This window comes from Mesorhizobium sp. M6A.T.Cr.TU.016.01.1.1 (assembly GCF_003952585.1).
GTDB classification, from domain to species: Bacteria; Pseudomonadota; Alphaproteobacteria; order Rhizobiales; family Rhizobiaceae; genus Mesorhizobium; species Mesorhizobium mediterraneum.
Genome location: NZ_CP034452.1, coordinates 5394858 through 5510200, shown reverse-complemented (window position 1 = coordinate 5510200; position 115343 = coordinate 5394858). Strand labels below are relative to the sequence as shown.

Annotated in this window: 108 protein-coding genes, 1 tRNA gene and 1 riboswitch (2 of these 110 cut by a window edge); of the genes, 43 read left to right on the top strand and 66 right to left on the bottom strand. The window is 61.0% G+C overall.

What is annotated here, in order from left to right; all coding sequences use genetic code 11:
* The 3 genes from EJ075_RS26635 to EJ075_RS26625 form a co-directional block, all read right to left on the bottom strand.
* Positions 1–585: the 5' portion of a methyltransferase gene (locus EJ075_RS26635; RefSeq protein WP_126106380.1), read on the bottom strand. The gene continues 426 nt to the left of window position 1, outside the view; 585 of the gene's 1011 nt are visible here — the first part of the coding sequence; it begins with the start codon at positions 583–585; the stop codon falls past the left edge of the window.
* A 147-nt stretch (positions 586–732) separates the two neighbouring features.
* Positions 733–4212, bottom strand: coding sequence for a DNA polymerase III subunit alpha (gene dnaE, locus EJ075_RS26630; protein ID WP_206437515.1), 3480 nt, complete (start codon positions 4210–4212; stop codon positions 733–735).
* A 242-nt stretch (positions 4213–4454) separates the two neighbouring features.
* Positions 4455–6467 (bottom strand): acetyl/propionyl/methylcrotonyl-CoA carboxylase subunit alpha, encoded by a 2013-nt coding sequence (locus tag EJ075_RS26625; RefSeq protein ID WP_126106378.1) that lies wholly within the window; start codon positions 6465–6467, stop codon positions 4455–4457.
* Between the two features lie 216 nt (positions 6468–6683).
* On the opposite strand from EJ075_RS26625, the gene EJ075_RS26620 reads away from it, so the two are divergent.
* From EJ075_RS26620 to EJ075_RS26590, 6 genes are all read left to right on the top strand, one after another.
* Entirely contained in the window at positions 6684–7811 is a 1128-nt protein-coding gene (locus EJ075_RS26620) for an S-(hydroxymethyl)glutathione dehydrogenase/class III alcohol dehydrogenase (protein ID WP_091597176.1), read from the top strand.
* Positions 7812–8012: 201 nt separating this feature from the next.
* Positions 8013–8792: a DUF1353 domain-containing protein gene (locus EJ075_RS26610; protein ID WP_126106377.1), complete on the top strand. Its 780-nt coding sequence runs from the start codon at positions 8013–8015 to the stop codon at positions 8790–8792.
* Between the two features lie 9 nt (positions 8793–8801).
* Positions 8802–9269 carry a YaiI/YqxD family protein gene (locus EJ075_RS26605; RefSeq protein ID WP_095485585.1) on the top strand — a complete coding sequence of 156 codons (468 nt, stop codon included), beginning with the start codon at positions 8802–8804 and terminating at the stop codon, positions 9267–9269.
* A gap of 140 nt (positions 9270–9409) precedes the next feature.
* Positions 9410–10093: a DUF1345 domain-containing protein gene (locus EJ075_RS26600; protein WP_126106376.1), complete on the top strand. Its 684-nt coding sequence runs from the start codon at positions 9410–9412 to the stop codon at positions 10091–10093.
* A 113-nt stretch (positions 10094–10206) separates the two neighbouring features.
* The gene (locus tag EJ075_RS26595) at positions 10207–11088 is read left to right on the top strand and encodes a cytochrome b/b6 domain-containing protein (protein WP_095485387.1); all 882 of its coding nucleotides are present in this window, start codon (positions 10207–10209) and stop codon (positions 11086–11088) included.
* Position 11089: 1 nt separating this feature from the next.
* Positions 11090–11878 (top strand): molybdopterin-binding protein, encoded by a 789-nt coding sequence (locus EJ075_RS26590; RefSeq protein ID WP_126106375.1) that lies wholly within the window; start codon positions 11090–11092, stop codon positions 11876–11878.
* Positions 11879–11974: 96 nt separating this feature from the next.
* Here EJ075_RS26590 and EJ075_RS33400 read toward each other — a convergent pair whose 3' ends face one another.
* The gene (locus tag EJ075_RS33400) at positions 11975–12577 is read right to left on the bottom strand and encodes a DUF3011 domain-containing protein (RefSeq protein WP_206437514.1); all 603 of its coding nucleotides are present in this window, start codon (positions 12575–12577) and stop codon (positions 11975–11977) included.
* An 84-nt stretch (positions 12578–12661) separates the two neighbouring features.
* Here EJ075_RS33400 and EJ075_RS26580 point away from each other — a divergent pair, with 84 nt between their 5' ends.
* From EJ075_RS26580 to gcvP, 4 genes are all read left to right on the top strand, one after another.
* Positions 12662–13492: a transporter substrate-binding domain-containing protein gene (locus EJ075_RS26580; RefSeq protein ID WP_164547193.1), complete on the top strand. Its 831-nt coding sequence runs from the start codon at positions 12662–12664 to the stop codon at positions 13490–13492.
* Between the two features lie 188 nt (positions 13493–13680).
* A riboswitch (glycine riboswitch) is annotated at positions 13681–13767 on the top strand.
* A 148-nt stretch (positions 13768–13915) separates the two neighbouring features.
* Positions 13916–15031 carry a glycine cleavage system aminomethyltransferase GcvT gene (gene gcvT, locus EJ075_RS26575; protein WP_126106373.1) on the top strand — a complete coding sequence of 372 codons (1116 nt, stop codon included), beginning with the start codon at positions 13916–13918 and terminating at the stop codon, positions 15029–15031.
* A gap of 8 nt (positions 15032–15039) precedes the next feature.
* Positions 15040–15408, top strand: a complete 369-nt coding sequence (gene gcvH, locus EJ075_RS26570) for a glycine cleavage system protein GcvH (RefSeq protein ID WP_095485586.1) — start codon at positions 15040–15042, stop codon at positions 15406–15408.
* Between the two features lie 16 nt (positions 15409–15424).
* Positions 15425–18235 carry an aminomethyl-transferring glycine dehydrogenase gene (gene gcvP, locus EJ075_RS26565; RefSeq protein WP_126106372.1) on the top strand — a complete coding sequence of 937 codons (2811 nt, stop codon included), beginning with the start codon at positions 15425–15427 and terminating at the stop codon, positions 18233–18235.
* Between the two features lie 91 nt (positions 18236–18326).
* Here gcvP and EJ075_RS26560 read toward each other — a convergent pair whose 3' ends face one another.
* Complete coding sequence (locus EJ075_RS26560; protein WP_126106371.1) at positions 18327–19499, bottom strand: GGDEF domain-containing protein; 1173 nt, start codon at positions 19497–19499, stop codon at positions 18327–18329.
* Positions 19500–19764: 265 nt separating this feature from the next.
* Here EJ075_RS26560 and parE point away from each other — a divergent pair, with 265 nt between their 5' ends.
* Together parE and EJ075_RS26550 are read left to right on the top strand one after the other, a co-directional pair.
* On the top strand, positions 19765–21816 hold the full coding sequence (parE, locus tag EJ075_RS26555) for a DNA topoisomerase IV subunit B (RefSeq protein WP_095485393.1): 2052 nt from the start codon (positions 19765–19767) through the stop codon (positions 21814–21816).
* A 35-nt stretch (positions 21817–21851) separates the two neighbouring features.
* Positions 21852–23918, top strand: a complete 2067-nt coding sequence (locus tag EJ075_RS26550) for an FUSC family protein (protein ID WP_126106370.1) — start codon at positions 21852–21854, stop codon at positions 23916–23918.
* Here the strand turns inward: EJ075_RS26550 and EJ075_RS26545 are convergent.
* Positions 23915–25036, bottom strand: a complete 1122-nt coding sequence (locus tag EJ075_RS26545) for a DUF2336 domain-containing protein (protein WP_095485395.1) — start codon at positions 25034–25036, stop codon at positions 23915–23917. The genes EJ075_RS26550 and EJ075_RS26545 overlap by 4 nt on opposite strands.
* A 152-nt stretch (positions 25037–25188) precedes the next feature.
* Between EJ075_RS26545 and EJ075_RS26540 the strand changes: the two genes are divergently transcribed.
* Positions 25189–25641, top strand: a complete 453-nt coding sequence (locus EJ075_RS26540) for a MaoC family dehydratase (protein WP_095485396.1) — start codon at positions 25189–25191, stop codon at positions 25639–25641.
* A gap of 3 nt (positions 25642–25644) precedes the next feature.
* On the top strand, positions 25645–26526 hold the full coding sequence (locus tag EJ075_RS26535) for a CoA ester lyase (RefSeq protein ID WP_126106369.1): 882 nt from the start codon (positions 25645–25647) through the stop codon (positions 26524–26526).
* Positions 26527–26540: 14 nt separating this feature from the next.
* Here the strand turns inward: EJ075_RS26535 and EJ075_RS26530 are convergent, their stop codons facing one another.
* Both EJ075_RS26530 and EJ075_RS26525 read right to left on the bottom strand, forming a co-directional pair.
* Positions 26541–27146, bottom strand: a complete 606-nt coding sequence (locus tag EJ075_RS26530) for a flavin reductase family protein (protein WP_126106368.1) — start codon at positions 27144–27146, stop codon at positions 26541–26543.
* Positions 27147–27731, bottom strand: a complete 585-nt coding sequence (locus tag EJ075_RS26525) for a nitroreductase (RefSeq protein ID WP_126106367.1) — start codon at positions 27729–27731, stop codon at positions 27147–27149. It abuts the gene before it with no gap.
* A 159-nt stretch (positions 27732–27890) separates the two neighbouring features.
* Here EJ075_RS26525 and EJ075_RS26520 point away from each other — a divergent pair, with 159 nt between their 5' ends.
* Positions 27891–28856, top strand: coding sequence for a hypothetical protein (locus EJ075_RS26520; RefSeq protein ID WP_126106366.1), 966 nt, complete (start codon positions 27891–27893; stop codon positions 28854–28856).
* A 51-nt stretch (positions 28857–28907) separates the two neighbouring features.
* Here EJ075_RS26520 and EJ075_RS26515 read toward each other — a convergent pair whose 3' ends face one another.
* The 6 genes from EJ075_RS26515 to yidD all read right to left on the bottom strand — a co-directional run bounded on the left by EJ075_RS26515 (position 28908) and on the right by yidD (position 34561).
* Positions 28908–29846, bottom strand: coding sequence for a GNAT family N-acetyltransferase (locus EJ075_RS26515; protein ID WP_126106365.1), 939 nt, complete (start codon positions 29844–29846; stop codon positions 28908–28910).
* Between the two features lie 88 nt (positions 29847–29934).
* On the bottom strand, positions 29935–30459 hold the full coding sequence (locus EJ075_RS26510) for an RES domain-containing protein (RefSeq protein ID WP_126106364.1): 525 nt from the start codon (positions 30457–30459) through the stop codon (positions 29935–29937).
* Positions 30456–30842, bottom strand: coding sequence for a hypothetical protein (locus tag EJ075_RS26505; protein ID WP_095485403.1), 387 nt, complete (start codon positions 30840–30842; stop codon positions 30456–30458). The genes EJ075_RS26510 and EJ075_RS26505 overlap by 4 nt, the downstream gene beginning before the upstream one ends.
* A gap of 231 nt (positions 30843–31073) precedes the next feature.
* Positions 31074–33050 carry a threonine--tRNA ligase gene (gene thrS / locus EJ075_RS26500; protein WP_126106363.1) on the bottom strand — a complete coding sequence of 659 codons (1977 nt, stop codon included), beginning with the start codon at positions 33048–33050 and terminating at the stop codon, positions 31074–31076.
* Between the two features lie 170 nt (positions 33051–33220).
* Positions 33221–34054 (bottom strand): class D beta-lactamase, encoded by an 834-nt coding sequence (gene blaOXA, locus EJ075_RS26495; RefSeq protein ID WP_126106362.1) that lies wholly within the window; start codon positions 34052–34054, stop codon positions 33221–33223.
* Between the two features lie 135 nt (positions 34055–34189).
* On the bottom strand, positions 34190–34561 hold the full coding sequence (gene yidD / locus EJ075_RS26490) for a membrane protein insertion efficiency factor YidD (protein ID WP_126106361.1): 372 nt from the start codon (positions 34559–34561) through the stop codon (positions 34190–34192).
* 342 nt (positions 34562–34903) lie between these two features.
* Between yidD and EJ075_RS26485 the strand changes: the two genes are divergently transcribed.
* Positions 34904–35818, top strand: a complete 915-nt coding sequence (locus EJ075_RS26485; RefSeq protein WP_126106360.1) for a LysR substrate-binding domain-containing protein — start codon at positions 34904–34906, stop codon at positions 35816–35818.
* Here EJ075_RS26485 and EJ075_RS26480 read toward each other — a convergent pair.
* Entirely contained in the window at positions 35815–36261 is a 447-nt protein-coding gene (locus EJ075_RS26480) for an iron-sulfur cluster assembly scaffold protein (protein WP_126106359.1), read from the bottom strand. The genes EJ075_RS26485 and EJ075_RS26480 overlap by 4 nt on opposite strands.
* Before the next feature lie 241 nt (positions 36262–36502).
* Here EJ075_RS26480 and folE point away from each other — a divergent pair, with 241 nt between their 5' ends.
* The 3 genes from folE to EJ075_RS26465 all read left to right on the top strand — a co-directional run bounded on the left by folE (position 36503) and on the right by EJ075_RS26465 (position 38798).
* Positions 36503–37138 (top strand): GTP cyclohydrolase I FolE, encoded by a 636-nt coding sequence (gene folE, locus EJ075_RS26475; protein ID WP_126041635.1) that lies wholly within the window; start codon positions 36503–36505, stop codon positions 37136–37138.
* A 136-nt stretch (positions 37139–37274) separates the two neighbouring features.
* Positions 37275–37745 (top strand): phosphoribosyl-AMP cyclohydrolase, encoded by a 471-nt coding sequence (hisI, locus tag EJ075_RS26470; protein ID WP_095485409.1) that lies wholly within the window; start codon positions 37275–37277, stop codon positions 37743–37745.
* Between the two features lie 84 nt (positions 37746–37829).
* The gene (locus tag EJ075_RS26465) at positions 37830–38798 is read left to right on the top strand and encodes a patatin family protein (RefSeq protein WP_126106358.1); all 969 of its coding nucleotides are present in this window, start codon (positions 37830–37832) and stop codon (positions 38796–38798) included.
* A 399-nt stretch (positions 38799–39197) separates the two neighbouring features.
* On the opposite strand, the gene recJ is transcribed toward EJ075_RS26465, so the two are convergent.
* The 5 genes from recJ to EJ075_RS26440 form a co-directional block, all read right to left on the bottom strand.
* On the bottom strand, positions 39198–40982 hold the full coding sequence (gene recJ / locus EJ075_RS26460; RefSeq protein ID WP_095485411.1) for a single-stranded-DNA-specific exonuclease RecJ: 1785 nt from the start codon (positions 40980–40982) through the stop codon (positions 39198–39200).
* Positions 40983–41043: 61 nt separating this feature from the next.
* On the bottom strand, positions 41044–42027 hold the full coding sequence (gene glpX, locus EJ075_RS26455) for a class II fructose-bisphosphatase (RefSeq protein ID WP_126106357.1): 984 nt from the start codon (positions 42025–42027) through the stop codon (positions 41044–41046).
* A 141-nt stretch (positions 42028–42168) separates the two neighbouring features.
* Positions 42169–43482, bottom strand: a complete 1314-nt coding sequence (locus EJ075_RS26450; protein ID WP_126106356.1) for a homoserine dehydrogenase — start codon at positions 43480–43482, stop codon at positions 42169–42171.
* A gap of 47 nt (positions 43483–43529) precedes the next feature.
* Entirely contained in the window at positions 43530–44747 is a 1218-nt protein-coding gene (locus EJ075_RS26445) for an LL-diaminopimelate aminotransferase (RefSeq protein ID WP_095485414.1), read from the bottom strand.
* 56 nt (positions 44748–44803) lie between these two features.
* Positions 44804–45196 carry a hypothetical protein gene (locus tag EJ075_RS26440; RefSeq protein ID WP_126106355.1) on the bottom strand — a complete coding sequence of 131 codons (393 nt, stop codon included), beginning with the start codon at positions 45194–45196 and terminating at the stop codon, positions 44804–44806.
* Positions 45197–45294: 98 nt separating this feature from the next.
* On the opposite strand from EJ075_RS26440, the gene phaC reads away from it, so the two are divergent.
* The 5 genes from phaC (at position 45295) to EJ075_RS33280 (ending at position 49803) form a co-directional block, all read left to right on the top strand.
* Complete coding sequence (phaC, locus tag EJ075_RS26435; RefSeq protein WP_126106354.1) at positions 45295–47130, top strand: class I poly(R)-hydroxyalkanoic acid synthase; 1836 nt, start codon at positions 45295–45297, stop codon at positions 47128–47130.
* 338 nt (positions 47131–47468) lie between these two features.
* Positions 47469–48584, top strand: coding sequence for a D-Ala-D-Ala carboxypeptidase family metallohydrolase (locus EJ075_RS26430; protein ID WP_245329872.1), 1116 nt, complete (start codon positions 47469–47471; stop codon positions 48582–48584).
* 187 nt (positions 48585–48771) lie between these two features.
* Positions 48772–48846: transfer RNA gene (locus tag EJ075_RS26425), tRNA-Glu, on the top strand.
* A gap of 182 nt (positions 48847–49028) precedes the next feature.
* Positions 49029–49433: a hypothetical protein gene (locus EJ075_RS26420; RefSeq protein WP_095485418.1), complete on the top strand. Its 405-nt coding sequence runs from the start codon at positions 49029–49031 to the stop codon at positions 49431–49433.
* A 37-nt stretch (positions 49434–49470) separates the two neighbouring features.
* Positions 49471–49803, top strand: coding sequence for a hypothetical protein (locus EJ075_RS33280; RefSeq protein ID WP_158302557.1), 333 nt, complete (start codon positions 49471–49473; stop codon positions 49801–49803).
* A gap of 481 nt (positions 49804–50284) precedes the next feature.
* Here EJ075_RS33280 and EJ075_RS26415 read toward each other — a convergent pair whose 3' ends face one another.
* On the bottom strand, positions 50285–50635 hold the full coding sequence (locus EJ075_RS26415) for a hypothetical protein (RefSeq protein WP_095485420.1): 351 nt from the start codon (positions 50633–50635) through the stop codon (positions 50285–50287).
* Between the two features lie 1267 nt (positions 50636–51902).
* Complete coding sequence (locus tag EJ075_RS26410) at positions 51903–52781, bottom strand: ATP-dependent DNA ligase (RefSeq protein ID WP_095485422.1); 879 nt, start codon at positions 52779–52781, stop codon at positions 51903–51905.
* Positions 52782–53144: 363 nt separating this feature from the next.
* On the opposite strand from EJ075_RS26410, the gene EJ075_RS26405 reads away from it, so the two are divergent.
* Positions 53145–53315 (top strand): hypothetical protein, encoded by a 171-nt coding sequence (locus EJ075_RS26405; protein ID WP_245329858.1) that lies wholly within the window; start codon positions 53145–53147, stop codon positions 53313–53315.
* Between the two features lie 165 nt (positions 53316–53480).
* Here the strand turns inward: EJ075_RS26405 and EJ075_RS26400 are convergent, their stop codons facing one another.
* Both EJ075_RS26400 and EJ075_RS26395 read right to left on the bottom strand, forming a co-directional pair.
* Positions 53481–55085 carry a calcium-binding protein gene (locus EJ075_RS26400; RefSeq protein WP_126106353.1) on the bottom strand — a complete coding sequence of 535 codons (1605 nt, stop codon included), beginning with the start codon at positions 55083–55085 and terminating at the stop codon, positions 53481–53483.
* Between the two features lie 540 nt (positions 55086–55625).
* Positions 55626–56285 carry a DUF2161 family putative PD-(D/E)XK-type phosphodiesterase gene (locus tag EJ075_RS26395; protein WP_095485424.1) on the bottom strand — a complete coding sequence of 220 codons (660 nt, stop codon included), beginning with the start codon at positions 56283–56285 and terminating at the stop codon, positions 55626–55628.
* 161 nt (positions 56286–56446) lie between these two features.
* Between EJ075_RS26395 and EJ075_RS26390 the strand changes: the two genes are divergently transcribed.
* Together EJ075_RS26390 and EJ075_RS26385 are read left to right on the top strand one after the other, a co-directional pair.
* Positions 56447–57394, top strand: a complete 948-nt coding sequence (locus EJ075_RS26390; protein ID WP_126106352.1) for a MurR/RpiR family transcriptional regulator — start codon at positions 56447–56449, stop codon at positions 57392–57394.
* A 97-nt stretch (positions 57395–57491) separates the two neighbouring features.
* Positions 57492–58808 (top strand): ArgE/DapE family deacylase, encoded by a 1317-nt coding sequence (locus EJ075_RS26385; protein ID WP_126106351.1) that lies wholly within the window; start codon positions 57492–57494, stop codon positions 58806–58808.
* Between the two features lie 146 nt (positions 58809–58954).
* Here EJ075_RS26385 and EJ075_RS26380 read toward each other — a convergent pair whose 3' ends face one another.
* Genes EJ075_RS26380 through EJ075_RS26360 form a run of 5 tightly spaced genes read right to left on the bottom strand, consistent with a single transcriptional unit; the run spans position 58955 to position 63562 of the window.
* Entirely contained in the window at positions 58955–59959 is a 1005-nt protein-coding gene (locus tag EJ075_RS26380) for a branched-chain amino acid ABC transporter permease (RefSeq protein WP_126106350.1), read from the bottom strand.
* Entirely contained in the window at positions 59956–60831 is an 876-nt protein-coding gene (locus tag EJ075_RS26375) for a branched-chain amino acid ABC transporter permease (protein WP_095485428.1), read from the bottom strand. The genes EJ075_RS26380 and EJ075_RS26375 overlap by 4 nt, the downstream gene beginning before the upstream one ends.
* Before the next feature lie 25 nt (positions 60832–60856).
* On the bottom strand, positions 60857–61576 hold the full coding sequence (locus tag EJ075_RS26370; protein WP_126106349.1) for an ABC transporter ATP-binding protein: 720 nt from the start codon (positions 61574–61576) through the stop codon (positions 60857–60859).
* Positions 61573–62310, bottom strand: a complete 738-nt coding sequence (locus EJ075_RS26365; protein WP_095485430.1) for an ATP-binding cassette domain-containing protein — start codon at positions 62308–62310, stop codon at positions 61573–61575. The genes EJ075_RS26370 and EJ075_RS26365 overlap by 4 nt, the downstream gene beginning before the upstream one ends.
* A 4-nt stretch (positions 62311–62314) precedes the next feature.
* Positions 62315–63562, bottom strand: coding sequence for an ABC transporter substrate-binding protein (locus EJ075_RS26360; protein WP_095485431.1), 1248 nt, complete (start codon positions 63560–63562; stop codon positions 62315–62317).
* Positions 63563–63729: 167 nt separating this feature from the next.
* Between EJ075_RS26360 and EJ075_RS26355 the strand changes: the two genes are divergently transcribed.
* Positions 63730–64554 carry an alpha/beta hydrolase gene (locus tag EJ075_RS26355; RefSeq protein ID WP_095485432.1) on the top strand — a complete coding sequence of 275 codons (825 nt, stop codon included), beginning with the start codon at positions 63730–63732 and terminating at the stop codon, positions 64552–64554.
* Between the two features lie 99 nt (positions 64555–64653).
* Here the strand turns inward: EJ075_RS26355 and EJ075_RS26350 are convergent, their stop codons facing one another.
* A complete protein-coding gene (locus EJ075_RS26350) occupies positions 64654–64950 on the bottom strand; it encodes a DUF982 domain-containing protein (protein WP_126106348.1) in 297 nt (98 codons plus the stop codon).
* A 281-nt stretch (positions 64951–65231) separates the two neighbouring features.
* On the opposite strand from EJ075_RS26350, the gene map reads away from it, so the two are divergent.
* The 3 genes from map to EJ075_RS26335 all read left to right on the top strand — a co-directional run bounded on the left by map (position 65232) and on the right by EJ075_RS26335 (position 68154).
* The gene (gene map / locus EJ075_RS26345; RefSeq protein ID WP_095485434.1) at positions 65232–66059 is read left to right on the top strand and encodes a type I methionyl aminopeptidase; all 828 of its coding nucleotides are present in this window, start codon (positions 65232–65234) and stop codon (positions 66057–66059) included.
* A 51-nt stretch (positions 66060–66110) separates the two neighbouring features.
* Positions 66111–66764, top strand: coding sequence for a DNA repair protein RadC (gene radC / locus EJ075_RS26340; RefSeq protein ID WP_126106347.1), 654 nt, complete (start codon positions 66111–66113; stop codon positions 66762–66764).
* Between the two features lie 148 nt (positions 66765–66912).
* Positions 66913–68154: a tyrosine-type recombinase/integrase gene (locus EJ075_RS26335; protein ID WP_126106346.1), complete on the top strand. Its 1242-nt coding sequence runs from the start codon at positions 66913–66915 to the stop codon at positions 68152–68154.
* Between the two features lie 24 nt (positions 68155–68178).
* Here EJ075_RS26335 and EJ075_RS26330 read toward each other — a convergent pair whose 3' ends face one another.
* From EJ075_RS26330 to EJ075_RS33855, 14 genes are all read right to left on the bottom strand, one after another.
* On the bottom strand, positions 68179–68853 hold the full coding sequence (locus EJ075_RS26330) for an urea carboxylase-associated family protein (protein ID WP_126106345.1): 675 nt from the start codon (positions 68851–68853) through the stop codon (positions 68179–68181).
* A gap of 370 nt (positions 68854–69223) precedes the next feature.
* Positions 69224–70489 carry a Glu/Leu/Phe/Val dehydrogenase gene (locus EJ075_RS26325; RefSeq protein WP_126106344.1) on the bottom strand — a complete coding sequence of 422 codons (1266 nt, stop codon included), beginning with the start codon at positions 70487–70489 and terminating at the stop codon, positions 69224–69226.
* A gap of 227 nt (positions 70490–70716) precedes the next feature.
* A complete protein-coding gene (locus EJ075_RS26320) occupies positions 70717–71811 on the bottom strand; it encodes an ABC transporter ATP-binding protein (RefSeq protein ID WP_164547192.1) in 1095 nt (364 codons plus the stop codon).
* A 76-nt stretch (positions 71812–71887) separates the two neighbouring features.
* Positions 71888–73030 (bottom strand): extracellular solute-binding protein, encoded by a 1143-nt coding sequence (locus tag EJ075_RS26315; RefSeq protein ID WP_126106342.1) that lies wholly within the window; start codon positions 73028–73030, stop codon positions 71888–71890.
* A gap of 15 nt (positions 73031–73045) precedes the next feature.
* Positions 73046–73870, bottom strand: a complete 825-nt coding sequence (locus EJ075_RS26310; RefSeq protein WP_126106341.1) for an ABC transporter permease — start codon at positions 73868–73870, stop codon at positions 73046–73048.
* Positions 73867–74739 (bottom strand): ABC transporter permease, encoded by an 873-nt coding sequence (locus tag EJ075_RS26305; RefSeq protein WP_126106340.1) that lies wholly within the window; start codon positions 74737–74739, stop codon positions 73867–73869. Before EJ075_RS26305 ends, EJ075_RS26310 begins: the two co-directional genes overlap by 4 nt.
* A 127-nt stretch (positions 74740–74866) precedes the next feature.
* On the bottom strand, positions 74867–76198 hold the full coding sequence (locus tag EJ075_RS26300; protein WP_126106339.1) for an AtzE family amidohydrolase: 1332 nt from the start codon (positions 76196–76198) through the stop codon (positions 74867–74869).
* A complete protein-coding gene (locus tag EJ075_RS26295; protein WP_126106338.1) occupies positions 76195–76386 on the bottom strand; it encodes a hypothetical protein in 192 nt (63 codons plus the stop codon). Before EJ075_RS26295 ends, EJ075_RS26300 begins: the two co-directional genes overlap by 4 nt.
* Before the next feature lie 9 nt (positions 76387–76395).
* Positions 76396–77454, bottom strand: a complete 1059-nt coding sequence (gene speB / locus EJ075_RS26290; protein WP_126106337.1) for an agmatinase — start codon at positions 77452–77454, stop codon at positions 76396–76398.
* Between the two features lie 19 nt (positions 77455–77473).
* Positions 77474–78223: an amino acid ABC transporter ATP-binding protein gene (locus EJ075_RS26285; protein WP_126107477.1), complete on the bottom strand. Its 750-nt coding sequence runs from the start codon at positions 78221–78223 to the stop codon at positions 77474–77476.
* A gap of 135 nt (positions 78224–78358) precedes the next feature.
* Positions 78359–79057 carry an isochorismatase family cysteine hydrolase gene (locus tag EJ075_RS26280; RefSeq protein ID WP_126106336.1) on the bottom strand — a complete coding sequence of 233 codons (699 nt, stop codon included), beginning with the start codon at positions 79055–79057 and terminating at the stop codon, positions 78359–78361.
* Positions 79058–79098: 41 nt separating this feature from the next.
* A complete protein-coding gene (locus EJ075_RS26275; protein WP_245458022.1) occupies positions 79099–79782 on the bottom strand; it encodes an amino acid ABC transporter permease in 684 nt (227 codons plus the stop codon).
* Positions 79783–79911: 129 nt separating this feature from the next.
* Positions 79912–80790 carry an ABC transporter substrate-binding protein gene (locus EJ075_RS26270; protein WP_126106335.1) on the bottom strand — a complete coding sequence of 293 codons (879 nt, stop codon included), beginning with the start codon at positions 80788–80790 and terminating at the stop codon, positions 79912–79914.
* Between the two features lie 82 nt (positions 80791–80872).
* The gene (locus EJ075_RS33855) at positions 80873–81391 is read right to left on the bottom strand and encodes a GYD domain-containing protein (protein ID WP_126106334.1); all 519 of its coding nucleotides are present in this window, start codon (positions 81389–81391) and stop codon (positions 80873–80875) included.
* A 135-nt stretch (positions 81392–81526) separates the two neighbouring features.
* Between EJ075_RS33855 and EJ075_RS26260 the strand changes: the two genes are divergently transcribed.
* A complete protein-coding gene (locus EJ075_RS26260) occupies positions 81527–82246 on the top strand; it encodes a LysR substrate-binding domain-containing protein (protein WP_245458224.1) in 720 nt (239 codons plus the stop codon).
* 179 nt (positions 82247–82425) lie between these two features.
* Here the strand turns inward: EJ075_RS26260 and EJ075_RS26255 are convergent, their stop codons facing one another.
* The 6 genes from EJ075_RS26255 to EJ075_RS26230 form a co-directional block, all read right to left on the bottom strand.
* The gene (locus EJ075_RS26255) at positions 82426–82806 is read right to left on the bottom strand and encodes a Rid family detoxifying hydrolase (RefSeq protein WP_126106332.1); all 381 of its coding nucleotides are present in this window, start codon (positions 82804–82806) and stop codon (positions 82426–82428) included.
* A 99-nt stretch (positions 82807–82905) separates the two neighbouring features.
* The gene (locus EJ075_RS26250) at positions 82906–83826 is read right to left on the bottom strand and encodes a DMT family transporter (RefSeq protein ID WP_164547189.1); all 921 of its coding nucleotides are present in this window, start codon (positions 83824–83826) and stop codon (positions 82906–82908) included.
* 96 nt (positions 83827–83922) lie between these two features.
* The gene (locus EJ075_RS26245) at positions 83923–84726 is read right to left on the bottom strand and encodes an amino acid ABC transporter ATP-binding protein (RefSeq protein ID WP_126106330.1); all 804 of its coding nucleotides are present in this window, start codon (positions 84724–84726) and stop codon (positions 83923–83925) included.
* Positions 84723–85676, bottom strand: coding sequence for an amino acid ABC transporter permease (locus tag EJ075_RS26240; protein WP_126106329.1), 954 nt, complete (start codon positions 85674–85676; stop codon positions 84723–84725). Before EJ075_RS26240 ends, EJ075_RS26245 begins: the two co-directional genes overlap by 4 nt.
* A gap of 119 nt (positions 85677–85795) precedes the next feature.
* Positions 85796–86647: an ABC transporter substrate-binding protein gene (locus EJ075_RS26235; protein ID WP_126106328.1), complete on the bottom strand. Its 852-nt coding sequence runs from the start codon at positions 86645–86647 to the stop codon at positions 85796–85798.
* A 225-nt stretch (positions 86648–86872) separates the two neighbouring features.
* A complete protein-coding gene (locus tag EJ075_RS26230; RefSeq protein WP_126106327.1) occupies positions 86873–88027 on the bottom strand; it encodes an aminotransferase class V-fold PLP-dependent enzyme in 1155 nt (384 codons plus the stop codon).
* Positions 88028–88145: 118 nt separating this feature from the next.
* Here EJ075_RS26230 and EJ075_RS26225 point away from each other — a divergent pair, with 118 nt between their 5' ends.
* On the top strand, positions 88146–89099 hold the full coding sequence (locus EJ075_RS26225) for a LysR family transcriptional regulator (RefSeq protein ID WP_164547188.1): 954 nt from the start codon (positions 88146–88148) through the stop codon (positions 89097–89099).
* 124 nt (positions 89100–89223) lie between these two features.
* On the opposite strand, the gene EJ075_RS26220 is transcribed toward EJ075_RS26225, so the two are convergent.
* Positions 89224–89685 carry a GNAT family N-acetyltransferase gene (locus tag EJ075_RS26220; protein WP_245458223.1) on the bottom strand — a complete coding sequence of 154 codons (462 nt, stop codon included), beginning with the start codon at positions 89683–89685 and terminating at the stop codon, positions 89224–89226.
* A 146-nt stretch (positions 89686–89831) separates the two neighbouring features.
* Positions 89832–90809, bottom strand: a complete 978-nt coding sequence (locus EJ075_RS26215) for an ornithine cyclodeaminase family protein (protein WP_281033437.1) — start codon at positions 90807–90809, stop codon at positions 89832–89834.
* A gap of 271 nt (positions 90810–91080) precedes the next feature.
* On the opposite strand from EJ075_RS26215, the gene EJ075_RS26210 reads away from it, so the two are divergent.
* From EJ075_RS26210 to EJ075_RS26165, 10 genes are all read left to right on the top strand, one after another.
* A complete protein-coding gene (locus tag EJ075_RS26210) occupies positions 91081–92751 on the top strand; it encodes an ABC transporter substrate-binding protein (protein ID WP_245458021.1) in 1671 nt (556 codons plus the stop codon).
* A gap of 30 nt (positions 92752–92781) precedes the next feature.
* Positions 92782–93708 (top strand): ABC transporter permease, encoded by a 927-nt coding sequence (locus tag EJ075_RS26205; RefSeq protein WP_126106324.1) that lies wholly within the window; start codon positions 92782–92784, stop codon positions 93706–93708.
* A complete protein-coding gene (locus tag EJ075_RS26200) occupies positions 93705–94556 on the top strand; it encodes an ABC transporter permease (protein WP_126106323.1) in 852 nt (283 codons plus the stop codon). The genes EJ075_RS26205 and EJ075_RS26200 overlap by 4 nt, the downstream gene beginning before the upstream one ends.
* Before the next feature lies 1 nt (position 94557).
* The gene (locus EJ075_RS26195) at positions 94558–95511 is read left to right on the top strand and encodes an ABC transporter ATP-binding protein (RefSeq protein ID WP_126106322.1); all 954 of its coding nucleotides are present in this window, start codon (positions 94558–94560) and stop codon (positions 95509–95511) included.
* Positions 95508–96566: an ABC transporter ATP-binding protein gene (locus EJ075_RS26190; protein WP_126106321.1), complete on the top strand. Its 1059-nt coding sequence runs from the start codon at positions 95508–95510 to the stop codon at positions 96564–96566. Before EJ075_RS26195 ends, EJ075_RS26190 begins: the two co-directional genes overlap by 4 nt.
* Positions 96567–96598: 32 nt before the next feature.
* Positions 96599–98089, top strand: coding sequence for a M81 family metallopeptidase (locus tag EJ075_RS26185; protein WP_126106320.1), 1491 nt, complete (start codon positions 96599–96601; stop codon positions 98087–98089).
* Positions 98090–98794: 705 nt separating this feature from the next.
* Entirely contained in the window at positions 98795–100057 is a 1263-nt protein-coding gene (locus EJ075_RS26180) for an FAD-dependent oxidoreductase (RefSeq protein WP_126106319.1), read from the top strand.
* Between the two features lie 175 nt (positions 100058–100232).
* Positions 100233–101006, top strand: coding sequence for a LuxR family transcriptional regulator (locus EJ075_RS26175; protein ID WP_126106318.1), 774 nt, complete (start codon positions 100233–100235; stop codon positions 101004–101006).
* Positions 100966–101694 (top strand): acyl-homoserine-lactone synthase, encoded by a 729-nt coding sequence (locus EJ075_RS26170; RefSeq protein ID WP_348627342.1) that lies wholly within the window; start codon positions 100966–100968, stop codon positions 101692–101694. Before EJ075_RS26175 ends, EJ075_RS26170 begins: the two co-directional genes overlap by 41 nt.
* Before the next feature lie 112 nt (positions 101695–101806).
* Positions 101807–102217 (top strand): LysR family transcriptional regulator, encoded by a 411-nt coding sequence (locus EJ075_RS26165; protein ID WP_126106317.1) that lies wholly within the window; start codon positions 101807–101809, stop codon positions 102215–102217.
* On the opposite strand, the gene EJ075_RS26160 is transcribed toward EJ075_RS26165, so the two are convergent.
* The 14 genes from EJ075_RS26160 to EJ075_RS26095 all read right to left on the bottom strand — a co-directional run.
* A complete protein-coding gene (locus EJ075_RS26160) occupies positions 102209–102436 on the bottom strand; it encodes a DUF2274 domain-containing protein (protein ID WP_126106316.1) in 228 nt (75 codons plus the stop codon). The two genes, EJ075_RS26165 and EJ075_RS26160, sit on opposite strands and share 9 nt — an antisense overlap.
* Entirely contained in the window at positions 102433–103647 is a 1215-nt protein-coding gene (locus EJ075_RS26155) for a TrbI/VirB10 family protein (protein ID WP_126106315.1), read from the bottom strand. Before EJ075_RS26155 ends, EJ075_RS26160 begins: the two co-directional genes overlap by 4 nt.
* On the bottom strand, positions 103644–104657 hold the full coding sequence (gene trbG, locus EJ075_RS26150; RefSeq protein WP_206437513.1) for a P-type conjugative transfer protein TrbG: 1014 nt from the start codon (positions 104655–104657) through the stop codon (positions 103644–103646). The genes EJ075_RS26155 and trbG overlap by 4 nt, the downstream gene beginning before the upstream one ends.
* A gap of 47 nt (positions 104658–104704) precedes the next feature.
* Positions 104705–105391, bottom strand: a complete 687-nt coding sequence (gene trbF, locus EJ075_RS26145) for a conjugal transfer protein TrbF (protein ID WP_126106314.1) — start codon at positions 105389–105391, stop codon at positions 104705–104707.
* A complete protein-coding gene (gene trbL / locus EJ075_RS26140; protein WP_126106313.1) occupies positions 105388–106758 on the bottom strand; it encodes a P-type conjugative transfer protein TrbL in 1371 nt (456 codons plus the stop codon). Before trbL ends, trbF begins: the two co-directional genes overlap by 4 nt.
* Positions 106755–107123, bottom strand: a complete 369-nt coding sequence (gene trbK-alt / locus EJ075_RS26135) for a putative entry exclusion protein TrbK-alt (RefSeq protein ID WP_126106312.1) — start codon at positions 107121–107123, stop codon at positions 106755–106757. Before trbK-alt ends, trbL begins: the two co-directional genes overlap by 4 nt.
* Positions 107124–107135: 12 nt before the next feature.
* Positions 107136–107885: a P-type conjugative transfer protein TrbJ gene (gene trbJ / locus EJ075_RS26130; protein WP_126106311.1), complete on the bottom strand. Its 750-nt coding sequence runs from the start codon at positions 107883–107885 to the stop codon at positions 107136–107138.
* A complete protein-coding gene (gene trbE / locus EJ075_RS26125; RefSeq protein WP_126106310.1) occupies positions 107885–110389 on the bottom strand; it encodes a conjugal transfer protein TrbE in 2505 nt (834 codons plus the stop codon). The genes trbJ and trbE overlap by 1 nt, the downstream gene beginning before the upstream one ends.
* A gap of 15 nt (positions 110390–110404) precedes the next feature.
* Positions 110405–110686, bottom strand: coding sequence for a VirB3 family type IV secretion system protein (locus EJ075_RS26120; protein WP_126106309.1), 282 nt, complete (start codon positions 110684–110686; stop codon positions 110405–110407).
* Positions 110686–110949 (bottom strand): TrbC/VirB2 family protein, encoded by a 264-nt coding sequence (locus tag EJ075_RS26115; RefSeq protein ID WP_245458222.1) that lies wholly within the window; start codon positions 110947–110949, stop codon positions 110686–110688. The genes EJ075_RS26120 and EJ075_RS26115 overlap by 1 nt, the downstream gene beginning before the upstream one ends.
* Before the next feature lie 83 nt (positions 110950–111032).
* On the bottom strand, positions 111033–111995 hold the full coding sequence (gene trbB / locus EJ075_RS26110) for a P-type conjugative transfer ATPase TrbB (protein WP_206437581.1): 963 nt from the start codon (positions 111993–111995) through the stop codon (positions 111033–111035).
* A gap of 213 nt (positions 111996–112208) precedes the next feature.
* Positions 112209–112610 (bottom strand): CopG family transcriptional regulator, encoded by a 402-nt coding sequence (locus tag EJ075_RS26105; protein WP_206437580.1) that lies wholly within the window; start codon positions 112608–112610, stop codon positions 112209–112211.
* Between the two features lie 47 nt (positions 112611–112657).
* Positions 112658–114649 (bottom strand): conjugal transfer protein TraG, encoded by a 1992-nt coding sequence (locus EJ075_RS26100; protein WP_126106306.1) that lies wholly within the window; start codon positions 114647–114649, stop codon positions 112658–112660.
* A 169-nt stretch (positions 114650–114818) separates the two neighbouring features.
* On the bottom strand, positions 114819–115343 hold the final stretch of the coding sequence (locus EJ075_RS26095) for a VirD2 family relaxase/mobilization nuclease (protein WP_126106305.1). Its footprint extends 1215 nt past the window's final position; 525 of the gene's 1740 nt are visible here — the last part of the coding sequence; the start codon falls outside the window, past its right edge; its stop codon occupies positions 114819–114821.

The window sequence follows — 115343 nt, the reverse complement described above, 5'->3', positions numbered from 1 at the left end:
GCGCTGGCCGGGATTGCGGCAGAGGATTTCGGCAAGCAGCGCGCCCTGCCCGCCCGCGACATCCATGACGACAGAGAACGGCCGGAAGTCATAGGCCGCGATCACCGCGGCGGCGACGCCACGCGACATGGCCGTCATCGCCCGGTCGAAGATGACGGACTCTTCCGGATGCTCCGCCCGATATTCCCAAACGCCCTTGCCATGAGCATGGCGAAAGGCGTTTTCGCCGGTGCTGACACTGTGCAGCAGATCGCTCCATGCCTGACGGAAATAGGGCCGTCCGGCCAGGATAGCCCACGGCGCGACCGAATGCTGAACATCGGATCGCAACGCGCTGCCAACCGGGGTCAGTGAGAAGAGCCGGTCTTCCGCTTCATGGAACACGCCGACCGACGCAAGGGCGCGCAACAGCCGGTAGAGCGCCTGGGGATGGGTATTGGTCAAAGCGGCAAGGTCGCCGCTGGTGCGTTTTCCGTCCTTGAGATGGTCTGCGATGCCTAGCGTGGCGGCGACGCATATCGCCTGAGATACCTGGAACCCATTCACCATCTTCTGGAGTTCGGCAGCGGCTGTCCGCTCGTCCATGACGCGCTCCCCCGGCCGCCAAAAGAGCCAGGCCGCCGAGCTCACAATACCAGCGGCGTTACCACCGGGCAATGACGGCACTGGGCGTGCCGGCGCTGACCGACGAGATACGGTCGAAATAAACGGAACCGTGCTAATCCCGTTAGGTCACACCAGTTCCACTTCCACCACGCCCGGCACCGCGCGCATCGCCGACGCGATCTGCGGCGAGACACGGTAACGGTTGGGCAGCTCGATCTCGACCTCGCCCTGCGCCTCGTCTTTGATAACGATAATGCTCACCTGACTGTCGCCGCGCTGGGTAAGCTGCGATTGAATCGCCGACGCCGGTCGGTCATTCCTGACAAAGATGCGCAAGGCCTTCTGTATGCGGCTTGCCTCGTCCTCCAGCGACTGCACGGTCTGGATGCGCAGATTGACGCCTTCGGGCCTGTCCTCGGCCGAAACGGTGATCACCACCGAACGGCCGGGCTCGAGCAGGTCTCGATACTGCGCCAGCCCTTCGGAAAACAGCACTGCTTCATACTGGCCCGACGTGTCGGAAAACTGCACGACGCCCATCTTGTTGCCGGTACGCGTCTTGCGCTCTTGTTTGGTGGTGACGGTTCCGGCAAGCCGCCCGGCGGCAGCACCGCGTTTGACGGCGGCCGAGAACTCGGCCCAGGTCTGCACCCGCATCTTCTGCAGCGCCGCCTTGTATTCATCCAGCGGATGGGCGGAGAGATAGAAGCCGACCACCTGAAATTCACGGTGCAGGCGGTCGGCGGCAAGCCATGGGTCGGTCGCCGGCAGGTTGAGCGCCTGCGACTGCGCGCCGAGCGAGGCGCCGAAAATGTCGTGCTGGCCCGACATTGCATTCTGCTGCGCCAGCGACGCCAGCCCCATCATCCGCTCGACGCCCGCCATCATCGCGGCGCGGTCGTGGCCGAAGCAGTCGAGCGCGCCAGCCATGATCAGGCTTTCGAAGACCCGCTTGCCGACGATCTTCGGATCGACCCTTTCGCAGAAATCGGCGAGGTTCTTGAACGGTTTTTCGCCGCGCATGGCGACGATATGCTCGACCGCCGCGTCGCCGACGCCCTTGAGCGCGGCCAACGAATAGAAGATCCGGTTCTCGCCGACTTCGAAGGCGCGGAAGCTCGTCATCACCGAAGGCGCCACGACATCTATGCCGAGGCGCAGCGCATCCTGGCGGAAATCGGCGAGCTTGTCGGTGTTGCCCATATCCAGCGTCATCGACGCGGCCAGGAACTCGACCGGGTAGTGCGCCTTCAGATAGGCCGTCTGGTAGGAGACGACCGCGTAGGCGGCGGCATGCGATTTGTTGAAACCGTAGTCGGCGAACTTTGCCAGCAGGTCGAAAATGAAGTCGGCTTGCGGCTTGCCGACGCCGCGCTCGACCGCGCCCGAGACGAAGCGCTCGCGCTGCTTGTCCATCTCGGCGCGGATCTTCTTGCCCATGGCGCGGCGCAGCAAATCGGCTTCGCCCAGCGAATAGCCGGAGAGCTCCTGCGCGATCTGCATAACCTGTTCCTGGTAGACGATGACGCCCTGCGTCTCCTTCACCAGGTGGTCGATCTTCGGGTGGATCGACGCCATCTCCTCCTCGCCATGCTTTCTGGCGTTGTAGGTCGGGATGTTCTCCATCGGCCCCGGCCGGTAAAGCGCGACCAGCGCGATGATGTCCTCGATACAGTCGGGCCGCATGCCGATCAGCGCCTTGCGCATGCCGGCACTTTCCACCTGGAACACGCCGACCACTTCGCCGCGCGACAGCATCGCGTAGGTGTCGGGGTCGTCGAGCGGAATGTGGGCGAGATCGATCTCGATGCCGCGGCGGCGGATCAGCTTGACCGCGGTCTCCAGCACCGTCAGCGTCTTCAGGCCGAGGAAGTCGAACTTCACCAGCCCGGCCTGCTCGACATACTTCATGTTGAACTGGGTGACCGGCATGTCGGAGCGCGGGTCGCGGTACATCGGCACCAGCTCCCACAGCGGCCGGTCGCCGATGACGATGCCGGCAGCATGCGTCGAGGCGTGGCGGTAGAGCCCTTCCAGCTTCTGCGCCATGTCGAGCAGCGTCTGCACGATCGGCTCGCGCTCTGCCTCTTCGGCAAAGCGCGGCTCGTTGGCGATGGCGTCGGCGAGCTTGACTGGATTGGCCGGGTTCGACGGCACCATCTTGGAGAGCTTGTCGACCTGGCCATAGGGCATCTGCAGCACGCGACCGACATCGCGCAGCACCGCGCGGGCCTGCAGCGTGCCGAAGGTGATGATCTGGCCGACCTGGTCGCGGCCGTATTTCTGCTGGACGTAGCGGATGACTTCCTCGCGCCGGTCCTGGCAGAAGTCGATGTCGAAGTCGGGCATCGACACGCGGTCGGGATTGAGGAAGCGCTCGAACAGCAGCGAGAAGCGCAGCGGATCGATGTCGGTGATGGTCGTCGAATACGCGACCAGCGAGCCGGCGCCCGAACCGCGGCCCGGCCCGACCGGAATGCCCTGCGCCTTCGCCCATTTGATGAAGTCGGCGACGATCAGGAAGTAGCCGGGGAACTTCATCTTCTCGATGATGCCGAGCTCGAATTCCAACCGTTCGCGATATTGTTCGACTGTGTAGCTAGGCGCCAGTCCGTGTGCGGCGATCCGCGCCTCCAGCCCTTCATGCGCCTGTCTGGCAAGCTCCTGCGCCTCCGCCTTCACCGCCGCATCGGCGTCAGCGACATCGCCGCCGGCAAAGCGCGGCAGGATCGGGTTGCGGGTCTTGGGATAATAAGAGCAGCGCAGCGCGATCTCGACGGTGTTGTCGATCGCTTCGGGCAGATCGGCGAACAGCCTCGCCATGTCAGCCTGGCTTCTCAGAAAATTGTCGGGCGACAGGCGGCGGCGATTGTCGACGGCGACGACCGAGCCTTCGGCGATGGCGATCAGCGCGTCATGCGCCTCATAGTCGTCGCGCGAGGAGAAAAACGCCTCGTTGGTGGCGACCAGCGGCAGGTCATTGATATAGGCGAGATCGACCGACGATTGCTCGATGGCCCGGTCATAGCCGGAAACCCGGTCCAGCTCGACATAGAGCCGGTCGCCGAACAACGCCTTGAGCGCCAAAAGCCGCGCCTCGGCGAGGTCGCGGCGGTCCTCCTTCAAGGCATTGCCGATCGGGCCGCGCGGCCCGCCGCTGAGACAGATCAGGCCGTCGCAATGGCCTTGCAGCATTTCGGTCGTCAGATGCACCGCCTCGCCGGGCGGCGTTTCGAGATAGACCCGGCTGACCAGCCTGACCAGATTGCTGTAGCCGGCCTCGGTCGCCGCGATCAAAACCACCGGCCGCATCTCCGGGCCTTGCCGCCTGCGGTCGCGCTGGCTGTCGCTGGCTTCGCCGGAAAAGGCGAGAGTGGTCTGGCAGCCGATGATCGGCTGGATGCCCTCCTTCACCGCTTTCTGCGCGAATTCGAGCGCTCCGAACAGATTATTGGTGTCGGTGACGGCGATCGCCGGAGCCTCATACTTGACCGCATGGCCGACAACCGTGCTGAGCTGCAAGGCGCCTTCGAGCAGCGAATAGGCCGAATGCACGCGCAGATGGATGAACGGCCGCGCCGGCACTTCCGGCCGCGACGCCTTCATAAAAGCCTCGCGCCGCAAAGGGTCGCGTGGAAGTGTCTCATTCGCCATGGTTTTTTAGCGCCGCTTGAAAGGACTCAGTCGATGAAGATGTATTGTCCGGCACCGGACGATGCGAGTCCAGCAATTGCCAAGCCTTGCAAGTTCGCGATCGTTGCTTTGTGACGGCATCTATGCTAGGAATATATGCATGGTGCTGATTTGCGCCAACGACCCCCCGCCGAGGCGGGTTTCTATTTTCAGCGTCACGCGAATTCCATAATCACCGCATCGACCGCGAGACTGTCGCCCGGCTTCGCCTTGAGTTTCGACACGGTGAGATCGCGCTCGGCACGCAGCACGTTTTCCATCTTCATCGCCTCGACCACGGCCAGCGTCTCGCCGGCCTTGACCTCCTGCCCCTCGGCAACCGCGATCGACACGACGAGGCCGGGCATCGGGCAGAGCAGCATCTTCGACGTGTCCGGCGCCACTTTTTCCGGCATCAGCCTCTCGAGCTCGGCGGTGCGCGGCAGCATGGCGCGTGCGGTGACCGACATGCCTTTCCAGGCGATGCGAAACCCGTTCAGCACCGGCCTGATCTGCGCGGCAACCCTGCTATCGCCGACCGTGCCGCGCCAGATTAGGTCGCCCGGCCGCCAGTCTGACATCACCGTCAGCGCCTTGCCGCCGTCGATCGACAGATCGAGCTTCATTGGAATGGAAATCATGCCTTCGAGTATCGAGGCCAAAAGGTAATCCTCTCCGACCTTGACCACCCAGTCGCGTTTCAGGGCACCCGAATGCGGCGCCAGCCGCCCGCCCAGTCGGTCGAGCCGGTCGCGGCGCAGCAGTTCGACCGCGGTGACAATCGACGCGAGCACGGCCTTCTCCTCGCTATCAGGCACGATCGGCGCGAACCCGTCAGGATATTCCTCTGATATGAAGGCGGTCGATATCAGCCCTTCCCGCCAGCGCGGATGCTGCATGAGTGCTGCCAGGAACGGTATGTTGTGCTCGATGCCGTCGACGACGAAGCTGTCGAGCGCTTCCGACATGGCGTCGATCGCGGCGAGCCGCGTCGGCGCCCAGGTGCACAGCTTGGCGACCATCGGGTCATAGAACATCGAGATTTCCGACCCCTCGGTGACGCCGGTATCGTTGCGGATGACGATTTCGCCGAACTGTCCCTCTTCCGGCGGCCGGTATCTCGTCAGCCGGCCGATCGACGGCAGGAAATTGCGATACGGGTCCTCGGCGTAGAGCCGGCTTTCAACCGCCCAGCCGTTCAGCTTGACGTCACTTTGCTTGATAGCGAGCTTCTCGCCGGCAGCTATGCGGATCATCTGCTCGACCAGATCGATGCCGGTGACCAGCTCGGTCACCGGGTGCTCGACCTGCAATCGCGTATTCATTTCAAGGAAATAGAAGTTTTTTTCGCTGTCGACGATGAACTCAACCGTGCCGGCGCTCTGATAGTCGACCGCCCTGGCCAGCGCCACCGACTGCTCGCCCATGGCTTTCCGTGTCTTGGGGTCGAGGAAAGCTGAAGGCGCCTCTTCGACGACCTTCTGGTTGCGGCGCTGGATCGAGCATTCGCGCTCGCCGAGATAAAGCGCGTTGCCATGCGCGTCGGCCAACACCTGGATCTCGATGTGGCGCGGATCGACCACGAACTTCTCGATGAAGACGCGGTCGTCGCCGAACGAGCTTTTGGCCTCCGAACGCGCCCGGTCGAACCCGTCGCGCACCTCGGCCTTGCTCCAAGCGATGCGCATGCCCTTGCCGCCGCCGCCGGCCGAGGCCTTGATCATCACGGGATAGCCGATCTCACCGGCTATTTTCTCGGCATGGCCGGCATTCTCGATGACGCCAAGCCAGCCGGGCACGGTCGACACGTTTGCAGCGTTGGCGAATTTCTTCGATTCGATCTTGTCGCCCATCGCCCTGATCGCTCTGGGTTTTGGGCCGATGAAGACGATGCCCTCCTTCTCCAGCGCCTCACAGAACGATGCGCGTTCGGACAGAAATCCGTAGCCGGGATGCACGGCTTCAGCACCCGTCGCCTTGCAGGCGGCGATGATCTTCTCCGGCACCAGATAGCTCTGCGAGGCCGGCGAAGGCCCGATATGCACCGCTTCGTCGGCCATCTCGACATGCACGGCGTCGCGATCGGCGTCCGAATAGACCGCCACGGTTGCGATGCCCATCTTGCGCGCCGTCTTAATGACGCGGCAGGCGATCTCGCCACGATTGGCGACCAGGATTTTTGTGAACATGCGGGTTTTGTTCCCTCGGCTGCCTTTCTTTTATGGGCTTCGCCCAGCCGGTCAAGGCCCCGGCTGATCAAGGCAAGTTGGCGCATATCCCGGGCGCAAGTCGCCTAGTGACGACCAAACCCGGCTATGAACTGTCAATTCGTCCCATAGTCCAGAACCTGCAGATACGCTAATGCTCGGCCCCGATTGCAGATTTGCCCTGAGAGGAGATTCCCGATGAAAACCCGTGCCGCTGTCGCTGTCGCCGCCGGAAAGCCGCTGGAGATCCTGGAGGTCGACCTCGACGGCCCGCGCGCGGGCGAGGTGCTGGTCGAGATCAAGGCGACCGGCATCTGCCACACCGACGAGTTCACGCTGTCGGGCGCCGATCCTGAAGGCATCTTTCCGGCGATCCTCGGCCATGAGGGTGCGGGAATCGTCGTCGATGTCGGCAAGGGCGTCACCTCGGTCAAGAAGGGTGACCACGTCATCCCGCTCTACACGCCGGAATGCCGGCAATGCCCGTCCTGCCTGTCCAGAAAGACCAATCTGTGCACCGCGATCCGCGCCACGCAAGGGCAAGGCCTGATGCCGGACGGCTCGTCGCGCTTCTCGATCGGCAAGGACAAGATCTTCCACTATATGGGCTGCTCGACCTTCTCCAATTTCACCGTGCTGCCCGAGATCGCGGTGGCCAAGGTCAATCCCGACGCGCCCTTCGACAAGATCTGCTACATCGGCTGCGGCGTCACAACCGGCATCGGCGCGGTGATCAACACGGCCAAGGTCGAGATCGGCGCCACGGCCGCCGTCTTCGGCCTCGGCGGCATCGGCCTCAATGTCATCCAGGGACTGCGCCTTGCCGGCGCCGACATGATCATCGGCGTCGACCTGAACAACGACAAGAAGGAATGGGGCGAGAAATTCGGCATGACGCATTTCGTCAATCCGAAGGAGATCGATGGCGATATCGTGCCGTATCTCGTCAACATGACCAAGCGCGGTGCCGACCAGATCGGCGGTGCCGACTATACGTTCGACTGCACGGGCAGCACCAAGGTGATGCGGCAGGCGCTTGAGGCATCGCACCGCGGCTGGGGCAAGTCGGTCGTCATTGGCGTTGCCGGCGCCGGCCAGGAGATCTCGACGCGGCCGTTCCAGCTCGTCACCGGCCGCACCTGGATGGGCACCGCCTTTGGCGGCGCGCGCGGCCGCACCGACGTGCCGAAGATCGTCGACTGGTACATGGACGGCAAGATCGAGATCGACCCGATGATCACCCACACGCTGAAGCTGGAGGACATCAACAAGGGTTTTGACCTGATGCATGAGGGCAAGAGCATCAGGAGCGTGGTAGTTTACTGACGAGAACCACAAGCCGCTGATCGACCGGTCCGCGACCTGGTTTCGAAAAGAAAGGGGCAGATAAAAACGCCGAAAAACTGCATCCGAAAGTCGACAATAGACTGCCCAAGGAAAAGACCGATTTTGCCCGCGAGACGCTGGTCTGCGCCTTCAATTAGAATATGATAAAATTTGGGTTTGATGATTTGAGGTCATGCCACCATGGTCAGAAAAGTTGTTCTCGTCGTCGGCATTTTAACTTTCATTTCTACTCTTCAAGCGCTCTCTCAATCGTTTCAGGGCTCTTTTGAATTTCGGTGGACAACAGATCCTCAAAATCAGCACCGCATTATGATGCTACTCTCAGACGCTTCTTTTACCGACAAAGCCGGAAAGATATGGAGCGTTCCCAAAGGCACAAATATTGATGGAGCATCTATTCCGGCGCCACTATGGTCATTCGCTGGCTCACCGTTTGTTGGAAACTACAGACGCGCCTCTGTTATCCACGACCGATTTTGCGACACCAAAACCGAACGCGCATCAGATGTTCACAAAATGTTTCGTGAAGCGATGGAGGCTGATGGCGTCGGGTATTTGGAGCGGCTAAGCAAATATATGGCTGTTAGCGCTTATAGCGTCGTCACCGGCGCATGCGGAAAAGAAGAAGACACGTTAAGAAAACTCTTTTCATCGAACGACTTTCAAGGGGTGCTTAAAAGTGACGAGCTTTTTAAGCAGCTTGATACTTATAAGGTAGACATGAGAAAATTGGATACCGTTGCCTCAAGAGCTGACACTATTAAATCCATTGCCAAGATTGAAAATCCACTGACATTCGCGGCGCTAACTGAGTTTCGGCGTATCCCGTCCAACCAGAACTACGCGACGCTCGAAACAGCAATTAAGGCAGAGCAACCAACGGAAGCCGAGGCCGATCAACTGGTGTTGTTGGCAAACGCCACCGTTCCAGAAGGCAGTATTTCGTTGCCGGGGCAATAGACCTTGAATTTGACGCGCCCCGCCATTTATGTCGATGCTGATGCCTGTCCGGTGAAGGCCGAGGTCGAGAAAGTCGCCGAGCGCCATGGCGTCGTCGTGACCTTCGTCTCCAATGGCGGCCTGCGCCCGTCGCGTGATCCGATGGTCCGCAACGTCGTCGTGTCCAAGGGCGCCGACGCGGCGGACGACTGGATCGTCGACAATGCCAAGCCCAACGACATCGTGGTGACATCAGACATCCCGCTTGCCGCCCGCACGGTGGCGCTCGGCGCCCATGTGCTTGGGCCGACCGGGCGCCCGTTCACGCCGGAAACGATCGGCATGGCGGTGGCGATGCGCGACCTCAAGCAGCATCTGCGCGAGACCGGCGAGAGCAAGGGCTACAATGCCAGTTTCGCGCCGCAGGACCGCTCGCGGTTTCTCGGCGAGCTCGACCGCATCTTGCGGCGTGCGCTGAAATCCGCCGCACTGGGTTAGCGCTTCGACCTCGAACCGGACGTCAGCGCAGCAAAACCGGGAATCGATCTTCGGCATCATGCGCACAGGCAAAAGTGCTATAATGTCCGAGTCCTAAAAGACGGGCGGCGGTAAGACGGACCGCCATCAGGGGCCGGGCCATGACGACCGAGACGCCGCTGAAGAAACCACTGCATCGCCACATGCAGTTCGCGGTGTCGGCCTGCATCGGTGTAGTGGCACTGGCGATCGCGTTGGTTTTGCGCGCACCCATCGCCTATTCGATCGGCGCCAATGCGTTCTTCGCCGCCTACACCGTCATCGTCGTCGCCCAGATGCCGCTGCTCACCGGCCGCTATCTGAGCAAGAATGCCCGCGCCACCGACCAGCCGGTGCTGGTCATCTTTGCCGTGACGCTGATTGTCGTCGCCGTCGCCATCGTCTCGTTGTTCCAGTTGATCAATCGAGGGGGCAGCCCACATCCTGTCGAACTCACCTTCGCGCTGGTGTCGATCCCGCTCGGCTGGTTCACCATCCACGCCATGACGGCGCTGCACTACGCACATGTTTATTGGCTGAACGATGAAGAGACCGACCCCGGCAGCAAAGCGAAGCAGAAAAAGCCCGTCGGCGGCCTCGTATTTACCGGTAAGGAGCGGCCGGACGGCTGGGATTTCCTCTATTTCTCGACCACCGTCGGCATGACCTCACAGACCTCCGATACCACTGTCTCGACCACGCATATGCGTCGCATCGTGCTTTTGCATTCGATCGTGTCGTTCTTTTTCAATACAGTGATCGTCGCAGCAGCGGTCAACCTCGCCGTCAGTCTTGGAAGCCAGTAGTATCGGGTAGCTCGTAATAATTCCGTGATCGGATGAAACATCGTTTTGGCTGGCAACGTATTGGGAGGAGAACGATCGGAAAGGCCGACTGAGCGGCCGGGAGACGCGAAAAAATGGAATCGGTTGCCAGGAGCCAATCCGCCATCGAGCCAGATACTGCCGCGCCGAAGGATGCAACGCTGATCTACCGGCAGTCGCGCTGGACGCGGCTGACGCATTGGCTCTGGGCCATCTCGCTGTTCTTCATGCTGCTTTCCGGCCTGCAGATCTTCAACGCCCGCCCCCAGCTCTATATCGGCAAGGAGTCGGGATTCGCCTATGACAACACCATCTTTGCCATCGGCGCCGAGAACACCGCAAACGGCCCGCGCGGCTACACCGAAATCTTCGGCAAGCGCTTCGATACGACCGGTGTGCTCGGCTGGTCGGGACCGGCGGGTCGGGAGACGTCCCGGGCTTTCCCGTCTTGGGCGACGATCCCCTCCTATTACGACCTCGGCACCGCCCGCGTCGTCCATTTCTTCTTCGCCTGGATACTAACCACGACGCTGGTCGTGTGGCTGGTCGCCAGCCTCATCAACGGCCATCTGCGCCGCGATCTTGCCCCGCGCATCGACGATCTCAGGCGTTTGCCGCGAGACATCGCCGATCATGCCAGGTTCAAGTTCCGTCACAGACGCGAATACAACACGCTGCAGAAGATGGCCTATGGCGGCGTCATGTTCGTGCTGCTGCCGCTGATGATCATCACCGGCCTTGCCATGTCGCCGAGCATGAACGCGGTGCTGCCGTTCCTCAACGATCTGCTTGGCGGCAGGCAGACGGCGCGGACGATCCATTTCATCGTGATGCTGCTGCTCGTCGCCTTCTTCATCATCCATATCCTGATGATCTTCGCCGCCGGCCCGATCAACGAGCTGCGTTCCATCATCACCGGCTGGTACCGAACCGACCCGCCGGCGCATGGCAGCAAGACGCCTCAGAGGAGTGCGTGAGATGGCGAAGTTTGTGATCAGCCGCAGAAAATTCCTGACCTCGGCCAGCCTCGGCGTCTCCGGTATCATGCTCTCGGGTTGTGACGCCTTCGACAGCCAGCTTCGCGTCGGCGACGGCCTGCGCAGCTTCCTCGAAGGCGCCAACGGCCTGACCTGGCGCGCGCAACGCCTGCTTGCCGGCGATTCGCTGGCGCCGGAATTCACCGAAGCCGACATCCGCCAGCCGCAGCGGCCGAACGGCGTCACCGCGCCGGACGACGATGTCTACAAGGGCCTGCTCGCCAACAATTTCGCCGACTGGCGGCTCGAGGTTTCCGGCCTCGTCGAAAAGCCGCTGTCGCTGACCCGCGAGCAGCTAATGAACATGCCGAGCCGCACCCAGATCACCCGCCACGACTGCGTCGAAGGCTGGAGTTGCATCGCCAAATGGACCGGCACGCCGCTGTCGCTGGTGCTTGATCAGGCGGTGGTCAAGCCGCAGGCGCGCTACGTCATGTTCCATTGCCTCGACACGATCGACCGCAGCCTGTCCGGCGACATCAAATATTACGGCTCGATCGACCTGGTCGATGCCCGTCACCCGCAGACGATCCTAGCCTATGGCTTGAACGGCAAGCCGCTGCCGGTCGAGAACGGCGCGCCGTTGCGTGTCCGCGTCGAGCGCCAGATCGGCTACAAGATGCCGAAATATCTCACCAAGATCGAACTGGTCGACGGTTTCGCCACTATCGGCGGCGGCAAGGGCGGTTATTGGGAGGACAATGGCTACGACTGGTACGGCGGCATTTGACCGCAGAGCATGATCCCGAACCGAAGGTCAGCGCAGCAAAAAGTGAGAACCGGTTTTTGGAAAAAGATCATGTTCAAAGGAAAGTAGGCGCGATGCTCAGTAACTGTCATCGCTGTCATCGCCATCGCTGCGCAGGGCCGGATTCAAGTCCGGATAGTCATCGGGGGTGACAAGCTTGCCCAGTCCGTGCGGGCCCTGATAGTTGCCGTGCGTGTCGAAATTCGGATTGCCCTGATTGTCGAATTGCGGCGTCGGATCGATCCATTGGTCGTCACGGCGATGGCGCGGCTTCGGGTAATAACTGTCGGAATGGTGGCGATGGGAGTTGTTATTGTCTAGAATGGCGCCAACCACGCCGCCGACGATTATAGCCGCGGCCAGGTCGCCGGCAGAAGGGTTGCGGCCGGAGCCGGCGACCAGGAATTCCGCCGAGCAGCCATCATCGACCCAAATGCCGCCGCGGTCATAATCCCAGCTTCTGCCTTGGACGCAGCGCGACTTCGAAAGCTGAGAGGCCAATTGCACGCCGCGCCGCGTGTCGACACCGCAGTAGGAATAGCGGTGGTTCACACTGGAGCAGACCACGCGTCTGGCGCCTGCCGCCTGCGCGGTGTCGGGCAGCAGCGAGAGCTTCGCCGGATTGCCCAGGGTGCAGGCCAGGAACACCATCGAGCCGCTCATCGCCATCCGTGCCGACATTGCAATTCTCCAACCCGATCCGCTATCGACAGAATGGCATCCTCGTGTAAATCTGACAACCAGGCGGTTGCAGCGGGATTCATCATGCACTCAAAAATGATCGCCACGATTGCACTTGCGCTTTCCGCCTGGCTGGCGTTGGCGGCGCCATCCGCCTGGGCGGACGACAGTCTCAAGCACATCATCGACCAGAAGACGCTGACGGTCGGTGTGGCGCTCAATCCACCATGGATCCTCAAGAAAGCCGACGGCAAATTCGCAGGCTACGATGTCGACCTGACCAGCGCGCTTGCGTCCGACCTTGGCGTCGACCTGAAGCTGGTCGAAGTGCCTTGGAACGATCTCAAGGCACGGCTGCTCAAGGGCGATTTCGACATGATTGCGGCGGGCTACGCCAGCACTCCGGAACGTGCGCGCGAAGTGGTATTCTCCGACCAGACAGGCGCTGCCGATATTCGCATGGTGGCGACGATCGCCAGCCTCGGCAAAAAGCCGGGAAAGGCGGTGGCCGCGCCGGGATACAAGATCGCCGTGCTTTCCAATTCCACGGATGAAGCCGCCGCGAAGGAAGCATTCCCCAAGGCGACCATCCTCTCCTTCGACAATACATCAGATGTTTTCGCCGCGGTCATCGGCGGCGAGGCACAGGCGATGGTCGCCACATCGCCAACGCCGCAGATGGCCGCCAGGCTCTATGATGCGAAGTTGACAATGGTGGGTGGCCCGCTGTTGCGGACGCCGGAGGCGTTTGCGATGCGGCCGGACGATATCCGCCTGATCCAATACGTCAACAACTGGATTGACGCGCGTACCGCAGATGGCACCATCACCGGCGTGCGCCGCTACTGGTTCGGCAGTTTCAAATGGATGTCGCGGTTCGACACCAGCGCCAAGCCGGAGCCTGCCAAGCAATAGTTTTGCGACAGTTCGAGGGTCCTGGCCGGGGTGCAGCCGTCTAGGCGACCTTGTCGCCCAGCGCCCCGAGCGCCGGATGGATTTCCGGCGTGGTTGTTAGCGAAGACTTGTCGGTAAGGTGTCGCTGGCAGGTGACAAGGTGTCGTCCACAGGCTATGGATGACGAGTCGAGGGCTCAAATTGAGTCCTACCTGTTTGCGGGAGAGAGCAGCGAGAGCTGCCGCCGAAGGGGAAATCGCCCGAAATCTCTCAGGCAAAAGAACCGTAGACGGGAAAGACACTCTGGAAAGTCGGGGCTTGCCCCCGCGCCGAAGGTGTAAGCGCTGCCGACAGAGTTACGGGGCGCGAGTCTCTCAGGCTTCAGACAGAGGGGCACGGACTGGCCGCCATTCGCGGCCGATTGCGTGCGACTCTGGAGACGACATGACGGGCGACATCAAACACCTTCCCCTCGAAGACCTTCACGTGGCCGCCGGTGCGCGCTTTGGCGCGTTCGCCGGCTGGTCGATGCCGCTGACCTATCCGGCCGGCGTGATGAAGGAGCACCTTCAGACCCGCGAGCATGCCGGCCTGTTCGACATCTCGCACATGAAGCTGTTCGAGATCAGTGGGCCGGGCGCTGAGGCACTGCTCAATCGTGCCTGCCCGTTCGACGCCGGCGCGCTTGAGATTTCCCAGTCCAAATACACGTTCTTTCTCAACGAAGCGGCCGGCATCATCGACGATCTGATCGTCACCAGGCTCGGCCAGCAACGCTTCATGGTTGTCGCCAATGCCGGCAATGCCGAAGCCGACGACAAGCACCTGCGCGCACTTGCCCTGGATTCTGAAACAAAGGGGGTTTTTGATGCCAAGGTGGACGCACTCGACCGCGTCTTCCTGGCGATCCAGGGGCCCGAAGCCTGGGCCGCCCTGTCCCGCGCCGGCATCGAGACCGGATCGCTGCTGTTCATGCATGGCTTTGAGCCCCGCGAAAACTGGTTCATGAGCCGGTCGGGCTACACCGGCGAAGACGGTTTCGAGATCGGCCTGCCGGAAGCCGACGCGCGAGATCTCGTCGCCAGGCTGCTCGAGGACGAGCGCGTGATGTGGGTTGGGTTGGCCGCCCGTGACAGCCTGCGGCTCGAAGCAGGCCTGTGCCTGCACGGGCTGGACATCACACCGGAGATCGACCCGGCCAGCGCCGGGCTGATGTGGGCGATTCCGAAGGAGGTTCGCGCCTCTGGCACTTTCATCGGTGCCGACGCATTGCGTGCGATCCTGGAGCGCGGCCCGGCGCAAAAACGCGTCGGCCTGAAACCGCAAGGTCGACAGCCTGTGCGGGCTGGAGCGTCGCTTTTCAATGCGGTTGGGAAACCGGTCGGACATGTCACCTCCGGCGGCTTTGGCCCTTCGGCAGGTTTTCCCGTCGCCATGGGTTACGTCGAAACGCCGTTGGCTTCATCGACAAGCCCACTCTTCGCCGACGTTCGCGGGACGAAAATCCCGATCGATATCAATCCCCTGCCCTTCACGCCGCATCGCTATCGCAAAGGATGAATCTTCTCATGGCAAAAACCTATTTCACCGAAGATCACGAATGGCTCCGCGTCGAAGGCGGTGTCGCCACCGTTGGCATCACCGACTACGCACAGGAGCAACTCGGCGATCTCGTCTTCGTCGAATTGCCGGAGCTTGGGAAAAAGCTGGCCAAGGGCGATACCGCCGTCGTGGTCGAATCCGTCAAGGCGGCATCGGACGTCTATGCACCGGTCGACGGCGAGATCACCGAGGCAAACACCTCGCTCTCGTCTGATCCGTCCCTGGTAAATTCCGCGGCGACCAGCGACGGCTGGCTGTGGAAGATGAAGCTGGCCGATGAAAGCCAGCTCGAAGGCCTCCTGGATGAGGCCGCCTACAAAGCCCATATTGGTTGATAGCAGGATCAAGAAGATGACTGCAGCATCTTACCCCTTCTCGGCCCGCCATATCGGCCCCGGCCTCAATGATGTCAGAGCCATGCTGGCGACGATCGGCGTTCCCTCAGTCGAGACCCTGATTAGCCAGGCTGTGCCGAAATCGATCCGGCTCGACCAGCCGCTGGCCTTGCCCGCACCGGCGAGCGAAGCGGAGGCGCTGGCCGAGCTTTCAGCGACAATGGCAAAAAACACGGTGCTGAAGAGCTTCATCGGCGCCGGCTACCACGGCGTGCACGTGCCGCCGGTCATCCAGCGCAATCTGTTCGAGAACCCGGCCTGGTATACGGCCTACACGCCCTACCAAGCCGAGATCAGCCAGGGCCGGCTCGAAATGCTGTTCAATTTCCAGACGCTGGTCACTGAGCTGACCGGCCTGCCGGTAGCGTCGGCCTCGCTGCTCGACGAAGCGACGGCGGTGGCCGAGGCGGTCGGCATTGCGTTGCGCCATCACCGCGACAAGCGGACCAAGGTGGCGCTTGCCGGCACGCCGCATCCACAGACGCTAGACGTCGTGCGCACCCGTGCCGAGCCGCTCGGCATCGAGGTCGACGGCGACACGATCGACGACAACACCGCCGCTCTGCTGGTCTCCTGGCCTGATACGTTTGGCGTCTATGGCGACCATAAGGCAGCAATCGAGAAGGCCCGCGCCACCGGCGCGCTGGTCGTCTTCATTGCCGATCCGCTCGGGCTGACGCTGACCGACGCGCCGGCTAGGCTTGGCGCCGACATCGCTGTCGGCCCAATGCAGCGCTTCGGCGTGCCGATGGGCTTTGGTGGGCCGCACGCCGCTTATTGCGCCGTCTCCGACAGGCTGACGCGGCTGATGCCCGGCCGCCTCGTCGGCCAGTCGACCGACAGCAAAGGCCGCGCCGGCTATCGTCTCGCCTTGCAGACGCGCGAACAGCATATCCGTCGCGACAAGGCGACCTCCAACATCTGCACGGCGCAGGCGCTGCTCGCCAACATGGCGACGGCCTATGCGATCTGGCATGGCCCTGCCGGCCTGCAGGCGATTGCCGGCCGAATCCATGCATTGGCCAACCGCTTGGCAGCCGGCCTTAGGGCATCAGGCGTTTCTGTCGTTGGCGCAAGCCGCTTCGACACGGTGACGGTGGAAGAGAAAGGCAGAGCCGGCGCGATCGCCGCCGCTGCTGAAAAGACCGGCCGGCTGCTGCGTGTCATCGACGCCGACCACATCGGCATCAGCTTCGATGAGACCTCGACCGACGCCGATCTGGACGCGATCGCGGCGCTGTTTGGCGCCAAGGCGGGCGCCGCTGCCGGCAGCACCATGCCCGGACAGCCGCGCGGCAAGGAGTTTCTCACGCAGCCGGTGTTCCACGACAACCGTTCGGAAACCGAGATGATGCGCTTCCTGCGCCGGCTGGCCGACAAGGACTTGGCGCTCGACCGCGCCATGATCCCACTCGGCTCCTGCACGATGAAGCTCAACGCCGCCGCCGAGATGATGCCGGTGAGCTGGCCAAGCGTCGCCAATCTGCATCCGTTCGCGCCGGCCAGCCATTCGGCAGGCTACCGCGCTATGGTCGGCGAACTGGAAGGCTGGCTGTCGGAGATCACCGGCTTCGATGCGGTCAGCCTGCAGCCCAATGCCGGCAGCCAGGGAGAGTATGCCGGATTGCTCGCCATTCGCGCCTATCACCGCTCGCGCGGCGAAGGCCATCGCACCGTCTGCCTGATCCCGTCCTCCGCGCATGGCACCAATCCGGCGAGTGCGGCGATGGCCGGCATGAGCGTTGTCGTCGTGCGCTGCACCGAGGACGGTAATATCGACATGGACGATATGAGTGCCAAGGCCAATGAGCATTCCAAGAATCTCGCGGCGCTGATGTTCACCTATCCCTCGACGCATGGGGTATACGAGGAAGGCGCGCGCCATCTCTGCGCCCTCATCCATGAGCATGGCGCACAGGTCTATTTCGACGGCGCCAACCTCAACGCCTTGGTCGGCCTCGCTCGCCCCGGCGACATCGGCGCCGATGTCTGTCACATGAACCTGCACAAGACCTTCTGCATCCCGCATGGCGGCGGTGGCCCAGGCGTCGGCCCGATCGGCGTAAGGGCGCACCTCAAGCCCTATCTGCCGGGCCATGTCACCGAAGGCTCGGCGCATGCCGTGTCGGCCGCACCGTTCGGCAGTGCTTCCATCCTGCCGATCACCTGGATGTATATCCGCATGATGGGCGCCTCCGGCCTGAAGCAGGCGACCGAGACGGCGATCGTTTCCGCCAACTACGTCGCGACGCGGCTCGCCCCGCACTTCCCGCTCCTCTACAAGGGCCGGCACGATCGCATCGCCCATGAGTGCATCCTCGACACCCGCGTGCTCAAGGAGAGCTCCGGCATCAGCGTTGACGATATCGCCAAGCGGCTGATCGACTATGGCTTCCATGCGCCGACCATGTCGTTTCCGGTGGCCGGCACGCTGATGGTCGAGCCGACCGAGTCCGAGCCCAAGAGCGAACTCGATCGCTTCTGCGATGCGATGATCGCGATCTCGGGCGAGGCGGCCAAGGTGGCGAAAGGCGAATGGCCCTTGACCGACAATCCGCTGGTCAATGCGCCGCATACCGCCGCCGAGGCGCTGGCTGGCCAGTGGACCCATCCCTATTCGCGCCTGGAGGCGGCCTATCCGGCCGGCGATGCCGACACATCAGCCAAATACTGGCCGCCGGTGTCGCGCATCGACAATGTCGCCGGCGACCGCAACCTCGTCTGCTCCTGCCCGCCGCTGTCGGAATATCTGGGCGCGGCGGAGTAGACCATGATCCCAAACCGAAGGTCAGCGCAGCAAAAAGTGGAATCCGGTCTTCGGACAAGATCATGGTCTAACAAGAAGATAGAAGCCTCAATCAGGCAGAACGCAAGGCCGGCGCATCGGCCTTGCTCGCCTTGTTGTGGGAGACGACGCGATTTCGCCCGGCGCGCTTTGCCGCATAGAGTGCGGCGTCGGCTTCCGCCAACACATCGTCGAGACTGGTGCCGCCGGTCCCGCCGAAGCCGATGCCGCCGCTGACCGTGCTGCGCAACGGACCAAGCTGGGTGGCCACGACTTCCGCGCCGAAGGCGACGCTGATCTTGCTCGCAATGTCGTAAGCCTTCTCTTCCGTCATCCGCGACATGACCAGCACGAATTCCTCGCCGCCCAGCCGGAAGGCGTCGACGCCGGTCCTGGCGTATTTCCTGATGACAGCGGCGAAGCGGCGCAGAACCTGATCGCCGACCGGATGACCGAATACATCGTTGGTTCTCTTGAAGTGGTCGAGGTCGAACATGGCCACGGACATGAACGGACCGAAGACCCGCTCGCCGTAGAATGCCGTCAACGCCCGCCGGTTCATCAGCCCGGTCAATGGGTCGGTCATGGTCTCGGCCTTCAATTCGATCTGCGCCTGTAAATGGTGCAGGGAGAGCGTCAGTGCCCCGAGCCCGGTCATGCAGGCGACCGCCACGACGGAGTTCAACCGTTCGGCCCAATTGTCGGGCGCAACGCCGAGCATCCATTGGCCCTTGACCAGCAGGACCGCGCCGCAAAGTACGAAGGATAGCGCACAGATGCCGCTCAGGAACGAAACGACCAGCAGAATCCGGCGATCGTGACCACCGCCCTTGATCCAGAACATCACCCCGATAAGCGAGAGCAGCGCCGTTACCGTCGCGTAGGTGACGATGAAACCGACACCGTCGAGGCCGAAATACGTCGCGCCTGCGCAAACAGCCATCGCAGCCAAGGTCGGCAGGATGGCGCGCCTGTAGTCGCGCACGCCGAGATACTGCATGGCCGACAGGCAGATGATCAGAAAGCCCAGGCTGAGAAGCGCAAGCACAATCTGGCAAAGCCAGGGGCTGGGATGCCTGGCATAATGCCAGAACAAGACCACATGCGCGACGAGCACGAGAATGCCGCAAGCCACCGTCAGGACGAAGCGGGCCTGCGGCGCGGCGAACCATATCGCAAACATGGTGATGCTGAGGCACATGCCCGACAGCGCCGCCGCGAGCAGGAGCGAACTGTAATCCAACATGCGTAAGCGACAGCCTCTTGAGAGTTCCGCTGCATTCTAGGGAGGCGGCAGTCCGCGGATACCGTTTTCAGCCAACCTTCCGATGCAACCTTCGGAAAAGGTTTACAAAGCGTCGATGCGCTCGACGCATTTCCGCCGCTTGGTTGTCGAATGGTTTTGCGGTAAGAGGCTCAATCCTCGAACGTAACAGGAACCTCCGTCGCCTGCCCGCAAAAAGCGTGGCAGTATCGGGTGGTGATTCGCAGCATCGGAATCCAGGACCAGCATGGACGACAATAACGATCTTTTCGGCACTATGGACAAGCAGCCGCAACCGGTTCGCGCCACCGCGCGCCCGGCCGACCCGCTGGTGCAGGCGGCGAAGCGCCCGGCATCCCGCGACGGCAGCGAGAGCTACAGTGCCGCCGACATCGAGGTTCTCGAAGGGCTGGAGCCGGTGCGGCGGCGGCCCGGCATGTATATCGGCGGCACCGACGACAAGGCGATGCACCATCTGTTCGCCGAGGTCATCGACAATTCGATGGACGAGGCGGTAGCCGGCCACGCGACTTTCATCGATGTCGAGCTTTCAGCCGACGGATATCTGGCCGTGACCGACAATGGCCGCGGCATTCCGGTCGATCCGCATCCGAAATTCAAGAAGCCGGCGCTCGAAGTCATCATGACGACGCTGCATTCGGGCGGCAAGTTCGACTCGAAGGTCTACGAGACCTCAGGCGGCCTGCACGGCGTCGGCGTCTCCGTCGTCAACGCGCTGTCGGACCATCTCGAGGTCGAGGTCGCACGCGGCCGCCAGCTCTATCGCCAGCGTTTTTCACGCGGCGTTCCGGTGACCGGTCTCGAGCAGCTCGGAGAGGTGCATAACCGCCGCGGCACCAAGATCCGCTTCCATCCCGACGAGCAGATCTTCGGCAAGGGTGCTGCTTTCGAGCCGGCGCGGCTCTACCGCATGACGCGCTCGAAGGCCTATCTGTTCGGCGGCGTCGAGATCCGCTGGACCTGCGACCCCTCGCTGATCAAGGAGAAGGACACGACGCCGGCCAAGGCCGAGTTCCATTTTCCCGGTGGCCTAAAGGACTATCTAAAAGCGTCGCTCGGCGACGAATTCCAGGTCACCCGCGAAATCTTCGCCGGCAAGAGCGACAGGCAAGGCGGCCACGGCTCGCTCGAATGGGCGGTGACCTGGTTCGGCGGCGATGGATTCCTCAATTCCTACTGCAACACCATTCCGACCGGCGAAGGCGGCACGCACGAGGCCGGCTTCCGTAACGTCTTGACGCGAGGCTTGCGCGCCTACGCGGATCTGGTCGGCAACAAGCGCGCTTCGATCGTCACCTCGGAAGACGTCATGATCTCGGCGGCGGGCATGCTGTCGGTGTTCATCCGCGAGCCGGAATTCGTCGGCCAGACCAAGGACAGGCTGGCGACGATCGAGGCGATCAGGATCGTCGAGACCGCTATCCGAGACCCCTTCGATCACTGGCTAGCCGACAACCCGCAGGAAGCCTCAAAACTGCTCGAATGGGTGATCGCGCGTGCCGACGAACGGGTGCGCCGCCGGCAGGAAAAGGAAGTCTCGCGCAAGAGCGCGGTGCGCAAGCTGCGCCTGCCCGGCAAGCTCGCCGACTGCACGCAGAATGCCGCTGCCGGCGCCGAACTCTTCATCGTCGAGGGCGATTCGGCCGGCGGCTCGGCAAAACAGGCGCGCGACCGCGCCAGCCAGGCGGTGCTGCCGCTGCGTGGAAAGATCCTCAACGTCGCCAGCGCCGGCAACGACAAGCTGGCCGGCAACCAGCAGATTTCGGACCTGATCCAGGCGCTTGGCTGCGGCACGCGCTCGAAGTACCGCGACGCGGATCTGCGCTACGACCGGGTCATCATCATGACCGACGCCGACGTCGACGGCGCCCACATCGCTTCGCTGCTGATCACCTTCTTCTATCAGGAGATGCCGAGCTTGGTCCACGGCGGCCATCTCTATCTGGCGGTGCCGCCGCTCTACTCGATCCGGCAAGGCGGCAAGGTCGCCTATGCCCGCGACGATGCGCACAAGGACGAACTTCTGCGCACCGAATTCACCGGGCGCGGCAAGGTCGAGATCGGCCGCTTCAAGGGGCTGGGCGAAATGATGGCCGCCCAGCTCAAGGAAACCACCATGGACCCGAGGAAGCGCACGCTGCTCAGGGTCGATGTGATCGACGCCGAGGCCGCAACCAAGGATGCGGTCGACGCATTGATGGGCACCAAGCCGGAAGCCCGCTTCCGCTTCATCCAGGAACGCGCGGAGTTCGCCGAGACGGAAGTGCTGGATATCTGAGCTAACTCGCTCGCGTCGAATGCGGAGATGAGCGTGTGACCTGGGACCGGCTGCGCAGCGATCTTGCCGCGAGGTTCGCCGGCGTCACGCGACCGACGCACTCGGATTGGATTTTCGCTCTGCGCACGGTTTCGGCCGGGCTGATCGCACTTCTCGCCGCCTACGCGCTCAAGCTCGACCACCCGCAATGGGCGATGATGACGGTGTTCATCGTTGCCCAGCCGGTCGCCGGCATGGTGCTGGCGAAAGGTTTTTACCGGCTGCTCGGCACACTGGCCGGCGCGCTGGCGGCGATCGGCACCACCACGGTCTTTGGCGCCAACCTCTGGCTGCTCGTCACGGTGCTTGCCGTCTGGATCGGCCTTTGTACCCTCGTCTCGTCGCTGCTGCGCAACCCGGAAGCCTATGGCGCTGCGCTTGCCGGCTACACGGCGATGATCATCGGCCTGCCGGCTTTCGGCCAGCCACATCTCGTCGTCGATCTCGCCGTGGCGCGCTGTGGGGAGATCGTGCTTGGCATCGTCTGCGCCGCACTGACCAGCCGGCTGATCCTGCCGAAACTGGCGGCTGACGCCATCATCGGCAGGCTGAAGCGCTGCATCCTCGACCTTGCCGTCTATGCTGGCGGCGCGTTCTCCGACAGCGATGCGGCAACCCTTGCCAACCTGCACCGAAAGCTGGTCGCAGACGCCCAGACGCTGGGTGAAATGCGCGCCTATGCGAGGCTGGAAGCGCCGAGCTTCGCGACGCGCGCCTATCCGGTCCGCCGCACTATCGGCCAGCTTTTGTCGGCGCTGTCGGCGGCGCGCGCTCTGTATGCCCATGCCGCACCGAAAAACGCAGTCCTCATACCCGTGCGCACCGAGCTGAAGGTTTTCGTCGGCGAATTGGCAGAAAAACCGGGTGCGCTGGACGACACAGCACCCTGGATAGCGCGGCTCGACGCGATCGTTGCCGAAGCACGGCGGATGCCCGACATGCCCGCCGCAAAAGGCGATGACAGGGCAGGCGCAGTCACCCGCCTCACCATCGCCGCCGATTTCGCGGAGGCCCTGAAGCAAGTGCTGCGCGGCCTGGACGCCTTACGAGCGCCGGCCCCGCGCCTTACGCGTGAACGCAGGCAGCCGGCGCTGGTCGTGCACCGCGACTACCATGCGGCGTGGCGAAACGCCGTGCGCGCGGCACTTGCGACACTGCTGGTCGCCGCTTTCTGGCTGACGACAAAATGGTCCGAAGCGGCGGGCACGGTCATCCTTGTCGCCGTCGTCTCCAGCCTGTTTGCCGCGCGCCCCGATCCCGTGCAATCGGCCTGGGGCTTCTTCAAGGGGACGTTGCTGGCCCTGCCCTTCGCATTTCTCGTCGGTCAGGTCGCGCTCCCCGCTCTGCCCGGCTTCGGCTGGTTCACGCTCTTCGTCGTGCCGATCCTGGTTCCCGCGGCGCTGGCGATGGCCAATCCGCGCTATGTCGGCGTGGCAACCGCCTTCGCCATCAATTTCCTTGCCTTCCTCAGCCCACATCAGGCCATGACCTACGACCCCGGACCGTTTTTCGCCGGTTCGGCATCGATCTTGGTCGGCATTCTTCTGGCGATCGGCGTCTTCCTCACGGTACTGCCCGCCGATCCGTGGGTCACCGTCGGCCGTATCGTGCGAGCCATGCGGGAAGATCTGGCGCGCCTCTGCCTGCATGAGCGCGTGCCGAGACGCGAGGCCTTCGAAAGCCTCGCCTACGACCGGGTCAACCAGTTGATGCCGCTCATGCAGCGCACCGGCAGCAAAGGCGACGCCGTTCTCGGCGGCAGCATAGCCGCAGTCACGGTTGGCATCGAGATCCTGCGGCTGCGCAATGCGCAGCAAAGTTCAGCGATTCCCGCCGAACCCGCGCTTTCGATCACTAGTTTCCTGCGAGGACTGGCGCGCGAACTGCTTTTCCGGCGAGCCGGCGAGCCGCAAACGGCGACCATCACTGTCGCGCGGCAATATGCGGCTGGCATCGCCGAGCGAAGCGAGGCGGCCGACATGCTGCAGATAGCGGCCTCATTGCGCATCATCGCCGCGGCGATCGAGGATTTTCCGGATTTCTTCGCGAAGGATAGGGTCTAAGCCGCCGCTATCGCCAGCGCATGGCCGCGCGCATTTTCGCGCAGCGCATCGAGATGGATCGATTTGACCAGTCCGGCGAGATCGCCTTCGGCGGACTGCCCGCCGAGTTCCTTCAGCATCAGCCAACTGACTTCCTGGACGCCGGCCAGGCGCTTGCCATTGGCAACCTCGCGCCAGATCTTCAGCGCACGCAGAATGATCGCGTGCGTGATCGCGGCAAGGCCGGCACTGCGGAACAGCGCCTGCAGCGCCACGTCGTGCCCGCCGGCCAGAAGCGCCCTCACCCGTTGTTCGGATTGCTGGCTGAGCGCGACCAGCGCCGAACCGAAGAAATCGACCTTGCCATGCGCGATGGTGCGAATGATGAAGCTTGCGGTCAGGTCGCCGCGCAGGCGCAGATGCTCGATGAGCGCCGCATGTTCTTCGTGGCGGGTGCCTTCGATCAGCGTCACGGAAGCCTTGACGCAGGCATCGCGCATGACGCGCTCGGCTCTGGCTGCGCCCATAAGAGCCACGACAAGCGGAGATCCTTTTAGGGTTTCTCCCAGCTTAACCAGAAGCATATGCCGGCAATCAGCGGGCAGCCGCGCATCCGATATCAGCGCCTCGCGCACCAAAGGCAGATGGCCATGGCGTTCCGCGATACGGCGGAAGCTGAGTGAAGCGATGTCGGCGCCGCTGTTGGCGAGAAGCGTGGCGCAGGCTTCCGGCTCGCCGATTTCGGCAATCGCCGCGGCGACCGCCATGGAGACGCGCGGACGATCCGCGATCAATTTCTGCGTCGCGTTCTGGCCTCCGGCGATGCGGTCGATCAGGTCGGCGTCGGTAAGAAGCGGCGAACGCGCCAGCACCAGGCTCGCGACCTCCGGCTGATCGGACGCCAGCGCGCTGATGATCTGCAGCGGCGCGTGATGGCTCATCGACAGCGCTTCCGCAATCGCCAGCCGCACTTTGGACGAGGCATCGTCGAGCAGCAGGGTCAGCGCGGCCTCCGCCGCGCAGCGGTCCTCGAAAGGCAGATCGGCATTGATGTAGGCGCGGGCCAGAGCACTTGCTGCCGCAGCGCGCTCCGAGACCCTTGCCGTGTAGATCCATTTCAGGAAATGCGAAACAACCATGCCGTCCGCTACGCCCCTGGCCCGAGTCCGTTCCCGCCCCAGGGAAGACCGTAGGCAGAAATGGTTTACGAACGGTTCACCATGTTTGTTAACTGGCTTGCGAGCGCGGTATGCAGCGCCTATCAACCCTTGAAGAACGAAGGAGATCGACCATGGCCGGGCTTTATCTGGAAGAGTTCGTCGTCGGCCATGTCTTCCGGCACACGCTGCGTAAAACCGTTACCGAAAGCGACAATATGCTGTTTTCGGTAATGACGCTGAATCCGCAGCCGCTGCACATCGATTTCGACTTCGCTGCTAAGAGCGAATGGGGCAAGCCGCTGGTCAATTCGCTGTTCACGCTCGGCCTGATGATCGGGATTTCGGTGAACGACATCACCGTCGGCACCACCATCGCCAATCTCGGTATGAAGGAGACGGTGTTTCCGCATCCGGTGTTCCACGGCGACACCATCCGCGTCGAGACCACGGTGGTGTCGGTGCGCGACTCCAAGTCGAAGCAGGACCGTGGCATCGTCGAGTTCGAGCACCGCGCCTACAACCAGAACGATGTGCTCGTCGCCAAATGCACAAGGCAGGCGATGATGATGAAAAAAGCGGCCTGACCGATGCGTTCGTTGCTCTTCGTTCCCGGCGATTCCGAAAAGAAGCTGGAAAAGGCGTTTGGCGCCGGCGCCGACGTGGTCATCGTCGATCTCGAGGATTCGGTCGCGTCACAAAACAAGGCTTTGGCACGCGACATCGCCGCACGCTTCATCACCGAACAACGGCATCAAACCAAGTCCGCGGTCTATATACGCATCAACGATCTCTCGACCGGCTTGCCGGACGACGATCTGGCGGCACTAGTTCCGGCAAAGCCCGACGGCATCATGCTGCCGAAGTCGAACAGCGGACAGGATGTCCAGCATCTCTCGGCAAAACTCAGGGTGCACGAGGCCGAAGGCGGGCTGCCCGATGGTGCAATAAAAATCCTGCCAATCATCACCGAAACAGCCGCTGGCGTGCTGGCGGCTGCGACCTACGCCAACGCAAGTGCGCGGCTCGTCGGCGTCACTTGGGGCGCGGAAGATCTATCGGCCGCGATCGGTGCGCGCACGGCGCGCGACGAGAACGGCCGCTACACCGATGTGTTCCGTTTCGCCCGCACCATGACCATCCTCGCCGCAAGTGCTGCGGAAGTCGCGGCGATCGACACGATTTTTCCCAGTTTTCGCGACATGGCGGCCTTCGAGGCGGAATGCGCCAAGGCAGAGCGCGACGGCTTTACCGGCAAGATGGCGATCCATCCGACACAGGTGCCGGTCATCAACGCCGCCTTCACGCCGTCGACCGAGGCGGTGAAACACTCCATGGCGATCATTGCCGCATTCGAAGCGGCTGGAAATCCCGGCGTGGTCGGCATCGACGGCAAGATGTACGACCGGCCGCATCTCAAGCTGGCCGAGCGGCTTCTGGCGCGAGCCAGAGCGGCAGGAATCTCTGTTTAGTCTTTTCCCCAGCCCTAATCTTTTCCCCAACGAGGCCGGCGCATCGAGAATATCTCGCTGACGCTGGCATAGTCCATATAGCCGAGACGGCCGACATTGCCCGCCCTGACGATATCGAACATGCCGTCGTTCAGGAATGCGTCGTCGATATGCACGCCGACAACTTCGCCGGCAACGACGACGGCGCTCGTCGTCCCGTCCAGCGCCTTTGGCCGCAAGATCTCCGTCACCCGGCATTCAAGCGCCGCCGGCGCTGCCGCCACGCGGGGCGGCGCAACAAGACGCGACGGCGCCATGGCGAGATCGGCATAGTCGAATTCGCTGACGCCGCGCGGCGCATCGACCGCCGTGCGGACCATTTTTTCCGCGAGATCGCGGCTGACGAGATTGGCGACGAACTCGCCTGTCTCTTCGGCGAAGGTGGCGCTGTCCTTCTCGCCTTCGGACGAAAACCAGACGATGAAGGGTCGCGTCGAAAAAGCATTGAAGAAGGAATAAGGAGCGAGGTTGAGCTTGCCGGCCTTGTTCACCGTCGAGATCCAGCCGATCGGCCGTGGCGCCACGATCGCCTTGGACGGGTCATGCGGCAGCCCGTGACCTTTTGACGGCTCGTAAAACATTCAGCCGACCCAAGGCCCGGCATAATCGGCATAGAGTTTTGCCGGATCAGGCCGCGGCCGCTCCGGCGCCGGCCCTTGATAGGAGCCGACATGGACGAAGCCGACGACGCGCTCGTGCGGCGCCAGCCCTAGGATCGCCCTGCCCTCCGGCACATCGGAATACCAATTGCTGATCATGTTGGTGCCATAGCCCAGCGCATTGGCTGATATCATGAGGTTCATCGCCGCCATGCCGCCGGACAGGAACATTTCCCATTGCGGGATTTTTGGGTTGTCCTTCGGGCTCGACACCACGCCGATCACCAGCGGCGCGCGTGAAAAACGCGCCAGTTCCTGGCTGCGGCGGCCTTCCGGCAGCGGCCCTTCGCGCTGTTCGGCAAGTGCTGCCAGCTTCTTGCCGATCTCGACGCGTGCCTCGCCCCGGTAGAGGATGAAGCGCCAAGGCTCGAGGCGGCCGTGGTCCGGCACCCGCGAGGCAGCGGCAATCATCGTCGAGATGTCAGCGTCGCTGGGCGCCGGTTCCTTCAATTCCGGGATCGGTGCGGAATTTCGGGTCAGCAGAAAGTCGATGATCGGCGACGCCATGGGCGCTAGTCTCCTGGTGGAATTTGAGCTGAAGCGCACCATCGGGACATCGGGCGGCTCGGGCATTGGCGCGGCGCGCCGGACAAAGAGTTCTCTAGCAGAAGCTGATCGGACTCTTAAGCCTTGAAATTGCCACCGCCTTGGGCTTCAACGCAAGGCATGTTTGAGGGGACATTCCGTCTTTTCCTGATCTTGCTCGCTGCCGCACTGTTGATGGTGCCGGTTTCGCTTGCCGTCGCGCAGGATGTGGACGGCCTCGGCGATCTGAAGCTTCCCGGAATTTCGAGCTACGCACCTCCGAAAAGCGAGACATCGCTGGCACTGGGGAGCAGTGGGGCGATCACGCTGTCGGCGCAATTGACCGACAAGGGCGCCGACATCACGCGCGGCATCGTCTGGCGCGTCTTCAAGCCTGAGCCCACTGGCGACGGCAAGCTGCCGATGGTCGCCTCCGCCCATGGCGGCAGCGCGGTGTTTCAGCTCGAGCCCGGCAGCTATCTGGTTCATGCCTCCTATGGCCGGGCCGGCGCCACCAAGCGCATCACCGTCGGCAAGGACGCCAAGCGCGAAAGCCTCGTGCTCGATGCCGGCGGACTCAAGCTCGATGCCGTGCTGTCGGGCGGGGTGCGCATACCGCCGAAGAAACTGCGCTTTTCGATCTATGAGGGCCAGGCCGAAGCCAATCACGATCGCGCCCTGATCATACCCGACGTCGAGCCGAACAGCGTCGTGCGGCTGAACGCGGGCGTCTACCACGTCGTCTCGACCTATGGCTCGGTGAATGCGGTCATCCGCTCTGACATCCGCGTCGAGGCCGGCAAGCTGACCGAAGCGGCCGTCGAGCATCGTGCGGCGGAGATGACCATGAAGCTAGTACGCGAGCCGGGTGGAGAGGCGATTGCCGACACCTCCTGGTCGTTGCTCAACGAATCCGGCGATCCCATCAAGGAAACCGTCGGCGCCTTTGCTTCGATGGTGCTTGCCGAGGGCGACTACACCATCATCGCCAAGAACCGCGACCGCATCTACCAGAAGGATTTTACGGTCGTGGCCGGGCAGAACCAGGAAATCGAGGTTCTCGCCACGGAAGCCTCGGCGATCGATCCCCAAGAAGGCGCAGACTGAACGGCCCGGACACTGCCGTCCAAGTTTAGGATCCGCCGCATGGTTTGCCGATCAGGCCGCCTTGCGCATGCGTCGCGGCAGGAACTGGCCGCGGCCGCGCGATTCGGTGGGCGCCAGATCGAAAACGCCACGATGGAGGCGGTCGAGCAAAGCCTTGCGGTCGCGCAGCGGCTCCAGTTCGTCCCATCCCAGCACGTCGCCGACGCGCACGTCGATTGACTTGCCGGACAGCCGCGCGAATTCGTGGATGAGCAGCGAAGTACGTAGCGTCAGCGAAGCCCTGCCGACGAACTTCGCCACGCGCCCGTCACGCTCAGCCATATTCATCGGTCCGCTGACCAGGTGAAACAGCCGGCCGTTCTGACCGGAAAAATGCATTGGGATAACCGATGCCTTGGCATCCTGGACGAGACGGGCCGGAAACATTTTCCATGGCAGATCGCGCGCCCGGCCAAAACCTTTCGGCGCGGTGGCGACGCCGCCCGCAGGGAAGACGACGATGATGACGCCCTCCTTCAGCAACCGCACCGCCTCATGGCGCACCGCCATGTTGTTCTTCAGCGCGTCCTTGGTCTCGGAAAAGTCGATCGGCAGCGAATAGGGCTCCATCTCGCGGATCTTGAGCAGATCCTTGTGGATCATGACACGGAACGGGCGCTGAAGCTGCTCGGCCAGCGAGAGCACCGCAATGCCATCGCCGATGCCGAACGGATGATTGGCGACGATCACCAACGGCGTGCCGGGCAGGTTTGCCGGCGGCCATTGGCCGGCGGTCCGCACCCGGACGTCGATCAGTTCCAGCATGCGGCTGAACACGCGCTCGTCGGTCGGCACCACATGGCGGCGCCAAAAATCATAGAGCGCCGCGAAACGATCGCGGCCGGACAGGCCTTCGATGGAATGGATGAACCAGCGCGTCAATGCCGGCTGATGCGGACTGGCATAGGAAAGCTCGGGAAACGGTCTTTCGCGCATCTTCAGCTTGAGCATGAGGGCTCGTTACAAGGCTGGCGTGACAAGCATGTGAAATGGCGGGCATGTGAAAATGGCGGGGGATCGCCCAACCGCCATGAAGCCATCATTGCCACGACGACTGATCGCGCGGCAACCGACCATCTGGATCATGCACATCTACCTTGTCGTCGGCCGTCAGATTGGCGCTGAATATGACGAGATTGGTGCCTCCCGCATGCTGAAGCGAAGGAAAAAGCAGGCCGCGGCAACCGGCCGTGATCAGTATGTCGGAGAGTTTCCACGATGGCGGCGTCTTCTTGTCGATACGCGCGATAAGACGCCATTTACAATCCCATTCCGCCCATTCGGGACCCCAGATGAGGGGATCATACCCCGTCGACAAATCTACCACCTGATCCAACGTGACCTTGTAGGCCGCTAGTGTCGCTGGCGGAGTAATTGAAGCTCCCTGGCGATATTCATCGAGAGCCGTCTGCGGCGCGCGCGAGAGATAAAGCGCTTCGATCCCGGGTCGATTGAACCTACCTCCGTCAATCGCCGCACCGGCGCCGCTTACCGGAACATATGCCCATCTCGGCGTCAGGTAGCGATGGAAGACCTCGTCCGGCCCAATGCGGACGAGCTTCATCCGCGCGCGCCGTTTTCCAAGTCGCGGAGATAGCTCAACACTGCTTCAAAATGCCCTTCGGCCACCAATTCGGCTGCGGTCTTGTGATCGTATTCGGCGATCGGCTCGTTTCGATACCAGTAAATTGCTTTGCTAATATCTCCGGTGAGCGTCGCCGCGGCCGTGATCGCCTTGATCATTTCGCGCATCCGGCTTTGCAGTCGCTCAGAGGCCGGATTGCGAAGCGTGTTTCGGTGAACACCCGTCAGATCGGCCAGGTTCGTCACCTGGACACCAAGCGCTTTTGAAAAGCGTTTTGGTGAAATGTAAGGTGTGCGAGGTTCCTGAAGGCTCTCCACGAAGCCCGACACCATGGCGGCCTGCGTATTCTGAGCGATTGTCATCGGTCTTCTCCAGCGCTTGTGATGACACTTGTCTGCACAATATGTGCACATCTCTTTGCATATCAAGTGCCGATTGCCTCGGTCAGCGCTCAGATCAAAGAAAGTAGCCATCAACGGCGACGGAATTCTCGCCTTCTCGAAATGCCAAATACGAAGCGTCTGCTACGTCAACCCTGTCGGCGTGAGCTTCGCCAGCTCACTACCGACAGGGATGCGCCATTAGAGCCAGGTCTAGGCCGCCCGTTTGCGCTTGCGGTCGGGCGTCACCGCCTCTTCGGCAAGCATTGCCACCGCCTGCCCAAGGCCAAGCGATTCCTGGTCGCGCGAGCCGAGCCGGCGGATGTTGACCGTCTCCTCCTCCGCCTCGCGCTTGCCGCAGACGAGGATAACCGGAACCTTGGCCAGGCTGTGCTCGCGGACCTTGTAGTTGATCTTCTCGTTGCGAAGATCGGCTTCCGCCAACAGTCCGGCCGCCTTCAGCTGCGCGACGACCTTTTGCGCGTAATCGTCGGCATCTGAGGTGATCGTCGCCACCACCACCTGCAGCGGCGCGAACCACAGCGGGAAATGACCCGAATAATTCTCGATCAGGATGCCGAGGAAGCGCTCCATCGAGCCGCAGATGGCGCGATGCACCATCACCGGCTGCTTCTTTTCCGAATCGGAGCCGATGTAGAAGGCGCCGAACCGTTCCGGCAGGTTGAAATCAACCTGCGTGGTGCCGCATTGCCAGTCGCGGCCAATGGCGTCCTTCAGCACATATTCGAACTTCGGCCCGTAGAACGTGCCCTCGCCCGGATTGACGCCCGTCTTGATCCGGTTGCCCGACCGCGCCGCGATCTTGTCGAGCACGTCCTGCAGCACGCCCTCGGCATGATCCCACATCGCATCGGTGCCGACCCGTTTTTCGGGGCGGGTCGCCAGCTTGACGGTGATTTCGTCGAAGCCGAAATCGGCATAGGTCGACAGGATCAGGTCGTTGATCTTGATGCACTCGTCGGCGAGCTGTTCCTCGGTGCAGAAGATGTGGGCATCGTCCTGGGTAAAGCCGCGCACGCGCATCAGCCCGTGCAGCGCGCCGGACGGCTCATAGCGATGCACATTGCCGAATTCCGCAAGCTTTACCGGCAGATCGCGGTAGGACTTCAGCCCGTGCTTGAAGATTTGGACGTGGCCGGGGCAGTTCATCGGCTTCAGCGCAAACACCCGGTCGTCGTCGGTGTCGTCGCCGGCAACCGTCACCTTGAACATATTGTCCCGGTACCAGCCCCAGTGGCCCGACGTCTCCCACAGGCTCTTGTCGAGAACCTGCGGCGCGTTGACCTCCTGATAGCCCTGCTCGTCGAGGCGGCGGCGCATGTAGTTGACCAGGTTCTGGAACATCCTCCAGCCCTTGGCGTGCCAGAAGACGACGCCCGGCCCCTCTTCCTGGAAATGGAACAGGTCCATCTCGCGGCCGAGCTTCCGGTGATCGCGCTTTTCGGCTTCCTCCAGCATGGTCTGATAGGCGTCGAGCTGCGCCTGATCGGCCCAGGCCGTGCCGTAGATGCGCGTTAGCATCGGGTTGTTGCTATCGCCGCGCCAGTACGCGCCGGCCACCTTCATCAGCTTGAAGGCGTTGCCGATCTGGCCGGTCGAGGCCATATGCGGGCCGCGGCAAAGGTCGAACCAGTCGCCCTGCGCATAGATCTTGAGATCCTGATCTTCGGGGATGGCGTCGATCAGCTCGAGCTTGTAGCGCTCGCCCTTGTCGGCAAAGATTTTCTTCGCCTTCTCGCGCGACCACACCTCTTTGGTGAACGACTTGTTGCGCGCGATGATCTCGCGCATCTTCTTCTCGATCACCGGGAAATCGTCGGGCGTGAACGGCTCGTTGCGGGCAAAGTCGTAGTAGAACCCGTTCTCGATCACCGGACCGATGGTCACCTGCGTACCCGGCCACAATTCCTGCACGGCCTCGGCCAGCACGTGTGCTGCGTCGTGGCGGATAAGCTCCAGCGCGCGCGGGTCTTCGCGGGTGATGATCTCGATCTTGCCGGACTTGCCGAGCGGGTCGGAAAGATCGCGCACGACGCCATCGATCGCGTAGGCAACGGCCTTCTTGGCCAGCGACTTCGAGATCGATTCCGCCAGGCCGGCGCCGGTCATCGCGGCTTCATAGTCGCGGACGGAGCCATCGGGAAATGTCAGGGAAACGGAATTCAGCATAGAGTTCTCCTATCCAGTCCCGCAAACGAGCGCGGGTGGTGAAATGCATGTCGCCCAAAAGTGCGTAGCGGTTTTGGGGCGACCACATGCATAAAAGTAAAAGCCGGATGCGTCCGGCGGCAGTCTTTTATGGGCAGATTCCCGCGTCGTAAAGGCGGGTGGTGGATCACTTAGTCTTGTTTGATGAGATTCGGCAGCTCTTTCAGGAACATCGCACGCGTCTGAGGGCCCTTGGGCGTGTCCGATCGTTTCGTGTCGACCACAAGGCGGGCAAAGACGATCTTGCGGCCATCCTTTTGCGCCCAGCCGACAAACCAGCCAAGCGAGCGGTCATCCCTCACCTTGTCGGCGTCGTTGCGAAGCCTTGTGCTCCCGGTCTTGCCCTGCACCGTCCAGCCACCTGCCTGGAAGGTCGGCAAGATCGCCTTGGTCATCGCGAAGGCCTTGTCCGAAACCGGCAGGTTGCGGTCAAGCAGCCGACGCAGGAAATTCACCTGTTCGACCGGCGAAATCTTGAGGGAAGAATTCACCCAGGACCGGGTGAGGCTATCATTCTTGCCGGCGTTGCCAGAAACATCCGTGTTGCCGTAGTCGAATTTCGACACGTAGCCGGCAAAGCGCTCGCTGCCGAGCCGGCGGGTGATTTCCCGCGAAAACCACAGCACCGAGTCCTTCTCCCAGATCGTCGGGTCGACGGTTTTCTGGTCCCGCTTCACCGCATTGAACTCCGGCTTGTAGTCCCATGCCGGCGTGTGCTCGTCGATTAGGATTCCCGCATCATAGCCGATCAGCGACAATGGGACCTTGAAAGTCGAGGCGGGACTGAAGCGCTGGTCGCAAACCCCTTGCCGATACAGCGTTTCGCCGCTTGCAGCATCCAGGATCAGCGTGCATTCAACGTCGTTCTGCGGCTCGGATTGAGCGCGGATCGGAAAGCCCAAAAACCAGGCCAGAAGATAGAGAACCAAGGCGAAGACGAATGGACGGCGGTCTATCTGGCGCATTTGGCAATCTCTCCTGAGGCAGGTCAGGAGCGGCTTAGCGAGGCGTCTTGTCTCGATTTTGTCTTAAATGCGCAAGATGCGGTCAAGCTTAGCAAATCGTAAAGATCTGCCCGATTGCCCACGCCCCTACCGCCATCAGTCTTCCGGGTCACGCTTTTTTCCGATCCGCCAATACCGCCAGGGCGTGAACCAGACATAACGGTCTTCCAGCACTTCCGGCACCCGGTCGATACCATGCGTGCCGAACGGTCCGCAGCGCAGCACCCTGAAAAGCCCCATCCAGCCACCCGCCCACAGGCCGTGGCGGGCGATCGCTTCATGCGCGTATTCGGAGCAGGTTGGCAGGTGCCGGCACGAATTGCCGACAAAACCGGACAGCGTCAGTTGGTAAAAGCGCACGAGCGATGTGCCCAGCAGGCGACCGGGCGTCTTGCGCCACGGGCCGGGCCAGTTGCGCCCGCGCTGGAGCGACCTGGCGACATGCGCATGCCCATGTTGGTCGCGCACCGCATTCTCCGCATCGCGTTTCCTTGCACGATAGATGTGGACTTCGACCAGAGAACGCAATCCCCTTCTGATCACCGCCCTGTTGTCCGCCTCAGGCGCTTGGACGGCGGGCGGGATACCGATCGGCCAAGATATGCAGCGAGCAGCCGCGCTCTCTTCGCAGCGTCCGGCATATGGCGGCCTCGCGCCACGCGCTTGAAATGTCGCGACCCGGATGACATCGCCAAAAATGCTCAGAAACTGGATCATGGCCGCATCTCCTTTGAGTGTCGATTTGACCCCTGCTGGCCTTCATCCTCAAACGAGTATAGTTTCCACCTCGGATAACTTGAGATTATGCAAATGAAGCGCGGGCGCCTTCCCCTGACAGCATTGAGGAGTTTCGAAGCCGCCGGCAGGCAGCTGAGCTTCAGCCGGGCGGCCGACGAGCTCTTTGTCTCCCAAGCGGCGATCAGCCGTCAGATCCGCGAACTCGAGCTGTTCCTGCGCCAGCCCTTGTTCGTGCGCCACCATCGCCGCGTCGAACTTACCGACACCGGCCGGCGCTTGCTCGATCAACTCGTCAGAAGTTTCGACGCAATCGATGGGCTGCTTTCGGAAATGATGGCGACGCCGGCCCAATCCGTGGTCTGCGTCAGCGTCGAGCCTTCGCTTGCCGCATCCTGGCTTGTGCCGCGGCTCAATCGATTTCGCGAGCTGCGGCCGGATATCGACATTTCCCTCGACGTCGACCCGCGCCTGATCGAGTTCCGCAGCGATCAGGCCGAACTCGCTCTGCGCTTCAGCGCCCACAGCACGTCATGGCCGCGCAGCGAGGCGGAATGCCTTGCTTCGGTCATCTATTCGCCTGTGCTGTCGCCGGCTCTTTCCGCGGCCGATCCGGCACTGGAAAGCCCGGCCGACCTGCGGCGCTACACCTTGCTGCATGAAGAAAATCGGCAGAGCTGGGCTCGCTGGTTCGAGGCAGCAGGCGTAGCCGCGGATGAGATGCCGGAGCGTGGCCCGTTGCTGGCGGACGCGTCGCTGTCGAAGCAGGCCGCCTTGCTGGGGCACGGCGTTGCGCTGGCTGACCTTCTGCTAGCCAAGGAGGAACTGGCGACCGGTGCGTTGATCAAGCCATTCGGCACCGACATAGTTTGCGGCGCCTATTGGCTGGTTGCCAGGAGCCTGCGCAACCTATCCGAACCGGCTGCGGCGTTCGCCGAATGGGTCCGGGTCGAATTTGCCGAAAGCAGGCGTTCTCTGGAGGGTATTTAGGCTGCCTGTTCGGCGCGCTTCTTCTCGATCTGGCCGATCGCGTCGACCACGGCATCGAAGGTAAGCATGGTCGAGGCATGGCGGGCCTTATAGTCGCGCACCGGTTCGAGATATCTCAGGTCGGCGAAGCGGCCTTCCGGCGGCGCGCCGTTTTCCTTCAGCATCTTCAGCATCGTCTCGCGAACGCTGCGCAATTCATCCGCGCTGGCGCCGACGACATGCTGCGCCATGATCGAGGACGACGCCTGGCCAAGCGCGCAGGCTTTGACGTCATGGGCGAAATCGGTGACAACGCCGTCATCCATCTTCAGATCGACGGTCACGGTCGAGCCGCACAGCTTGGAATGCGCGCGCGCGGTTGCGTCGGGATGGTCGAGCCGGCCGATCCGCGCGATATTCCCGGCAAATCCCAGAATTTTCGCATTGTAGACATCGTCGATCATATTTTTCCAATCCGTCGCCGCCGAGCGAACAGCGATTGCCGCTGACGGTCTTCCTTTCGCTCGACACGATCATATATAATGGTGGTATTCGGGCATCGACAAGGTAATCCAAGGCCTTCGTTTTTGCCCAAACATGTTCACGCCGCTTACGGGCTGGAAACTGGGCACGTTTCTAACACCCGAAAGGTCGTGGTCCGTTCAACTCGTTCCTCCTGAGAGAGGAACTACGGGAGACGCCTTTATGGATGCCGTCATCAAGAAATTCATGCCCCCCTCCGCCTATCTGGAAAAGCCGGTCACCGACCGGCCGAGCGAAGCCGAAGCCGAGGCCGCGGTTCGCACGCTGTTGCGCTGGGCCGGCGACAACCCGGACCGGGAGGGCCTGGTCGATACGCCAAAGCGTGTGGTGAAGGCCTATCGCGAAATGTTCGGCGGCTACGACAAATGCCCGGCCGAGGAACTCGGCCGCACTTTCGAGGAAGTCGCCGGCTATGACGACCTCGTCCTGGTCAAGGATATAACGTTCCATTCGCATTGCGAGCACCACATGGTGCCGATCATCGGCAAGGCGCATGTCGGCTATTTGCCGGACGGCAAGGTTGTCGGCCTGTCCAAGATCGCGCGCGTCGTCGATATCTTCGCCCAGCGCCTGCAGACCCAGGAAGCAATGACCGCACAGATTGCCGGCGTCATCCAGGATGTGCTCAATCCGCGCGGCGTCGCCGTCATGCTCGAAGCCGAGCATATGTGCATGGCCATGCGCGGCATCCGCAAGGAGGGCTCCACTACGCTGACGTCGACCTTCACCGGTGTCTTCAAGGACACGCCCGAGGAACAGGTCCGTTTCGTCACCATGGTGCGTGGCGGCAGGGGCTGAAGACCCCCGCGGTCGCTAGCCATGATACCGGAAAGTGGGAACCGGTTCTCGGACAGGATCATGGCCAAACAACAAGACAGAGCCTCGCCCATTCCGATCCTATCGGAATGGGCGAGGCTCTGAACAAGGACCGGCGATGTCGGCAGTGGAATTTCCGAAAGCTCCATCAGACAAGAAGGCACTGGAAGAAAGCACGGTCTTTTCGCCGCGCTTCGATGCCAGCGGCCTCGTCACCGTCGTCGTTACGGATGCCGAAGACGGAATGCTGCTGATGGTCGCGCATATGAACACCGAAGCGCTGGCGCTGACGCTGGAAACCGGCATCGCTCATTACTGGTCGCGCTCGCGCAGCGCTCTGTGGAAGAAGGGCGAAACGTCCGGGAACGTCCAGACCGTCGTCGAGATGCTCACGGATTGTGACCAGGATGCCATATGGTTGCGCGTCAAAGTGATGGGCCACGACGCAACCTGCCACACCGGCCGGCGTTCTTGCTTCTATCGGACGGTGGGACTGATCGACGGCAAGGGGACGCTTGCCAGCGACGGCAGCAAGCCGCTGTTCGATGCGGAAGAAATGTATCGAAAGCCCCGTGAACCATCCAAATGAACCATTCGCCGGCCTGCAACCACGTATATTCATGATTTCGATACTGCCAGCCTCTATGTTGGCAGTCGGACAAGGGAGATTGTGATGCTCGAATGGGCGTCATCGCGCAACCGACTGGACGTTCGAGAGGCCAATGGCCTGTCATCGTCCGCCGGCGCATCCGAAACGAGCCCCGCCAAGAAAACAGGCATTTCGCTGGCATTGGGCGGCGGCTGCGCGCGCGGCTGGGCTCATATCGGCGTGCTGCGCGCGCTTGACGAAGCCGGCATCGAAGTGTCGATGATCGCCGGCACCTCGATCGGCGCGCTGGTCGGCGGCTGCTATCTTGCCGGCAAGCTGGATGAGCTGGAAGAATTCGCCAGAAGCCTGACCAAGCGGCGCATTTTTGGTCTTCTCGATCTCAATCTGCGCGGCAGCGGCCTGTTCGGCGGCATGAAGCTCGACGCACGGCTGCGCGAGCATATGGCCGGCATCCGGTTCGAGGATCTGCCCAAGCCTTTCGTCTGCGTCACCTCGGAAATCCGCACCGGCCATGAAATCTGGCTGTCGGGCGGCTCGCTGATCACCGCCATGCGCGCCTCATATGCACTGCCCGGTGTGTTCGAACCGGTCACTTGCAATGGCCGCGTGCTGGTCGACGGCGCGCTGGTCAATCCAGTGCCGGTCTCGGTCTGCCGCGCCTACGAGCAGCCGCTCGTGGTCGCGGTGAACCTTCACTACGATCTGTTCGGCCGCGCCGCCGTCATCAAGCACAGCGCCGGCGAACTGGTCGTCGAAAAGGATGCGCCAAGGCCCGGCCTGTTCGACGCAGCGCACCAGTACCAAACACGGCTCGGCATCACCGGCGTCATGGTCGAGGCCTTCAACATCATCCAGGACCGCATTTCGCGTGCACGACTTGCCGGCGACCCGCCCGATATGTCGCTGCAGCCTAAGCTCAGCCATATCGGCCTGACCGAATTCCACCGCGCCGACGAGGCGATCCGCATCGGCTATCAGGTTACGATGGCACAGATCAGCGAGTTGACCCGGCTGCAGACGGTTCTGGCCTAGCTCGTCGGCATAGGTGTTTGGCAGGTTGCAGGCTGTTGGCAGGCAGGATTTTCGCCGTTCGTCTGGGTCGACTATCGCCGACATTGGAGATTGGCCGAAGCCTTCCCAACTTCGTCATCCCAGGGCGAAGCAGGAGCGAAGCTCCGTCGCGGAGACCCTGGGATCCATGCCGTAACGCTAGTCAAAGAGTACAGCGGAGCAGAATTCTGCGCAGTGGCGGCGTTCCAATGTCATGGCATGGATCCTGGGGTCTGCGCCGCGTCGCTTCGCTCCTTGCTCCGCCCCAGGATGACGAAGCGATGGGCGTTTCGGCTAATCTCCAAGGCATGCGATCGCCAATACAAGCACGTCCGGCCTGTCAAAACTTCTGCGCTAAGGACCTAAGTCGGCTCACAACGCTCAGGCGCGTGCCGCATCGACGATGCGGAACTGCACCGTGCGGTTGCCGTTCCAGTGATTGCCCGACAGCGAACCGGCGACATGCACCGGCTTGCCCCTGTTCTTGAACAAGAATTCGCCGAGCGCCGTATCGACGGCGCGAAAGGCGATCGCCTGGATGCGGCCGCCGCTTTCCGACTGCAACTCGGCGCGGATGTGATTGGTGCCGACCGGCCTTGCATCGGCAAGGCGATGGCGCGGCAGCGCGAAGATCGGCGCGACATGCCCGGCGCCGAACGGGCCGGCTTTCTCCAATGCATCGAGCAGGCCGAGCGTTGCACCCTCGGCGGCCAGCGCACCGTCGATCGCCAGGCTTTCCTCACCTTGCAGCCGGAACACGTCGGCCGCCGCTCGTTCCTCGAAGAAGGCCCGGAGCGCGCCAAGTTTCGCCCGCTCCACCGTGATGCCGGCTGCCATGCCATGGCCGCCGCCTTTGACGATCAGCCCGGCAATGGCCGCCTCGCGCACCAACCGGCCAAGGTCGAAGCCCGACACCGAACGGCCTGAGCCCGTGCCGACGCCGTTGGCGTTGAAGGCGATGGCGAAAGCGGGCCGGCGCGCATGGTCCTTGAGCCGCGAGGCCAGCAGGCCGACGATGCCCGGATGCCAATTGGAGCTGGCGGTGACGACGATGGCCGGTCCATTGCCGCCGGCAAGCTCGGCATCGGCCTCCACCCGTGCCGCGGCCAGCATTTCCAGCTCCATCTGCTGCCGTTCCTGATTGAGCCGGTCCAGCGTCTCGGCGATGGTGCGGGCCTCGACGGGATCGTCGGTCGCGAGCAGGCGGCTGCCGAGCGCTGCATCGCCGATGCGCCCGCCGGCATTGATGCGCGGGCCGATCAGATAGGCCAGATGGAAGGTGCTGACCGGCTCGCCGATGCGCGAGACCCGCGCCAGCGCCGCCAGTCCTTCGTTCCTTTGCTGGCGTGCCATCTGCAGCCCTTTGACCACGAAAGCGCGGTTGACGCCGGTCAGCGGCACCACGTCGCAAACGGTCGCCAGCGCCACGAGGTCGAGCAAGCCAAGCAGGTCCGGCGGTGCGGCATCCGGCAGCCGGTCGCGCAGGATCTTCGCCGTCTGCACCAGAGCCAGGAAGACGACGCCGGCGGCACAAAGATGGCCCTGCCCCGAAAGGTCGTCCTCGCGATTGGGATTGACAACCGCTACCGCCGCCGGCAACGGGCCGCCTAGCTGGTGATGGTCGAGCACCACGACATCGGCGCCGGCAGCCTTCGCCGCGTCGATGGAAACGGCGCTATTGGTGCCGCAATCGACGGTAACGATCAGCGTCGCGCCGCGCGAGACGAGTTCGCGCATGGCCTCCGGATTGGGGCCGTACCCCTCGAAGATGCGGTCCGGTATGTAGATCTCCGATGGCACCGAGAAATGTGTGAGAAACCGCTTGAGCAGCGCCGAGGAGGCCGCGCCATCGACATCGTAATCGCCGAAGATCGCCACCCTTTCCCTTGCAACGATTGCCGCGGCGATCCGGGCGGCGGCCTTGTCCATGTCGGTCAGCGACGCCGGGTTCGGCAAAAGGTCGCGGATGGTCGGATCAAGGAACCGCTCGGTCTGCTCGGCGGTCACGCCGCGTCCGGCAAGGACGCGCGCGACGATGTCCGGCACGCCATAGCCTTGCGCTATGGCAAGCGCGGTCATGTCCTGCCGCTCGGTCAGCCGGTGTTCCCAGGAAACACCAGTGGCCGACTGCCTTACATCGAGGAAGATACGGTTTTCGCCCGTCATGCGACGCGCCGTCTGCGGATTGTCATTTCTCACAATATGCGACGGCTAGCCGAGTCGGGAATCAAAACTTTTCCAGATCCTGGTGCCTTGCTTTGATCTCGCGCACGGTTCGTGACGACGAGCGCAGCACGATCGTATGCGTGGTGATGGAATTGCGGCCGAACTTGACGCCGGCCAGCATGTTGCCGTCGGTCACGCCGGTTGCGGCGAACAGCACATCGCCGCGCGCCATGTCTTGTGTGCGATAAACCCGCTTCGGGTCGGAAATGCCCATCTTGGCCGCGCGCTCCACCTTTTGCGGCGTGTCGAGGATCAGCCTTCCCAGAATCTGGCCGCCGGTGCAGCGCAACGCTGCCGCTGCCAGAACGCCCTCCGGCGCGCCGCCGGTGCCGAGATAGATGTCGATGCCGGTTTCATCCGGATCGGTGGTATGGATGACGCCGGCGACGTCACCATCGCCGATCAGCCGGATCGCAGCGCCCGTGGCGCGCACCGCTTCGATCAGCGCGCCATGGCGCGGCCGGTCGAGGATGCAGGCGGTGATCTCCGACACCGCCACGGCCTTGGCCCTGGCCAGGCTCGCGATGTTTTCGGCCGGCGAGGCATCGATGTCGATGACACCGTCCGCATATCCCGGGCCAACGGCGATCTTGTCCATATAGACGTCGGGCGCGAACAGGAGGCTGCCCTTTTCCGCAATGGCAATGACGGCCAGCGCATTGGGCAGGTTCTTGGCGCAGATCGTCGTGCCTTCGAGCGGATCCAGCGCGATATCGACCGCCGGGCCTTTGCCGGAGCCGACCTCTTCGCCGATGTAGAGCATCGGGGCCTCGTCGCGCTCGCCCTCGCCGATCACCACCGTGCCGTTGATGGCGAGACGGTTGAGCTCCTCGCGCATCGCGTCGACTGCGGCCTGGTCGGCGGCCTTTTCGTCGCCGCGTCCGCGCAGCCTGGCCGCCGCAACCGCGGCGCGTTCGGTGACACGCACCAGTTCCATGGTGAGTATCCGGTCAAGGCCGGCGACGATGTTCTGGGCAACGTTCATCGGTGGACAATCCTCGTTGGTGCATTGCCTCCCGCCAGAGGCGCGCTGGTTGTGTCAAAGCTCCATGACAACAGCAAGACCTGAGCGGGTCTTTTTTGAAAACACAACGATATCAATCGATTGAAAGGAAAGCGTAAATCTCTACTCTGCCCGCTCGATGCGAATGACTTGAGGCTTGTCGGTCAGATGGTCGTCCTTAGTTATGCCTTCGACGGCCTTGCGCACCGCAGCTTCTGTCGTCTCGTGGGTGACGAGGATGACCGTCTTCTGCAAAGCGGTATCCGGCCCGGCGGCGTGCTGCACGATCGATTCCAGCGAAATGTCGTTGTCGGCCATGCGCTTGGCGATGGCGGCAAAGACGCCGATGCGGTCATGCACGGTCAGCCGGATGAAATAGCCGCCGGCATGGCTGCGCATCTGCGCCTTCTTGTAAGGTCGCAATTCCTTCGCCGGCAGGCCGAAGACCGGACCGTGCTGGAAACCGGGCCGGCTCTTGGCGATGTCGGCAATGTCGCCGACCACTGCCGATGCGGTGGCATTGCCGCCGGCACCGGGACCGGAGAGCAAAAGCTCGCCAAGGATGTCGGTTTCGATGGCCACCGCATTGGTGACGCCGTGCACCTGCGCGATGACCGAGGCTGTCGGCACCATGGTCGGGTGCACGCGCTGTTCGATACCGCTTTCCGTGCGCTGGGCGACGCCGAGCAGTTTAATCCGGTAGCCGAGATCGCCGGCCGCTCGGATGTCGGCCTGGCTGATGTTGGAAATGCCTTCCATGTAGATGTCGTTGGCGGCAATCCTCGTGCCGAAGGCAAGGCTGGTCAGGATCGACAGCTTGTGCGCGGTGTCGTGGCCCTCGATGTCGAAGGTCGGGTCGGCCTCGGCATAGCCCAGCCGTTGCGCGTCCTTCAGGCAGGCGTCGAACGACAGGCCTTCGGCTTCCATGCGGGTCAGGATATAGTTGCAGGTGCCGTTGAGGATGCCGAAGACACGGGTTACCGAATTGCCGGCCATCGCCTCGCGCATCGTCTTGATGACCGGAATGCCGCCCGCCACCGCCGCCTCGTAATTGAGCAGCACGCCCTTCTTCTCAGCGATCTCGGCCAGCGCCACGCCATGCTTGGCGAGCAGGGCCTTATTGGCGGTGACGACGTGGCGGCCGGCTTCAAGCGCCGCTTTCACGGAAGAGCGCGACGGCCCCTCGTCGCCGCCGATCAGCTCGACGAGGACATCGATGTCGGCGGTCTGCGCCATTCCTACCGGATCGTCGAACCACTTGGCCGCGCCAAGATCGACGCCGCGGTCGCGTTTGCGATCGCGGGCCGAAACGGCTGCCACAACGACCTCGCGGCCGCATTGCCGCGTCAGTTCCGCCGCCTTGTCGCGCAGCACACGCGCCACCGACGCGCCGACGGTGCCGAGACCGGCAATTCCAACACGCAACGCTTCAGCCATGTCCGGCGACGCCCCTCAAGGATTTGGTCGATGTGATATCGGGCAACTCAACGATGCGCGGCGAGCGGCACCACATTGTTGGGCTGCTTGGCGCTGGACGCCAGGAAACGCTTGATGTTGCGCGCCGCCTGCCGGATCCGGTGCTCGTTCTCGACCAGCGCGATGCGCACATGGTCGTCGCCGTGCTCGCCGAAGCCGACGCCCGGCGCCACCGCCACGTCGGCGTGCTCGATCAGAAGCTTGGAGAATTCGAGCGAGCCGAGATGCTTGAACGGCTCCGGTATCGGCGCCCAGGCAAACATCGACGCCGCCGGCGCAGGAACAGTCCAGCCGGCGCGGCTGAAGGCGTCGACCATGACGTCGCGGCGCTTGTGGTAGATATCGCGCACTTCGGCGATGTCGGCGCCGTCGCCGTTGAGCGCGTGCGCGGCCGCCACCTGGATCGGCGTGAAGGCGCCATAGTCGAGGTAGGACTTGACCCTGGTCAGCGCCGAGATCAGCCGCTCGTTGCCCACGGCAAAACCCATGCGCCAGCCCGGCATGGAAAAGGTCTTCGACATCGAGGTGAACTCGACCGCCACGTCGATCGCACCCGGCACCTGCAGCACCGAGGGCGGCGGATTGCCGTCGAAATAGATTTCCGAATAGGCAAGGTCCGACAGGATGATGATGTCGTTCTTCTTGGCGAAGGCCACCACGTCCTTGTAGAAATCGAGCGAGGCGACCTGCGCCGTCGGGTTCGACGGGTAATTGAGGATCAACGCCAGCGGCTTCGGGATCGAATGGCGGATGCCGCGCTCCAGCGCCGGAATGAAGCCATCGTCCGGCTCCACTTGCAACGAGCGGATGACGCCGCCCGACATGATGAAACCGAAAGCGTGGATCGGATAGGTCGGATTAGGGCACAGGATCACGTCGCCGGGCGCGGTGATCGCCTGCGCCATATTGGCAAAACCTTCCTTCGAGCCCAGCGTCGCCACCACTTGCGTGTCCGGGTCGAGTTTCACGCCGAAACGGCGGGCATAGTAACTGGCCTGGGCGCGGCGCAGGCCGGGAATGCCGCGCGACGACGAATAACGATGCGTGCGCGGATCGCGCACGACCTCGCATAATTTGTCGACGATGGCCTTGGGCGTCGGCAGGTCCGGATTGCCCATGCCAAGGTCGATGATGTCGGCGCCGCGCGAGCGGGCACTGGCCTTCAGCCGGTTGACCTGCTCGAAGACATAGGGCGGAAGCCGGCGGACCTTGTGAAATTCTTCCATATCAATTCCAGAGGTGGGTCAATTCCAGAGGTGGTTTTCGGTCGCGCGATATAACCCTATTTGCAGGTAGGGTCGAGGGCGGGATCGCATTTGGCTTCGATCTGCTTCAGTGCATCGGCGCCGTGCTGCTTTGCCAGCGCGTTCAGCGTCGCCGGGTTCGTCACCCTGACAGCGCCGCCTTTCGAGCCTTGGGTCTGCTCGTCGGCCTTCAACTGGGCGAGCTTGGCGTTCTTTTCCGCGTCGGTGAACTGCTCCGCCGCCACCTTCGGCGGAATATTCAGGTTCGGATAGGTGCCGGTATCCTTCGGCCCGTCGGTAGCCGAGACCGGCGTGGCGCCTTCGATGTTGGTGCTCGAACAGCCGGCGATCGCCAGCAAAACGACCGCCGCGCCCATGCGGCAAAAACGACCAGTGCCAGAAAAACCGGTTTCGCCAATATTAATCGTCATATTGTTTCCTTAGGCAGCCGAGGTAGAGCGCATTGGACCCTGTCGGATGTCCCATGATAATATGTCAAGAAAACGCTTCGGGAGGAACCCCGCCAACCATGTCCAAAACACCCGATTCGGGCAAAGCGGAAGATGACCGGCCTTCGACCGTCGAGCAATATCTGGTGAAGGACCCGGAACGCTTCGCCTTGAACATGGCGCGCATGATCGAGCAGGCCGGCAAGGCGGCTTCCGCATGGGCCGAGCCGCGGGAAAAAGGCGAGGTGCGCGACCATGTCGCCGAGCCGTTCGTCGACATGGTGAAAACCTTCTCCAAGCTCAGCGAATACTGGCTTTCCGACCCGCAGCGCGCGCTGGAGGCGCAGACGCGGCTGTTCTCCGGCTATATGACCGTCTGGGCCAACTCCATCCAGCGCATCAGCGCCGGCAGCGAAGATGCCGACGACGCGGTCAAGCCCGAGCGCGGCGACAAGCGTTTCCAGGACCCCGAATGGGGCCGCAACGCTTTCTTCGATTTTCTCAAGCAGGCTTATCTCGTCACCTCGCGCTGGGCGTCCGAGCTGGTCGAGCACGCCGATGGCCTGGACGAGCACACCCGCCACAAGGCCAGCTTCTACGTCAAGCAGGTGGCCAACGCCATCTCGCCGTCGAATTTCATCCTGACCAACCCGGAACTGTTTCGCGAGACCATCGCCTCGAATGGCGAAAACCTGGTGCGCGGCATGAGGATGCTGGCCGAGGACATTGCAGCCGGCAAGGGCGACCTGAAACTGAGGCAGGCCGATTATTCGCCCTTCGAGATCGGCAAGAACCTGGCCACGACACCCGGCAAGGTGGTGGGCCGCAGCGATGTCGCCGAGATCCTGCAATACGATCCGGCGACCGAGACCGTGCTGAAGCGGCCGTTGCTGATCTGCCCGCCATGGATCAACAAATTCTACATTCTCGATCTCAACCCGCAAAAATCCTTCATCCGCTGGGCGGTCGAGCAGGGCCACACCGTTTTCGTCATCTCCTGGATCAATCCGGACGAGCGGCACGGCACCAAGAGCTGGGAGGCCTATATCCGAGAGGGCCTGCAATACGGCCTGGACACGATCGAAAAGGCCACCGGTGAAAAGGACGTCAACGCCGTCGGCTACTGCGTCGGCGGCACGCTTATGGCGGCGGCCCTGGCGCTGATGGCGCAGGAAGGCGACCACCGCATCAAATCGGCCACCTTCTTCACCACCCAGGTCGATTTCACCTATGCCGGCGACCTGAAAGTGTTCGTCGACGAGGAGCAGGTCGCGGCCGTCGAAAAGGCGATGAACGAGAAAGGCTATCTCGACGGCACCAAGATGGCGACCGCCTTCAACATGCTGCGCTCAGGCGACCTGATCTGGCCCTATGTCGTCAACAACTACATGCGCGGCAAGGATCCGCTGCCCTTCGACCTGCTCTACTGGAACGCCGATTCGACCCGCATGGGCGCGGCCAACCATTCCTTCTACCTGCGCAATTGCTATCTCGAGAACAGACTTTCGCAAGGCATGATGGAGCTGGCGGGCCGCGTTGTATCGCTGAAGGACGTCACCATCCCGGTCTACAACCTCGCCTCGAAGGAAGATCACATCGCGCCGGCGCTTTCGGTTTTCCTCGGCTCGAAATATTTCGGCGGAGAGGTCGACTACGTCATGGCCGGCTCCGGCCACATCGCCGGCGTCGTCAATCCGCCGGCGGCGCAGAAGTACCACTACTGGACCGGCGGCAAGCCGGCGGGCGACTTCGACCAGTGGATCGCCAACGCCACCGACCATCCCGGCTCCTGGTGGCCGCACTGGCAACGCTGGATCGAGGCCAGGGACAATACCCGCGTGCCGGCCCGCAAACCCGGCAAGCGCATGAAAACTCTGGGCGATGCGCCAGGCACCTATGTCAAGGTGCGTGTGTAACCTTCTGTAATGTGTGGTGAGTTGACGCGCCGGTAAAAGAGGACGAAATGGTGTCGTCAACCCTTAACTAGCCCCGATTCCTCTCTAGCCGTCGAAATACTCTGGGGCTTGCGGATTTGACACAGGTCTCGTTTCCGTTCGGGGACAAGGAATCATTTCGGCGAGACGTTGCGACGCCGCGCCAATGCCGTACCGGCCGGACATCGAGGGGGAATTTTGTTTTGAAATCAGCAGGATCGCGCCTCGCGAAGGGAGAACGCCGCGCCATTGCCGCCGCGCTTTTCTCCGTGCTCCTGGCGTCCTGCACCTCAGCCGGCGACCCGTCTCTGTCGGTCGGCATGCCGGGGTACAACGCCTCCGCTACGGACATCGGCACCGCCCCCGGCACCCAACAGGTCGCCGCCGATTCGTCGTCGCAGATCACGACTTCACAGATGACGATGACCGCCGAGGGCGATGCAAGCCTTCCCGAGCAGGTCGCTTATGTGCCGATGGCGAAGCCGGGCACCCAGGAGGGCGCCAAGTCCGATGCCGGCTTCCCGGTCACGGCTCCTGCGGGTGCCGAAGCGACTGCGGGCCAGACGCCGCAGCCACAGGAACAGTCCGCGAAGACGGTTGAGCAGGCCGACGCTGCTGCGCAGAAGACACAAACAGCCGATGCCGGCACGAAGTCCAAGGCCGAGGCCTCCGCGCCGGCGGTGAGCAATCCGGTCTATGTGACCGCGGGAGAGCCGCAGCCGCAGGCCTATGCGCCGAAGAAAAAGGGGTTCCTCGCCTCTTTGTTCAGCGCCACGCCCGCCTCGGCGGCCCCGCAGGCCAACAACAGGTCGGGCGAGCAACCGGCGACCGCTCAGCCCAAAACGGAGGCGGCAAAACCGACCATCACTTTGGCCTCGGCCAAATCGGCTGAAAAGCCGGTGCAACTGGCCTCGATCGGCGATACCAGCCATTTCACCGACGACGCGCTGCCCGGCGTGCGCAAGACCGCACTCTTCGAGATCAAGCGCAAATCTGGCCTCGACGACGAGAGCGACGTCGATCTCAACGAGGATGAAGGCGGCGCCTATCAAGTGGCATCCGCTGCCGGCCTTGCCCGGCTGGCGCCCAACGGCCTTTTGAAGCAGACCGAGAATGTCGATGTTGCTTGCCTGAAGCCTTCGCTGGTCCGCGTGCTGAAGACGATCGAGGGTCACTACGGCAAGAAGATGATCGTCACCTCCGGCTACCGCGACCCGGCCCGCAACCGCCGCGCCAACGGCGCCAAGAATTCGCTGCACATGTATTGCGCCGCCGCCGACATCCAGGTTCCAGGCGTCTCGAAAGCGCAACTGGCTAGCTATATCCGCAACATGCCCGGGCGCGGCGGCGTCGGCACCTACTGCCATACCGAATCCGTTCACATCGACGTCGGCCCCGAGCGCGACTGGAACTGGCGCTGCCGCCGCCGGCGGTAAGCTGGTTCTCCCTCCCGTTTGTGTAACATCCGCAGTGTGCCGTCCGAGGACGGCATGGGATGGCGCGTAGAGCCGGCTAAATCGCCGAAAAGGCGTGGTTTTGCGGCCACTGAAAAAAGTTGTCGCAGGCGGCGGCAGACGGGTTGCCGGTTTGGTGCAACGCAACTATAAGCGCTCACATCTGAGCGCGCCCATCGTCTAGCGGTCAGGACACCGCCCTTTCACGGCGGTAACAGGGGTTCGATTCCCCTTGGGCGTACCAGACAAATCAAGCACTTTAAGCCTCTTCGGCCCGATTTCATCGAATATCCACCGAATAAACCCCCGCGAATTTCAGCGAACAGATTCGGCGTGAGCCGGAATCCGCCTTGTTGCTTTCCAAGGGTTCCCTGCCACTATCGGCAGGTCCGCGCGACATGGCCGCGACATGGGAGGGGCACTCGAATGGCCGACTACCGGGAGATTTCGCAGGAGTATGCGAAGAGCGCTATCGGCGCAGCGATGTTGATCAATGCCGGCGCGTCGGTCGCCGTTCTAAGCCAAGTGGCCGAGCTCTATAAGCTTGACCTGCTGAGTTCCGTTGTCTGGTCAGTCATGGCTTGGACCGTCGGCGTGGTCCTGGCAGCCCTCGCCTGGCCGACCGCCTTTCTGTCTTCGAGATTTGTGGACAAAAGCGAGAGAGACCAAGGCATGGAGCGAGCTTACCTAGAGGTATCAAATCGGTGGATGGCCGTTGGCCTAATCTTGGTCTTTGCCTCTATTCTTTGCTTCGCACGAGGTGCGGCCTACATGGTGGCCCAATCTTCGTTTATATCGGAACATCCGCCGATTCCGGCCGCCTCGCCGTGAAAAAAGCCCGCGACCGTGAGGAAGCGCAAGCGCGCCGATGACAACCCGACCCGCCAACAGAAGATGGCCACAGGATATCGGTTTTTTCTTTTCGATAGCCTGCTTTTCGGCCGGCGTGGTGTGTACCTTTGTCCTCCGGAATCATGACGAGCCTTCTGACTCAAGCGTGGTTTGCACGATATTCCTGCTCATCATGGTGTTTTTTACCCGCTACGGTCGGGCCAAATTCGAGGACCATTTCAGGGGTTTCAAAGAGGCCGGCTGGACGGAGGAGATGATCATCCAGGTTGGGCGCGCTCAAGCAGCGATCGCTGGAATTGTTTCACTGGTCTGCTTGATGACCATAGTCAAAAATTACCTCGTTCAGTAAGGCTTCTTCGGCCCGGCCTCTCGGAACTCGAATGCTGCTGGACCCATGGCAATGGGTTTTCCGTAGAGATTGGAAAGAATTTCCTGCCTGGCACATATTTGAAAAGCCCGCCACCTGAGGCAGCGGGCATTCCGATCAGACTTCGCGGAATAATGGTGGACCTGAGACGTTGTCGATAGAGAACACCCTACCAAAGGAGGTTATCGATATGCGCCTTTTCGTCCTGTTTTCGGTATTACTTTTGACTGCCTGCATGACAGCACCACGCGGCGCGGCTCCACCCGCACCGCCAACCGCGTCTACATCGAGCGGGAGCAATAGTGGCAATGCCGGCGGTACTGGCGGTGGCGGCTACTAAAGACGCGAGCGACACTCAGTTTTGGAAATCGCAGAGAACGTTAATCGCGACGAACTGACCGCCCCAGCAAAAAAAGCCCGCCACCACCGGAGGCAGCGGGCTGTGGCCCTCATTTGAGCGTGATTAGATCCAGCGGTCCCGGCGCTGGCCGCCAGCCACAAGAACAAGGCCCAACAGCAAGCCTACAGCCGCGCCCAGCATGAAGGCTGACGATACCGTGCCAGGATTTTCTTGAACGACACCGGAAGCAGTAGACGCCCTATTGCGAAGTGCTTGCGTTGTCCGAGACACGCTATCGGCCGCGCCCTCATACCAACCAGTGGCTTCCTCGACCACCTCTTCAGCGCGCTCCGCGAGCGTCCGATTGATCTTGTTGATCTCGCGCTTCAGCTGCGCAACTTGCTTCTCCAAGGCTTCCTGAGCTTCGCGCTGCGTCTCCGTCGGTGTTGCGGCTTCGTTTGGGTCGTCGGCCATTGTGATCTCCCCTTTTGGTGGGGCTCAACGGACGCCGCGGCGTAAGGTTCCTCATCGAAAAAAACCCGCCACCGTGAGGCAGCGGGCTAAATCTTCTGCAAATTTGCGATAGATCAAATTATCTGGGGATCGTCCCATGTCGCATACCGCGGATGGCGCCGCGGTTCACCGAACACACGGCCAAGGATGCGGAAGCAGGATTTATCTCTGTTCATCATTCTGTATGAAGTCGCCATCCCGCCTATAAGCAACTTCTCGTCCTCGCTCCCTTCGGTCGCAAAACGCCCGCCGCAATCCCGGCCGGCGTTGGGGGGTATACCATCTCATTGCATGAGGATTGCCGCCCGCCCACATCGCGACGACAATGCAGCCGAGAAAGCGAAACAGACGGCAGCGCGTAGGTCTTCCGCGATCACGGAAGTTACATGAGTCGCCAAGGTCGGTACTTTCCAACGGCGGACCCCAATCCGCCCGGCCGGCGCCCTACAGGCAATCTACCCCAACGCCCCCCACAGTGGCGCCGGCCACTTTCAGCCCCCTCGTTCGAAAGTTGGCTTCCAATCGCGATTGCGCGCCCGCTGCTGGCCTTCGTAATCAGGAATGCATGTGAAGAACACCTGCCGGCGGTCACGGCCGGCAGCCTTGCAATTTGACCAGACAAAGAGCCCGGCTAGGTCGTCATGCATCGAGCCCTGGTCACGGCCGAGCCTGTCAATCAGCGCCTGGATGTCGAAGCGCTATGATTAGCTCTCACTAATATGCTATACGCAAAATGGTGAGGGGCTAGTTCCATGAGACAGCTAGGACACATTGCATTGGCGTGGCTTGTATTGCCCGGCGATGCAGATGCCCATGATTGGTATACGGGCAAGACTGATCCCGTTCTTTACTATGACTGCTGCGGAAACAAGGATTGCCACCCGATCGATTCCAACGACGTCAGGATGACTAAAGACGGCTATTTCGTCAGGCTGCCGCGCCCCGCTTACTTGAATGAAACCCAGGAAGCGGAGTTGTTTATCCCCAGAGAGCGTGTCCAGACCTCGCCTGATGATCGATACCATATATGCGAACGACTAATGACGTTCTATCGAACGATCATTCCCCGTTTGGAGTTCGAGGCCTATCGCAGATTCAGATGGACGTGCTTCTTCGCACCCCGAGGGACAAGTTCAATCCCGCCGGATGAGATCTACTCCCGGCTTTTGGATTTCAAACTTACCCACGACCCATATTAGAGATGGCTTGAATTTTGTGCTAAGCAGGATCATGAATTCCGGCATTTGTCATCGTCCCAGAAATCCTGCAGCGAAGCGTGCCTTAGGTCTTCCTCGCCGCGCAAGTGCTTCACCCGGGCTTTGATCCCCGGCTTAACCCACTGTGTTGACGGCCGCTTTGGCATATCTTTGGGCGGTGGCCCGGCATGTTCCTGGACGCGCTGCCACAGCCGCTCCCGCATCTCGCGATTGACGCTGACAGAGGCGCTGCCGACATATTTCCGGGTGCCTGGCTCGGCCATCAGGGCGAATGCCGGCTTTCCAGCCTCACGCTCGACGCCGAGCAGCTCGAATTCCCCGACGGTGTAGCATTTTGTCATCAGCCAGTTGGTCGAAGGGCCGCTGCGATACTTGCTGTCTCGACGCTTGGACACCATTCCCTCAAGGCCGGCCTGGTCGATCAGGCGATAGATCGCATTGGCGTCGCCCGGAAGCGCCTGGCTGAACTGGATGTGGATGTTTGGCGGGATGATGCCGGCAAGGATGTCGCGGCGCTCCTGCAGCGCCATGTCGCGCAGGTCGTGCCCGTTGAGGTGCAGCAGATCAAAGGCAACAAAATAAAGATCGTGCTGGCGCCGCGTGATGGCCTTGCGCAAAGCTGCGAAATCCGACAGGCCGGCATCATTGAGCCCGATGATCTCACCGTCGATGATGGCGCTGTCCGCATCGAGCGACTTCGATGCGGCGGCCAGGTCGCGGTATTTCGCCGTCCAGTCCAAGCCACGGCGGGTGAAAATGCGCGTTCCGCTTTCGTCAACGATCATTTGCGACCGGTAGCCGTCGAACTTGAGCTCATGTAGCCACACGCCGCTTTCGGGAGGCTTCTCCACCAAAGTCGGCATTAGTGGCGGCACAAACATCAAACGCATGCATTGACTCGCAAAACTGCGATTCAATTAGCATGCGCTTAATTAGTTCCCATTTTAACGAATCGTTGACCGCGCTGTCCCAGAATAGGACGGCGCGGTCAAACCCAACCGGATTGCGCAGGCGGCTCCGGCAATTCAGCACCCCGCCTCACTGTCGGAGCCGCTTCCACACTCCTCTAAATACCAGCAACGGTTGAATCAACTGTTACCGCACGTGCTTTCCAATGCGCTTTCCCAGTCGTTAGACTTTGATGGAACAGGGCCTCGCCTTCACGGTTGACGCTGAGACAGTCCATCTCTGCGAGGAAGCAGAACGGCCAAGATAACATCTGCAATGCCCGGGCCGCCCTCAAACTGGTCCGTATGGCGATCGAACAGACCTGCCCCGCTGGCGTGTTACCTAGCGAGGAGGCTGTCCTGCTGTTCTATCATCCCGAGCCGATCCACGAGGGCGAAGCGCTTGCCAAAGCCGTCATTGAGACGGGTCGAGAGACTAACCCGATGAATGCGCACATGATCGAGAAGACACCATGACTCATGAGTTGCAGAGAACTTGCCCGCGACGCCAGCATAACCTGTATTTCGCCGCAGGGTGTCCGGGAGTTGCTCGATGGCCGGCACGAGAGCGGCCCGGCCAATGTTCTTCGAGGTGAACAAAGGCCGGGCCTGATCTAGTTTCCTGTGCGTAGCTCCGTCAGGTCACAGCGAATGATGCTGCCATGGGAAATGGCTGGCGAGCTGCGTTTGAGCTGCGTCTCCCGTCCCGTCGCTGTCCAAAGAGAGCGACCCGGTTGAACTGTCGTAGCTGACATGGTCGGAACGATCATGCGCAGCCGTACCGGCAGACAGAGCGTCGGAAAGCCCTCCCGACTTGAGCCCGTCGAAGAAGGCCTGGTCGAAGTGAGGCTTGTCCTGCAGCTTGTCCTGGAGCTTTTCCTGAAGCCAGCTGAAGTCGAAGGCGTCGTGGCCACCGCGGCCGGACATGATCTCGGCGGCGCCGCTCTTGCTGGCGTTGGCGCCGACATTTTCATCGCCCTGGACGGTGTGGGCGAACCCGTTGCCGGCCGTTTTATCGTGTGGACCGGCGAGAGACTCCGAGCCGCTAGAAAGGGCGGCCAACACCCGGTCGACACTGCTGCCTGCCTTGTCGCCGGCGACATGGGAGGTGTCGCTGCCGTCATCGCCGGTGGTGACGTCCGAAGGGACAGCCGCAGTGGAGCTGCTGTCGCTCGTGGTGGTGTCGGAAGCGGCGGTCACAGTAGAGCTGTCGTCGCTGATGGTGGCGTCGGAAGCGGCGGCCGCAGTGGAGCTGTCGTCGCTGATGGTGGCGTCGGAAGTAGAGCTGCTGTCGCTGGTGTGGGAGTCAGAAGGGACAGCCGCAGTGGAGCTGCCGTCGCTCGTGGGGATGTCGGAAGCGGCGGCCACAGTAGAGCTGTCGTCGCTCGTGGTGGCGTCGGAAGCCGCGGCCGCAGTAGAGCTGTCGTCGCTGATGGTGGCGTCGGCAGGGGCAATCACGGTAGAGCTGTCGTCGGTCGTGGTGACGTCGGAAGCGGCGGTCCCAGCGGTGCTGAGATTGTGTTCCCGGAAAACGGCTTGCAGTTCCGGGGAGCTCTCAAGTGCGACGTCGCCTTCCTGCGAACCCCAGGCATAGGCAAAGTCGAATTCGGGCGACGGAACCAGTTCGTCCCAGTGGTCCATCATCGTCTGCAGCTGATCCGCCGTCGGCATGACGTATTTGCCGCCCGTGTTGGTCGTCCAATTGCCGCCGCCAAAGGTCTGATGGATCGGAACGATCTGGCTGGTCGGGATGCCCGACTCCACCGCTGCAGCCACGGTTCTGTCGATCATGTCGTAGTCGACCGTGTCTGTGCCCGTGCGCACCGGATAAGCGCTTATTCCAAACAGATCGATATGCGTGTTGTCATAGTTGTAGGTGTTGGAAAAATCCGGGTTTTCGGCAGACCCCATGTCCATCGCGGTGATGAAGGTCTTGGCTTCTGGCATACGAGAGTGGATCCAGTCGGATTCGGCTTTCAAGTCCTCAGCGTCTACCTGTGTGTGGTATTGGCCGGTGGGATCCGGCTCGTCGACGAGAAAAAACCCAAATACCTTCGGATTGCCAAGGAAGGGGGTGACTTTGTCGATAAAGGACTGGGTTACGCCCTCGCCCTCGTTGAGCCAGACCATAGCCTTCGTGCCATCCGGCAGCTCGTTGACCTGGTCAATGTATTGAACGTCAACCAGATTGAAACCGGCGCTTGCGACTTCTGTGGCGGACCCACCTGCTGCGAAATGAAGTGCCATTTATATTCCTTTTTTTCTTAGCGCCCCGCGGTGCCTGCCTACTAGACGGCGTATATTAGCGCCAAATCAAATACCCGCACCCCTCTGATAGAATTTTTGAGATTTTTGGTATTGCATCGAGTGTCGCAGCCCGGATTTCACCGCACAAAGTGCGCGCTCCTGCCAATGTCGATTTCGTGGAAACAATCCGTAGACAGTCTTGATAAACTATCAAAATATTCCTTTTTTGTTCCTAGGCGTACCGATCCGTTCGACGCGCTTGGTAACGCAAATATCAACATTTGTTGTTTCTGACTGCTGCAATCACTGTCTCCTGCTGACGCATCTGCTCGATTTTTGCGCTCTGGCGGGCAGTCACAACGAGGCGACGCTGGCCGCCTCATAGCCAGTTTGGACTATTTGTTTGAACAATCTTGCCCCGGGCGATCGCAGTTTGCGATGTCACGCTGGCGACGGTGCCCATTGCCGCGTTTGAGTTCGGGATAGGTTCGTTGTCTCCCCTGCCGCGGCAAGCCGCTCAAACGACTCGGCGCCGCCTCGTCACGGTGCCGGTTGGGGCCAGCGCTGTAACGCAGCACGGCCAACGTCCGTAAGCGCATACACCCCGCGCTCGGCCCTGGCGAACCAGCCATAGACATTGTGAAGCAGGATATTGGCGGCGCGCGGCGAAATGGTTTTCAGGTCGCGCGGGCGCTTCGGGCCGTCCACCATGGCAGCGGCGCAGGCCAGCGCATCCTGCCGGTAAGCGGTCATTATCGGCGTTCGCGAGCCGCCGCCGACGACAGGGTCGCCGCGCCGGCGCTGATGCTCGTCCACCAGGCGCGATCTTCGCCTCGGATCTCGCCGGGGCGGCAAGGCTGCCGGGCTGAGCAGCAATTCAACGTTGCCGGCGGAACCAACCCCCAGAAGGCCGAAACCGAGCCGCCGGCAGAGTGCGCGGAACCGGCGATCGTGCTCCCGGCCTTTGCCGCGGGCCGACATCCTCGCCGCGAGCCAGACCTCGTCGCACGACGCAGCACGATCGACACCTTGAAGTACGAGTTCGAGGTTGAATTGCAGTTTCAATTCACAGATGACGACCACGGGCGGTTCGCCGTCGCGCAGTCCCACGACATCGCAGCCGCCAACTTCGCCTTTGACGGTGAATTCCAGGCTCTCAAGAAACCGCTTCACCGGCATGTAAAGAGACGTTTCCTGCATGCCGGAGCCATAGCCGATTCGTGAGCGGGTGGCACAGAGCAACTTAGTCATACCAATAACGCACCCAACGGTCTTTGTAGAAACCATTCCAAAAATTGACATCGATACCAGAATTTGTAATTTCTCTATCATCGGCTGAACACGGGAAAGGGAGAGGTCCGGTGTCGATCCGCGAAGAGTTGGCGCATACCACCCTGGTCCTCACATCCGCCGAAGCCAAGATCGTGCAGGTCCTCCTTGCCGACTATCCGATGTCCGGCCTCGGGACTGCCTCGCGCCTGGCAAAGGCAGCGGGCGTCAGCGATCCGACGGTCATGCGCCTCATGGTCAAGCTTGGCTATGGCGGCTTTGCCGCCTTCCAGGCCAAGCTTCTGGCGGAAATCGAATCCCGCCTGCACTCTCCTTTGCTGATGATGGAGGCGAAGCGGCCTGCCAATTCGAGCGAAGGCACGGTCAACGACTACTTCCATTCGGTTTCCGACAGCCTGGAGCGAACGCGCACGGCGGTTCCTTCGCAGAGCTACGGCCGCGCCGCCAGGATGCTGCTCGACTGCAAGGGCCAGGTCGTGCTGCTCGGCGGACGCTTCAGCCGCCACATCGCCTCGATGCTCGCGGGCTATCTCGTGCAGTTCCGTCCCGGCGTGCACGATATCGGCGCACTGGCGCCGACGGATTTCGATCTGCTGATCGATCTCGGCAAGCGCGACCTGCTCGTCGTTTTCGACTATCGCCGCTACCAGTCCGACGTGGTGAGCTTCGCCCGTCAGGCGCGCGAGCGGGGCATGGGCATTCTGCTCTTCACCGATCCTTGGCTCTCGCCGATCTCCGAACACGCCCATCTGACGCTGATCGCGGCAATTGAGGCCAACTCGCCGTTCGACACGCTGGCGACGGCCGTCGTCCAGATGGAGACCGTGTTTGCCCATGCGCTGGAGAGCGAAGGCCAGACGGTGCGCAAGCGCATCGAGGACATCGAAGGGATCCGCCGCGCCAATGGCGTAACGCTCGACGCCTCGGATTTCACCGGGCCGGGTGACCGCAGGACAGTCGCCGGGGACCCGGCCAAATGGGCAGCGCCGTTCGTCAGGGGCAAACCCAAATCGACATAGCCCGCGGCCGATATGATCGGCGCAGCATGAGCGGCTGAGCCACCCTGCACACCAAGAGACAATCGCGAACGCCGCAAAGGCACGAAAGGACATCGACATGCTGGACAGGGATGCGGCCGTCGCCGCCGCGCAAGCCGAGATCGACAAGGATCGCGACTGGGTGATCGGCCTCACCAGCGATATGGTCAAAATCCCCTCGGTGAATCCCAAGTTCGAAACCCGGCAAGGACTGAACCGCGAGGCCGACGTGCAGGCGCTGCTGGAGCCGATCCTCAAGGCGGACGGCTTTTCGACCGAACAATGGGACGCGCTGCCGGGGCGCCCCAATCTGGTCGGCGAATGGGCCGGCGATGAGGAGCGCAGCCTGATCCTGTGCGGCCATATCGATGTCGTGCCGGTCGGCGAAATGAAGAACTGGTCGGTCGATCCGTTTGGCGGCGATATCACGAACGGGCGCCTCTATGGCCGCGGCGCGGTCGACATGAAGGGCGGTGTCGCGGCTTGCATCGCGGCGGCGCACGCCATCCGCAAGGCCGACATCAAGCTCCAGGGCCGGCTGGCGATCCACACGGTGGTCGACGAGGAAGCCGGCGGCTTCGGCGCCATGGATGCGGTCGCCAGGGGCAAGCTCGCCAAGGCGGTGCTGGTCGCCGAGCCGACCTGGGGCGACGTGCTGCCGGTCGAGGGCGGGCTCGAATGGGCGCGGGTGACGATCCGCGGCCGCAACGCGCATTCGGCGCTGCGCTACAATGAGATCTATCCGCAGCGCCACGACAAGGACCGGCTGGAACCCGGCGTCAACGCAATCGAGATCGCCGCGCGCTTCATCGCCGCCGTGCGCCAATACGAGCTCGACCGCACGCGGGCCAGATCGCATCCGCTGCTGCCGCTCGGCATGAACACGATCAACATCGGGGTGATGCAGGGCGGCACCGGACTAGGCGAGAACGGCCTGCCGACGGTGATGACCAACCCGGCGATCATTCCGGACGTCGCGGTTCTCGATCTCGATATGAAATTCCTGCCTGATGAGAATTCAGCCGATTATCGCCGCGATTTCGAGACTTTCGTGCATCATTTCGCTGCCACCGACGCCTGGCTGCGTGAAAACCCGCCGACCATCCAGTGGGAGCTGGGCGGCCTGTACTTCCCGCCGATGAACACCTCGCCGGATCATCCGCTGGTCCGGTCGCTCGTCGCCAACAAGGCGCGCATCGGCAAGAAGCCTGAGGTGAAGGGCTTCGTCGCCGTATGCGACGCCGCGCACTATGCCGGCGCCGGCGTCGACGGTGTCATCTTCGGTCCGTCCGGCGACGGTTTCCATGGCGCCGACGAATATGTCGAGATCGACTCGGTGGTGGAGACCGCCAAGGTCATCGCCGCCTCCGTCATCGACTGGTGCGGCGTCCGCTAAACTCGAGCTGGTTAAGGTGTGTTGAGATTCAGGTCAGGCCGAGTCGAAAATGGTGGGTTCCGAGAACCGGAGCGCAGCGTACTTTTGGGTACGTGAGCACCGGAAGCGCAGGAAGCCGCCATTTGCAGGCCGGCCTCACCTGAATATCAGCGCACCTTGATGCGCTCGGCCACCATCGTCCAGGCAGCGCGGATCATGCCGACCAGGCCGCTCGGGTAGACCAGCATGATGACGATGATGAGCAGCGCCGAGATCATCAGCCGCCATGCGCCGAAATCGGCCATCGCCTCGGAAAAGACGGTGAGCACGAAGGACGCGATGATCGCGCCATAGATCGTGCTCGTTCCGCCGAGCAGCACCATCGACAGGATGATGGTCGCCAGGCTCATGCCGAACACGTCGATCGAGGCGTTACGCTGGTAGGCGGCGTAGAAGGCCCCGGCAATCCCGGTGAAGAAGGCGCTTGCCGCCAGTGTCACCATGCGCTGCCGGACCAGCGAGACGCCGCGGCTGATGGCGTATTCCTCATTGTCGCGCAGCGCCACGATGCTGGCGCCGGCTCGAGAGCGCACGAACAGCCGCAAAAACAGCGTGCTGAGCACCAGAAGTGTCAGTGCGATGTAGAAATAGCCGATCTTGCCGTCGCGGATCATGTTGTGGTCGAAAAGATAGAGGCCGGGCACCCGCACCAGACCTTGCGTGCCACCCGTCAGGTCCGACTGGCTGATGATGACCTGCATGACGAGCTGTGCGAAACCGAAAGTGACCAGGATGATATAGATGCCCTTGAGCCGCAGGATCGGAATGGTCACCAGCACGGCCGCCACGGTGGCGATCACGCCGCTCGCCACAAGCGCGATCCACGGATCGATGCCGGCCTGCTTGGCGAGCAGGCTGTAGGCATAGACGCCGATGCCAAACAATGCCAGGTGGCCGAAATTGAAGACGCCGCCATAGCCGAGGCTGAGGTCCCAGTTCGAGGCGACGATGGCGTAGATGAAGATCATGATCAGCACATGCCGGCTGTAGCTGTCGCCGAAGACGAGCGGCAACAGGGCAAGCAGCAGGAACCCCGCCACGAAGCCGATCGCCTCGCGGTTCCAGGTCACACGGCCGGGAGCAGACGGGATGGCGATGTCGAGGAGCGTCATGCGAGCCCCCTGGAACGGCTGGCGAAAATACCCTCCGGGCGCACCATGAGCGTCGCGATGAGCACGAGGAAAAGCAGTGCCGGCGTCCAGTAGAGGCCGAAATAGTAGTTGCTCGCCGCCTCGAAGAATCCGATCAGGTAGGCAGCGAAGATCGGTCCTGAAATGCTTGAAATACCGCCGAAAACCACCACGATCAGTGCCTTGAGCAGCGGGTCGGCACCCATCGACGGGTTCATGAAGCGGTAGCCGCCCATGAAGATCCCGGCCAGCCCGGCCAGCGAAGCGGCGATGGCGAAGGCAAGGCCGTAAAGCGCCGTGACGTTGAGGCCGACGAGCTGGCTCGCATCCTCGTTCTGCGCGACCGCCCTGAGCGCTAGGCCGAGCCGGGTGCGGTTGAGGAACGACCACAGCGCCGCAAGGATCAGCGGCGTGATGACAATGATCGCGATCTGGTGCAGCGACACACCGACACCGGCGATGGTGGTGTTGCCCTCGATCAGGCTCGGAAGCTGCTTGGAGCGCGGACCCCAGACCGTCAGTGCCCCGTTCTCCATCAGCGAGCCGGCGGCCAGTGTGGTGATGACGACGACCAGCACGATGTTGGGACGGCCGATCAGCGGCCGCACCACCGAGGCCTGCAGGATCCAGCCGGCGCCAGCCATGACGATGACGGCGAGCGGGAAGGCGATCACCACCGGCAGGCCGAAGGCGACGAGCTGCCAGGCAAAATAGGCGCCCAGCATCATGAACACGCCATGGCTGAAGTTGAACACACCGATCGTCGTCCAGACGAGGGCCAGCCCGACCGCCATCATCGCGTAGAGCGAGCCCTGGAACAGGCCGCCAAAGAAGATATCCGAAAACATGCTCATGCCCGAACCCTGTCCGATCCTGCCTTCAATGCCCGAAATACATCGCCATGATTTCGCTGTGCTCGATGCTCTCGCCCGGCCGGATCTCGGTCTTGACCGCTCCGTGATCGACGAGGAAGAGCTGCCGGCTGAGTTCGAGCAGGAACTCGATGTCCTGCTCCACGACGACGAGCGGCACGCCGCCCTTCGAGATATCCATGACGGCGGTGCAGAGCTCGTCCTTGATCTTCGGCGCCAGTCCAAGCGTCGGCTCGTCGAGGATCAGCAGACGCGGATGGCTCATCAGCGCCGTGCCGATCGACACCATCTGGCGCTCGCCGCCGGAAAGCGTGCGCACCCTTTGCCGCCACCGTTCGGCGAGCTTCGGGAACAGCTTCACCACCTTTTCGCGGTTCTCGGCCTCGTGCGGCCGTGCGCGCGGCGAATAGGCGCCAAGCGCCATGCAGTCGCCGATCGTCAGATCCGGGAACAGCTTGTTGCCCTGCGGCACGTGGATGAGACCGGTGGCGACGATGGCGCGCGCGCTCAAGCCAGTGATGTCCTTGCCGTCGAAGACGACGCGGCCGCGTTTCGGCGCGACCAAGCCGGAAATGGTCCTGAGCAGCGTCGTCTTGCCGTGACCGTTCGGCCCGAACAGACCGACATTGCCGAACCGGCCAGCCTCGAGCGTGATCTCATGCAGAACGGTCACACGGCCATAGCCGGCGGTCACCGCCTCGACACTCAGGATCGGGCTCTCGCTCACGCCGCCGATCTCCTTGTCCCGAGATAGGCCTCTACCACGCGATGGTCGGCGATCACGCTCTTGGGGTCGCCCGCGGCAAGCACACGGCCCTGGTTCAGCACGAGCAGATGTTGCGACAGGCTCATCAGGAAGGTCAGCACATGCTCGATCAGCACCACGGTGATGCCGCGCGCGGCGGTGCGCCTGATCAAACCGATCGACGTCTCGATCTCCGGCTTGGTCAGGCTCGATGCCGGCTCGTCGAGCAAAAGCATGCGCGGCTCCGTGGCGATTGCCGTTGCGAGCATCAGGCACTTGCGGTCGAACACCGACAATTCGCCGGCGAGCCGTCCGAACGTGGCCGACGAAAGGCCGACGAACTCCAGGGCCTCGGCGGCGCGGGTCCGCGCCTCGGCCGCCCCTCGCCCGGGCTTGCCATAGCTTGCGCCGATCAGCGCGTTCTCGAACACGGTCAGCCCGTCGAAGCTGGTCTCGCGCTGGAAGGTCCTGAGAAGGCCGAGCTGTGCAATGGCATTGCCTGTCTTGCCCTGGATCTCCATGCCGTCGAACCGTATCCGGCCCTTGTCGGGACCGAACGGTATGCCGGTGATGACGTTGAACAGCGTGCTCTTGCCACTGCCGTTCGGCCCGGCGACGCCGAAGATTTCTCCGGCCTCGACTGCGAATGAAACATCATCGACCGCCTTGAGCGAGCCGAACGCCTTCGATACGCCTTCGATTTCAAGCAGCGGCATGCCGCTATTTCATCCAGGGCTGCGGCTGGAACTCGCCGGTCGCGTATTTGGCGGGCGAGATCAAGGCGCGCTTGCCGTCCCAGATCTGGAAGAAGGTGATCGGGATGTAGTCGTCGCCCTGCATGGCAAGATGCGTCGCCGGATCGAATTTCAGGCGCCCCTCGGCGACCTGCTTGTCGGTCTCGGACAGCGCCTTCATGATTGCGGCATGGTCGCTCGGGTCGCCGGCCTTTTTCAGCGCGTCGAAATAGACATTGACCATCTCGTAGAGACCGACGCCGTATGTGCCGCTCTCGACGCCGTATTTGGCCTTGAACTTGCCGGCCACTTCGTCGGCACGCGGGTTCTTCGGCGTGGTCAGCGCGCCACCAAGAAGGTTATAGATCACGCCGTTCGACTTTTCCTTGGTCAGCTCGACGAATTCCGGAACGCTCGGCGCATATTGCAGGAACACCAGACTCTTGGTCGGCTGCTCCAGGAACTGGTTGAGGAACGAGGCCGAATTGCCGGGCAGATAGTCGGTGTTGATGACCACGTCCGGCACGTCCTCGCGCACCTTGGCCAGGATCGAACGCCAATCGGTCACCTCGCCGAAGGGCACGAGCTCATCGACGGTGATGGTCCAGCCCTTCTCCTTGAAGGTCTTCTTCATGCCTTCGGAGATGGTCTTCGAATAGGCGTTGTCGGACGAGATGATGGCGACCTTCTTGGTCGGCAGCGTGATCTTGCCTTCGGCTGCCAGCTTCTCGACAAAAACCGTGACGTCGGTGTTGTAGGCGTCGAAGGACGGGGTCAGCGACCAGCAGCAGGCATATTTTTCCGGATCGGGCGCGATGATGTCCTTGGTCTGCTGCGATGTGGCCGCAAGCATGTAAGGCATCTCCGCCTCGGCCATGTTGTCGATCTCGAAATTGGTCAGGCTGGCATAGCCGGTCAGCATGAAATGCACATCCTGGTCGCCGAGCAGGCGCTCGACCGCGCTGGTGACGTTCGCCGCCGACTGGTCCTTCACATCACCCACGACCAGTTCGAACGTATGGCCGCCGACGCCGCCGGCGCTGTTTGCCTCGTCGATCGCCATCTGCGCGCCACGCTGGAATTCCTGGCCGTCGGCCGCCGCCGGGCCGGTCAGCGGCGCCAGCAGGCCGATCTTGACGACATCGGCGAATGCCGGCGCAGTGGCCAGCATCACGCCGAGCGACGTTCCGAGCAGCATATGCCTGAAATGGCGTTTCATCGACTTGGTCATCATTGATCCTGTTCCCCTGTTATTATCGTGACGATGGTTGGATGATTGACAAATTATGCACAGGCGGGTCAATTTGAAAAGATATTTTCATGCGTAGGCGGACAAATTTGCCTGCTAAGCAGTTCGCGGAACTGCAGCGGCCAAGCGAATCGAGACAGATGGAGACAGGGATGGCGACCACGATAAAGACGATCGAAACCAGTCACGGCACGCTCGCCGTGCGCGAAAGCGCCGGCACCGGCATGCCGGTGCTGATGATCCACGGCAATTCGTCGTCGGGCGCCGTCTTCCGCAATCAGTTCGACGGCAGGATCGGCGCAACCTACCATCTGATCGCGGTCGATCTTCCCGGTCATGGCGAGTCCTGCGACGCGGTCGATCCGGATCGCAGCTACTCGATGCCGGGTTACGCCGACGCCATGACCGAGGTGATGAACGGGCTTGGCGTCGAAAAAGCAGCGGTCTTCGGCTGGTCGCTGGGCGGTCATATCGGGTTGGAGATGATCGACCGCTATCCCGGCATGCTCGGTCTGATGATCACCGGCACGCCGCCGGTCGCCGGCGCCGATCTCGACAATGGCTTCAAGCCCAGCCCGCATATGGGCCTGGCCGGCAAGGAGACCCTCACCGAAGAAGATATCGACGCTTATGCGCATTCAACCTGCGGCGAGCCCTATGACCAGCTGCTCCGCAATGCCGTCGCGCGCACCGATGGCCGCGCGCGCAGACTGATGCTCGGCAAATTCGCGGCTGGCGAAGGCAAGGACCAGAGCGCGATCGTCGCCGGCAAGACACCGCCGATCGCGGTGCTCAACGGCGCCGACGAGCCGTTCGTCAACACCGACTTCGTCGACACGATTGCCTTCTCCAACCTCTGGGAAGGCAAGAAACACCTGATCAGCAATTCCGGCCACGCGCCGTTCTGGGATTCGCCGGACCGGTTCGACCCGATCTTCGAACGGTTCCTCAAGAACCTGGAGCCCAGCTGGCGCTAATGGATGTCGCGCAAAAATGCGCAGCGGTTTTGCGATAACGACATGCATAAGAACAAGAGCTCAAGCGCGTCGCATGAGCCCGTTCGAACGCGACGCGCTTTAAGCCCTCAGCCCCCTCGCCTCGCCAGAACGCTTGCCTGGAACCATCATATCCCTGGCCAGGAGGCGGCTCACCCGGCAGAACGCCATGAACGCCCGGCAAGCCTCCTCGGTGTCGACCAGGTCGACCGTGGCGCCGAAACAGGCATTGAACGCAGCCTGATAGACCGGGCCCTGCCGGCGAACCGGCCAGCCTTGCAGGAAATCCAGCGCCTGTTCGACGCTGTATATTTCCTCGACCGGCAGGCCAGGCGCCGTCGTGATGCGCACCGGCACCTCGAATTGCAATCTGTCCATTCGTGTCTCTCCCGAGCAGCGTTCCCGCAGCAACGCCGCTCGTTGCAAAAAGGTTGCCTTGACCGGCTTCTTGCTCGGGCCACGCTTCTTGCTCAGAAATATGTCGTCAGTGCGGACGAACACCCTGGACAGGCACAAGGTGAAGCCGCAACGCATGAATTTCGCCGGCTTGTGCCCGTCGTCGGCAGTTCGTCCTTGAACCTGGCGCCGTCCGGTGCCAAATCTGAGAGACTTTTCTCACAGGCTCATTAGAAGCCCTTTCTTCCGGCAAGACGGACACAATGGTCACCTATCTCGACGCCGCCACGGCACCGCTCAGAAACACCGGCCAGATCCGCCTCTATGGCGAAGAAGGCTTTGCCGGCATGCGCAAGGCCTGCGACCTCACCGCGCGCTGCCTCGACGAGCTGGTGTCGATCGTCGCGCCGGGCGTCACCACCGAAACCATCGACCGCTTCGTCTTCGAGTTCGGCATGGATCACGGCGCATTGCCGGCGACGCTCAACTATCGCGGCTACACGAAGTCGTCCTGCACCTCGATCAACCACGTCGTCTGCCATGGCATTCCCGACAACAAGCCGTTGAAGGACGGCGACATCGTCAACATCGATGTCACCTACATCCTCGACGGCTGGCATGGCGATTCCTCGCGCATGTATCCGGTGGGCACGATCAAGCGCGCCGCCGAGCGCCTGCTCGAGGTCACGCATGAATGCCTGATGCGCGGCATCACCGCGATCAAGCCCGGCGCCCGCACCGGCGCCATCGGCGCCGCCATCCAGACCTATGCCGAAGGCGAGCGCTGCTCGGTGGTGCGCGATTTCTGCGGCCACGGCGTCGGCCAGCTCTTTCACGATGCCCCGAACATCCTGCACTATGGCAACGCCAGCGAGGGCGTCGAGATGCGGCCGGGCATGATCTTCACCGTCGAACCAATGATCAATCTCGGCCGGCCGCACGTAAAAGTGCTGTCGGACGGCTGGACGGCGGTGACGCGCGACCGCTCGCTGTCGGCGCAGTACGAGCACACGATCGGCGTCACCGAGACCGGATGCGAGATCTTCACGCTGTCGCCAAAAAACCTCGACCGCCCGGGCCTGCCAGCATAGTGTCAAGTCGGGCGGGCATCTGCCCGGCAAAAATGCTGGATACGGGCGGCTATGGGGAAAACCAGCGACGACGACGAGCGGGGTTTCTTTCCCGAGAGACCGACAAAGTCGCTCGCGAAAGCCAAGTCGGTCGAAAAGCCGCATTATCTCGGGCATCGCGACCGCTTGCGCCAACGGTTCGCGGCCGCGGGTTCCGACGCCCTCCCCGACTACGAATTGCTGGAGCTCCTGCTCTTTCGCCTGATCCCCCGCGCCGATACCAAGCCCGTCGCCAAGGCGCTGCTGGCGCGCTTCGGCACGGTGGCCGAGGTGCTTGGCGCGCCTGTCGCGCGGCTTGAGGAGGTCGGGGGTATCGGTCCGGCGGTGGCGCTCGATCTGAAGGTCGTTGCCGCGACCGCCCAACGCGCGGCACGTAGCGAGATCAAAGGCCGCGAGGTCTTGTCGTCCTGGACGCAGGTTCTCGGATACTGCCGGTCAGTCATGGCCTTCGAGGAGCGCGAGCAGTTCCGAATCCTGTTTCTCGACAAGAAGAACGCGCTGATCGCCGACGAGGTGCAGCAGGTCGGCACCGTCGACCACACGCCGGTCTATCCGCGTGAAGTGGTCAAACGCGCGCTCGAACTCTCCGCCACGGCAATCATTCTGGCGCATAACCATCCCACTCGGCGTGTTTCTATCACGCAGGATCACGCTGTTACACATTGAATCATTAACATTTTTTGACTTGTCTAGCTCCCGGATACTATGGCAAACTGGGGCCTGTTCTGAAGGGGATTGCAGCTCGTTGTGACCCCAGTTGCCGACCCCTCCTACCCGTCTGGCGACCCCACTTGAGAGCCGATGGGAGAGCCCAGTGCCTAGCCTTACTGATGGAGAAATTCGCCGGGCGCTGAAGCAGGTAGAACAAACCGGCAAACAGCTAAGTCTCGTCGATGGCGAAGGTCACGGCACCGGCCGTCTTGTCTTGGTCTTGAAGCCTATGCCAACCCGTGTCACCGCCGATTGGATGGCGCAACAATGGCGCGATCAGAAGCGCCTCAAGAAGAAGCTTGGATCATACCCATCGATATCGCTTAGCAAGGCGCGCGAGGTCTTTAGCCGAGATTTCGCAGACATGATCCAGAGGGGCCGCTCCATTAAGATTGCTGGCGATACCCGACCCGGCACGGTCGCCGATCTCTTCGAGGCATATGTCCGGTACTTAAGAGAGGCCGGCAAACCATCGTGGAAGGAAACCGAAAAAGGACTCAACAAGATAGCCGACACTCTCGGACGGAACCGTCAGGCTCGTGAGATTGAGCCCGACGAAATCACGGATGTGATCAGGCCGATTTACGATCGCGGCGCTCGAGTCATGGCCGACCATGTTCGCAGCTATATCCGTTCTGCCTACAGTTGGGGCCTGAAATCTGAACATGACTATCGAACGACGTCTGTCCGGCGATTTCGCCTTGCTTATAATCCTGCGGCAGGCATACCGACCGAACCAAAGAACGTCGGAACACGCTGGCTGGACGAGGACGAGTTCGTCAGGCTCTACCGCTGGCTCGAATGCCCCGATGCGCCGGTCCACCCGCCCTATACCCGTGCCATTCGCATCCTGATGCTGACGGGACAACGTGTCGAAGAAATCGCGCGTTTGCATGCGGATCAATGGGATGCTCGAGAACACATCATCGACTGGTCCAAGACAAAGAACGGAAAACCGCACGCCATTCCGGTCCCCCAACTCTCGGCCGATCTCATCGAATCGATCAAGCCCAACGCGCATGGCTGGTTTTTTCCGTCCGCCATGGACGCATCGAAGCCGGTGAGCGCTGGAACTCTCTACAGCTTTATGTGGCGTCAGCGCGATCGCGGCGTGATCCCGGTCGTGACCAACCGGGACCTTCGCCGGACCTGGAAGACGCTGGCCGGTCAGACTGGCATCTCCAAAGAAATTCGTGACCGGATCCAGAACCACACACTCCAGGACGTCAGCTCCAAGAACTATGATCGCTGGAACTACATGCCAGAAAAACGCGCAGCCATGAAGAAATGGAACGCTTTCGTCGTGAAGCTGCTGAACAAAAAGACCGTCAAGCTTGCGGCCTGATACTTGGCGGCTGGCAGGTTCAGATCACGGACACGCAACTCCCGACACCGACCCCATGCCACCCACTGGCTTCGCACTCGCGTGAATTGAAACAGAAACCGCTTTCGCCGAACCGTCGCCGCCGTTCGTCGGATAGCAGTCGTCCGGACAGGCCGACATCACAACCAACACAGGGCAAAGTGCCTTCAGTTCGACAATTCCTCCAGGAATATATGGCGGGCGGGAATATTCTATCGCGCCACTCTCCCTGACTGCGGCGCGCATGAACAAATTCCAAGGTTGTGGTAACAAATGTAACGGCCAATCGATATGTCGCGTGTTCTGGAGAAAGTTCGACGCGCAGCTCGGATGCCCATCCTCCCGGCCGAAACGGACGTACATCTGGGCACTGCAGGCCGCAATCAACGTGTCATGCTGCCCTCCAGCGGTATCGGCGACATATTCCAGAAGCGGTGTGTAGCGATTTGAGATCAGCACGTCGCCGGGCTCGTAGTAGATCTTGCCGAGTACCTCCCGGCAATGTTCCATCGAAAGATACTCGGCCTCGCCTGTTAGCGAGATACACCAGAAATCGACAACTTGCGTTCCATTGTCATTGACGATCCGGATACTGTCACCCTTGTCTAGCCGAAAGGATGAACCCTCCTTGGGAGGAATGACAAAATTATCTCGAGCCGGATCATTGATAGCGGATGTCATGCTTTACTCTTGAGATTCTTGATTGCCGTAGAGATCACGTTATAATCAAGCGCAACCACATGCCGCGAGTTTTCCGTCTGTAGCGTCATCCCCGGACGGACCCGGATTCCGTGGATGGACAGCACCCGGTCGATCGGCGGCAGATCGCTTTCCAGATGCTCTTATTTATTGGCGAACCTCGAGGCCTTTTCCATAGCGGCGAAGGCCTCGCGGCGCTTGACCTCCCAAGCAAGTCTCGCGCGCCGATCTACAAGTCACTTCAACGAGGGTGAGGTCTTTGTCCGCGTGGGACTAGGCTATCAATCTGCCCAGAAGCGTTCACTGGGTAGGCGCGCATCATGGCGCCAAAGGCCTCCCTCCCAGGGCCGATTTAAGGAAACAGGCCCCGGGATGCCTTAGCGGCGCGCACTTTGTCGACGCCGATCGCAAGCGCGGAGTTGCGGTTTGTAACGCAATCACGCTCCGCTCGCCTGATTACCTGCTCGAAGGAGCGGTCAAGCACACGATAAAGTCTTTCAACGACTTCGGCTTCATCCCAGAACACCCTTTGAAGGCCTTGAACCCACTCGAAGTAGCTAACAATCACACCGCCAGCGTTGCATAGAATATCTGGGATTACGAAAATATCGGTACCGCTCTCAGCAATGATCTTGTCTGCGCCTGGGGTGGTCGGTCCGTTCGCCGCTTCGGCGAGTATACGACACTCGAGTCGAGCAGCATTGTCCTCCGTAATCACGCATTCAACGGCGGCCGGAATGAGAACGTCACAGCGCTGGCACAGCAGTTGTTGAGGATCGATTGCAGCGTAATCAGCGAAACCCCGAAGCACGCCTGTCTCAGCCACGTGCGCCTGGGCTGCGGCGACGTCAAAGCCCTTAGGATCGAAGTAAGCTATTGTATGGTCACTGATGCCTGTTACACGCACACCGCGTTCAACCAGACAGGCTGCCGCGACCGCACCCACGTTGCCGAAGCCTTGTACAATTGCAGTAGCGCCTGCCGGCTCGATCCGCAAATGCTCCATGGCGCGCCCGATCAGATGCACAACCCCGCGACCCGTCGCTTCTCTCCGACCCGCAGTTCCTCCGGCAAACACGGGCTTTCCAGTGACAATCTCGTTGACCGTGCTGCCTTTGTACATGGAATACGTATCCATGAACCAAGCCATCACTTGCTCATTCGTACCCATGTCAGGCGCCATCACATCGATGTGGGAGCCGACAAACGGAATCATCTCCTGCATGTAGCGCCTCGACAATGCCTCCATCTCACGCCGCGACAACGCAAAGGGATCAACCGCCACTCCACCCTTCGCTCCCCCGTAGGGCAATCCGGCCAACGCGCATTTCCAGCTCATCCAGACAGCGAGCGCAGCAACTTCTCCAATCTCAAGTGTTGGCGAGAAGCGCGTCCCACCTTTTGTTGGGCCGAGCGTCAGATGATGCTGTACGCGGAACCCTTGAAAAACAGCGGTTTCTCCATTGTCCCGATGGATGGGGCAAGAAACCGCAATGGCACGCTTGGGGTAGAGTAGGCGATCGCGCTCGTCTGGCTGGATTTCGAGGTAATCGCTCACGTCCACAAACTGCTGTCGAGCCATCGCGAATACTGGGCCGCTATAGAATGCGCTGTTCATTACTGTCCTGCTTGATATTTGGATCCGGCACTCTGGCGCCGCTCCAATTCGGTTTAGAGTACGGGTGGTAGCACGTGGAGTTGCGAGCCTGGTCGCCGCCAATCTTAGGAAGGATGCCTATGATGGCTGGCACAAGCTCGAAAGTGTTGCCGGAGAGGGTATCGTTCGAGATCTTGACGTTCGGACCGTTTCAGTCCCGTAGAGGGCAATGGCGGCCTTAAGAATATTCATGGGACGATGCGAATGCCCCGTTCGTTCAACAACACTGCACCTGAGGGATCGAAACTGATCTCGACTGTCTCATCTTCCCGCAAGAGCCCGCCATCGAGGGAAATATTGGCGCGGATGACAGCGCCCCCAATGTCGATCTCATAGACCGCATTGCCCCCAAGATAGGACGTCGAGAGGATTCGTCCTGAAAGCCGGTTGTCAGCGCCCGTTGCGCCGATGGCAATCTTCTGAGGCCGCACGACAACGGTGACCTTATCTTTCGGCTTCAGGGGCCTGGGCGAGGCGGCCCGGACTGTTTGGCCGACGTCGAGCGCGATCGTCGCCCTGCCCTCATCCATGATAGTCACGACACCCGACAACATGTTCGCCTTGCCGAGGAAATTGGCCACGAAGCCGGTGGCCGGCTGATCGTAGACCTCACCGGGCGTGCCGATCTGCTCGACCACGCCGGCATTCATCACAACGATGCGGTCGGACATAGACAGGGCTTCTTCCTGGTCATGCGTCACGAAAATGGCTGTGATCCCAGTCTCCTTCTGGATTTTCTTGATCTCGACGCGCATGTCCTCGCGCATGTTGGCGTCGAGCGCCGACAGGGGCTCGTCCAGCAGCAGCACTTCCGGTTCAAAGACGATGGCGCGAGCGAGTGCGATGCGTTGCTGCTGGCCGCCCGAAAGCTGCGAAGGCAGTTTCTTCTCGCTGCCGGGCAGCCGCACCATCTCCAGAGCCTTACCGACCCGGCGCACGATTTCAGCCTTCGGCACGTTGCGATATTTCAGGCCGAAGGCGACGTTGTCGAAGACGTTCTTGTGCGGGAACAGCGCATAGTTCTGGAACACAAGGCCGATGTTGCGCTTGTAGATCGGAATGTCGTCGACGCGCTTGCTGGCGATCGAGATCTGGCCGCTGGAAATGTCGACGAGACCGGCGATCGAGCGCAGGATCGTCGTCTTGCCGCAGCCTGAAGGCCCCAGCAGGGTGACGAAGCTGCCTTTTTGGATCGTCAGCGAGAAATCCTTCACCGCGGTAAACCTGCCGTAGGAGATCTCTATGTTCCGAAACTCGACAGCCGGCGACTCCGGCGAATGCACGTTGTGGCCAGCCCCCCCGTGCGGTCTACCCCCGCCCACTTGCCGGGGGTCTTGGCTTGCATCGCTCAGACTGGTGTTACGCACCTTTGGAAATCCTATCCCACTGCTTGTTCCAAGCGTCCCCTTTCTTTGCCCAGTAGAGCGGATCCGCGAACGTGATCGAATTCATCGTGCCAGTCGGATCGAAGGCGGGAAGGGCTTTGATCTTTTCAGTGAGCTGCACTTTGGTCGGATCGAGCGAAGGTGGGTAGCTTTGGCCCTCTGCCACGGCGATTGCGGTCGCCGGATCGAGCATGAAGTTGACCAATTCCTCGCACTCGGCCATCGGCGAGCCCTTGAGAATGAGCATGTCTTCCATCCAGCCGTAGGACTTCTCGGGATCGAGATATCCGATCGGCTGGCCCTGCTGCTGCAGCTCGGCGACACGGCCGGACCAGGCATCTGTCACCACGACCTCGCTCTTTGACAGAAGGTCCATCAGCTCCGCGCCAGAGCTCCAGAATTTCTTTGTAAGGTCGCGGGCTTCGCGGACCTTCGCCCACACGGCATCCATGTCCTGGATGTTGTTGGGGTCCTGCTTGGTCTGCAGTGCGGCGTACCAGACGCGCGTGGCCATGTCGGCAAAGCCGCCAATTTTGCCAGCATACTTTTTGTTGATGAGGAGATTGGCACCCTGTTCCCTGGCTTCGTCGGGGGAGATCACCTTGGTGTTGTAGGCGATGCCGGTGGTGCCGTAGTCATAGGGCACTGCCGAAATCTTCGGCGTGATCTTGCGGAACGGTGCGATCATCGCCTCGGCCACATTTTTCAGGTTTGGAATGTTGGCCTCGTTGATCTCCGAGTTGTAGCCGCCATTCACATATTTGATGTAGTAATCGACGCCGGAGGAATGGACGACCTGAAAGTCGCCCGGGCTCGAGGTCTTGATCTTGCTGATGATCTCATTCTCGTCGCCGAACGTACCCTGGACCACCTTGATACCAGTCTTCTTCGAGTAGGGTTGGAACGCGTATTTGTCGATCGCGTCCTGGACCGTACCGCCCCAGCCGTCGAAGCGCACTTCCGAGACGGCGGCCAGAGCGCGTCCCATCCAGGGCATCGACAAGCCGGTGGCGGCGGCAGCCGCTGCCGTCAGGCTGAGGAACGAGCGCCGGCTGATATCGCCGTTCGCGTAGCGGTCGCCCAGCCGCTCCAGTCTTTTGCCGTTGGTCAGTTTCATTGCAGTTCTCCCATTTTACGTAGCTTTTTTTCTGAACCGGGTGAGGCTTTGGAGGATGAGCCCGCCTATCAAGGGAATGCCGACCGTCACCAGGATCATGACGGTGCCCAGCGCGCTGACCTCGGGGCTGATCGAGATCTTGAGCATGGACAGGATCTGCGTTGGCATGGTCTCGACGCCGGCGGGGCGCCAGAACAGGCTGGCCGAAGTGTTGTCGAAGGAGATGGTGAAGGCGAGCAGCACGCTGGCCAGCACCGCGGGGATGAGCAGCGGCAGTGTGATCTCGCGGAAAGTCGACAACCGCGATGCGCCGAGCGAAAGCGCTGCTTCCTCATAGGAGCGCTTGATGCCGACCATGCGTGCCTGCACGATCAGCACGACGTAAGGCAAGGTGAGCAGGATGTGGCCGAGGATCAGCAGCAGCATCGAGCGCGGCTGGTCTATCGACTTGATCATCACCAGCAGGCCGACGCCGAGGATTGTTTCGGGCACGAGCGCGGGCAGGATGACCAGCGTGTTGATCATCTGCTTGCCGGCGAATTCGAAGCGGACCAGCGCGAAGGCCGTCATGATGCCGATCAGCGTCGTCACCGCCGCCGTCACCAGCGCGATCCACATCGATGTCCGGAAGGCAGCAAGCACCGGCTCGTTGGTCAACAGCTTGGCATACCAGCGCAGGCTGACACCGGTCATAGGAAAGCCGCCGAACATGGAATCGTTGAAGGAGAGCACGACGGTGGCGATGATCGGCGCGAACATGAAGATGTAGACGCAGACGGTGACGAAGCCGGTTAGCCGCCAGGCCCATTTGCCCTCGCGGTCGTGATGTACTGCCTTCATGCACTCAGCCCTTTCATGATCTGGGACAGGCCCATGTAGCGGCTGTAGGCGGCGGCAACCGCGCCGAGCAGGACGAACAGCACGATGGACAGCGTGGCGCCCATCGGCCAGTTCAGCTGGCTCATGATGGTGTCGTAGATCAGATTGCCGAACAGCGCGTCGCGGCTGCCGCCCAGCAATTGCGGCGTCACATAGCTGCCGGCGGCCAACACGAAGCAGAGCAGCAGCCCGGCGCCGAGCCCCGGCAGCGACAGCGGCAGGGTGACCTCGCGAAAAGCCTGGGCGCTGGTGCAGCCCATGGAGCGGGCGGCGGCGATCAGGGTGCGGTCGATGCTTTCGAGGCTGACATAGACGTTGAGGATCATATAGGGCAGCAGGAAATGCAGCAGCCCCATGATGACCGCGCCCTCGGTGTAGAGCATCGGCAAAGGCTCGTTGATGATGCCGAGCCTCAGCAGCACGACATTGATGAGCCCCTGTTCACCCAGGATGTGGATCCAGGAAAAGGTGCGGATGGTGAAGCTGATCCAGAACGGCACGATCAACAGCAGCAACAGCAGCCATTTGTGCCGGAAGGTCGTGGCCCAGATGAAATAGGCCGGGAAATAACCGACGAGACCACAGATCACCGCCGTGACGGCGCCGACGCGAAAGGTGTTAACAAGAAACCCGGAATAATAGCTGTCGGTGAGGAATTCCTTCCAGTTGTCGAAGGTCAGCGACGCCTGCTCGACGCCGGCCGTGACGAAGGTGAAGAAGGTATAGGCCGTCATCACCGCGATAGGCAGCAGCAGGAGCAGAAGCAGCAACACCAGCGCGGGCGCGACAAGAGCCCAGGCCAATCGCTTGTCGTACAGTTTCCACCCCATCTTCACTCTCGTTCGAACAGGCTTGCGTGGTTGATTTGGCGATTGTGCAAGTCGCCCGCAGAACAGCACGCTACTGAGGGCCCGATGAAACTCTTGGCCGACCCCTCCGAGTTTCACGGAACTGGGCTCACTTTGTTGATTCTTCAACGATTTCCCCTGCCCTAAGAAGCAACTCTTCCGATCCAGGTCGTCCCATGAGTTGGACGCCCAAAGGCATCTCCCCTGCCTTCCTGATGGGCACCGTCAAAATTGGAAATCCAAGTGGCGCGAGCGGTTGGGTATAGAGACCCAACACCGCCCTTTTGAGCGCTGGCCTTCCCGCCACATCTACAGTTTCCTGATCAAGGCGTGGTGCAACGCAAGGCGTGGCCGGAGCCACGATGATGTCCACCTCCGCCTTGTCCATGAGAGCAAGCGTGTGGCTTCGCAGCCAGTCGCGGAATTTCTGCGCCTTCAAATACCAATGGGACGGAAACAATGCGCCAGCCATCAGCCGGTCCCGTGCGAATGGGGCAATATCCATGGCTCGGGTTCTCAGGCGGCTGTGGTGATAATAGGCACCTTCGCAAGCCGTAATGGCAAAGGCTGAAGCGCGGGACGCTTCTGGCTGAGGCAGAGAAATGGTCTGGGCTGCGTTGCCGCCAGTCAGAATCCGCGCCACAGCTACGGCAGCCTGCAACGCGATGTCGTCACCACCCCGCTGATAGTACTCATCAGCTAGAGCAACACGCAGCGGCCCCCCCGCCACTTCCGCTTCTGGATCCAGGGAGCCAGCCAAAACACTATAGACCGCTTTCAGATCAGCCATTGAGTTTGCAAACGGACCGGCCGTATCAAGTGTCTTGGCAAACAAAACGCCGCCATCCAGGCTGACTCGCCCAACTGTGGGCTTCAGTCCGTAAATACCGCAAAGGGCAGCAGGAATGCGTATGGAGCCGTTGGTGTCGGTCCCCAGACTCAGAGGCAGCAGTCCCCCAGCAACTGCAGCTGCCGAGCCCCCTGACGAGCCGCCCGATACGCGCGTTCTGTCATGCGGGTTGAGACATGGCCCATAATGGCCATTTTCATTTGTGAAACCGAATGCATATTCGTCCATGTGCAACGCGCCGATAATAATGGCGCCTGCTTTGACCATGCCTTTGACTGCAGCAGCATCTTCTTCCGCCGGCGCGTTGTCGGCATGGATCTTTGAACCCGCGATCGTGACGAGGCCTCTCACGTTGAAGAGATTTTTTACGCCGAACGGTACCCCAGCCAACGGACCCGGATCTTGACCACGGGCCACTTTCCCATCGATTTCCCCCGCATCGGCCATTGCCCTATCCGCGCAAATGGCGCTGACGGCGTTATATGGGTCCGCCCTTAGGCGCTCGATCGCCGCTGCTGCAACATCCGTGGCATTCGCTGCGCCTGAGCGGACCGCGGCGGCAATTGCAGCAGCGCTTTGATGATCGATCATGCGTCCTCTCCTGGAATGTCAAATCCGAGAAGGGGCGCCATCATTGCTTTCGCAAAACTATAGTATTTTTTTATACCTTCTCGCTGGGTCTCCAGGACGGGGTCAAACCCGGCCAGTTCCAGCGAGATGTCGACAAATCTGTCCATTTCTCGATCTGCAGCGGCAGCGTCTACTTCGCTCGTTGACACAGCAATCTCCTAACGATCGGCCGCGAGTGCTGGGCTGAAGACCATGAGGCTGAGTATCTCGAACAGTGTCTGTGCCCCTGCATGGGCGGTGTTCGTTGTTGCGTCATATTGCGGGGCCACTTCAACCACATCGCCGCCAACCAGATTGATGCCCTTCAAACCGCGGATGAGTTCCAGCACTTCGCGCGTCGTGAGCCCGCCCAGCTCTGGAGTCCCGGTTCCTGGCGCAAAACTTGGATCCAGGCTGTCAACATCGAATGAAAGATAGCTGGGGCCATCACCGACGATCTGACGCGCCTTCGCGATGATGGCCGGGATGCCCATGGCAGCGACTTCTTCGGCATGAATGACGGTCATGCCGGACTCGTAGGAAAACTCCCAAAGATATTCCGCTGCACCACGAATGCCGATCTGCACCACCCTGGTCGGGTCAAGTACGCCATCCAGAACGGCGTTGCGGAACGGTCCGCCATGGTGGAATTTTGTCTGATCGAAGGCGCCGCCGGTATCGCAGTGGGCGTCGATATGGATCATGCCCACGGGGCGTTTTTTGCCGACGGCTTTCAGGATTGGATGAGTGATCGAATGATCACCGCCGACAGACAGCGGAACAATCCCGGCATCAACGATCTGGTTGACGCGCTTTTCGATATCCTCGTGGCTCATTTCGAGCCGGTAGCGGCTGCGGAAAGGCACATCTCCAATATCGGCTACCCGCAATTCCTGCACTGGCGCGCAATCCAGCACATGATTGTAGGGACCTATTCGCTCGATTGTGCGCAAGGCCCGCGGACCGAAACGGGAGCCGTTGCGATTGGTGACGCCAAGGTCCATGGGAACACCGAGAATGGCCACCTGAAGATCGCCGAAATCGGGATTTTCCGCATCGACTTCCCGATGTGGCGCAGCCAGAAACGTCGGAATCCCGGCATAGGGCGCGACACGTGTACCGCTCTCGCTGAAGATCTTATCAGCAACTTTACGGAACTTCGGGTCGAAAAGCTCTCCGCCGTGACTCTCGCCATACTTCGCGCGAAGCTCCTGGAGCTTACTTTCTTCAATAGCCATGGTTTGTCTAACCCTTGTCTTAGTGTCCGAGGATTTGGCTCAAGAACAGTTTTGTCCGGGCCGATTGTGGATTTTTGAAAAACTGCACCGGCTCGTTTTCCTCAACGATCTGTCCCTGATCCATAAAGATCACGCGATTGGCGACGGCCTGCGCAAAACCCATTTCGTGCGTAACGCACAGCATCGTCATGCCCTCCTCCGCGAGCTCGATCATGGTGTCGAGCACCTCCTTGATCATCTCCGGGTCAAGCGCAGACGTCGGCTCATCAAACAGCATGATGCGCGGCTTCATGCAGAGGCTTCGCGCGATTGCAACGCGCTGCTGCTGCCCACCCGACAACTGGCCAGGATATTTCTGCGCCTGGTCTGGGATGCGTACTTTCTTGAGATAATGCAGGGCCGTCTCTTCAGCTTCCTTCTTGGGAATCTTGCGAACCCAGATCGGAGCCAACGTGCAGTTTTCCAGAATCGTCAGATGCGGGAACAGATTGAAGTGCTGAAATACCATTCCGACTTCCGAGCGCACTCTGTCGATCTTCTTGAGATTGTCCGTCAGCTCGGTGCCGTCGACGACGATCTGGCCGGACTGGTGTTCTTCCAGACGGTTGAGGCAGCGGATCAGTGTTGATTTTCCCGAGCCGGAAGGGCCGCAGATGACAATCCGCTCGCCGCGACGCACGGACATGTCGATGTTCTGCAGCACGTGAAATGAGCCATAGTATTTGTTCATGTTCTTGATGCTGATGACGACTTCTTCGCCGACCGCCATCCGGCTGTTCTGGATTTTCTGATTAACGATCGACAGCGCGACATTTGCTGGCATGCCGTTTCTCCCGCATTTCAAAATGGAAAAGAGCCGGAGCCATGCCTTCTTCAGACCGGCTTCCTTAACTACGGCAATGCCCTAAGCAGGCTGTTCTTTGCTGGTCATGGCTTTGACAACCGCCGCTGTGTCTGCCACTACCCCAAAAACTCCATTTTCGACCGTGGTCATGTAGACGGCTGCTTCATGTGCATAGGCGTCACCACTTGCACATGCATCCTCGATCAGGCAGCAAATGAAGTTTCTGTCGCTTGCTTCCCGCAATGTGGTGTGGACGCAGACCTCTGTTGTACAGCCCGTCAACAAGACATGAGTGACATCACGAGCGCGCAGGACATGCTCGAGATCGGTGTGCGTGAAGGCACCATTGGCCGTCTTGTCTATGATGATGTCCGTGTCGCGCACATCGAGCTCGGGGACGATTTCGAAACCGGGTGTCCCGCGCAAAAGCGCGTCGGTTCCCTCGAGCCCCGATTGCCTGCGGCGCCAATGTTCATATTCGGTCATATCAGCCAGATCAGCACGATATCCCTGACGAGTGTGGATGACGTGGCAGCCGGCTTGACGGGCAGCCGCAATCAGGCTGCTGACGTTGGGAAGAATCTTGCGCAAAGGTGCCGGATCATAGCCCATCCGCGCAAAGTAACCGTCTTCGGCCAGAAAATCGCGCTGGAGGTCGATGACGATGAGCGCGACATGGCTCGCTGCGATGCTTCCGTCATGCGGAAATGCGAATGGGCGAGCGGCAATTGGCTCAACTCTTGAATTGCTCGTGTTCATTTTTCCTCCCGGAGCGTGATTTCGAATTTGACCGATTAGCCCTAACGTCCGTAAGGGGCGTCGAGCTTGCGCTCCAGCCGTGACTGAGCCATCATCAGTGCGGAAACAATAACTAGATAATAGACCAATGCAGCCCCGTAAATTTCAATGAACCGGAAGTTATTTGAAATCGTGTAGGTTGCTGTCGTCATTAATTCCCGGAGAGAGATGACCGTTGCGAGCGATGTCATCTTGACGAGACTTATGAATTCGCTGCCCGTTGGCGGCAAGGCCACACGCATTGCCTGAGGCAACGTGACAAACCAGAGTGTCTTTACACGGTTCAGACCCAGCGCCTTAGCCGCATCATGCTGCCCCCCACCGACAGAGCGAAGCGCACTACGCAAGATTTCGGTTTGATAGGCCGTCTGATGCAGCGAAAGAGTTATGAGAGCGGCGATGAACGGTGTGAACCAGCTCTCCTTAAACGCCGGGAACATTTGCGGCACGGCATTCCATATGAACAACAATTGCAACAACAATGGCGTTGCTCTGAATACCCATGAATACATGGCGACAGATTTCCTGCCTGCCTTGTTTGAGCCATTGGCGACAAGGGCCATCCCAAGACTGAAGACCATGGCAATCGCGTGCGCAACAATGGCAAGCGCCATTGTCACCATTGCTCCGCGCAGGAAAGCCCAGCTGGTAACGGCCTCCCAAAAGATCGTGAAATCAAAACTCACCAGTCGTTCCTCGGCTTCCGAAGCAGCTCTGCCATTTGCAGCATCTCAATTGCTGCTATGACAGGGCTGCTCCGGCACTGTTTCCAGGACTGAGGCACTGCGTTTCACGCAGATGCCATTCATTACCTCTCAGGGATGGGGATTTGTTGCATCCGCCGGCAGATGCCATTTCACCGGAAGCGCCGCCATGAAGCCGGACGCCTTAAGTGTGCCCAGAGCTGCCTTGACGGCATCCGTATCGCCAGGCGTCTTGCGCAGATAGATACCAAACTCCTGGTCTCCAGGAACCGTGAATACGGTTTTCAGCTTGCCTGGCATTTGCTTGTCGCGGAACGCTGCCTCGGTATCCTGGACAAGCGTTCCGTCTGACCGCCCAACCAAGACCTGCTCGATGCAATCCTGAGCCTTAGGATAGGTTTGAATTTGGATTTCCGGCCTTCCATCGCCAACCAGCTTCTGGTTTACTTCTCCAGCGATCTTTTCGAGGACTGTACCCGCCTCAACGGCCAAGGTCTTACCCGACATATCCTCCAGATTGTTGATCTGTTTATTGTCACCCGCCACGAGAAGTAGTGTCGACGTCTTCATGTACGGAACAGCATCAAACTTCTGTTGCCGCTCCTTCGTCACGAGAATGCCGCTCATCACCATGTCGCACCGCCCCGATTCAAGGGCGGGCAACAGCCCGGCAAACTCACCAAGAACCAAGTGAAGTTCGACCCCCCATTGTTTCGCAAGGGCGTTCAATAGATCGATGTCCGACCCAATTGGAGCGGCGTCACCAGCCTGCTCAAAATAGCTCAGCGGCGGAAAGCCAGGCGAGTTGCATACATTCAGCGTTTCGCCGGATGCGAGAAAACTCGGGCGGCTTGCTTCCGACGTTCCGCCTGCGGCGAAAACGCTCGAAGACAGTGCAATAGTCGTTGCCATCGCGGCCGCCGCCTTCAGTGAAACCCGATGCGAGGCCTCCTGCCGGGCAGCGCCCATTTGCGGATAAGATTGTTTCAATGTCGGTCCCTCCCTAGATGAATTGTCAAAGTTCTTTAGATTCTTGCCGAAAAGAACTTGGAAACGGCGCCGTGCATTTCTGTCAGAGAGCGGCAATCAATTGGTTTGCATGCTCTTCACTGAAGGCCTTGATCATTTCGACATTGACATATCCATGCGAACGCGCGCGCAGCAGATAGGTCATCATGGCGTCGTCGCTGGGGGCTTCAAATATCTGCACCCAGTCGTAGCGCCCCATGGTCATGTAAAACGCTACGGTTCGTCCGCCGACGGCTTCAACATTGCGATGGCTTGCAGCCGTGCGATCAGGGGCGGTCGCAACGTTTTCGTATCCTTTGCCGGTCGATTTCAGCAACGCGATGTAAAGAGGCATGATGTTTCCGATTTTTGGAGTGCTGTGAAAAACGCCGGCACCATCAACGTATTTTGCTATTTTATTGACGACAATCGATATTAATTGATATCGCTGGTTAGATTTCCTAACCAAGGAGCGGTCATGGCGTCCCGCAAGCTTCCGTCTCTCAATGCAATGAGGTGTTTCGAAGCCGCCGCACGACATGGCTCCATCCGACGTGCCGCCGATGAGCTTAGCCTCACTCATGGCGCCGTAAGCCACCAAGTAAAATTGTTGGAGAACGGTCTTAGCCTGCAACTGTTTGAGCGCGTCGGACGGCGACTAAGGCTCACACCGGCAGGAACAAAACTTGGGAACGCACTCACCCAAGGGCTCGATAGTATGGCGTACACGTTGCGCGAACTGGATGACTATCGGGGGCTATCCTCGGCTGATCGCCATTTCAGGATTGTCGTTACACCGTCCTTTGGCGAGAACTGGCTTTTGCCGCGCATATTTCAATTCATCGAACGTCACCCTGGGTTCGAGTTTTCGCTAGTGGCAAGCAACCTGGATCCCCAGAATCCGTGGGACGACATCGACGTTGCTATTCAATATGGCGGCACGGACTGGGGGTCAGGGCGCTGGTGGGGCACGCTGCGGCAGGTCAATCTACGCCCAGTCTGCAGCCCCCGACTGTTTAATGGAAAGCACCCAATTCGCTCGCTGCGCGATCTTTCCGAACATCGCTTGCTGCATGAAGATGATGGCTCGGAGTGGGCACGATGGCTGCGAATGGCTGGGGCGCCACAGGGACGCGAGAGCGTCTACTTCGGCAGCGTAAACCTTGCTCTCAGCGCGGCCCGCGGCGGGCATGGCTTAGCCCTTGTCTCCTCGACGTTGTCTGAGAACGACGAAAGAAGCGGCCAGCTTATTGTTCCCTTCGACGCCAAAAGCGCAATCAGCGGACAAAAGGCCTATGTATGCGTTTGCGACCATGTAAAACTGCAAAAGCCAATTGTTGCGAGCTTTATTGAATGGGTTCAGATTGCGATGGGGCAAAATGCTCTGCCACATGAGAATACCGCGACAACCGACGCAGCAATGGACAGCGTCGAGTGACAGGCCGACAGGTGCACTGGTTCGGGCCCGCAGAATGACGATATCTTGTTAACGCAGACCGTTGGCGCCCGATGCCTCGCTTCAGGCGGCGCCAGGTTTTCGTTGCGCTTGTAGCCCTTCCTTTCCAACAGCGTTATCCGCCATGAAGGCCCAGCACTCGGCGACATCCGTCATTTTGCCTAGGATCCCAGGGCGATCACGGCTTCAATCTCAACAGAAGCACCTAGAGGCAAGGCTGAGACCTCGAATGTTGCACGGGCCGGAAACGGTGCGGAAAAAAACTCGGCGTAGGCTTGATTGATCCGAGCGAACTCGCTGAGCCGTGTCACCAAGACTGTGGTCTTTAGAACGTTGCCCATGTTCGCGCCGGCGGCTTCCGCAATGGCCGATATATTGCGTAAGCATTGCCGGACTTGATCGACCGAGTCCTCGCTTTCAACCTTTCCAGTCGCAGGATTGATGGGCAACTGGCCAGAGACGAAGAGGAGGCCCGCATGCGTGCGCGCCTGTGAGTAGGGACCCACGGCTTTCGGTGCTTCGCTGGTGTCAATGGCCGTCATGTTTATCCTCTTTCTTGGTCAAAGGATGATACGAAGTGTTTCATGAAGCGCAGGAAACGCTCGGTTGATATGATGCGTGACCGTGCCGTGCAGCGGCCGTCAAACGGTTTCCCCAGTTGCGGGCTCCGAGTGCCGCAGCCCGGTGGATTGCGCCGGCTGCACAAGCCTCGTCCCACAAACGATCAATGCAAATGCGACAACGTCGGACCAAAAGAGCGGCTCTCCCAAGAAAATCGCGCCGATAGCCAATCCAATAATCGGGATCAGGTAATTGACGGTTGAGATGAAGGCAGCGCCCGCCTTCTTCGATAGTTCCAGCATGACCAGCAGCGCGATGGCAGTGCAAACCACCCCCAGCGCGATACTGGCGCTGACAGCCGTCACTTCGGACGTAGCAACCAGCTCTCGCACCTGCAAAAAAGGCAAGGCGGTCAGTGAAGCCATCAGCAGGCTCAAGGTGGCCGTGCCGAGTTGGTTTTTGGGCTGCCAGACGCGTGCAAATACAATGTTGCCGGCAAAGCATATGGCTGCTGCGGCGAGAGCGGCGAGACCAAAGATCACCTCGGTGCCCAAGTGCACTCCGCCACGTGCCATCACGATCGGAAGCACGCCAACAAATCCGATGATCAACCCAAGGGCTGCGCGGGCTGTCAACCGTTCACCAGGCAACCAAAGATGCGCGAGGACAGCCGAGAACAGGGGTGTTAGCGCCATCATCACTGCAGATAGCCCGCTCGGCACTGTTTGCTGACCAATTGTTATCAGACCAATCGGCAAGGCATTGCCGAACACGGCATAGATCAACGACCCGCGCCAGTCTGAAGCGACCCAATCCACACTGCGAAGCGTGAAACCGGCCCACACAAACAGGGCGAGTGCTCCGGAACCCAAGCGAAGGAAGAATACATTGCCGGCAGATATGTGATCCAGAGCTACGTTCGTGAAACCGTAGGCACTGCCACGGCAAAGTGCGAATACGACAAGCAGCGACAGCGTGTCGCCGTGTGCGGTGAGTTTCATAAAGAGCTTCCGGAATTGAACTCTAGGCCAAGCCATCTCGGGGCGGTTGCGCTTCAGCTACGCATCCGCGATGCCCGCTGCTGCAGTTCTCTGCGATCAAAGTACCCGGGCTAAGAATTCGCGCGTTCTTGGCGATTGAGGGTTCGCAATCATTGCCCGAGGATGCCCTCTTTCGACCACGACCCCTCCGTCCATGAAGATCAGTTGATCGGCAACCTCACGCGCGAAGCCGATTTCGTGCGTCACGACCACCATTGTCATGCCGCTGCTAGCAAGGTTCTTCATGACTGCCAAAACTTCGCCCACGAGTTCTGGATCGAGCGCCGAAGTCGGCTCATCGAAAAGCAGAACCTTTGGCTTCATCGCCAGGGCTCGAGCTATCGCGACTCGTTGCTGCTGTCCGCCGGATAGATTGCGTGGAAAGGCATCGCGCTTTTCAGCCAACCCTACCCGCTCCAGCAGCTCCTGCGCTCGGCTCTTCGCGACAACAGGCTCTTCTCCGCGAACCCTAATCGGCGCTTCGATTAAGTTCTCCAGGACCGTCATGTGAGGGAATAGATTGAACTGCTGGAACACCATGCCGATCTCAGCCCGGCGTTCGCAGATTACTGCAGCGGGCAATTCGTAAAGCTTGCGGCCCTCCAAGCGGTAGCCAACAAAGTCGCCGTGTACGAGCAGCAGGCCGCCGTTGATCTCTTCCAAATGATTAATGCACCTCAGGAAGGTACTTTTCCCTGAGCCCGACGGGCCGATGATGCATGCGACCGAACCCTCGGGCACCTGCAGATCGACGCCCCGCAGGACCTCCAGATTCCCGTACGATTTGCGAACGCCAGCCGCGTACACCATGACGTTTTCGGCGACGCCAAACTTGGATTTGTGGGACACCATCGTCGTCATGCGACAATCTCCTTCCTGCGGAGTGTGAGGACGTTGCCCACGATGTCGCGCATCGCCTTTTTGCGCATTCTACCTGCGCGGAGCTCGTCACGCGAGAAATAGCACTCCAGATGGTACTGACCGATAGACATTATCGAGACGATTATCAGGTACCAGATAGCCACCACCAACAGGAGAGGCATCGTTTCAAACGTTCTGGCATATACAGACTGCGCAGAATACAGAATATCATCGACCGCAATGATGCTAACGAGGGACGTCATCTTCAGAAGATTTATCGTTTCGTTGCCAGTTGGCGGAATAATCATGCGCATCGCTTGTGGCAATATGATTCGCCGCGTCAGCAGGCCGGGCTTCATCCCGAGAGAGGCAGCGGCCTCAGTTTGGCCTTTCGCAACTGACTTGAGCCCCCCTCGGACTATTTCCGCCATGTAGCCCGCTTCGTGTAGGGAGAGCGCAATGATCGCCGCGGTAATTGGCGTCATGATGTCGTTGGTTGGTATGGAAAAAATCGTTCCGATCCCGGGAACCCACAACGTCACGTTTTTGAAAACCAGTGACAAATTGTACCAAAGGATCAGCTGAACCAAGGCAGGCGCTCCGCGGAAGAACCAAACGAAAGCATTGGCTGGAAGCGACAGCATTTTGCTCGGGGAGAGCATCATCAGCGCCATTACTGTTCCCGTGGCGACCGCGAGGATCATGATCACGATTGTGAGCGTGAGGGTCGTCAGCAATCCGTTCAAGATAAGCGGATGGAGCATGTAGTGCCCAACAACGGACCATTGAAATTCCGGATTTGTGAAGACGGAATACGCGACGCTGGCCATGCCTGTAATCACCACGGCGATGGCTACCACTCTCATCGGATGTCGCAACGGTACGACCGTGAGGCCTTCCGGCTCCAAAAGAGTGAGATTCTGTTGCGCTTTTTGCTTTTGCTCTGACATAGGTGGTTTCTCTACAGAACGCAGATTCTCCGGTTGAAAGGTGCTCGCGCCTTTTCCGGCTCTCTGGAGAAGCGCGCGTGATGATCGCCTTCGGATGCAATCAACGCGCCTGTTGCTGATTATTTGGGAAGCTGGTCGGCACTCGTTATGATCTCTGACTTGCTCACGGCTGAGGTTGCCATATTGAACTTGTCGATGATCTTCTCGTATGTGCCGTCGTCCATCACCTTCTGCAGCACTGCCCGCATCATTTCCGCAGACGCGCTATCGCCCTTCGCTACGGCAACACCGAGCGGCGTTGGAAAATACGAGCCCGGGACCACGACCATCTTACCGTTGCTTTCGCTGGCGTAATAACCAGCAGCGGTAGAATCATCTAAACGCCCCACGACGCGCTCGGTCAAGACAGCCTGAATCGCGTCCTTCTGCTCCGGATAAATGGACTTCTTGATCTCGGCTCTTCCGCTGGACTTACAATCTTCATTGAGCTTATCAGCAGCAAAGTCTGCCGCGGACCCAGTTTGCACGGCGATTGATGTTCCACACAGATCGTCCTTGGATTTGAACTTGGAGGCGTTCTCGGCTGGAACCACAAACACCGTGGCGGCGCTCAAGAAGGTGATGAAATCGACCTGCTTAAGCCGCTCAGGCGTGACCGAGAACGTAGCCCATGCGACTTTCGTCCGCTCCGAAGCGAGCGATGGGATCTGAGAAGCAAACGGCATTCTGACGATTTCGAGTTCGGCGCCCAAAGCATGGGCAACGGCGTCGGCAAGCTCGATATCGAGACCGACAGGCTTACCCGCCTCGTCGACGTACTCAAATGGAGCATAGGCCAAAGAGTTTGATATCTTAAACTTGCCGGTGGCCCTTACCTCCTCATTCTTTGGCAAGCCTTGGGATAGTGCCGCCGTCGCGAAACAGGAGGCCACAAGGCCCACGACAGACGCGGACAGTGCCCTTTTTACCATGTTATTCCCCTTATTTTCAAGTTGCCACGGATATTGACTTTGAGTGTGACATCGCTTGGCTATTAGTCAAATTGATATTAGTCATATAAAATATGAACTCTGCGCATTTAACTTTTGCGCTTTAGATGAGCGGCCCAGCTGTGGAAGAACGGCCTTCAGGGGCGCGCGACGGACACGAAGAAACGCGGCTTAAACCCCTAGCTGGCATTGCGATTAAATCATCCGTCAGCGGCCGGCTCTGGCCAGGATCGTGACGATCTGCTCGATCTCTGGGATGGTGTTGTAGTAATGTGGAGAAAGACGAACGGCGCCATTCCTAATGCTGGCGTAAATACGTTCTGAGCTTAAGGCGCCGAGCAATACATCAGACGGAACCCCAGGCTTGCGAACCAACAAGATCCCCGACCGAGCATTTCGCTCGAACCGGAAAGCAACGTCCAAGTCGGCTTCATCGCAGAGGTCAATGAGAAGCTGATTGAGGTCGAGAACGCGCTGTTCGATAGACGCCGCGCCGAGCTCGTCGATCTGCCGAAGTCGCTCGACGAGTCCGAAAATCCCCGCCCCATTCGGCGTACCGGCCTCAAAACGCCGGGCATCTGGAAGGACATCAAGTGTCCGATTGAAGGCGAAGGGCTCGTTCACACTGAGCCAGCCAAGTACTTTAGGTCTAATCTGTTCGAATGCTCGATCGGAAATGCTGATGAAGCCAATTCCGCGCGGTGCCAGCATCCACTTGTGTCCGCTTACGACCAGCACGTCGACATTCGCTGCCAAGACATCCAGTGTGAGGGCACCGATGGATTGCGTGCCGTCCACCACGAGCAGTGCATTGTGCCTGCTGCAAATCTCACCGAACCGATGGAGATCTACGCGGAAGCCGCTGTAGAACTGCACGTGACTTACCGCCACTAGGCGTGTGCGATCATCGACGAGAACCCGGAGGTCTTCAGGTCGGAGGCGCCCCCCAACCGCGTCGATCTTCCTGACCTCAACGCCCTGGGCTTCAAGCTGTAACCAGCAAAGATAGTTGGAGGGAAACTCGTGGGCCGGGATAACTAGGTTGTCGCCTTCACGCCAGTCCAGGCCAAGGGCCACCAGCGACAAGCCATGCGACGTATTCTGAACGTATGCAATTCGGTCTGGTTTGGACCCCACAAGTTTGGCCGCCCTTGCACGCCCATGGTCAAAAATCGGGATCGACAGTGCAGTTGCTTCCCGCGGGTCTTGCACGACGTATTCCGTGTGCTGGTTCATTGCAGCCTGCACCCGCTTGGGAACAGGAGACACGGCTGCGTTGTCGACATAAATGACCTGCCTGACATACGGCAGGTCGTCACGGGCCTCTTCAATCTGTTGATCGGTCAGTCGCAGCTGCATCATGGATCCTTCGCGCAAACGCTCGTGCGGTCAAAAACACGAAGAAATGTAGGGGACGATATTGGCATGAGGCAAATTCGATGTTCTAATCTACGGAATGAATCTCATTCATAGGTGTCGAGTGAATTTTGACGCTATTGATCTGAATCTGCTTAGGGTGTTCGACGTTCTGATGCGCGAGCGGAACGTGACGCATGCAGCGGATCGGTTAGGTCGAACACAGTCTGCGGTTAGCCATTCGCTTGGCAAACTCCGACTATTGTTCAAAGACGAGCTATTCACGCGCGATGCGGGGGCAATGAAGCCAACGCCGCGAGCCATTGAGCTTTCCGTGGATATTTCTCATGCCTTGGCCAATATCAGGGCGACTATCGATCGGCATCAGAGGTTCGATCCGGCCGAGACTCGTCGAAACTTTCGTATTGGGCTCATCGACTACCATGCGATGATTTTCATACCGGGCTTAATCAAACAGTTTGCGGAAAAGGCTCCTCTAGCAACTCTGAACGTCATTCCTTCCACGAGGGCGGAAGTCGGTCCGCTAATTCATTCGCGGCAGCTTGATTGCGCGATCATTGGGAGCTTCGACACCGAGGACCCCAATCTGCTTCAGTTAGAGTTGGGTCAGGACCGGCTCGTATGCGCCATATGGAGTGGCAGTTCCATTCTGAAGCGGCCCTTGAGTCTGGAAGCCTACCTCGCTGCGACCCACGTGCAGATTTCTGCCGACGGTGTAGCTGAAAGCCTGGCCGACAAAGCCTTGAAGGAGAGAGGTTTACGGCGCATCGTCAATGCGACCATCCCCAATTATCTGGTCATTCCCTGGGTGCTGCGCGGCACTGACCTGATCACACATTGTGGTGACAGCATCCTGCTGCTGCTTGACGACAGAAGCGAGATAACATTGACGTCACCTCCGTTACCGATCTCGCCGGTAATGATCTCATTGATACTGCACCGGCAGATGGCGACAGATCCCGCTACTATCTGGCTTCGCGAACTGGTTGAGCAACTGTTCAACGCTTGGCAATCTCGAAAAAGCGCAGCATGGGTTGATAGTCCGTTTGTCCGGTGATGGCCGCGAATCAAATCGGATAGCGGCAACCCACGATACGAAATGCCTCGGCTTGATTGGATGCCGGAACCCGCCAACCATTCCAGAGGGATGCTGTCGACGTCTGAGCCCGCTTGCTTTTTACCTATCGTGATAGTGAGAGGATATTAAGACCAGCTACATTCTGCTCAATCTGCCGCCAGCCCAACGAGATGTAGAGCGGTGTGTTGTCGGGGGTAGCGCAGAGATAGACTGTGTCGACTCCGGTTTCAAAGGCTATTTTCACTGCGGCCCTCACCAGCGCCGCTCCAACGCCTTTGCGGCGATGTTCGGGATCGACCCACAGCGCTGCTATCCACGGGCGGTATTCGGGCCGCTCATCCATGTCATTGTCAATCAAGGAAACGGTCCCAAGAAACCGCTCACCATTTGCCGCGACGAGAGCAGTCGGGATGGTGTCGGGGCCGAGACTTTGCAGGACACGCCGGTCGATATCATCGAATTCATGTCCCTCATTGCGCCACCACGCATTCCAGATACGGTCGGAAACTGTCTGCCTGAACCGAGGCTGCTCGGTAAGAGTCGTGATGTGGAATTTGCGGTCCATCGTCGTCAAGATTGGTCTCCCAGCGTCATGCGAAGGTTAGGCAGTGCTAACCGGAAGAGGGTAACGAGCGAACCCGAGCGGCTCTGCAAGCAGACTTTGTGTCACCAGCAATACCTCAAGCGTTCTGTCTCGTGCGACAAGCAAGCTTAGAAAGCTGAAGCTTCAGAGGCGCTTTCATAGACAAGGCGCGCCGCAGCAAGGTCGGCGAGCGCAGTTCCAACCGTCTTGAAAAGGGTGATTTCGTGGTTGGATTGTCGACCCAAGACATCGCCTCTACAAAGATTCTCAAGCGTGCCGCGCAGTGCTTGCTCGGAAAAGGCGCCCGTCGCACAGGGTTGCACTAAATCACCCGCTTCCCTGAAGGCATCCATCGTATCGATGAAAACTGAAGCTCGTCGGATCGCAACATCGTCGGCCTCACGCATGTCTGGCGTGAATCCCCCAATCAGATCGACATGCGTGCCGTCTGTCAGCCAGCCCCCTTTGATCAAGGGAGATGTGGCGAGCGTCGCGGCGCCAATGATATCCGCGCGCCGGACCGCCGCTTCGAGATCGTCCGCAACAGTAGCATTTAGGCCTCGCATCGCCAGCTTCCCGGCCAGATCCTCAGCATAGGCATGTTCTACGTCCCAGATCTCAATCCGATCGATGGTGCGAACACTTCGATAGGCGTCCGCCAGTAGGCGGGCGACCCGCCCTGCTCCGATAATCAACAGTTTGCTTGCGTCTGGTCTGGCAAGGTAGTCGGCAGCCAGAGCAACCACCGCCACTGTTCTACGAACGGTGATGGCATCCCCATCAATAACCGCAAGCTGCCTCCCCGTCTTCCCATCATAGAGGATGTAATTCGAATTAACGGTTGGCTCCCCACGCGCGAAGTTACCCGGAAACACATTCACCAACTTGACGCCAGCATAGGCGCGCGACGCGTTGGACTTTGTCCATGCTGGCATCAAGAGGAGCGTGCCATCCGCCTCTCCTATAACTTCGATCGAATGGTGGTGTCTTGTAGGGGTAATGCAACCGGAAACGAACGTGTCGCGTAGGGCAGGAATTAGACTGTCGAAGGGTAGCAAGTCCAACGTAACCATCGCGTTCAGAATCTTGGTGGAATTCCCTAACACCGCTGCACCTCCAATGGTCAATTTTTGCGGGCAAACATATTCGTAGCGCGGACCATTACGGTGCCGCGCATCATGAACGTATTCCGCATTTGCTCTCCAGGTCGGAGTGCAAACGCATATGTGATTTTTCTGTCATTGCATAGCTTGACGTTATTTTTTTCTCGGCCTAGCCTGATTGCACCGTGGACACGGACACATTGCTGCGGCGTCGCCGTTCATACCGCGAACGCACAGCAAGGGAGGCAATTCCGCATAGCCGGGAAAAAGCGCCATGCCGACTTGGCTTGGTGAGCTCCTGGCTATGCAAAAGCGATCGCAAGCACTGCGACGAGCAGGCAAAACTGCGACAATAGGGAGGATGAATATGAATCGACGCCAATTCCTTGCATCGACATCAGCCATCACGCTGGCCGCAGGCCTTGGCCCGGGGGCGAGCCAATCGGCACGCGCCGCCGAATCCGAAGCCGTGCTGGTAATCAGCAACTCGGAGGCCGGTGCGCCCAACCAGGATCCAATTCGCGCTTCCTTGCTGAATGCCGGAGCTTACCTGATCTACGACCGACTGGTCGAACAGGACGTCGACCAAGCCTACCATCCCCACCTTGCCGAATCCTGGGAAACTAGCGCCGACGGCATGACCTGGACCTTCAAGCTCCGGCAAGGGGTGCGCTTTCATGACGGCGAACCATTCAATGCCGCGACGATTGTCTGGTGGATTGGCAAGTACAGGGGCGGCGTTAATGATACACTTGTCGACGCTATAGACCATGTCGAAACTCCCGATGAGTACACAGCCCGGTTCGTGATGAAACGGGCGGCCCCGAACCTCATCTACAATCTGTCGTCAGTATTCATGGGCATCCCGTCGCCGAAATCCTACGATGCAGCGGGCGACAGCTATGGCGTGATCGAGGCGATCGGAACTGGCCCCTACAAGCTCGAAAGTCTCGCCGTCGGCCAGGAAACCGTGCTGGTCGCCAATGAAGACTACACCTGGGGCAGCGACCTGTCGGGAAACAAAGGGGCACCTTACATCAAGCGCCTCACCCTGCGCGAAATTCCCGATGCCTCGACAGCCTTCCTCGAGTTGAAAACCGGGGGGGTCGGCATGGTGATCGGAGTACCCGACGAATTCCTGCCGCAACTGCGGGCGGAGACGAATATCGGCGTCAAGAGTCTGCCTGGACTTGGTGTCACCTATCTGATGTTCAACAGCAAGTCGGAGCCCTTCTCCGACATAACGGTGCGGCAGGCAACAGCGTTGGCAGTCGACCAAGGCGCCATTCTGAAGAGTGTCTTCAGCGGCGTCGGCGTGGAAGCGCACCAGTTCCTGATCAGTTCGCTCACAGAGTCGAAAGTCGATCCTAAATTCGAGATTCGTTACGACATCGCCAAGGCCAACGAACTTCTCGACAAGGCAGGCTGGGCCCGCGGCAGCGACGGAGTCCGGGCCAAGGACGGCAAGCCTCTGAAGGTCCAACTGTCCACTCAGTCGGAGACGGCGTTCCGGCGAACAGCCGAGATCGTCCAGGCCCAACTCAAGGCACTTGGCATGGTTGCGGAGATCGTCACCTTTGACAGCACCACGATTCGCGATCAGTTCAGGAAAGGCGAGCATCAGTTGGCCGTGAGCCACTACGACTGGAACAACGCTGACATCCTCGACTGGTTTTACAGCGCCAAGAACATTCCCTATCCGAATTCCACCATGTGGAACGATCCGAGATCCGAGGAGCTGCATGACGTCGCCATGCTCCAATCCAGGACGTGGGACGAGCGGGTGGCGAACTTCAAGAAATATCAGGAGTATTTGTTGAGCCAGTTCGTTTTCGTACCGCTGCACGAGCCCGTATTGAACGTAGCCTACAATTCCACGCGCCTGACACTCAGGGATAAATTCTTTCCGCCCTTTTCGATCGTCGATGTTTCGGTCGTCGAGTAAGCATCCTTCACACGAGCGGATGAATATTAGATGATAACCTTCCCGTTAAGACGACTCGTGCTGCTAATCCCTGTCTTTTTTGTCGTTTCTGTTGCGGTCTTCCTGATCATCCACCTGGTGCCGGGTGATCCCATCGACAACCTTCTGCGCCCGGGAGCATCCCCGGCGCAGCGTATCCAGATTGCCGCCAAATACGGGCTCGACCGCGGCCTTGCCGAGCAGTACTTCGTGTGGATGGGACGGCTTTTGACCGGTGACCTTGGAACCTCCATCGTTCAAGGCCGCCCGGTTAGCGCGCTGATCGCCCAGAACCTGCCATACAGCCTGCAGCTGGGCGCAGCCGCATTGCTGTTCTCGGCGTTGATCGGCATTGCAGCAGGCGTCATTGCCGCCAGCTTTCAGGGCACGCGTCTCGACGACGGCATCACCGGCGTCATCCTGCTGGGCTCGACAGTGCCGAGCTTTTTCCTCGGCTTGCTGCTCATCCTGGTTTTCGCCGTCTGGCTGGGTTGGGTGCCCATTTCCGGAGCGCGCGGCTGGTCCTCGCTCATCCTGCCGGTCCTTGCGACCGGCCTCGGCGGCATCGCGCTGGTGGCGCGGGTGACCAGGATCGCCATGGTCGAGACGGCGAGGCAGGACTTCGTGATGCTGCTGCACGCCAAGGGGCTGTCGCCGCTGGTCATCCAACTGCGCCATGTGCTGCGCCACGCCATGGTTCCCGTCGTCACCATCCTCAGCCTGCGCATCGGCTGGATTCTCGGCGGCACGGTCACCGTCGAATATGTCTTCGCCCGGCCTGGCCTGGGCTCGCTGCTGATCAGGGCGCTGAACCAGCGCGATTATCCCTTGGTGCAAGGTTGCCTTCTCATGCTGGCGATGGCCGTCATCCTCGGCACCTTGATGGGCGATGTCATCCAGGCCGCGATGGATCCGCGCCAGCGCGAGGCACGGGCATGATGGGCCGTCGGGCATTGGCATTCCTAAACGCGGTCACGACCCTGAAAGGTGGCGTTTCCGGCACGTTTCTGTTGCTTCTGGTCGGTGCGGCACTGCTCGCGCCATGGCTGTCGCCCTTCTCCTATGATCAGCAGGATCTGACGGTCATGAACCATGCGCCTTCGGCGATACATTGGTTCGGCACCGATGAATTCGGTCGCGACGTGCTGTCGCGCATCATCACCGGTGCCCGCACCTCGCTGTCCGTCAGCGTCACGGCGATCGGTATTTCCGTTTTCCTCGGCCTGATCCTCGGCGCTGCCTGCGGCTATTTCGGCGGCGCCTTCGACCGGGTGGTGATGATCGCGGTCGACCTGACCTGGTCGTTTCCCGAGATCCTGATCGCACTGATGCTGGTCGCCATCGTCGGGCCCGGCCTGTACGGTGTCGTGCTCGCCATCGCCATCGCCTATCTGGCGCAATTCACCCGATTGACTCGAACACAGGTGATGTCCCTCAAGGGCGAGACCTATGTCGAGGCGACCGTCAGTCTCGGCGCCGGTCACACCCATATCCTGTTCGCGCATCTCTTGCCCAACGCCCTGACGGCGGTGCTGGTGACCGCGATGCTGGCGACCGGCGATGCCATCATCCTCGAGGCGACGCTGGGATTCTTCGGTCTGGGGGCTCAGCCGCCGACGCCGAGCTGGGGTGCGATGATGAGTTCCGGCACGGCTCAGCTCTTTGTCGCACCTTGGGTGCTTTTGGCCCCCGGCCTGGCGGTGGCCGTGACCGTCGTTTTTCTGAACCTGTTCGGCGACACGGTCATCACCGCGCTCGATGTCCGCACAAAGATCAGGGAGGTCTGAGATGCTTCTGGCTGTGGACATGTTGCAAATCAGCTTCGGTGCGCTCTCGCCGGTGGATGATGTCACGCTCAGCGTCGATAGGGGCGAAATCCTTGGCGTTGTCGGCGAATCCGGCTCGGGCAAGTCATTGACCGCGACAGCCATCATGGGGTTGTTGCCACGGGTTGGCGGCCAGATAGCGGCCGGCCGTATCCGCTTCGACGGCAGCGACCTCGTGCACATGCGCGAGCGGGAATTGCGTAAGCTGCGCGGCGGGCGCGTCGCACTCATCACGCAAAACCCGATGACCTCGCTTGACGCGATGATGCGGGTCGGACCGCAGATCGACCAGGCGGCGCGCCGTCATCTGGGACTGAGCCGGCGCGCGGCACGGACAAGAAGCCTGGAACTGATGGCGGACTTGCGTATCCCCGACCCTGCCTCGGTCTATGCCCTCTATCCGCACCAGCTCTCCGGTGGCATGAAACAGCGCATCGTCATCGCCATGGCATTGGCGGGCGACCCCGAACTGCTGGTCGCGGACGAACCAACCACGGCGCTCGATGTCACCGTCCAGGCTCAGATCGTGCAGATCCTCACTGATCTGGTGAAGCAGCGGGGACTGGGCCTGATCCTGATCACCCACGACATGAGTGTCGTTGCCCAGACCTGCGACCGCGTGGCCGTCATGTATTGCGGGCGGGTGGTCGAGCTCGCCGATGTCAATGCGATCTTCGAGCAGCCCCGTCATCCCTACACCCAGGCGCTCATCCGCTGCATCCCCCGCCATGACATGGCGAGGGGCACGATGACCGCCATCCCCGGCATGGTTCCGGGGGCCATGGCACTGCCGCCGGGTTGCCGGTTCAACCCGCGCTGTCCCCTCGCCTCGGAGCGCTGCCGCGTTGAGATTCCCGTGCTTCGCATCGGGGCGTGCGGCAATGGCGTGGCTTGTCATCTGGCGGAGGCGGCATGAGCGATCTTCTCACCGTAAAAGGCCTGAGCCGTCGCTTCTCCGACGGAGGGCTGCTGCGAAAGCGAAAGGTGTTTCACGCCGTCAGTGATGTTTCCTTCAGCGTGCCGCGCGGCCAGATCGTTGGCATCGTCGGTGAATCCGGCTGTGGCAAATCCACCCTGGCGCGGCTGGTCCTGCGGCTGATCCAGCCGAGCGAGGGGCTGGTGCACTTCGACGGCGTGGACATGGCCGCCCTGTCGCGCGCCGATCTGCGCCGGCTGCGCCAGCGGATGCAACTGGTCTTCCAGGACCCCTATTCGGCGATCGATCCGCGCTACTCGGTGCGGGACGCGCTTCTTGAACCGTTCCGGGTCCAGGGGGTGAAGCCGAAATCCGGTGACGATACGGTTGCTTCGTTGCTCGATATTGTCGGCTTGAACCCGGCGCTGGCGAAAAGCTACCCACACCAGCTGTCGGGCGGACAAAAACAGCGCGTCGGCATTGCCCGCGCGCTTGCGCTCAACCCGTCGCTTGTCGTGCTCGATGAGCCCACCGCCTCGCTCGACGTGTCGGTGCAGGCGCAGATCGTGGCATTGCTCGACAGGCTGCGGCAGGAACTGGGGCTGACCTACCTGTTCATCTCGCATGATCTCGGCCTGGTCCGCTATTTTTGCGACCAGATCCTTGTCATGTATCTCGGTCGCATTGTCGAAATCATGCGAAACGACGCAGCGCCCGCGCATCCCTATACGCGCGCCCTGCTCGACAGCACGTTCGAGCCCGATCCGCGGCAGCGTCGTACCATTACGCGGCTCGCCGGCGAGATTCCCAGCGGCTACGATCTGCCCGCCGGCTGTGCCTTCGCTGCCCGTTGCTCGCGAGTCTCGGATCTATGCCGAAGCGTACAGCCAAACCTGAAGGTGCTGGCAAATGGCCAACAGACCGCCTGCCACCACCCCCTAGCCCGGGACCCTGACGAGAGCGGGACCAGAAGCGCATTGCCCGGGAGTTTCGCGGATAATGCCCCGAGACATCCAGGCGACCCGGCCGCCAATCACCTACATCCGACCAGTTGAAACAGCAGAATGATTCCTTGGAGAGACTTGCCATGACCTTTCGTGTTCTGACCGCGGAGTTCGTCCACGAGACCAACACCTTCAGCGTGCGGAAAACCGACTATGACGCGTTCGCCGTCGAAGGCATCCGTTTTGGCGAGGATGCTGTTCGCGTCCGCGGCGAGGCCAACACCGAAATAGCCGGCTTCCTCGACATCGGACGCAAGTATCACTGGACCATCCAGCACGTTGTCAGTGCTGGGGCGGAACCGGCCGGGCCAGTCACGCGCGACGCCTTCGACCGCATCGGGGGGGCCATCGTCCAGGCAGCCAAGGATCGCAAGGGCGATCTCGACGGTATAATGCTCGGCCTGCATGGCGCCATGGTCACCGACTTCTCGCCCGATGGCGAGGGTGAGTTGCTGGAGCGGTTGCGGGCCGTGGTCGGTCCAGATTTGCCGATCGCCGTCACTCTCGACCCCCATGCCAACGTCACAGCCAAGATGTGTCAGCACGCCGACATACTCATTTCGTTCAAGACCTACCCGCATATCGATATGCGCGATACAGCGCGTCATGCCGGTGAATTGCTACAGCGGACAATGGCTGGCGAGATTGATCCCAAAACGTTTCTCGTGCGCCGCCCGATGCTGGAGGAAGCCAATGCCGGGCGCACCGATATCGGGCCGATGGTGGGATGGATCGCCGAGGCACGCGCCTATGAGACGATGCCGGGCGCCCTGGCGGTCAGCATCAACGGCGCCTTCCCCTACGCTGACATTTCCGAGGTCGGGGCGACCGTGCTCGTCACCTATGACGGCGATTGCGCCTCGCATCAGGCCTTCGCGGAAAGCATCGCTACCAAGATCTGGGATGACCGGTTCAATGTTTTGAACACCTTCCATACGGTGGAGGCGGCAGCCGAGATTGCCCGCGCCTACAACGATGACCGGCCGTTGATCATCGCCGACTACGCCGACAACCCTGGAGCCGGCGCCTATGGCGATGCGACAAACCTGCTTGAAGCGCTCCTGGATGCAGGCGTTCACGACGCCTGCTTTGGTCCTATCGTCGATCCGGAGACAGCCCTTCAGCTTCATCGTTCCGCCGTTGGCGAAACCGTTCAGCTTGCGCTGGGTGGCAAGACCGATGCCCGCTTCGGCGGCGGCCCCCTGAAAGTCGCAGCCAAGTTGGTGCACATCAGCGACGGGAAACTGATAGGCGACGGACCAATGATGGGCGGCCTTGAGCTCAATTTCGGCCCCACAGCCGTCATTCAGATTGAGGGCATCGCCATCCTGGTCGTCACTGAACCTTCGCAGATGTACGATCTGCAGCAGTTTCGGGCCTTTGGAATCGATCCAGCCAGTCATCGCGTGGTCGGCTTGAAGTCCATGCAACATTTCCGGGCTGCCTTCGAGCCCATCGCCGGCAAGGTGATCGTGTGCGACAGCGGCGCCCTGTGCACGATGGACTATGCCCGGATGCCCTATGGCAATGTTCCCCGACCAATCTTCCCGCTTGATCGCGACATGATCATCTGATCGGAGACAAACAACTGTGATGCAGTAGTGAGGAGCCGCTTAGGGACCCGTTCGTCCTCGGATATCTGGCTTTCTATAGACGTGAATCATAGCGGCATCTTGAAGAGCTAAGCGGAAGCTTAGGTCGGAGCTCAATAGTCACGACGCACAGATTGCTGAATCGCATTTTTGGCGGCTGCCGTTGTTCGACGTTGCCGCGAAGTAACAATGCTTTAGAAGGCAATTGTGTTCTCACGCACTGGCGCCAAAGAGGAGAGATGATCTGGAAGTGATCCACTAAATCGTCAGTTGGACGCGACTGCTGCGTCGCCGGTTGTCGTCCAGCCAGTCGTCCCTTGGAGCCAGTCACTTCCTCTTTCCGGATAGCCTTACTCGGCAATACGCGCCGACGGTGGCGCTGGGGCAAATATCGCGAGCGGTTCAAGCGGCAATTCACCCCGCTTTACATCTTCTCAGGGGAGCCATCTCCGCCCCGAAACGAGGCTTCCGGGGATCGCCGACGAAACGGACCCGCTTGTCCATCATTCCTCGGCTTCGGCGGCATCTGAAGCTTTTCTGTCATTGGTCCGCTTGACGTTCTTTTTCGATCAAATTAACCAAGGCTGATTGCATCGTTGAACACGACCCGCGCGAGACTGCTCAGCGTTGGGCACGAGTTGCGTTGCCACCTCCAGCGCACAAGTTGCAAGACGAAATCATCAAAACATGACAGTGCAAGCAAATCATAACCCGGACACCATCGTCTTCGGTGCCGGAATTATCGGCGTCTCGGTCGCGCTTCACCTGCTGCAACGCGGACGGTCTGTAGTCCTGGTGGACCGCCGTGAGGCTGGAGAGGAGACAAGTTACGGGAACGCCGGTCTGATCGAACGCGCCAGCGTCATTCCCTATGGTGTTCCGCGCGATCTCTCGACGCTGCTGCGGTACGGGCTGAACCGCTCCGCTGACGTCCATTTCGACTGGTCTTATCTTCCGCGCATTGCACCGTGGCTCTGGCGCTTCTGGCGCGAATCGGCCCCCAAGCCACTGGCTCGAGCGGCGTCGGATATGTTGCCGCTCATCGAGCGCTCGGTCATCGAACATGAAGCGCTGATGGCAGAGGCCGGCGTGCTGCCACACCTGCGCAAGACCGGCTGGATCGAGTCCTACCGCAGCGAGAAAACATTCGCGCGGGCGCGCAAGACCGCCTCCGCACTACACGATTTCGGCCTGAACTTTGAGGTGCTCGACAGGAAGGCTCTGGTACGGCGAGAGCCTCATCTTTCCGATGTACTGGTCGGCGCAGTGCATTGGCTTGATCCCGCGACGATCGCCGATCCGGGTGGCCTCGTGAAAGCCTACGCAAAACTGTTTGTCGATCGGGGTGGCGTGTTCCTGCGCGGCGATGCCTGTAAGCTTAGGCAGGAAAAGGGCGGATGGAGCGTCGTCACGGGCCAGGGGTCGGTGCAGGCCCCTGAGATCGTGGTCGCGCTTGGCCCCTGGTCCGGCAGTGTTTTCCAGTCACTTGGATACAGAATTCCGCTGATGATGAAACGTGGCTATCACGTCCATTTCGGCGCCAAGGGCGACAGTTTTCTCAACCGCCCTGTCGTCGATGTCGATGGGGGCTTTCTCCTCGCTCCGATGACGCGTGGAATGCGGCTAACGACCGGCATCGAATTCGCGCCGCGGGACAGCTTGCCAACCCCGGTTCAGCTTGACCGCGCGGAACCACGGGCCCGCGAAATCTTTCCGCTCGAAGACCGCATTGAACCGACGCCCTGGATGGGGTCGCGGCCATGTCTTCCCGATATGCGCCCGGTGATCGGCCGGGGACCACGACATAAAGGGCTTTGGTTCGCATTCGGCCACAATCACCACGGCCTGACGCTCGGCCCGGTCACCGGCCGTTTGCTCGCTGAGATGATGACCGGCGAGTCCACGTTTACCGACCCTGCTCCCTTCGCTTTGGAGCGTTTCGACCGTTAGTGGACCAAGGTGTCGCATACTACCTGAAGACTTGGCAGCCCGGAGAGCAGCTGTTTTCAAACCATAGTCAGTACAATCAACTTTATATGTTCGCGGACAGCCAACCCTGGGCGCGGCAGTCTCATTCCCGCCAAAAGGGATATAATAGTCTTGTGACTAAGGGCTATCGAACGCGATGAGCCGAGGTATGTTTCCTCCGCATAGACATTCTCTCAGCTGGCGACGCCGGCTGGACGATACATATGTTTTTCTGGAGGAAATCAGGCAATGCCGTACAAGAGAGAGCGTTTGCGCCTGTGTTCTGGCGTGTACCAGACGCCTTGGAGTGACGAACGTTCTTGCCGGAGCAATCCCACCCCAATACGCGTCACAGCGGACCCAACTTTCATATGTGTTGCTCGACATCTGGCCACATGAATGGTCGCAAAGATACTTCTCAAACGGATACCTGTATCAGGATCCCACGATCCAGCTCGTAAACCGTGGTTGCGCGCCGTTCCTCTGGAGTGACCTCGAAGTACTATGTAAGGTCAGTGCTGCCGGCCGCCGCATTATGGAAGAGGCAAATGAATTCAACCTTCGGGAAGGACTCACCCTCGCCCTTTCGACTGTAGAGGGTCGCCCGATCGGCTTCTCCATAGCGGGCGAAAAGCTCGATCCCGATCCTGGCGAACGCCTGTCGCTTCAGTTTGTTGCTGCCTACGCACTCGGCTGTGCGATCGCCATTGCTGACGGCAATCAGAAGCAAAACCTTGTCCATCTATCGCGCCGGCAGATCGATGTCCTCCATTGGGCATCCGAAGGCCTGACCGTCGACGAGATCGGCGAAAGGCTGAATATCAGCAGCCACACGGCAGATACGCACCTGCGAACGGTGCGTGAGAAGCTCGGGGTAACGAGCACGATTCATGCCGTTGCCGAAGCCCTGCGAACTGGGCTCATCAGCTAATGCCTCACGCATTCGCGTGATATTGAAAGGCGCGGAAACAAAGCAGAGTCAGTTGACCCCAAAAATGGAGAAAACTGAGTTGCTACACATTGTGACGCACGAGAACGCCGACCGCTATAGCTCTGAAATGGACCAGGCCTTCCAACTTCGCCACAAGGTCTTTGTGGAGGAGAAGGGCTGGACAGATCTTTGGCGGGATGACGGCCGCGAGATCGACCGCTTCGACAACATCGATGCAGTCCATATGCTGTATGTCGAAGACGGTCGCGTAGTTGGGTATCAGCGCATGCTTCCGTCGACCCGACCGCACCTCCTTACCGAAGTTCTGTCGGATCTCTGTGAAGGGGAGCCGCCTGTCGCGCCCAATATTTGGGAGTGGACACGCTACTGCGTCGAGGCCGGACATCGCGAGCGCGGCAGAATGCTCAGCCCGGTGGCGAACGCGCTCCTTTCCGGCATTGTAGAATGGGGTCTTGCCAGGGGCATCGACACGATCATCATCGAGATGAATCCGCTCTGGCTCCTGCGGCTCGTGCAACTGCATTTCAGAGTAACGCCGCTTGGCGTACCTCGGAATATCGGCGGGGAAGAGACGGTTGCCGTGACCGCGAGCTTTGATCAGCGGACGCTCGCCAGATTACACGAAATGCGGAGGGCGAGCGCGAAGGCCGGCGCTGGCGACGGTTGAAGCTTCCCAACTGGCCACGTGCCAGCCATGGAATTTCGACAGGTGGCGAGGCGCCTCATGGCTCGAACCGTGAGCCGGTGAATCAAGATCGTCTCTAGACGAAGGAGGCGCAATGCGGCGACGCGTCCAACTTATTACGCTTGATTGCGCACTCGTCGTCGCCGAGGAAGGCAGCTTCCTCGGCGCCTCTCGACGTATGGGAATCCATCATTCCGCTCTGAGCCGGCGTGTCCGTAACCTTGAGCACTCGCTTGGAACGGTGCTGTTCGAACGCCACGCCGCAGGTGTTCGACCAACCCTTCTCGGCGCGAAGCTCCTTGGCAACCTTCGTCGCGTGCTGGCAGAACTCGACGGTACGCTTGCCATGGTCGGAGGACAAGCCGGCAATTTGGCGGCCGACTTCGATGCCTCCGTGCATGCAACCGAGCTTTTGGATATAGTTGTCGACTTCATTCGGAGCCGGCCGGATGTCATCCTCCGTCTCGTGGAGACAAAGGGTGTTGCAGCAGCACGCTCACCCTGACTTGGTATTGCGACGGGCCCGACTGAACGCTCTGTCAGTCATCATGAAGCGAGCCAGCATTGGGGCAATGAGCTTTGTTGGATCAGCGATGCTCTGGCCCGTCTCACGGCCGAGCACTTCGGCATATGCGACGAGATCGCGGTGAACGGCGGCGGGTAGTTCGATCGCGATCTTGACCGGTCGATCGTCGGGAATGGCGGAGAGTTTCAGCTTGGTCATGAAGGGTCCTTCGGTGCGCCATACGGTGCCAGCAAAAGATCGCGATTGACAATGATGCGGACCGGGAAACCGGGCCGGATGGTAAGCGTCGGTTGGACGTTCAGCTGGTCGCGCACCATCTGCTGACCGACATTAGAAACCGAATCCTGTGCGCTCTCGCGGATGGCCTTGGCGATGTGGCTTTCGCCGTCGCGGGAACCAAGCGAGGTCCCGACGCCGAGCAGGGTCGAGAGCGCCGCCGCCCGGAAAAGTTGACCCCAGTGATGGTCGACCTCGTCTTCCAGCCCGGAAAAACCTTGCGCGTCCGCGCCTTGCTGGCGTTCCAGCACGATCGAAGTGCCATCGGGCATGATGAGGCGGTTCCAGACCAGCAGCACCCGCGACTGGCCGAAGGCAACCTGACTGTCGTACTGGCCAACCAGTCTCGCACCTTGGGGAATCAACAGGGATGAGCCTGTCGGACTGTCATAGACATTCTCCGTGACCTGAGCGGTGATCTGACCGGGAAGATCGGAACGAATGCCAGTGATGAGCGCGGCCGGGATGATTGTGCCGGCCTGTACCACATAGGGCGAGGTCTTCCCGGCGAGTCGCTCGCCACTGACGGTGCGTCGGTCGGCCTCGGCGTTGATGAAGGCGAGTTTGCGGTCCTGCATGTTTTGAGCGGAGCCCGGATCGAGCTTCGGCTGCTCCGGCGGGGGCGCTGAGCCGGACATGGCGTCCGCGGCGGTATTTCCTGCACTGGCATCCTGTCGCGGCGGATTTGCGCGCGCATTAGAGTCGGCAAACAGTTTTGCCACGCGCGCCGCCTCGATCTCGGCCAGGCGGCGCTGTTCGTCCGGATCGGCGCGCGGTGCGCCAACGTTCGGTACCGCCATAGGCTTTCCACGCTCTTGCGCACGCAGGATCGGCCGGCCGAGATCGCCAGGCAGCGCGGGGCCGAGTTTTGGAACCCCGGCGTAGTCTTTCGCCAGCGTCTGCAGCCCATCGGCAGTCGAGCGGTTTTCGGTGGTGAAGAGTTCAGCTGGCTGTTCATTGCCACGCCGCCTGGTGTCGAGCGCCCAGATCAGCGCGCCGAGGAAAGCAACACTGGCGACCCCGCCAAGACCGATCAGCACCTTGCGCGAAAGGCGCGTGACCCTGGCTGGCTCGGGGCGAAGGCGCAGTTCCGCCCTGATGTCCTGGTTCGGTGCGTTTGCGGTGTCGCTCATCGGAACAATCCCGCACCGCGCTGCGGCCTTTTCCCATCGGTGCGCACGATCCTGACACGCCGCTCCGACTCCTTATCGCCCAGCCTCAATTCGGCGGCAGCGAACAGCCGGTCTACGACAAAATAGTTTTGGCGGGCACGATAGTTGACGAGTTCCGAGCCGCCTGACGGGCCGATGACGAACAGTGGCGGCATTTCCCCCTGCCCGATGCCGGACGGAAACTCGATATAGACCTTTGCGCCGTCATCGAATGCTCGTAGTGGCCTCCACGGTGCCGCGTCGCCCTCGATGCGATAGCGGAAGTTGAGTTTCTGGACGTCCACCCCGGAAGCGACTGGCTGCGCCGCGGAAGCTTCTACGTTCTGGCGCCGGAATGCGATCAGCTGGTCCTGCGGATACTGCCACGACACCGAGGCCATGTAGGTCTTTGCCGTCGAGCGCAGCTCGAGATGATAGGTGCGGCGGTCGCTGTTGATGACGAGGTTGGTCAGAAGATCGGTGCGCGTCGGCTTGACGAGGATATGGACCTGCAGCCGGTCCCCTGCCCCGCTCTGCGTATCGCCAATGATCCAGCGCGCGGTGTCACCGGCGGCGACAGGCCCGGAGCCGACGAGCTGTTCGCCCGGTTGCAGCGCGATGTCGGTCACCTGGCCGGGTGCGGCGTAGATCTGATAGAGCGCGCCTTCGCTCCATGGATAGAGCTGGATCGCGTTGATAAAACCGTCGCGGACCGGCTGCATCCGTGCGGCCTCGTTCGCCTGGCTGATGCGCTGTCTGGGATCGGCCGGCTCGGGTTTGGCCCTGCTGATTCCGACCGGCTTCAGCTGACCCGGGAGCGGAAGGGGTTTCGGCAGCTCCACAACCTTCACTGGACCGGGCAGATCGGCCTTCTGTACAGCAGGCACCGCATCGTCGTAGTCGATCTCCGGAGGAATGTATTTCTTCGAGGCGCAGCCAGCGAGCGCTGTTGCCGACAGAAGTGTTACAGCAAGCACCCGCACCTTCATCATTTCGCGCGCGGTATGTGTCCTCGTTTTGCGTGTTGGTTCCGCACACATCATGAAAGTTCCTTCGACCAGTTGATGGCGTTGACATAGATACCGAGTGGATTGACCTTCAGCCGGTCGGCATCGCGGGGTTGTTGAGTGACGATGGTGAGAATGGCGGTCCAGCGCTCGGTGCTGGCCAAGCTGCCGTTGTCGTAGTGGCGCTCGATCCAGGCGACACGGAACGAGTCTGGCGAAGCGCGGATGACGCTGGAGACTTCGACCGCGATCTGGATCTTGCCGACCTTGGCAAAAGGGTCGTTCAGGCGGGCGTAGTCGTTCAGCGAGACGGCACCGCGATCGGTCGTGTAGTCGTAGGCACGCAACCAATTTTGGCGGACGATGACTGGATCGTCCGAGATGCTTCTCACCTGTTCGATGAAACGGGCGAGATGCCATGCGATCTGCGGGTCGGTCGGGCGATAGTCGGCAACGGCCGAAGCGACCACCTGCGCCTCGCCGAACTTGTCGACCTGAACCACCCAGGGAACCACGGAGCCCCGCGTCGACTGCCAGACCAAGGCGGACGCGAAACCTCCGGCCAGGATGAGCGAGCCGAAGGCCATCAGCCGCCAGTTTTTCGCTTGGACACGGGCCGCGCCGATGCGGTCATCCCAGGCTTGAGCGGCACGTTGATATGGCGTCTCCGGCTGAGGCGTCGTTCCGTAACGAACGGAAGGTCGTTTGAAGAGGTTCATCGGCGGTCGTCCTGATTGAGGGAAACATTCATCGCGCCGCCGCCGTGATCGCCGGAGCGGACGGAATGCGCGGCCATGCTGGCGCCATGGCTCATGGTCTGGCTGCGCTTCATGCGGTTGGCCCATGCCGGCGGCGATCCGGCACTGGATTCAGCCGTCGACGGACGCCCTGAGGCAGCAGATGCTGCTGGCTGCTCTCCACCCGTTGCGGTCCATGCGGCCGAGCCGCCAGCCTGGTGGCTGGAAGACAGGGCTGAAGCCGCGCGCGACACTGCCTGCTTCACCGGCTGAACGGCAGCGCCGGCACCAGCCTTGGCAACACCCGCCACGCCAGCAGCGATCGAACCGGCACCGCTCTGACCGGATGTGGCTGCGGCAAGTCCCCAGGCGGTCGAGGTGCTGCCGGCAAGATGCGCGCCGCCGCGCGCCGCCGCCGCCGACATGCGCCCAGCAGCACTGACCACGCCCGCTGCGCCGCTCATTCCGGCACGGGCGCCCATCGCGCCGGCAGCGCCAAGGCCGATGGCTCCAAGGCTGGTGCCGACAGCAGCACCCGCACCGAGCTGCGGCGCGCCGGAAACAAGGCCCGTCGCAATGCCGGGACCGAAGATCGACAGCCCCATCAATGACAAGGCACCGAGGACGAGCGACAGCGCATCGGTGATCGTTGGCTGCTCCGCGCCAAAACCTTGTGTGAACTCGCCGAAGAGGCCCGAGCCGATGCCAACGATGACGGCGAGCACAAGTATCTTCACCCCCGACGCTACGATATTGCCAAGGACTTTCTCGGCGAGGAAAGCAGTCCTGCTGAATAGCGAGAACGGGATCAGCACGAAGCCGGCAAGCGTCGTAAGCTTGAACTCGATGAGCGTGACGAATATCTGGACGGCCAGAATGAAGAACGCGATCAGCACGATCGCCCAGGCGGTCATCAGCACTGCGATCTGGACAAAATTCTCGAAAAACGAGACGTAGCCCATCAGCTGGCTCGCGGCCTCGAGGATCGGATTGCCGGCATCGATGCCGACCTGGGCGACGCGGCCCGGCTGCAACAGCGCTGAGCCCGAAAGTGCGGATCCTCCGGCCTTCAGGCCAAGCCCGGAAAAGCTTTCGAAGACGATGCCTGCCAGGCGATTGAAGTTGCCAATGATGAAGGCGAAGAAGCCGATATAGAGCGTCTTCTTCACCAGCCGATGCAGCACATCCTCGTCAGCACCCCAGGCCCAGAACAGGCCGGCGAGCGTGATGTCGATAACAATCAGGGTGGAGGTGAGGAACGCGACCTCGCCGCCGAGCAGGCCGAAGCCGGAATCGATGTAGCGGGTAAAAGTTTCCAGGAAGCGGTCGATGACGCCGGTGTCGTTCATGGTGCCACCTTCTTCGCGCGGTGTTGGTCTTCCGCTCCCGGCAATGTGGGTGACTGAAGAGGCAGCAGCCGACTCTGGTCCTTATCCACCGAGGGAAGCGCATAAGGTGACACGTGCGGTGTCGGACCGAGGAACCGTCGGCGGTTTTCCGCCCACACCTCCCTGCATGCCTCGTCCGCGGCCGCAGCCATGCCGATGTCCCGGCATCGTGCAAGCTCGATCCTTTCCGGCTCGCCGCCCCGACGTGCGGAGCGCGAGGAGGACGCGTCCTGCAAGCCGTTGCCGCGCAAGGCCATGAAGGCAACGATCATGGCGAGGCCAAGGGCGAGAACGGCTGTCATCCGGGCGGCGATCTTGAGATCCATGCGACTCTCGCCTCAGTCGTGGAACATGCGAACCGATGACGGGCTGTAGCCACTGCCCGTCATGAAGCGGCTGAACTGTTCCCGTGCTTGCTCCTGCGCGGCGGCCTTCCTCGCCTGCTCCAGCGCGGCGGCGCGTCCCTGCGCTGCCATCATCGCGGTGAGATCAGCGACCTGCTTTGCCTGCACGGCGAGAAGCTCATTGCCGGCCTGTGTCGCCTGCAGCACGCCGACGGCGGCTTGGCTGGCGCCGACCAGCGCGCTGGTCTGTTCCTGCGTCCCTTCGATGTTGTCGGCGGCGACGGCTCCGGCTTTCAGCGAATGCTCGAAGGCAGACACCGAGGTTTGCCAGCGTTCACGCGCACCATCGACAAGCTGCTGGCTGGAAAGGTTCGAGCCGAAATTCTCGTAGGTCGAGGTGAACTGGCTCTCGATGTCCTGGACGCTGTAGGCGAGCTTGTCGGCCTCGCCGAGCAGGCTCTTCATCTGAGAGAAATTGCCTTCGATCTGGCCGAGCAGAGAGGTTGGCAGGGAGGTGAGGTTTTTCGCCTGGTTGATCAGCATCTGCGCTTCGTTCTGAAGCGAAGTGACCTGGTTCTGGATCTGCTCCAGGGCGCGTGCTGCCTGAAGCAGGTTCTGGCTGTAGTTGGTGGGATCATAGACAATCAGCGCCGATGCCGGCAGCGGCGAGAGCGCAACAGCGGCGACGAGCGCCGCGGCGGCCGTCGTGTGGCGGATTCGGTGGTGCGCAAGAACGGACTGCATCAGGAAATCTCCTTTGCGGATTGGTCGATGACATTGGTGAGATCGGGAACCAGGTCGGCGGCCCAGCCGAGACCGCGGTCGGTGAGCCAGGCCTCGAGGAAATGCTCTCGGCCGGCCTCGGTGATGACCCGATCGATTGCCGCCTGGTCGGACTTGGACGATGAGGCGCAGAGGGCAAGCGCGATCGGACCAAGGCCCAGCTCGAAGAGACGGTTGCCGCGGCGGCTCTGACAGTAATAATCGCGCTTGGGCGTGGCCCGGGCGACGATCTCGATCTGGCGGTCGTTGAGGCCGAAACGCCTGTATATCTGAGTGATCTGTGGCTCGATCGCGCGCTCGTTTGGCAGGAACAGCCGGGTCGGACAGCTTTCGACGATCGCCGGCGCAATCCGGCTGCCGTCGATATCGGACAGCGATTGCGTGGCGAAGATGATTGAGGCGTTCTTCTTCCTCAACGTCTTCAGCCATTCGCGCAGTTGGTCGGCGAAGCCGCCATCGTCGAGCGCCAACCAGCCCTCATCGATGATCAGCAGCGTCGGCCTGCCGTCCATCCGCTGTTCGATGCGATGGAAGAGATAGGCAAGCACGGCCTGAGCAGCACCCGTGCCAATCAGGCCCTCGGTCTCGAACGCCTGGACGGAGGCCTCACCCAGACGCTCGTGCTCGGCGTCGAGCAGCCGGCCATAGGGGCCGCCGATGCAATACGGCCGCAGCGCTTGCTTGAGAGGTGATGATTGCAGCAGCACCGTCAGGCCGGTCAGCGTGCGTTCCTGCACCGGCGCCGAGGCCAGGGAGGTGAGCGCTGACCAGAGATGCTCCTTGACGTCGGGCGTGACGGGAACGCCCTCACGAATGAGAATGTCGACGAGCCAGTCGGCCGCCCAGGCCCGCTCGGGCGTGTGGTGGATACGGCCAAGCGGCTGTAGTGAAACAGCGCCGGCGTCGTCCGACAGATCGGCCAGCGTGAGCAAAGCGAGTGGATCGCCCGGACCCTGCCCATTCGCCGCACTGCCCCCGAGATTGTGCCAGTCGCCGCCCATGGCGAGCATGGCCGCGCGGATTGAGCCGCCGAAGTCGAAGGCAAAGATCTGGTTGCTCTCGTAGCGACGGAACTGCAGTGCCATCATCGCCAACAGGACTGACTTGCCCGCACCCGTCGGGCCAACGACAAGCGTGTGGCCGACATCGCCGACATGCAGGCTGAACCGGAATGGCGTCGCGCCTTCTGTCCTGGCGAAGAACAGCGGCGAGGCACCAAAATGCTCGTCCTCGACCGGGCCTGCCCAGACAGCCGAGAGCGGAATCATGTGGGCGAGGTTCAGGGTCGACAGCGGCGGCTGGCGGACATTCGCATAGACGTGACCGGGAATGCTGCCGAGCCACGCCTCGATGGCATTGACGCCTTCGACGATGGCCGTGAATTCCCTGCCCTGGATGACCTTCTCGACCAGCCGAAGTTTTTCGTCGGCGACCGACGGATCGGCATCCCACACCGTCACTGTTGCGGTGACATAGGCCTCGCCAATCTGGTCCGAGCCGAGGTCCTGAAGCGCAGCATCGGCGTCCGCTGCCTTGTTCGCGGCGTCCGTATCCACAAGAACGGAAGCTTCGTTGGTCATCACTTCCTTGAGGATGGCGGCGACGGACTTCCGTTTGGCGAACCACTGTCGACGGATCTTCGTCAGCAGCCTGGTCGCGTCGGTTTTGTCGAGCATGATCGCCTGCGTCGACCAGCGATAGGCGAAGGCAAGCCGATTGAGATCGTCGAGGATCCCTGGAAAGGTCACACTGGGGAAGCCGATGATGGTGAGTGTGCGCAGATTAAACTCGCCAAGCCGCGGCTCCAATCCACCGGCAAGCGGCTGATCGACAAGCAGTACATCGAGATGCATCGGCGTTTCGGGAACACGGACACGATGGCGCCTGGTGGAAACGCAGGAATGCAGGTAGGCAAGCGTCTCTGCGTCATCGAGCCAGGCTGCTTCGGGAACAAAACCCTCGACCAAGTTCAACACGCGGTCGGTACGGTCGACAAAACTTTTCAGCAGTTCCCACGGATCGACACCGCTTTTCTCCCGGCCTTCGTAAAGCCAGCCCTCGATGCGCGAGGCTTCCTCTGCCGGCGGCAACCACACGAAGGTCAGAAAATAGCAGCTCTCGAACAGCATACCGGAGTCCTCGAACTGCTCGCGCCGCTCGATGTCGAGAAGTGCCGACGCGGAATCCGGGAACTGGCTGTTGGGATAGTCAGTGGCGGGGTTGCGCTGTGCTTCGACGAAGATCGCCCAGCCCGAGCCGAGCCGGCGCAGCGCGCTGTTCAGCCGCGCCGTCGTTCCGACCAGTTCCGCCGGCGTGGCGGAATCGAGATCGGGGCCGCGAAAGCGGGCGGTGCGCTGGAACGAGCCGTCCTTGTTGAGCACGACACCAGGCGCGACCAAGGCAGCCCAGGGCAGATAGTCGGCAAGGCTAACGTTCTTTTTGCGATACTCGGCGAGGTTCATCATCGCGGAAAAAGCCTCTCAGCAGCCGAAATGTGCGGGATAGCGCAGATGCCTGCGCACGACGTCGACGAATTGAGCATCGCGCTTCGCCGCCCAGACGGCCGCGAAATGCCCTATCGCCCAGATGACGAGGCCAGCGATCCACAGGCGCAAACCGAGGCCGATAACGCCGGCCAGCGTGCCATTGGCGATGGCGACTGCGCGTGGCGCACCGCCGAGCAGGATCGGTTCGGTGAGCGCCCGGTGCACCGGCGCGAAAAACCCGCGGATGTCTTCGTCTTCCAGCAGGGGCCCTCCCATCAGATGAGCGCTCCGCCGCCGAAGGAGAAGAACGACAGGAAGAACGAACTCGCCGCGAAGGCGATCGACAGGCCGAAGACGATCTGGATCAGCCGGCGAAATCCGCCCGAGGTGTCGCCGAAGGCGAGCGACAACCCGGTGACGATGATGATGATCACCGCCACGATTTTGGCGACTGGTCCCTCGACGGATTCGAGGATTTGTTGAAGCGGCTGCTCCCACGGCATGGAAGAACCGGCCGCGTGAGCGGGCGTGCTCATCATGGCCGCGACCGAAGCTGTCGCCGTAGCCAGCGGGAACACCTCACCGACCCTACGGATAGATGACGAAGTGAAGCGGATCGGATTCATTGTTGAGCTCCATGGGGGATGGGTTTCACGGTCGGTGTGGTTTCGAGCTTTGCCTCAATCGTGCGGTAGTCGCTTGTGGTGGGATCGAGCCCGTCGACCCACGCAATCTCAACGAGACGGCGCGCAGCACCCCGGCCAGCGAGAACCGCGATGAGGTCGATGGTCTCGGCAATGAGCGCACGCGGGACCGTGACGACAGCTTCCTGCACGAGTTGCTCAAGTCGACGCAGTGCGCCAACGGCAGAACTGGCATGGATGGTGCCGATCCCGCCCGGGTGGCCGGTGCCCCAGGCCTTGAGCAGGTCAAGTGCCTCAGCTCCGCGCACCTCGCCGATCGGGATGCGGTCGGGGCGAAGCCGCAACGACGACTTCACCAGATCGGAAAGCGAGGCGACGCCGTCCTTGGTGCGCAGCGCCACGAGGTTCGGGGCGGCGCATTGCAGCTCGCGCGTGTCCTCGATCAGAACAACGCGATCGGGACACTTCGCCACCTCGGCCAGCAGCGCGTTGACCAGCGTGGTCTTGCCGGTGGACGTGCCACCGGCAACCAGCACGTTCTTCCGCCTTTCGACCGCAAGCCGCATCACATCGGCCTGGCTCTCTGTCATGATGCCGGCCGCGACGTAATCTTCGAGCGCAAACACAGCGACGGCGGGCTTACGGATGGCGAAGGTCGGTGCGGCGACAACAGGTGGCAACAGGCCCTCGAAGCGCTCGCCGGTCTCGGGCAGTTCGGCCGACACTCGGGGATTGCCGGAATGCACTTCCGCGCCGACATGGTGCGCGACCAGCCGGACGATGCGCTCACCATCGGCCGGGATCAGGATTTCGTCGGTAGCGACAAGACCTTCCTTCAGCCGGTCGACCCAGAGCCGCCCGTCCGGGTTGAGCATCACCTCGACGATATCAGGATCTTCCAGAAAGCTGGCGATGGCTGGGCCGAGGGCAGTGCGCAGCATGCGCGCACCGCGCGACACCGCTTCCCTGCCAAGCTGATAATTGATTGCCACGATGGTCCCCATTCCTCGCGGCGAGTTGGTTCGTGCCGCGGTCGGGGATGATTAGAAGAGGCAGGATTGCCGGCCTTGCAACAAGCAAAACGGGCGATCCTAATGCGACGTGCAGAGACTTGCAAAATGCGGTGCGGCGGAAATGGCGAACTCGGCTCGTACCTAACCAGCAGGCAAATCATCGGTGTCGGCCGGGGGTGCCGCGGGCACGTCCTCGGCGATTTCCTGCCGGAGCTTTGGTCCTTTGCTCAGCCTGCGACCGAGCGCGTCGACAAAACCATCGTAGCGCTGGAGGCCCTTCGCGCGAGCTTCGGCCTGGGCGGATTCCGGCAAAGCCGGAGTTGAGGTGAGCCAGAAGCGGACGAATAGCGCCAGCGTCTCGATGGCGATGCCGACGTCGCGCTCGACGCGCTGCACGCGCCGGTCGATCTGGTCTAGGCGTCGGGCAATCGCCGCTTCCTTCCGCTCGTCGGCATCCGGCGAAAGCAAGGAGGCGATTGCAGCCTCGGCGATCAGCGACAGTGAGACATCGCGCCGCGCGGCGTAGTCGGCCAGCGCGTTCATCACGTCTGGATCGAGATAGGCCGAGAGCCGTTTCTTCTTCGGGTTCTTCACAACTCAATGCCGTCATTGGGATCGAGGGCCGCCTGCCGTGCGGCGCGCCGCATGACCTGATCGACCGCGCGCTGACGGACAGCGTCATCGTCAGGTTCGTCAAGGTCGAACTCATCGTCGCGCTGTGTTGTTTGCTCCGGCGCGATGTCTTCGTAATCGGGAATCTCGGGCTGGCGACGTATGCCGCCATTTGCCGGATCCCCGCTCTGTGGATTCACGGAGGGCTTCGGTTGCAGAGGATTGCCTTCCAATGCAGCGAGGAGCGTTGTGCCCGTCCAGTCGTTAGGCCGCGATGTAGCTGAGATCGCTTCAAGCTTCGGTGGCGGCAGGACACGCTCGGCAAGGCGCGGATCGGCGAAATAGCGTGCTTTCTTCGCCCGGATCGGGAACAGGCCCGACACCATGACGATGGCGTCGCTCGGCGGAAGTTGCATGATCTCGCCTGGCGTCATGAGCGCGCGCGCCGTCTCTTGCCGCGAGACCATCAGATGGCCAAGCCAGGGCGACAACCTGTGCCCGGCGTAGTTCTTCATGGCGCGCATCTCGGTTCCTGTTCCCAGCGAGTCGGAGACGCGTTTGGCTGTCCGCTCGTCATTGGTGGCAAAGCTGACGCGCACATGGCAGTTGTCGAGAATGGAATTGTTCGGCCCATAGGCCTTTTCGATCTGGTTGAGCGACTGCGCGATCAGAAAGCTCTTGATGCCGTAGCCCGCCATGAAGGCCAGCGCGCTTTCGAAGAAATCGAGACGGCCGAGCGCCGGGAACTCGTCGAGCATCATCAACAGGCGCTGGCGGCGATCCTTCGCATGAAGATCCTCGGTTAATCTGCGGCCGATCTGGTTAAGCACGAGGCGGATGAGCGGTTTTGTGCGGCTGATATCCGATGGCGGCACGACCAGATAGAGTGTCGTCGGCCGCACGCCCTCGACAAGGTCGCCGATCCGCCAATCGCAACGAGACGTCACCTTCGCCACAACCGGATCGCGATAAAGGCCCAGAAAACTCATGGCCGTCGAAAGCACCCCTGACCGCTCATTCTCCGACTTGTTGAGCAGTTCCCGTGCCGCCGATGCCACGACCGGATGCGGACCGCCCTCGCCCAGATGCCGTGTCAGCATCATGGTGCGTAGTGTTGCCTCGATCGCCCGTTGCGGATCGGAGAGGAAGTTCGCAACGCCGGCGAGCGTCTTGTCCTTCTCTGCATAGAGAACATGCAGAATGGCGCCGACCAGGAGTGCGTGGCTGGTCTTTTCCCAATGGTTCCGACGTTCGAGCGACCCCTCGGGGTCAACGAGCACGTCGGCGACGTTCTGCACGTCGCGAACCTCCCATTCGCCTCGCCGGACTTCCAGCAAGGGATTGTAGGCAGCCGACGCGGGATTGGTCGGATCGAACAGCAGCACGCAGCCAAAGCGCGACCGCCATCCCGCCGTCAGTTCCCAGTTTTCGCCCTTGATGTCGTGCACGATCGCGCTTCCCGGCCAGGTCAGCAGCGAGGGTACGACCAAGCCGACGCCCTTGCCGCTTCGCGTCGGTGCGAAACACAGCACGTGCTCCGGACCGTCGTGGCGGAGATAATCGTGATCGAGCTTGCCGAGCACCACGCCATCCGGGCCGATCATGCCATCGACTCTGATTTCATCGCGCGTCGCCCAGCGAGCCGAGCCGTATGTGGCGGCGTCCTTTGCTTCCCGCGCCCGCCACACCGACATGCCGATAGCAACAATGATCGCGATGAAGCTGCCACTTGCCGCGATCAGCGCGCCCTCGATGAAAACCTCTGGCGCGTAAGCATCATAGAAAAACCACCACCAGAAAAATGCGGGCGGTGGATAGACAGAATGGCCGCCAAGTTCGAACCAAGGCGAACCGAGTTGCAACTGGAAGCCAAGCCGCCAGGCCGTCCATTGTGTCGCGCACCACGTAGTGACGAGCACGATCAGGAGGACGGTTACGACTTGGCCCCACAAAATTCTGGTCGCCGGCATGCTTTCGTCTCCCGGGCTGAAACGGTCAGGAGCGGATAGAGAATGTCGGGGCCTCGCCCACGCAAGAAGAAACGGGCGATCAAGGCAACCGGTCGTGTGCTGACGTGCAAAGACTTGTCTAAGGCGGGCGGTTCAGAGTGGGTACAGGCCGCACCACACTTGGAATCGCTCAGAGCCCGAGTCCCTGCTTTCTTCCAAAACTCCAATCAACTGCGCCCGTCGCGCGGGCAATGCCAGCAACGTGGCTGCCGAGATGCTTCTCGACCGATGAGGACCATGGCACCAGCCTGAAGCCCAGCCCATCATCGACCATGGCGAAGCGGCCGGACGCGAGCGAGAAGCGTTGCCGGTAGATGCCAGCGACGTGATCACCGTCCGCCGCCTTCGTGAACGAAAGACCGGTCTCGGCGGCGAGTCGCACGCCGAGTGCATCAACCTCTCGACTGCGTAACGTGTCGACAAGGTTGCGAGCGCAGATGACGCGTTGACCTTCGCGCCGTGCGAGGCCCTGCTTGACAAGAATATCGGTGCGGTCCTGAAGCGCCTGTCTCACTTCCCTGCCAAAGCCGCCCTCCCCAACTTCGACGGGTTCACGCGCCACAAGCTGACGGTCGAGCCACGTCGCACCATGGGCATGGATTTGTTCCTCGATCGCGGGGTCGGATCGAACTGCGAGCGCAACGCGGCTGCGGCC

Coding starts and splice junctions, on each gene's coding strand:
- dnaE (WP_206437515.1), bottom strand. CDS start 4,212: ATGAAGGCGTCGCGGCCGGAAGTGCCGGCGCGGCCGTTCATCCATCTG.
- EJ075_RS26625 (WP_126106378.1), bottom strand. CDS start 6,467: ATGTTCACAAAAATCCTGGTCGCCAATCGTGGCGAGATCGCCTGCCGC.
- EJ075_RS26620 (WP_091597176.1), top strand. CDS start 6,684: ATGAAAACCCGTGCCGCTGTCGCTGTCGCCGCCGGAAAGCCGCTGGAG.
- EJ075_RS26610 (WP_126106377.1), top strand. CDS start 8,013: ATGGTCAGAAAAGTTGTTCTCGTCGTCGGCATTTTAACTTTCATTTCT.
- EJ075_RS26600 (WP_126106376.1), top strand. CDS start 9,410: ATGACGACCGAGACGCCGCTGAAGAAACCACTGCATCGCCACATGCAG.
- EJ075_RS26595 (WP_095485387.1), top strand. CDS start 10,207: ATGGAATCGGTTGCCAGGAGCCAATCCGCCATCGAGCCAGATACTGCC.
- EJ075_RS26590 (WP_126106375.1), top strand. CDS start 11,090: ATGGCGAAGTTTGTGATCAGCCGCAGAAAATTCCTGACCTCGGCCAGC.
- EJ075_RS33400 (WP_206437514.1), bottom strand. CDS start 12,577: ATGTCGGCACGGATGGCGATGAGCGGCTCGATGGTGTTCCTGGCCTGC.
- EJ075_RS26580 (WP_164547193.1), top strand. CDS start 12,662: ATGCACTCAAAAATGATCGCCACGATTGCACTTGCGCTTTCCGCCTGG.
- gcvT (WP_126106373.1), top strand. CDS start 13,916: ATGACGGGCGACATCAAACACCTTCCCCTCGAAGACCTTCACGTGGCC.
- gcvH (WP_095485586.1), top strand. CDS start 15,040: ATGGCAAAAACCTATTTCACCGAAGATCACGAATGGCTCCGCGTCGAA.
- gcvP (WP_126106372.1), top strand. CDS start 15,425: ATGACTGCAGCATCTTACCCCTTCTCGGCCCGCCATATCGGCCCCGGC.
- EJ075_RS26560 (WP_126106371.1), bottom strand. CDS start 19,499: ATGTTGGATTACAGTTCGCTCCTGCTCGCGGCGGCGCTGTCGGGCATG.
- parE (WP_095485393.1), top strand. CDS start 19,765: ATGGACGACAATAACGATCTTTTCGGCACTATGGACAAGCAGCCGCAA.
- EJ075_RS26545 (WP_095485395.1), bottom strand. CDS start 25,036: ATGGTTGTTTCGCATTTCCTGAAATGGATCTACACGGCAAGGGTCTCG.
- EJ075_RS26540 (WP_095485396.1), top strand. CDS start 25,189: ATGGCCGGGCTTTATCTGGAAGAGTTCGTCGTCGGCCATGTCTTCCGG.
- EJ075_RS26535 (WP_126106369.1), top strand. CDS start 25,645: ATGCGTTCGTTGCTCTTCGTTCCCGGCGATTCCGAAAAGAAGCTGGAA.
- EJ075_RS26530 (WP_126106368.1), bottom strand. CDS start 27,146: ATGTTTTACGAGCCGTCAAAAGGTCACGGGCTGCCGCATGACCCGTCC.
- EJ075_RS26525 (WP_126106367.1), bottom strand. CDS start 27,731: ATGGCGTCGCCGATCATCGACTTTCTGCTGACCCGAAATTCCGCACCG.
- EJ075_RS26520 (WP_126106366.1), top strand. CDS start 27,891: ATGTTTGAGGGGACATTCCGTCTTTTCCTGATCTTGCTCGCTGCCGCA.
- EJ075_RS26515 (WP_126106365.1), bottom strand. CDS start 29,846: ATGCTCAAGCTGAAGATGCGCGAAAGACCGTTTCCCGAGCTTTCCTAT.
- EJ075_RS26510 (WP_126106364.1), bottom strand. CDS start 30,459: ATGAAGCTCGTCCGCATTGGGCCGGACGAGGTCTTCCATCGCTACCTG.
- EJ075_RS26505 (WP_095485403.1), bottom strand. CDS start 30,842: ATGACAATCGCTCAGAATACGCAGGCCGCCATGGTGTCGGGCTTCGTG.
- thrS (WP_126106363.1), bottom strand. CDS start 33,050: ATGCTGAATTCCGTTTCCCTGACATTTCCCGATGGCTCCGTCCGCGAC.
- blaOXA (WP_126106362.1), bottom strand. CDS start 34,054: ATGCGCCAGATAGACCGCCGTCCATTCGTCTTCGCCTTGGTTCTCTAT.
- EJ075_RS26485 (WP_126106360.1), top strand. CDS start 34,904: ATGAAGCGCGGGCGCCTTCCCCTGACAGCATTGAGGAGTTTCGAAGCC.
- EJ075_RS26480 (WP_126106359.1), bottom strand. CDS start 36,261: ATGATCGACGATGTCTACAATGCGAAAATTCTGGGATTTGCCGGGAAT.
- folE (WP_126041635.1), top strand. CDS start 36,503: ATGGATGCCGTCATCAAGAAATTCATGCCCCCCTCCGCCTATCTGGAA.
- hisI (WP_095485409.1), top strand. CDS start 37,275: ATGTCGGCAGTGGAATTTCCGAAAGCTCCATCAGACAAGAAGGCACTG.
- EJ075_RS26465 (WP_126106358.1), top strand. CDS start 37,830: ATGCTCGAATGGGCGTCATCGCGCAACCGACTGGACGTTCGAGAGGCC.
- recJ (WP_095485411.1), bottom strand. CDS start 40,982: ATGACGGGCGAAAACCGTATCTTCCTCGATGTAAGGCAGTCGGCCACT.
- glpX (WP_126106357.1), bottom strand. CDS start 42,027: ATGAACGTTGCCCAGAACATCGTCGCCGGCCTTGACCGGATACTCACC.
- EJ075_RS26450 (WP_126106356.1), bottom strand. CDS start 43,482: ATGGCTGAAGCGTTGCGTGTTGGAATTGCCGGTCTCGGCACCGTCGGC.
- EJ075_RS26445 (WP_095485414.1), bottom strand. CDS start 44,747: ATGGAAGAATTTCACAAGGTCCGCCGGCTTCCGCCCTATGTCTTCGAG.
- EJ075_RS26440 (WP_126106355.1), bottom strand. CDS start 45,196: ATGACGATTAATATTGGCGAAACCGGTTTTTCTGGCACTGGTCGTTTT.
- phaC (WP_126106354.1), top strand. CDS start 45,295: ATGTCCAAAACACCCGATTCGGGCAAAGCGGAAGATGACCGGCCTTCG.
- EJ075_RS26430 (WP_245329872.1), top strand. CDS start 47,469: ATGCCGGGGTACAACGCCTCCGCTACGGACATCGGCACCGCCCCCGGC.
- EJ075_RS26420 (WP_095485418.1), top strand. CDS start 49,029: ATGGCCGACTACCGGGAGATTTCGCAGGAGTATGCGAAGAGCGCTATC.
- EJ075_RS33280 (WP_158302557.1), top strand. CDS start 49,471: ATGACAACCCGACCCGCCAACAGAAGATGGCCACAGGATATCGGTTTT.
- EJ075_RS26415 (WP_095485420.1), bottom strand. CDS start 50,635: ATGGCCGACGACCCAAACGAAGCCGCAACACCGACGGAGACGCAGCGC.
- EJ075_RS26410 (WP_095485422.1), bottom strand. CDS start 52,781: ATGCGTTTGATGTTTGTGCCGCCACTAATGCCGACTTTGGTGGAGAAG.
- EJ075_RS26405 (WP_245329858.1), top strand. CDS start 53,145: ATGGCGATCGAACAGACCTGCCCCGCTGGCGTGTTACCTAGCGAGGAG.
- EJ075_RS26400 (WP_126106353.1), bottom strand. CDS start 55,085: ATGGCACTTCATTTCGCAGCAGGTGGGTCCGCCACAGAAGTCGCAAGC.
- EJ075_RS26395 (WP_095485424.1), bottom strand. CDS start 56,285: ATGCAGGAAACGTCTCTTTACATGCCGGTGAAGCGGTTTCTTGAGAGC.
- EJ075_RS26385 (WP_126106351.1), top strand. CDS start 57,492: ATGCTGGACAGGGATGCGGCCGTCGCCGCCGCGCAAGCCGAGATCGAC.
- EJ075_RS26380 (WP_126106350.1), bottom strand. CDS start 59,959: ATGACGCTCCTCGACATCGCCATCCCGTCTGCTCCCGGCCGTGTGACC.
- EJ075_RS26375 (WP_095485428.1), bottom strand. CDS start 60,831: ATGAGCATGTTTTCGGATATCTTCTTTGGCGGCCTGTTCCAGGGCTCG.
- EJ075_RS26365 (WP_095485430.1), bottom strand. CDS start 62,310: ATGCCGCTGCTTGAAATCGAAGGCGTATCGAAGGCGTTCGGCTCGCTC.
- EJ075_RS26360 (WP_095485431.1), bottom strand. CDS start 63,562: ATGATGACCAAGTCGATGAAACGCCATTTCAGGCATATGCTGCTCGGA.
- EJ075_RS26355 (WP_095485432.1), top strand. CDS start 63,730: ATGGCGACCACGATAAAGACGATCGAAACCAGTCACGGCACGCTCGCC.
- EJ075_RS26350 (WP_126106348.1), bottom strand. CDS start 64,950: ATGGACAGATTGCAATTCGAGGTGCCGGTGCGCATCACGACGGCGCCT.
- map (WP_095485434.1), top strand. CDS start 65,232: ATGGTCACCTATCTCGACGCCGCCACGGCACCGCTCAGAAACACCGGC.
- radC (WP_126106347.1), top strand. CDS start 66,111: ATGGGGAAAACCAGCGACGACGACGAGCGGGGTTTCTTTCCCGAGAGA.
- EJ075_RS26330 (WP_126106345.1), bottom strand. CDS start 68,853: ATGACATCCGCTATCAATGATCCGGCTCGAGATAATTTTGTCATTCCT.
- EJ075_RS26325 (WP_126106344.1), bottom strand. CDS start 70,489: ATGAACAGCGCATTCTATAGCGGCCCAGTATTCGCGATGGCTCGACAG.
- EJ075_RS26315 (WP_126106342.1), bottom strand. CDS start 73,030: ATGAAACTGACCAACGGCAAAAGACTGGAGCGGCTGGGCGACCGCTAC.
- EJ075_RS26310 (WP_126106341.1), bottom strand. CDS start 73,870: ATGAAGGCAGTACATCACGACCGCGAGGGCAAATGGGCCTGGCGGCTA.
- EJ075_RS26305 (WP_126106340.1), bottom strand. CDS start 74,739: ATGGGGTGGAAACTGTACGACAAGCGATTGGCCTGGGCTCTTGTCGCG.
- EJ075_RS26300 (WP_126106339.1), bottom strand. CDS start 76,198: ATGATCGATCATCAAAGCGCTGCTGCAATTGCCGCCGCGGTCCGCTCA.
- speB (WP_126106337.1), bottom strand. CDS start 77,454: ATGGCTATTGAAGAAAGTAAGCTCCAGGAGCTTCGCGCGAAGTATGGC.
- EJ075_RS26285 (WP_126107477.1), bottom strand. CDS start 78,223: ATGGCGGTCGGCGAAGAAGTCGTCATCAGCATCAAGAACATGAACAAA.
- EJ075_RS26280 (WP_126106336.1), bottom strand. CDS start 79,057: ATGAACACGAGCAATTCAAGAGTTGAGCCAATTGCCGCTCGCCCATTC.
- EJ075_RS33855 (WP_126106334.1), bottom strand. CDS start 81,391: ATGAGTGAGGCTAAGCTCATCGGCGGCACGTCGGATGGAGCCATGTCG.
- EJ075_RS26260 (WP_245458224.1), top strand. CDS start 81,527: ATGGCGTACACGTTGCGCGAACTGGATGACTATCGGGGGCTATCCTCG.
- EJ075_RS26255 (WP_126106332.1), bottom strand. CDS start 82,806: ATGACGGCCATTGACACCAGCGAAGCACCGAAAGCCGTGGGTCCCTAC.
- EJ075_RS26250 (WP_164547189.1), bottom strand. CDS start 83,826: ATGAAACTCACCGCACACGGCGACACGCTGTCGCTGCTTGTCGTATTC.
- EJ075_RS26245 (WP_126106330.1), bottom strand. CDS start 84,726: ATGACGACGATGGTGTCCCACAAATCCAAGTTTGGCGTCGCCGAAAAC.
- EJ075_RS26240 (WP_126106329.1), bottom strand. CDS start 85,676: ATGTCAGAGCAAAAGCAAAAAGCGCAACAGAATCTCACTCTTTTGGAG.
- EJ075_RS26235 (WP_126106328.1), bottom strand. CDS start 86,647: ATGGTAAAAAGGGCACTGTCCGCGTCTGTCGTGGGCCTTGTGGCCTCC.
- EJ075_RS26230 (WP_126106327.1), bottom strand. CDS start 88,027: ATGATGCAGCTGCGACTGACCGATCAACAGATTGAAGAGGCCCGTGAC.
- EJ075_RS26220 (WP_245458223.1), bottom strand. CDS start 89,685: ATGGACCGCAAATTCCACATCACGACTCTTACCGAGCAGCCTCGGTTC.
- EJ075_RS26210 (WP_245458021.1), top strand. CDS start 91,081: ATGCCGACTTGGCTTGGTGAGCTCCTGGCTATGCAAAAGCGATCGCAA.
- EJ075_RS26205 (WP_126106324.1), top strand. CDS start 92,782: ATGATAACCTTCCCGTTAAGACGACTCGTGCTGCTAATCCCTGTCTTT.
- EJ075_RS26200 (WP_126106323.1), top strand. CDS start 93,705: ATGATGGGCCGTCGGGCATTGGCATTCCTAAACGCGGTCACGACCCTG.
- EJ075_RS26195 (WP_126106322.1), top strand. CDS start 94,558: ATGCTTCTGGCTGTGGACATGTTGCAAATCAGCTTCGGTGCGCTCTCG.
- EJ075_RS26190 (WP_126106321.1), top strand. CDS start 95,508: ATGAGCGATCTTCTCACCGTAAAAGGCCTGAGCCGTCGCTTCTCCGAC.
- EJ075_RS26185 (WP_126106320.1), top strand. CDS start 96,599: ATGACCTTTCGTGTTCTGACCGCGGAGTTCGTCCACGAGACCAACACC.
- EJ075_RS26180 (WP_126106319.1), top strand. CDS start 98,795: ATGACAGTGCAAGCAAATCATAACCCGGACACCATCGTCTTCGGTGCC.
- EJ075_RS26175 (WP_126106318.1), top strand. CDS start 100,233: ATGAGCCGAGGTATGTTTCCTCCGCATAGACATTCTCTCAGCTGGCGA.
- EJ075_RS26170 (WP_348627342.1), top strand. CDS start 100,966: ATGCCGTTGCCGAAGCCCTGCGAACTGGGCTCATCAGCTAATGCCTCA.
- EJ075_RS26165 (WP_126106317.1), top strand. CDS start 101,807: ATGCGGCGACGCGTCCAACTTATTACGCTTGATTGCGCACTCGTCGTC.
- EJ075_RS26160 (WP_126106316.1), bottom strand. CDS start 102,436: ATGACCAAGCTGAAACTCTCCGCCATTCCCGACGATCGACCGGTCAAG.
- EJ075_RS26155 (WP_126106315.1), bottom strand. CDS start 103,647: ATGAGCGACACCGCAAACGCACCGAACCAGGACATCAGGGCGGAACTG.
- trbG (WP_206437513.1), bottom strand. CDS start 104,657: ATGATGAAGGTGCGGGTGCTTGCTGTAACACTTCTGTCGGCAACAGCG.
- trbF (WP_126106314.1), bottom strand. CDS start 105,391: ATGAACCTCTTCAAACGACCTTCCGTTCGTTACGGAACGACGCCTCAG.
- trbL (WP_126106313.1), bottom strand. CDS start 106,758: ATGAACGACACCGGCGTCATCGACCGCTTCCTGGAAACTTTTACCCGC.
- trbK-alt (WP_126106312.1), bottom strand. CDS start 107,123: ATGGATCTCAAGATCGCCGCCCGGATGACAGCCGTTCTCGCCCTTGGC.
- trbJ (WP_126106311.1), bottom strand. CDS start 107,885: ATGCAGTCCGTTCTTGCGCACCACCGAATCCGCCACACGACGGCCGCC.
- trbE (WP_126106310.1), bottom strand. CDS start 110,389: ATGATGAACCTCGCCGAGTATCGCAAAAAGAACGTTAGCCTTGCCGAC.
- EJ075_RS26120 (WP_126106309.1), bottom strand. CDS start 110,686: ATGGGAGGGCCCCTGCTGGAAGACGAAGACATCCGCGGGTTTTTCGCG.
- EJ075_RS26115 (WP_245458222.1), bottom strand. CDS start 110,949: ATGATGAGCACGCCCGCTCACGCGGCCGGTTCTTCCATGCCGTGGGAG.
- trbB (WP_206437581.1), bottom strand. CDS start 111,995: ATGCTGCGCACTGCCCTCGGCCCAGCCATCGCCAGCTTTCTGGAAGAT.
- EJ075_RS26105 (WP_206437580.1), bottom strand. CDS start 112,610: ATGAACGCGCTGGCCGACTACGCCGCGCGGCGCGATGTCTCACTGTCG.
- EJ075_RS26100 (WP_126106306.1), bottom strand. CDS start 114,649: ATGCCGGCGACCAGAATTTTGTGGGGCCAAGTCGTAACCGTCCTCCTG.